This is a genomic window from Pseudodesulfovibrio piezophilus C1TLV30, from assembly GCF_000341895.1.
Taxonomy (GTDB): Bacteria; Desulfobacterota; Desulfovibrionia; order Desulfovibrionales; family Desulfovibrionaceae; genus Pseudodesulfovibrio; species Pseudodesulfovibrio piezophilus.
In genome coordinates this window covers 2,647,373-2,762,715 of sequence record NC_020409.1, presented here as the reverse complement: position 1 = coordinate 2,762,715, position 115,343 = coordinate 2,647,373, and the positions used below count along the sequence as shown (strand labels likewise).

104 protein-coding genes and 1 other RNA gene (1 of these 105 cut by a window edge) are annotated in these 115,343 nt (G+C 51.7%); 45 read left to right on the top strand and 60 right to left on the bottom strand.

Going from position 1 to position 115,343, the window contains the following annotated elements; translation table 11 throughout:
• Positions 1-1,225, top strand: the 3' portion of a protein-coding gene (locus tag BN4_RS12965; RefSeq protein ID WP_015415863.1) for a flagellar hook protein FlgE. It extends 461 nt beyond the left edge of the window; only the last 1,225 of its 1,686 coding nucleotides appear in the window; the start codon falls outside the window, past its left edge; its stop codon occupies positions 1,223-1,225.
• Positions 1,226-1,451: 226 nt separating this feature from the next.
• Here BN4_RS12965 and BN4_RS12960 read toward each other — a convergent pair whose 3' ends face one another.
• From BN4_RS12960 to BN4_RS12945, 4 genes are all read right to left on the bottom strand, one after another.
• Positions 1,452-3,089, bottom strand: a complete 1,638-nt coding sequence (locus BN4_RS12960; RefSeq protein WP_015415862.1) for an AMP-binding protein — start codon at positions 3,087-3,089, stop codon at positions 1,452-1,454.
• A gap of 95 nt (positions 3,090-3,184) precedes the next feature.
• The gene (locus BN4_RS12955; RefSeq protein ID WP_015415861.1) at positions 3,185-3,733 is read right to left on the bottom strand and encodes a helix-turn-helix domain-containing protein; all 549 of its coding nucleotides are present in this window, start codon (positions 3,731-3,733) and stop codon (positions 3,185-3,187) included.
• A 170-nt stretch (positions 3,734-3,903) separates the two neighbouring features.
• Positions 3,904-5,544 carry an AMP-binding protein gene (locus tag BN4_RS12950; protein ID WP_015415860.1) on the bottom strand — a complete coding sequence of 547 codons (1,641 nt, stop codon included), beginning with the start codon at positions 5,542-5,544 and terminating at the stop codon, positions 3,904-3,906.
• 5 nt (positions 5,545-5,549) lie between these two features.
• Positions 5,550-6,110 carry a helix-turn-helix domain-containing protein gene (locus tag BN4_RS12945; RefSeq protein WP_015415859.1) on the bottom strand — a complete coding sequence of 187 codons (561 nt, stop codon included), beginning with the start codon at positions 6,108-6,110 and terminating at the stop codon, positions 5,550-5,552.
• A 460-nt stretch (positions 6,111-6,570) separates the two neighbouring features.
• On the opposite strand from BN4_RS12945, the gene BN4_RS12940 reads away from it, so the two are divergent.
• From BN4_RS12940 to BN4_RS12930, 3 genes are read left to right on the top strand one after another with little or no spacing between them, the layout of a single operon-like run.
• Positions 6,571-7,485 carry a tetratricopeptide repeat protein gene (locus BN4_RS12940; RefSeq protein WP_015415857.1) on the top strand — a complete coding sequence of 305 codons (915 nt, stop codon included), beginning with the start codon at positions 6,571-6,573 and terminating at the stop codon, positions 7,483-7,485.
• A gap of 2 nt (positions 7,486-7,487) precedes the next feature.
• Positions 7,488-8,141 (top strand): ABC transporter ATP-binding protein, encoded by a 654-nt coding sequence (locus BN4_RS12935; protein WP_015415856.1) that lies wholly within the window; start codon positions 7,488-7,490, stop codon positions 8,139-8,141.
• On the top strand, positions 8,138-8,923 hold the full coding sequence (locus BN4_RS12930; protein WP_015415855.1) for an ABC transporter permease: 786 nt from the start codon (positions 8,138-8,140) through the stop codon (positions 8,921-8,923). Before BN4_RS12935 ends, BN4_RS12930 begins: the two co-directional genes overlap by 4 nt.
• Positions 8,924-9,087: 164 nt before the next feature.
• Here the strand turns inward: BN4_RS12930 and tyrS are convergent, their stop codons facing one another.
• The 11 genes from tyrS to BN4_RS12885 form a co-directional block, all read right to left on the bottom strand.
• Positions 9,088-10,371: a tyrosine--tRNA ligase gene (gene tyrS, locus BN4_RS12925; protein WP_015415854.1), complete on the bottom strand. Its 1,284-nt coding sequence runs from the start codon at positions 10,369-10,371 to the stop codon at positions 9,088-9,090.
• 77 nt (positions 10,372-10,448) lie between these two features.
• Positions 10,449-11,225 carry a TIGR00282 family metallophosphoesterase gene (locus BN4_RS12920; RefSeq protein ID WP_015415853.1) on the bottom strand — a complete coding sequence of 259 codons (777 nt, stop codon included), beginning with the start codon at positions 11,223-11,225 and terminating at the stop codon, positions 10,449-10,451.
• Positions 11,226-11,294: 69 nt separating this feature from the next.
• Positions 11,295-12,215 carry a CheR family methyltransferase gene (locus BN4_RS12915; protein ID WP_015415852.1) on the bottom strand — a complete coding sequence of 307 codons (921 nt, stop codon included), beginning with the start codon at positions 12,213-12,215 and terminating at the stop codon, positions 11,295-11,297.
• 186 nt (positions 12,216-12,401) lie between these two features.
• The gene (rny, locus tag BN4_RS12910; RefSeq protein WP_015415851.1) at positions 12,402-13,958 is read right to left on the bottom strand and encodes a ribonuclease Y; all 1,557 of its coding nucleotides are present in this window, start codon (positions 13,956-13,958) and stop codon (positions 12,402-12,404) included.
• Positions 13,959-14,142: 184 nt separating this feature from the next.
• Positions 14,143-14,326, bottom strand: a non-coding RNA gene (gene ssrS, locus BN4_RS17560) — 6S RNA.
• A gap of 29 nt (positions 14,327-14,355) precedes the next feature.
• Complete coding sequence (locus tag BN4_RS12905; RefSeq protein ID WP_015415850.1) at positions 14,356-14,625, bottom strand: cell division protein ZapA; 270 nt, start codon at positions 14,623-14,625, stop codon at positions 14,356-14,358.
• A 12-nt stretch (positions 14,626-14,637) separates the two neighbouring features.
• Positions 14,638-14,814, bottom strand: a complete 177-nt coding sequence (locus tag BN4_RS17945) for a hypothetical protein (RefSeq protein WP_015415848.1) — start codon at positions 14,812-14,814, stop codon at positions 14,638-14,640.
• A gap of 31 nt (positions 14,815-14,845) precedes the next feature.
• On the bottom strand, positions 14,846-16,225 hold the full coding sequence (gene glmU, locus BN4_RS12900) for a bifunctional UDP-N-acetylglucosamine diphosphorylase/glucosamine-1-phosphate N-acetyltransferase GlmU (RefSeq protein ID WP_015415847.1): 1,380 nt from the start codon (positions 16,223-16,225) through the stop codon (positions 14,846-14,848).
• A gap of 185 nt (positions 16,226-16,410) precedes the next feature.
• Positions 16,411-16,800: a PqqD family protein gene (locus tag BN4_RS12895; RefSeq protein ID WP_015415846.1), complete on the bottom strand. Its 390-nt coding sequence runs from the start codon at positions 16,798-16,800 to the stop codon at positions 16,411-16,413.
• Positions 16,787-17,701, bottom strand: coding sequence for a hypothetical protein (locus BN4_RS12890; protein WP_015415845.1), 915 nt, complete (start codon positions 17,699-17,701; stop codon positions 16,787-16,789). Before BN4_RS12890 ends, BN4_RS12895 begins: the two co-directional genes overlap by 14 nt.
• A 29-nt stretch (positions 17,702-17,730) precedes the next feature.
• On the bottom strand, positions 17,731-18,336 hold the full coding sequence (locus BN4_RS12885; protein WP_015415844.1) for a hypothetical protein: 606 nt from the start codon (positions 18,334-18,336) through the stop codon (positions 17,731-17,733).
• A 69-nt stretch (positions 18,337-18,405) separates the two neighbouring features.
• Here BN4_RS12885 and BN4_RS18245 point away from each other — a divergent pair, with 69 nt between their 5' ends.
• The 3 genes from BN4_RS18245 to BN4_RS12875 all read left to right on the top strand — a co-directional run bounded on the left by BN4_RS18245 (position 18,406) and on the right by BN4_RS12875 (position 20,931).
• Complete coding sequence (locus BN4_RS18245) at positions 18,406-18,534, top strand: hypothetical protein (protein ID WP_269450394.1); 129 nt, start codon at positions 18,406-18,408, stop codon at positions 18,532-18,534.
• Between the two features lie 6 nt (positions 18,535-18,540).
• Positions 18,541-20,016, top strand: a complete 1,476-nt coding sequence (locus BN4_RS12880) for a PP2C family protein-serine/threonine phosphatase (protein ID WP_015415842.1) — start codon at positions 18,541-18,543, stop codon at positions 20,014-20,016.
• Positions 20,017-20,181: 165 nt separating this feature from the next.
• Positions 20,182-20,931: a 16S rRNA (guanine(527)-N(7))-methyltransferase RsmG gene (locus tag BN4_RS12875; protein ID WP_231856539.1), complete on the top strand. Its 750-nt coding sequence runs from the start codon at positions 20,182-20,184 to the stop codon at positions 20,929-20,931.
• 98 nt (positions 20,932-21,029) lie between these two features.
• On the opposite strand, the gene hisG is transcribed toward BN4_RS12875, so the two are convergent.
• Positions 21,030-21,908 (bottom strand): ATP phosphoribosyltransferase, encoded by an 879-nt coding sequence (gene hisG, locus BN4_RS12870; protein ID WP_015415840.1) that lies wholly within the window; start codon positions 21,906-21,908, stop codon positions 21,030-21,032.
• Positions 21,908-22,282 carry a phosphoribosyl-AMP cyclohydrolase gene (gene hisI, locus BN4_RS12865; RefSeq protein ID WP_015415839.1) on the bottom strand — a complete coding sequence of 125 codons (375 nt, stop codon included), beginning with the start codon at positions 22,280-22,282 and terminating at the stop codon, positions 21,908-21,910. The genes hisG and hisI overlap by 1 nt, the downstream gene beginning before the upstream one ends.
• 206 nt (positions 22,283-22,488) lie before the next feature.
• On the opposite strand from hisI, the gene BN4_RS12860 reads away from it, so the two are divergent.
• Positions 22,489-23,655: a DegT/DnrJ/EryC1/StrS family aminotransferase gene (locus BN4_RS12860; protein ID WP_015415838.1), complete on the top strand. Its 1,167-nt coding sequence runs from the start codon at positions 22,489-22,491 to the stop codon at positions 23,653-23,655.
• 153 nt (positions 23,656-23,808) lie between these two features.
• On the opposite strand, the gene BN4_RS12855 is transcribed toward BN4_RS12860, so the two are convergent.
• Entirely contained in the window at positions 23,809-24,024 is a 216-nt protein-coding gene (locus BN4_RS12855; RefSeq protein ID WP_015415837.1) for a hypothetical protein, read from the bottom strand.
• 283 nt (positions 24,025-24,307) lie between these two features.
• Between BN4_RS12855 and BN4_RS12850 the strand changes: the two genes are divergently transcribed.
• Positions 24,308-24,994: a response regulator gene (locus BN4_RS12850; RefSeq protein WP_015415836.1), complete on the top strand. Its 687-nt coding sequence runs from the start codon at positions 24,308-24,310 to the stop codon at positions 24,992-24,994.
• Between the two features lie 265 nt (positions 24,995-25,259).
• On the opposite strand, the gene BN4_RS12845 is transcribed toward BN4_RS12850, so the two are convergent.
• From BN4_RS12845 to BN4_RS12800, 9 genes are all read right to left on the bottom strand, one after another.
• Positions 25,260-25,892 (bottom strand): redox-sensing transcriptional repressor Rex, encoded by a 633-nt coding sequence (locus tag BN4_RS12845; RefSeq protein WP_015415835.1) that lies wholly within the window; start codon positions 25,890-25,892, stop codon positions 25,260-25,262.
• A gap of 118 nt (positions 25,893-26,010) precedes the next feature.
• On the bottom strand, positions 26,011-26,319 hold the full coding sequence (locus tag BN4_RS12840; protein WP_015415834.1) for an ATP synthase F0 subunit C: 309 nt from the start codon (positions 26,317-26,319) through the stop codon (positions 26,011-26,013).
• Between the two features lie 77 nt (positions 26,320-26,396).
• Positions 26,397-27,119, bottom strand: a complete 723-nt coding sequence (gene atpB, locus BN4_RS12835; RefSeq protein WP_015415833.1) for a F0F1 ATP synthase subunit A — start codon at positions 27,117-27,119, stop codon at positions 26,397-26,399.
• Positions 27,120-27,139: 20 nt separating this feature from the next.
• Positions 27,140-27,562: an ATP synthase subunit I gene (locus BN4_RS12830; protein ID WP_015415832.1), complete on the bottom strand. Its 423-nt coding sequence runs from the start codon at positions 27,560-27,562 to the stop codon at positions 27,140-27,142.
• Positions 27,531-27,833, bottom strand: coding sequence for an AtpZ/AtpI family protein (locus BN4_RS12825; protein WP_015415831.1), 303 nt, complete (start codon positions 27,831-27,833; stop codon positions 27,531-27,533). The genes BN4_RS12830 and BN4_RS12825 overlap by 32 nt, the downstream gene beginning before the upstream one ends.
• A gap of 344 nt (positions 27,834-28,177) precedes the next feature.
• A complete protein-coding gene (locus BN4_RS12815) occupies positions 28,178-29,512 on the bottom strand; it encodes a DUF3426 domain-containing protein (RefSeq protein ID WP_015415830.1) in 1,335 nt (444 codons plus the stop codon).
• 20 nt (positions 29,513-29,532) lie between these two features.
• The gene (hpt, locus tag BN4_RS12810) at positions 29,533-30,060 is read right to left on the bottom strand and encodes a hypoxanthine phosphoribosyltransferase (protein WP_015415829.1); all 528 of its coding nucleotides are present in this window, start codon (positions 30,058-30,060) and stop codon (positions 29,533-29,535) included.
• A 138-nt stretch (positions 30,061-30,198) separates the two neighbouring features.
• Positions 30,199-30,657, bottom strand: coding sequence for an N-acetyltransferase (locus BN4_RS12805; RefSeq protein WP_015415828.1), 459 nt, complete (start codon positions 30,655-30,657; stop codon positions 30,199-30,201).
• Between the two features lies 1 nt (position 30,658).
• Positions 30,659-31,171, bottom strand: coding sequence for a TlpA family protein disulfide reductase (locus tag BN4_RS12800; protein ID WP_015415827.1), 513 nt, complete (start codon positions 31,169-31,171; stop codon positions 30,659-30,661).
• 340 nt (positions 31,172-31,511) lie between these two features.
• Between BN4_RS12800 and BN4_RS12795 the strand changes: the two genes are divergently transcribed.
• Positions 31,512-32,234: a glutamine amidotransferase gene (locus tag BN4_RS12795; RefSeq protein ID WP_015415826.1), complete on the top strand. Its 723-nt coding sequence runs from the start codon at positions 31,512-31,514 to the stop codon at positions 32,232-32,234.
• Between the two features lie 239 nt (positions 32,235-32,473).
• On the opposite strand, the gene sppA is transcribed toward BN4_RS12795, so the two are convergent.
• Together sppA and BN4_RS12785 are read right to left on the bottom strand one after the other, a co-directional pair.
• Entirely contained in the window at positions 32,474-33,376 is a 903-nt protein-coding gene (gene sppA, locus BN4_RS12790) for a signal peptide peptidase SppA (protein ID WP_015415824.1), read from the bottom strand.
• Between the two features lie 9 nt (positions 33,377-33,385).
• Positions 33,386-35,290: a 30S ribosomal protein S1 gene (locus BN4_RS12785; RefSeq protein ID WP_015415823.1), complete on the bottom strand. Its 1,905-nt coding sequence runs from the start codon at positions 35,288-35,290 to the stop codon at positions 33,386-33,388.
• Positions 35,291-35,864: 574 nt separating this feature from the next.
• Here BN4_RS12785 and BN4_RS17285 point away from each other — a divergent pair.
• A complete protein-coding gene (locus tag BN4_RS17285; RefSeq protein ID WP_015415822.1) occupies positions 35,865-37,721 on the top strand; it encodes an ATP-binding protein in 1,857 nt (618 codons plus the stop codon).
• Positions 37,722-37,860: 139 nt separating this feature from the next.
• Here BN4_RS17285 and phoU read toward each other — a convergent pair whose 3' ends face one another.
• The 7 genes from phoU to BN4_RS12740 all read right to left on the bottom strand — a co-directional run bounded on the left by phoU (position 37,861) and on the right by BN4_RS12740 (position 43,501).
• Positions 37,861-38,526: a phosphate signaling complex protein PhoU gene (gene phoU / locus BN4_RS12770; RefSeq protein WP_015415821.1), complete on the bottom strand. Its 666-nt coding sequence runs from the start codon at positions 38,524-38,526 to the stop codon at positions 37,861-37,863.
• Positions 38,527-38,622: 96 nt separating this feature from the next.
• Positions 38,623-39,384, bottom strand: coding sequence for a phosphate ABC transporter ATP-binding protein PstB (pstB, locus tag BN4_RS12765; RefSeq protein WP_015415820.1), 762 nt, complete (start codon positions 39,382-39,384; stop codon positions 38,623-38,625).
• Between the two features lie 164 nt (positions 39,385-39,548).
• Positions 39,549-40,262, bottom strand: a complete 714-nt coding sequence (locus tag BN4_RS12760) for an AMIN domain-containing protein (protein ID WP_015415819.1) — start codon at positions 40,260-40,262, stop codon at positions 39,549-39,551.
• A 71-nt stretch (positions 40,263-40,333) separates the two neighbouring features.
• The gene (locus tag BN4_RS12755) at positions 40,334-41,293 is read right to left on the bottom strand and encodes a glycosyltransferase (RefSeq protein ID WP_015415818.1); all 960 of its coding nucleotides are present in this window, start codon (positions 41,291-41,293) and stop codon (positions 40,334-40,336) included.
• A gap of 2 nt (positions 41,294-41,295) precedes the next feature.
• Complete coding sequence (locus tag BN4_RS12750) at positions 41,296-41,604, bottom strand: Hpt domain-containing protein (protein WP_015415817.1); 309 nt, start codon at positions 41,602-41,604, stop codon at positions 41,296-41,298.
• 113 nt (positions 41,605-41,717) lie between these two features.
• Positions 41,718-42,257 carry a chemotaxis protein CheD gene (locus tag BN4_RS12745; RefSeq protein ID WP_015415816.1) on the bottom strand — a complete coding sequence of 180 codons (540 nt, stop codon included), beginning with the start codon at positions 42,255-42,257 and terminating at the stop codon, positions 41,718-41,720.
• An 86-nt stretch (positions 42,258-42,343) separates the two neighbouring features.
• Entirely contained in the window at positions 42,344-43,501 is a 1,158-nt protein-coding gene (locus tag BN4_RS12740) for an MFS transporter (protein WP_015415815.1), read from the bottom strand.
• 66 nt (positions 43,502-43,567) lie between these two features.
• On the opposite strand from BN4_RS12740, the gene BN4_RS12735 reads away from it, so the two are divergent.
• From BN4_RS12735 to BN4_RS12725, 3 genes are all read left to right on the top strand, one after another.
• A complete protein-coding gene (locus BN4_RS12735; RefSeq protein WP_015415814.1) occupies positions 43,568-44,014 on the top strand; it encodes a DUF523 domain-containing protein in 447 nt (148 codons plus the stop codon).
• Positions 44,011-44,721 carry a M48 family metallopeptidase gene (locus BN4_RS12730; protein WP_015415813.1) on the top strand — a complete coding sequence of 237 codons (711 nt, stop codon included), beginning with the start codon at positions 44,011-44,013 and terminating at the stop codon, positions 44,719-44,721. Before BN4_RS12735 ends, BN4_RS12730 begins: the two co-directional genes overlap by 4 nt.
• A gap of 268 nt (positions 44,722-44,989) precedes the next feature.
• The gene (locus BN4_RS12725; protein WP_015415812.1) at positions 44,990-46,330 is read left to right on the top strand and encodes a tetratricopeptide repeat protein; all 1,341 of its coding nucleotides are present in this window, start codon (positions 44,990-44,992) and stop codon (positions 46,328-46,330) included.
• 442 nt (positions 46,331-46,772) lie between these two features.
• On the opposite strand, the gene BN4_RS12715 is transcribed toward BN4_RS12725, so the two are convergent.
• Together BN4_RS12715 and BN4_RS17280 are read right to left on the bottom strand one after the other, a co-directional pair.
• Entirely contained in the window at positions 46,773-49,019 is a 2,247-nt protein-coding gene (locus BN4_RS12715) for a vitamin B12-dependent ribonucleotide reductase (RefSeq protein ID WP_015415811.1), read from the bottom strand.
• Between the two features lie 176 nt (positions 49,020-49,195).
• Positions 49,196-51,580 carry a PAS domain S-box protein gene (locus BN4_RS17280; RefSeq protein WP_015415810.1) on the bottom strand — a complete coding sequence of 795 codons (2,385 nt, stop codon included), beginning with the start codon at positions 51,578-51,580 and terminating at the stop codon, positions 49,196-49,198.
• Between the two features lie 424 nt (positions 51,581-52,004).
• Here BN4_RS17280 and BN4_RS12705 point away from each other — a divergent pair, with 424 nt between their 5' ends.
• A complete protein-coding gene (locus BN4_RS12705; RefSeq protein ID WP_015415809.1) occupies positions 52,005-53,177 on the top strand; it encodes a pyridoxal phosphate-dependent aminotransferase in 1,173 nt (390 codons plus the stop codon).
• 236 nt (positions 53,178-53,413) lie between these two features.
• On the opposite strand, the gene BN4_RS12695 is transcribed toward BN4_RS12705, so the two are convergent.
• The 13 genes from BN4_RS12695 to BN4_RS12635 form a co-directional block, all read right to left on the bottom strand.
• On the bottom strand, positions 53,414-53,836 hold the full coding sequence (locus BN4_RS12695) for a F0F1 ATP synthase subunit epsilon (RefSeq protein ID WP_015415808.1): 423 nt from the start codon (positions 53,834-53,836) through the stop codon (positions 53,414-53,416).
• Between the two features lie 12 nt (positions 53,837-53,848).
• Complete coding sequence (gene atpD, locus BN4_RS12690; RefSeq protein ID WP_015415807.1) at positions 53,849-55,246, bottom strand: F0F1 ATP synthase subunit beta; 1,398 nt, start codon at positions 55,244-55,246, stop codon at positions 53,849-53,851.
• A gap of 16 nt (positions 55,247-55,262) precedes the next feature.
• Positions 55,263-56,138, bottom strand: coding sequence for a F0F1 ATP synthase subunit gamma (locus BN4_RS12685; protein ID WP_015415806.1), 876 nt, complete (start codon positions 56,136-56,138; stop codon positions 55,263-55,265).
• Between the two features lie 14 nt (positions 56,139-56,152).
• Positions 56,153-57,661, bottom strand: a complete 1,509-nt coding sequence (gene atpA, locus BN4_RS12680; protein ID WP_015415805.1) for a F0F1 ATP synthase subunit alpha — start codon at positions 57,659-57,661, stop codon at positions 56,153-56,155.
• Between the two features lie 4 nt (positions 57,662-57,665).
• Entirely contained in the window at positions 57,666-58,217 is a 552-nt protein-coding gene (gene atpH, locus BN4_RS12675) for an ATP synthase F1 subunit delta (protein ID WP_015415804.1), read from the bottom strand.
• Positions 58,214-58,804: a F0F1 ATP synthase subunit B family protein gene (locus tag BN4_RS12670; protein WP_015415803.1), complete on the bottom strand. Its 591-nt coding sequence runs from the start codon at positions 58,802-58,804 to the stop codon at positions 58,214-58,216. The genes atpH and BN4_RS12670 overlap by 4 nt, the downstream gene beginning before the upstream one ends.
• Before the next feature lie 22 nt (positions 58,805-58,826).
• The gene (locus tag BN4_RS12665; protein ID WP_015415802.1) at positions 58,827-59,249 is read right to left on the bottom strand and encodes an ATP synthase F0 subunit B; all 423 of its coding nucleotides are present in this window, start codon (positions 59,247-59,249) and stop codon (positions 58,827-58,829) included.
• A 132-nt stretch (positions 59,250-59,381) separates the two neighbouring features.
• A complete protein-coding gene (locus BN4_RS12660) occupies positions 59,382-59,750 on the bottom strand; it encodes a bactofilin family protein (protein WP_041720357.1) in 369 nt (122 codons plus the stop codon).
• A gap of 175 nt (positions 59,751-59,925) precedes the next feature.
• Positions 59,926-61,038, bottom strand: a complete 1,113-nt coding sequence (gene rodA / locus BN4_RS12655) for a rod shape-determining protein RodA (protein ID WP_015415800.1) — start codon at positions 61,036-61,038, stop codon at positions 59,926-59,928.
• Positions 61,028-62,902, bottom strand: coding sequence for a penicillin-binding protein 2 (gene mrdA, locus BN4_RS12650; protein ID WP_015415799.1), 1,875 nt, complete (start codon positions 62,900-62,902; stop codon positions 61,028-61,030). The genes rodA and mrdA overlap by 11 nt, the downstream gene beginning before the upstream one ends.
• Positions 62,886-63,371, bottom strand: coding sequence for a hypothetical protein (locus BN4_RS12645; protein ID WP_015415798.1), 486 nt, complete (start codon positions 63,369-63,371; stop codon positions 62,886-62,888). The genes mrdA and BN4_RS12645 overlap by 17 nt, the downstream gene beginning before the upstream one ends.
• On the bottom strand, positions 63,355-64,245 hold the full coding sequence (gene mreC, locus BN4_RS12640; RefSeq protein WP_015415797.1) for a rod shape-determining protein MreC: 891 nt from the start codon (positions 64,243-64,245) through the stop codon (positions 63,355-63,357). Before mreC ends, BN4_RS12645 begins: the two co-directional genes overlap by 17 nt.
• Positions 64,246-64,253: 8 nt before the next feature.
• The gene (locus tag BN4_RS12635) at positions 64,254-65,297 is read right to left on the bottom strand and encodes a rod shape-determining protein (protein ID WP_015415796.1); all 1,044 of its coding nucleotides are present in this window, start codon (positions 65,295-65,297) and stop codon (positions 64,254-64,256) included.
• Positions 65,298-65,486: 189 nt separating this feature from the next.
• On the opposite strand from BN4_RS12635, the gene BN4_RS12630 reads away from it, so the two are divergent.
• Complete coding sequence (locus tag BN4_RS12630) at positions 65,487-66,470, top strand: TIGR01212 family radical SAM protein (RefSeq protein ID WP_015415795.1); 984 nt, start codon at positions 65,487-65,489, stop codon at positions 66,468-66,470.
• A 137-nt stretch (positions 66,471-66,607) separates the two neighbouring features.
• A complete protein-coding gene (locus tag BN4_RS12625) occupies positions 66,608-67,048 on the top strand; it encodes a methylated-DNA--[protein]-cysteine S-methyltransferase (protein WP_231856538.1) in 441 nt (146 codons plus the stop codon).
• Here the strand turns inward: BN4_RS12625 and BN4_RS12620 are convergent, their stop codons facing one another.
• On the bottom strand, positions 67,049-69,460 hold the full coding sequence (locus BN4_RS12620) for a homocysteine S-methyltransferase family protein (RefSeq protein ID WP_015415793.1): 2,412 nt from the start codon (positions 69,458-69,460) through the stop codon (positions 67,049-67,051).
• A gap of 254 nt (positions 69,461-69,714) precedes the next feature.
• Between BN4_RS12620 and BN4_RS12615 the strand changes: the two genes are divergently transcribed.
• The 8 genes from BN4_RS12615 to BN4_RS12580 all read left to right on the top strand — a co-directional run bounded on the left by BN4_RS12615 (position 69,715) and on the right by BN4_RS12580 (position 77,715).
• Positions 69,715-70,794, top strand: coding sequence for a sigma-70 family RNA polymerase sigma factor (locus BN4_RS12615; protein ID WP_015415792.1), 1,080 nt, complete (start codon positions 69,715-69,717; stop codon positions 70,792-70,794).
• A gap of 14 nt (positions 70,795-70,808) precedes the next feature.
• Entirely contained in the window at positions 70,809-72,566 is a 1,758-nt protein-coding gene (locus BN4_RS12610) for a tetratricopeptide repeat protein (protein WP_015415791.1), read from the top strand.
• The gene (locus tag BN4_RS17275) at positions 72,563-73,438 is read left to right on the top strand and encodes a hypothetical protein (protein WP_015415790.1); all 876 of its coding nucleotides are present in this window, start codon (positions 72,563-72,565) and stop codon (positions 73,436-73,438) included. The genes BN4_RS12610 and BN4_RS17275 overlap by 4 nt, the downstream gene beginning before the upstream one ends.
• Entirely contained in the window at positions 73,438-73,752 is a 315-nt protein-coding gene (locus tag BN4_RS12600) for a hypothetical protein (protein ID WP_015415789.1), read from the top strand. The genes BN4_RS17275 and BN4_RS12600 overlap by 1 nt, the downstream gene beginning before the upstream one ends.
• A gap of 18 nt (positions 73,753-73,770) precedes the next feature.
• Positions 73,771-74,211: a ribose 5-phosphate isomerase B gene (rpiB, locus tag BN4_RS12595; RefSeq protein WP_015415788.1), complete on the top strand. Its 441-nt coding sequence runs from the start codon at positions 73,771-73,773 to the stop codon at positions 74,209-74,211.
• A 23-nt stretch (positions 74,212-74,234) separates the two neighbouring features.
• Positions 74,235-76,199: a transketolase gene (tkt, locus tag BN4_RS12590; RefSeq protein WP_015415787.1), complete on the top strand. Its 1,965-nt coding sequence runs from the start codon at positions 74,235-74,237 to the stop codon at positions 76,197-76,199.
• 13 nt (positions 76,200-76,212) lie between these two features.
• Entirely contained in the window at positions 76,213-77,202 is a 990-nt protein-coding gene (glpX, locus tag BN4_RS12585; protein ID WP_015415786.1) for a class II fructose-bisphosphatase, read from the top strand.
• A 156-nt stretch (positions 77,203-77,358) separates the two neighbouring features.
• The gene (locus BN4_RS12580) at positions 77,359-77,715 is read left to right on the top strand and encodes a PilZ domain-containing protein (RefSeq protein WP_015415785.1); all 357 of its coding nucleotides are present in this window, start codon (positions 77,359-77,361) and stop codon (positions 77,713-77,715) included.
• Here the strand turns inward: BN4_RS12580 and BN4_RS12575 are convergent.
• Entirely contained in the window at positions 77,712-78,749 is a 1,038-nt protein-coding gene (locus BN4_RS12575; RefSeq protein ID WP_231856537.1) for a DMT family transporter, read from the bottom strand. The genes BN4_RS12580 and BN4_RS12575 overlap by 4 nt on opposite strands.
• Before the next feature lie 111 nt (positions 78,750-78,860).
• On the opposite strand from BN4_RS12575, the gene BN4_RS12570 reads away from it, so the two are divergent.
• The 10 genes from BN4_RS12570 (at position 78,861) to BN4_RS12525 (ending at position 91,487) form a co-directional block, all read left to right on the top strand.
• On the top strand, positions 78,861-81,740 hold the full coding sequence (locus tag BN4_RS12570; protein ID WP_015415783.1) for a PAS domain S-box protein: 2,880 nt from the start codon (positions 78,861-78,863) through the stop codon (positions 81,738-81,740).
• A gap of 242 nt (positions 81,741-81,982) precedes the next feature.
• A complete protein-coding gene (locus BN4_RS12565) occupies positions 81,983-82,510 on the top strand; it encodes an RsbRD N-terminal domain-containing protein (RefSeq protein WP_015415782.1) in 528 nt (175 codons plus the stop codon).
• A 200-nt stretch (positions 82,511-82,710) separates the two neighbouring features.
• Positions 82,711-83,751 (top strand): sulfate reduction electron transfer complex DsrMKJOP subunit DsrM, encoded by a 1,041-nt coding sequence (gene dsrM, locus BN4_RS12560; protein WP_015415781.1) that lies wholly within the window; start codon positions 82,711-82,713, stop codon positions 83,749-83,751.
• 45 nt (positions 83,752-83,796) lie between these two features.
• Positions 83,797-85,467, top strand: coding sequence for a sulfate reduction electron transfer complex DsrMKJOP subunit DsrK (dsrK, locus tag BN4_RS12555; RefSeq protein WP_015415780.1), 1,671 nt, complete (start codon positions 83,797-83,799; stop codon positions 85,465-85,467).
• Positions 85,468-85,857, top strand: coding sequence for a sulfate reduction electron transfer complex DsrMKJOP subunit DsrJ (dsrJ, locus tag BN4_RS12550; protein ID WP_015415779.1), 390 nt, complete (start codon positions 85,468-85,470; stop codon positions 85,855-85,857).
• Entirely contained in the window at positions 85,857-86,627 is a 771-nt protein-coding gene (dsrO, locus tag BN4_RS12545) for a sulfate reduction electron transfer complex DsrMKJOP subunit DsrO (RefSeq protein ID WP_041720355.1), read from the top strand. The genes dsrJ and dsrO overlap by 1 nt, the downstream gene beginning before the upstream one ends.
• An 11-nt stretch (positions 86,628-86,638) precedes the next feature.
• A complete protein-coding gene (gene dsrP, locus BN4_RS12540; RefSeq protein WP_015415777.1) occupies positions 86,639-87,910 on the top strand; it encodes a sulfate reduction electron transfer complex DsrMKJOP subunit DsrP in 1,272 nt (423 codons plus the stop codon).
• A 185-nt stretch (positions 87,911-88,095) separates the two neighbouring features.
• Positions 88,096-89,082, top strand: coding sequence for a GlxA family transcriptional regulator (locus BN4_RS12535; protein ID WP_041720354.1), 987 nt, complete (start codon positions 88,096-88,098; stop codon positions 89,080-89,082).
• Positions 89,079-89,681 (top strand): DJ-1/PfpI family protein, encoded by a 603-nt coding sequence (locus BN4_RS12530; protein ID WP_015415775.1) that lies wholly within the window; start codon positions 89,079-89,081, stop codon positions 89,679-89,681. The genes BN4_RS12535 and BN4_RS12530 overlap by 4 nt, the downstream gene beginning before the upstream one ends.
• 180 nt (positions 89,682-89,861) lie before the next feature.
• Positions 89,862-91,487: an FmdE family protein gene (locus BN4_RS12525; protein ID WP_015415774.1), complete on the top strand. Its 1,626-nt coding sequence runs from the start codon at positions 89,862-89,864 to the stop codon at positions 91,485-91,487.
• Positions 91,488-91,637: 150 nt separating this feature from the next.
• Here the strand turns inward: BN4_RS12525 and BN4_RS17775 are convergent, their stop codons facing one another.
• Positions 91,638-91,775, bottom strand: a complete 138-nt coding sequence (locus BN4_RS17775) for a hypothetical protein (RefSeq protein WP_157871384.1) — start codon at positions 91,773-91,775, stop codon at positions 91,638-91,640.
• A 242-nt stretch (positions 91,776-92,017) separates the two neighbouring features.
• On the opposite strand from BN4_RS17775, the gene BN4_RS12520 reads away from it, so the two are divergent.
• The 3 genes from BN4_RS12520 to BN4_RS12505 are packed head-to-tail and all read left to right on the top strand — an operon-like array spanning position 92,018 to position 96,112.
• Positions 92,018-92,320 (top strand): hypothetical protein, encoded by a 303-nt coding sequence (locus BN4_RS12520; protein WP_157871382.1) that lies wholly within the window; start codon positions 92,018-92,020, stop codon positions 92,318-92,320.
• Positions 92,321-92,344: 24 nt separating this feature from the next.
• A complete protein-coding gene (gene fdnG, locus BN4_RS12510) occupies positions 92,345-95,374 on the top strand; it encodes a formate dehydrogenase-N subunit alpha (RefSeq protein ID WP_083863101.1) in 3,030 nt (1,009 codons plus the stop codon).
• 12 nt (positions 95,375-95,386) lie between these two features.
• Entirely contained in the window at positions 95,387-96,112 is a 726-nt protein-coding gene (locus tag BN4_RS12505) for a 4Fe-4S dicluster domain-containing protein (RefSeq protein ID WP_015415770.1), read from the top strand.
• Positions 96,113-96,352: 240 nt separating this feature from the next.
• On the opposite strand, the gene BN4_RS12500 is transcribed toward BN4_RS12505, so the two are convergent.
• Positions 96,353-97,222 carry a radical SAM protein gene (locus BN4_RS12500; RefSeq protein WP_015415769.1) on the bottom strand — a complete coding sequence of 290 codons (870 nt, stop codon included), beginning with the start codon at positions 97,220-97,222 and terminating at the stop codon, positions 96,353-96,355.
• Positions 97,223-97,436: 214 nt separating this feature from the next.
• Between BN4_RS12500 and BN4_RS12495 the strand changes: the two genes are divergently transcribed.
• From BN4_RS12495 to BN4_RS12485, 3 genes are read left to right on the top strand one after another with little or no spacing between them, the layout of a single operon-like run.
• Positions 97,437-99,758 (top strand): methyl-accepting chemotaxis protein, encoded by a 2,322-nt coding sequence (locus tag BN4_RS12495; RefSeq protein ID WP_015415768.1) that lies wholly within the window; start codon positions 97,437-97,439, stop codon positions 99,756-99,758.
• 15 nt (positions 99,759-99,773) lie between these two features.
• Entirely contained in the window at positions 99,774-102,194 is a 2,421-nt protein-coding gene (locus BN4_RS12490; RefSeq protein WP_015415767.1) for a response regulator, read from the top strand.
• A 40-nt stretch (positions 102,195-102,234) separates the two neighbouring features.
• Entirely contained in the window at positions 102,235-102,603 is a 369-nt protein-coding gene (locus BN4_RS12485; RefSeq protein WP_015415766.1) for a response regulator, read from the top strand.
• 64 nt (positions 102,604-102,667) lie between these two features.
• On the opposite strand, the gene BN4_RS12480 is transcribed toward BN4_RS12485, so the two are convergent.
• Both BN4_RS12480 and BN4_RS17270 read right to left on the bottom strand, forming a co-directional pair.
• Positions 102,668-103,336 (bottom strand): CBS domain-containing protein, encoded by a 669-nt coding sequence (locus tag BN4_RS12480; protein WP_015415765.1) that lies wholly within the window; start codon positions 103,334-103,336, stop codon positions 102,668-102,670.
• Between the two features lie 96 nt (positions 103,337-103,432).
• A complete protein-coding gene (locus tag BN4_RS17270) occupies positions 103,433-106,294 on the bottom strand; it encodes a hybrid sensor histidine kinase/response regulator (RefSeq protein ID WP_015415764.1) in 2,862 nt (953 codons plus the stop codon).
• 328 nt (positions 106,295-106,622) lie between these two features.
• On the opposite strand from BN4_RS17270, the gene BN4_RS12470 reads away from it, so the two are divergent.
• The 4 genes from BN4_RS12470 to BN4_RS12455 all read left to right on the top strand — a co-directional run bounded on the left by BN4_RS12470 (position 106,623) and on the right by BN4_RS12455 (position 114,148).
• A complete protein-coding gene (locus BN4_RS12470; RefSeq protein ID WP_015415763.1) occupies positions 106,623-108,119 on the top strand; it encodes an alpha/beta hydrolase in 1,497 nt (498 codons plus the stop codon).
• Between the two features lie 173 nt (positions 108,120-108,292).
• A complete protein-coding gene (locus BN4_RS12465; RefSeq protein ID WP_162138614.1) occupies positions 108,293-111,472 on the top strand; it encodes a PAS domain-containing sensor histidine kinase in 3,180 nt (1,059 codons plus the stop codon).
• A gap of 7 nt (positions 111,473-111,479) precedes the next feature.
• A complete protein-coding gene (locus BN4_RS12460) occupies positions 111,480-112,145 on the top strand; it encodes a response regulator (protein WP_015415761.1) in 666 nt (221 codons plus the stop codon).
• Positions 112,146-112,345: 200 nt separating this feature from the next.
• Positions 112,346-114,148, top strand: coding sequence for a methyl-accepting chemotaxis protein (locus BN4_RS12455; RefSeq protein WP_015415760.1), 1,803 nt, complete (start codon positions 112,346-112,348; stop codon positions 114,146-114,148).
• A 72-nt stretch (positions 114,149-114,220) separates the two neighbouring features.
• Here BN4_RS12455 and BN4_RS12450 read toward each other — a convergent pair whose 3' ends face one another.
• The 3 genes from BN4_RS12450 to BN4_RS12440 form a co-directional block, all read right to left on the bottom strand.
• Positions 114,221-114,586: an Hsp20/alpha crystallin family protein gene (locus tag BN4_RS12450; protein WP_015415759.1), complete on the bottom strand. Its 366-nt coding sequence runs from the start codon at positions 114,584-114,586 to the stop codon at positions 114,221-114,223.
• An 11-nt stretch (positions 114,587-114,597) separates the two neighbouring features.
• Entirely contained in the window at positions 114,598-115,011 is a 414-nt protein-coding gene (locus BN4_RS12445; protein ID WP_015415758.1) for an Hsp20/alpha crystallin family protein, read from the bottom strand.
• A gap of 136 nt (positions 115,012-115,147) precedes the next feature.
• The gene (locus tag BN4_RS12440) at positions 115,148-115,336 is read right to left on the bottom strand and encodes a Trm112 family protein (RefSeq protein WP_015415757.1); all 189 of its coding nucleotides are present in this window, start codon (positions 115,334-115,336) and stop codon (positions 115,148-115,150) included.
• Between the last annotated feature and the right edge of the window lie 7 nt (positions 115,337-115,343).

The following is a 115,343-nucleotide window of genomic DNA, read 5'->3' as shown; positions in this document are numbered from 1 at the left end:
AACCCGAATCATCGGCACCCCCACCGATATCCGCCTTGAAAACTTCCAGTCGTCCCCCAATGCCACAAGCAACGTGTCCATCGTAACAAATCTGGACCCCAGTTCATCCGACAACTCTACCAGCTCAACATCACCTTATTTTGCCATGTTCGAGAACTGGAACGGATCAGAAGACACCCCGCTCGCACCGACCCTTTATGGATACTCAACCACAATGAAGGTCTATGACGACATCGGGACCGGACATGACCTGACAGTGTATTTCGACAAAGTCACCATGAGTAACGCTGGCGGCGACACAGTGTGGGAATACATGGTCACCGTCGATCCAACCGCTGACCAACGCATGCTTTCCGGTGCGGATGGCAACTTGACGACAGTTGGGCAAGGATTGACCAGCGCTGCAGGTGTCCTGATGATCGGGACTCTGACATTCACCTCCGGGCAATTATCCGGCATGTCGGCGTTCACACTCAAGAGCAATGGCGGAGCATCCGGTGGTCCCAAAGACCTCGACAACTGGAGCCTGGCTGATTTCTCTACCACTGGATACCCAGTCATGACCGCCAACTTCCTGGGTGAGGAAAATGCGAGTACGGCTGAAGCAGCCAATGCTTCGCCCATCCAGATTGATTTCGGTATCTCAAATGAAGACCTGTCCAGTAACGGAACAGGCTCCACCACCAAGGGGTGGAGTTCCAATCTGGGAACCCTGCCAACAACTGCGGGCGCAGCGCAATTACTTTACACAAGTAATTCTGGATGGTTGCCAAGTTTCAAGGACCCGGCCATCAGCGCACTGGCAACCCAAAGTTACGACACGGGAGGTTCTTCAACCCTGTTCCAAAGCCAGGACGGATATTCAGCAGGTATCTTGCAGAATATTTCCATCTCACGCGAAGGCGTCCTGACCGGACACTATTCCAACGGACAGGTACTGGAACTCTATGCAGTCACACTGGCCACATTCACCAATGAGCACGGACTATGGCGTGAGGGCGGTAACCTGTTCTCGGAAACCAAGGATTCCGGCCCGGCCCTGACAGGACAAGCTGGTTCAGCAGGTAAGGGAACCATCGACGGCAATGCTCTGGAAATGTCCAATGTTGATATGGCTACCGAGTTTGTCAGAATGATTACAACTCAACGCGGCTTCCAGGCCAACACCAAGATGATTACCACAACAGACTCCATGCTTGGCGAAGTTATCGCCATGAAACGATAAGCGAATAGAGTCTGATGTAACCCATACTGACGACTCCTTCTCCACGACTGTCCCGCGCCTGACCCGCGCGGGACAACCGAAGATCATGCGACCCGGTGTAAAAAACACTGGGTCGCCTTGATTTCCACTCCCTGCAAACTCCCGACAGGGTCCAAAAAAAGTGCCCCCGAATCCAGAGGAGACGAGGGCGTTTCTTTCACTTCTAAAAACAGGGTCAGGCTAATATCTAAACATATTTTTTGAGATCAGCTTCCCGAATTTCCTTGCGCTTGATCTTGCCGCTGATGGTCTTAGGCAAATCAGCCACATATTCGATGATTCTTGGATACTTGTATGGAGCTGTCAGATCACGCACAAAAGCCTGTAATTCTTTTGTCAAAACCTCGTTCCCCTCAAAGCCGGAGGCCAGAACCACAGTCGCCTTGACCAGGTGTCCCCGCACATCATCAGGGATGCCTGTCACGGCTGCTTCGATAACAGCTTCATGAGCAACCAGAGCTGACTCGACCTCAAAGGGACCGATGCGATAGCCGGAGCTCTTGATCAGATCATCGGTCCGCCCCATGAACCAAAGATATCCGTCTTCGTCAGCCCAGGCCTTGTCGCCGGTGTGATACCAGTTATCGAATTTGACAGAAGCCGTTTTTTCCGGCTCATCCATGTAACTCTCAAAAAGGCCAAGCACGGGCTTATCGATTCGAATACAAATTTCTCCCTCTTCACCTTGGGGCACTTCACTGCCTTCTTCATCCATGAGCGCTATATCCCAGCCCGGAACAGGTTTCCCGATTGAGCCAGGCTTAGGTTCCATGAACTTGAAGGTCGCGACCTGCAACGTGGTCTCTGTCTGGCCGTATCCCTCGTAGATGGGCATATCCAAGGCTGCCTTCCAGGCATGGAAGACTGAATCATTGAGCAGCTCACCCGCCGTAGTACAATGGCGCAGGGCGGACAGGTCATATGCCTTCAAATCCTCACGCACCAGGAATCGATAAATTGTCGGAGGTGCGCAAAAGGTCGTAATCTTGTTCTCAGCCACTATCTCAAGCAGCTTAGATGCATCAAACTTCCCACGAAAATCCCATACAAAAATGACTGCACCAGCCATCCATTGTCCGTAAAATTTCCCCCAGACGGATTTGCCCCACCCGGTATCTGAAACCGTCAGGTGTATATCTCCCTCATTCAGGTCATGCCAGACAGCGCCGGTTGTGTAGTGACTGAAGGGATATTTATAATTATGCAAGACCATCTTGGGCATCCCGGTTGTCCCGGACGAGAAGAAGATAACCATGGGGTCATCCCCCCCTGGAGTCTCAACAGTTCGCGGACAGGAGGCGGCTCCCTCTGCCATGAATGTTTCATAGCCGAACCATCCATCATTCAGCATGCCGTCAATCTGAACCAGCACATTGAGGCTTTTGCATTCAGGCAGGGCTTCATTGACGCGAGGACAAATGGAATCTTCACAAAAAAGAGCCTTGATATCGGCATAATTGACCCGCTCGACAATATCTTTTTTCGTCAGCAACGAAGGCGACGGGATTGGGATGGCTCCGATGCGATGCAACGCAAGCATGATCGTCCAGTATTCTACCCGGCGATAGACGATGAGCATGACTCGATCGCCCTTTCCGATTCCCTGTGACCTCAGTGAATTTGCCAGCCTACAGGAAGTCTCCTGAAAAAAACCGAAATTGAATTCGCGCCGAATACCTGCATCATCCACATGAATGAGAGCGACTTGCTGTGGGTCCTTTACATCCAGTACATCATAGGAAAAATTAAAATCAGCCGGACAGGCAAGCTCATAGCGGGTACAAAAGTCAGTGTAGCCAGCATAGGTGTCGTGATTCAACATCATAGTAGTATCTCTCTGTAATTCTTTGAGTTTATCATGGTTTAAAAACAGAAAACCTCTCAAAACTTGGGCCGGGCGGAACGTCTCTGCGTTCAGCCCTATAGAATTACGTCGAGAAACTTGACTTCCTTGCCATCCAACCCACGCAGAGCGTGCGGAGTTTCCGAGTTAAAATACAGGGAGTCTCCGGCTTCGACGATAAGCGGCTCCCCGGCCATGCGAATCTCAAGACGCCCTTCGAGAACGTAAATGAACTCCTGCCCGCGATGAGCAGTCTCAACCATGTCGTCTCCACCTTTGGGAGGAACACAAATCAGAAATGGCTCCATCTGCCGCCCAGCAAATTTGTACCCCAGGCTCTTATAATCATAATCCGCTCGCCGATCCACGGAAAAGCCTTCCTCTTTGCGCACCAGTGAGTAGGACTTCAAATGTGGTTCCCGCCCGGAAATCAATGTCGTCAAATCGACCCGGCACAACCGGGAAACATCCAACATATATCCCACAGGAATTTCCATAGCACCTGACTCATATCCGGTAACCGTCTCCTCTGAGACTCCCAGCAGGTCAGCCATTTCCCCTGGTGTCCAACCAATCCCTTCGCGCAAACCGATCAAACGGGGCGCAATGTCCTTGTATTGTTCCACAGTAACCTCCATGGATTTTCTCAACGCGTCAGGAAACCTTCCCCGGCCCTCCCCGCGCAGACTCTCAAAACTGTCCTGTCTTCTTCCTTCCAACCAGGCAAAAAACTTCATAATGAAGGAGAGCAGGAGGAATCACGGTTCCTCCCACTCCTTATTTCATAAAGAGCGCCTTATGCATCCGGCCACAATTCATGTGCATGTTCACGCAGCTTGTATTTCTGTATCTTTCCTGAAGCGGTCATCGGGTACTCTGTCAGAAATGCCACATATTTCGGAATTTTGTAACGGGATATCTTCCCACGACAATAGTCCATGACATCTTCAGGCATCAAATCGGCGTCTTCCTTCAAAATGACGAAAGCACCAACTTCTTCACCAAGACGAGCACTAGGGACACCTGCCACTTGAACGTCGAGAATACCATCCATAGTATAGAGGAATTCCTCGATTTCACGAGGGTATATATTCTCCCCACCGCGAATGATCATATCCTTGAGACGCCCGGTAATGGACAGATAACCATCCTCATCCATGACTCCCAGATCCCCGGAATGCAGCCATCCATTGGCATCAATGGCTTCGGCTGTCCCCTTGGGGTTGTTGTAGTACCCCTCCATGACATTATAGCCTCGACAGCAAACTTCTCCCTGGATGCCAGGTTCACACTCCGCACCGGTTTCCGGATCCGCTATCATGATCTCCACCTCGGGCATTGCTGTCCCCACGGTTTCGGTCATATGCGCCATGGTATCTCCGATTTTTGTCTGGGACATCACGGGGCTGCTTTCGGTCAATCCGTAACAGATGGTTATTTCAGTCATGTTCATCTTATCCATGACACGCTTCATCACTTCCACAGGGCATGGGGAGCCGGCCATGATACCGGTGCGCAAGGTGGAGTAATCAAATCGCTTGAACATGGGATGATCAAGCATGGCTATGAACATGGTTGGGACACCGTATACAGCGGTACACTTTTCCTGATCAATGGCATTCATGACTTCCAAGGCCACGAAATCTTCCAGAATAACCATGGTCACCCCATGATTGATGCAGGCGAGCACTCCGAGCACACACCCGAAACAGTGAAAGAGCGGCACTGTCAGTGCCAATCTGTCCCCGACCCTGAAATCCTGATTCTTTCCGATCCAGTAACCATTATTACCGATATTATAGTGAGAGAGTTGCACTCCCTTGGGGAACCCGGTGGTGCCTGAAGTATACTGCATATTGACGACATCATGAGGATCAAGAAGGGCCTGTCTCTCGGCATACTCCTGCTCTGAAACCATGGCCGCCATGGCCTGAAGTTCGGGAATGGAGTACATGCCTCGATGTTTCTCGTGCCCCAGATAGAAAACCCTCCTGAGGTGCGGAAAGGTTTCAGTCTTGAGCTGACCGCGCTCCTGAATTTTCAGCTCCGGTATCAGTTCATACACGGTCTGCAAGTAATCGTGATCACGATACTCGCCAATGATGAACAGATTTTCGGCTTCGGAATTTTCCAACAGATATTTCAGTTCATGTGATCGATAGTGGGTATTGACCGTCAGCAGGACCGCGCCCACCTTGGCCGTGGCAAACTGGAGTGTCACCCAGTAGGGCACATTATTGGCCCATACCGCCACTTTTTCCCCTTTCTGGACTCCCAGGGCCATCAACCCCTTGGCCACAGTATCAACCAAATCGCCAAATTCTCGATAAGTCAGACGAAAATCGCGGTCAACATAGACAACAGCTTCCGTGTCCGGACAATGTGCGATTGTCTCATCCAGTAATTGCCCCAGAGTTTTCTCTTGCAGTGCTGGCATATTTTCTACTCCGGGAAATACAGGACAGCGTAGATTTCGGCTTTTTCCTCACCGCCACAGGCCACATTATGCGGTACGATGGAATTGAAATAAACCGAATCTCCCGCACAGAGAATTGACTCTTCCTGCCCATACTTGATGCGGACCTGACCGGATTGGACCACGATGAACTCCTCTCCCTCATGCGAAGACAGAGACTCATCCTTACATGATTCCGGTAATAATTCGATAAAGAACGGCTCCATATGTCGGTCAGTCTTCCCCCTGCCCAACGAATGAAAAACCACCCCCGGCTCTTTGCCATCAGGATGCATGGTCAGTTCTTCCTGTCTCTCGGCCAGCCGAACGATCAAAGGATCGCTCGAGACCTGATCATCAAGGAAGGTTCCAAGGCGAACGCCCAATGCGCGAGCGAGCTTCACCAGGGGGCGCAGTGACGGGTACATATCCTCTTCCTCAATGGCCCGAATAAATTCTTCGGGCAGGACAGTCCGGCTGGCCAGATCCTCAATGCTCAGGTTCTGTTTTTCACGGTAGGATTGAATCCTCTTACCGATGCTGGTCATACTTTGTTTCTCCTTAAGCATCTATATTAACATACATATATAAAATCTTTGCAAAGCGGACCTTGACAAAGACAGTAAATCTTGAGCCACTGCATCTACCTGAATCAAATCGGAAAGTCATTAAGTCGCCTCTTTATCATCAGACTTTTACAATATGAACGTCAATCTCAATCAGAGGAGAAAAGCCGTTCATTCCGTCACAATGGCATGACACGCAAAACTTCCTTCCTCGACGAGTCGACCAAAAGTGGCAATGCACTTGCTTGAAACCAATCATGTCTCTATTGGGAGCACTCGCATAAGCGGAACATTGCATACTCTGGAGCGTGGGGAGAATCTTCTTTCTTCCGATTTGCAGAGACTCTATGTTATGAAAAGCCATAGATACCCGGTTGCCAAGACTGCCCGAGAGGTGTATTTTCCTTTGTAAATATTAAGAATTGCCTTTTGAGGACATCACGTGACACCTGATTCAGAAAACAGAACTGACAAGCAGATCAGTTCCGACTCCGCAACCCCTCAAACAGGGGAAAAGCCCAAAGCTGAACTTGATGAAGGATCGACTGTGCCCAATGCGACACACTCGACCTCGAAAGTGGTTCAGGATGGGGACTCACTTGTCGATATTCCTTCTGATGTCAGCAGAGGTAAAATATCCGGCGTTTTCTCAACACAGACCGTCGCCAAGGTCGGCACCGGAACAACCACGCGCAAGATGATCCAGAAAGCATACTGGTTTGCCGAGCAAAATGACAATGCCGACGCCTCTGCCGTGATGGTCCAACCATTGAATAAACACAATGTGCCCTCCGGTCCCAAGGATTCCATCCCCATGGAAGACTTTCTGCAACGCTTCAACCCTGAACTGGAATTCTATCAGCAGGAAGTCTTTCCTCGAATGAAGGAACTCAATACAACGCTCAAACGCGCCGAAGAACAGCGTGACCAAGGCGCACTCTACTCTGCCGAATTTGAATACGCGGCAGCCCTCGACTTTGACGAGGAAAATGTTCGCGCCAATTTCGGCCTCGGTTTGACTTATATGGAACGGGGAGAACCTGCTAAAGCTGAAGACATTTTTGAACGGGTCGTTGGGTTGGATGCCTCCTTCGCCCCTGAGCACAAACATCTTTTCAATGAATTCGGTATCAGCCTGCGAAAATCCAATCTGCTGGATCAAGCGGTCGAATATTATACTCGCGCACTTGAAATCACCCAGGATGATGAAAATCTGTATTACAATTTAGCCAGGGCTTTTTTTGAGCGCGGAGACAAAGACGACTGTACGACCAATCTGGACAAAGCCCTCTCACTGAATCCGAGCTTTGAAGAAGCCAACAAATTCCTCGCTTACATCAAGAAGCAGGATAGCTGACCATGTCACTCACTCTTGACCGGGTTTCATTTGCATACGCAGACGGCCCTGTCATTCTGAAACAGGCATCCATAACCATTGATTCCGGAACCTATTGTCTTGTCAGTGGACCTTCCGGTGCCGGGAAATCCACCCTGCTCCGCCTCCTTTGTCGACTCGAAGAGCCTCAGTCGGGTCAGGTCACATATAATGGCACACCATATGAAGATATTCCTCCCACCGACCTCAGACGCTCCATCGCCTACGTGCAGCAAATCCCCTCACTCTCCAAAGGAACAGTTCGGGAAAACCTGATGCTCCCTTTCATGTTCAAGGCCAACAAGTCTCTGATGCCTCCGACTGATGATGCTCTTGAATCCTACCTGGGGTCTTTTCTCCTCGACTGTTTCACTTTGGAGACCGGGGCCGATACCCTTTCCGTTGGTCAGGCACAAAGACTCTGCCTTATTCGCAGCCTCTTGCTCGATCCGGAAATCATTCTGATGGATGAACCCACTGCATCGCTCGATCCCGGAAGCACGCTCGTGGTTCTCGAAAAAGCCATGGAGTTGAAAAACAATGGAATGACTGTCGTGATGATCTCCCATTCGCAACAAAAACCGCCAGGTGTTACTCACTCCATTCAATTCAATGACCAGACCCTGGAATATGTATGATAACCGCACAAATCATCGAGATCGGCCCATACCAACTCGCCCTGTGTCTCGGGTTTGTCCTGCTGGCAGGGGGCACCTCGCTCTACCACAAGCTCGGCCTCGGCAAAGACCTCATAATAGGAACAGTGCGCACCTTTGCCCAACTTTTCCTCATGGGGTTTGTCCTCAAGTTTGTCTTCGCACTCCAGGCAAGCTGGTTGGTTCTTCTCATTTTTTCGATCATGATCGCGGCCGCTGTGCATATCATCAAGGGGCGCGTCAGGGAACAGACCATCCCCTTTGTGCTCCCGACCTACATCGCCATGTTTGTCTCCTATACCCTCGTGACTTTTCTTGTCACAGGCGTCATTGTTGGAGCACGCCCATGGTGGACGCCACAATACTTCATTCCTTTGGCCGGTATGATTGTCGGCAATTCCATGACTGCCATCTCCATATCCCTTGATCGACTTTTTTCCGATCTCAAAATACGCCGCGCCGAAGTGGAGATGCGCCTCACTCTTGGGGCCGACTACCGTGAAGCTTCTCAAGACATTCTACGCGATTCCGTTCGAGCAGGAATGATCCCGTCCATCAATTCTCTCATGGCTGTAGGACTTGTTTCCCTCCCAGGCATGATGACCGGACAAATCCTCTCCGGGACAGACCCTTTGATAGCAATCAGATACCAAATTGTCGTCATGCTCATGATTGTCGCATCAACCTCACTCGGCGTCCTTCTCATTACAGGCCTGGTCAGAAAACGGTGTTTTTCCAATGCACACCGCCTCCTTCTGCGTTGACTTTTCCTTGAAAACAGCCTTCTCTTCACCTTCAGTACCCTCCAAAAAAACATCCACTCCAAAAGAAAACACCCTGAAAACAAATGTTTTCAGGGTGCCTGTCATGCGCTGTCAAAAGCAGGGGGCGCTCCATCGTTTCGGGAACAATCCCGAAAAAAGACACTCTACCCCCTGGTGATCAAACCATAATTCTTTTTCCCCTTTCTGATCACGAGCAACTCTCCTCCAATGAAGTCGTGATCGGTCACATCCTGACCATCCTCGACACGATTTCCATTGAAATAAACGCCACCGCCCTTGATATCCTTGCGGGCCTGTCCCTTAGAGGCAACCAACTTAAGATCAACAAGCATCTGTGGGATATCCGGGACATCACCAGGCGCGTAATGCCGGCTCGGAGCGGACTCCAAGGCAGCTCGCAGAGTGGACGGATCGACCGACTTGAGTTCACCTTTGCCAAAAAGCGCTTCGGTCGCGGCCAGAACCCTGTCAAGCTCCGGCTGGCCATGAATCATGCGGGTCACTTCCTCGGCCAACCGTTTCTGCGCTGAACGCAGATGAGGGGCTTCTTCCTGTTCTTTTTCCAATACGGCAATCTGCTCTTTATCCAGGAAAGTGAAAAGCTTGAGGAATTTTATGACATCACGATCATCAGTGTTGATAAAATACTGATAGAATGCGTAAGGGGATGTAATATCAGGGTTCAGATAAATGGCACCTTTTTCACTCTTGCCGAATTTCTTTCCTGAAGCCGTCGTAATGAGTGGGAAAGTGAGAGCAAACGCCTCTTCCTGAGTGTCATCCTCAAGTGCGCTTCGCTTGCGAATCAGCTCGCAGCCAGCAGTGATATTTCCCCATTGATCACCACCGCCAATCTGGAGACGACAATTTCTTGTTTTAAAAAGATGATAAAAATCATACCCCTGAAGAATCATATAGCTGAATTCGGTATATGAAATACCGACTTCTTCCCGTCCGATACGTCCCTTGACGGACTCTTTCTGAAGCATCCAGTTGACGGTGAAATATTTCCCCACATCACGCAACAACTCAATGGCGGTCAAATCTTTTGTCCACTCATAGTTATTGACGATGTCCGGCCGTTCCTTGGTATTGCGCTCAAAGAAACGCCGAACCTGGCCCTTGATTTTTTCAGCACGGGCTTCCAGGTCTTCCATGCGAGAAAGATCGCGTTCCTTGTCCTTGCCGGACGGATCACCGATCAATCCGGTAGCCCCACCCATAAGGAAGAGAGGATTGTGGCCTGCTCGTTTCATACGGGCAAGACACAGCAATGGCACAAGGTTACCGATGTGAAGACTTTCAGCCGTGGGATCGAAACCACAATACATGGTGGCACCAGGCTGACCAAGATACTCGCGCACCTTGTCTTCGTCAGAAACCTGATTAACCAATCCCCGCCACTTCAACTCATCATAAATATTCATTTCATCCTCGTCTGTTGCAAAGGAAAACGCCCTCTAACCCAGGCATTTTTCTCTACTGTTCCCGCATTGCGCAGTCCTTAAACCTGCTGGTACGGCGCTATGGAAAGCGCTCGTCCGGAGGTCTCATCTATGTCAAAAATCGCGCCTTGTAAAACTCCCGGACCAGGCGCTGCTTCAAGCTGCCGGGGTAATCCAGTCAGATAACGGTCAAGAATAATTTCCGGCTTCATCCCCAAGCAGGAATCCATTGCCCCACACATGCCGAGATCTGTCAAATATGCCGTTCCCCCAGTCAAAACCTTCGCATCATTGGTCTGAACATGAGTGTGTGTTCCCACCACTGCCGAGACCTTTCCTTCCAAAAAATATCCCATAGCGATCTTCTCACCCGTGGCTTCTGCATGGAAATCAACTATCCGAACAGGAATATCAGGAGCCAATTCATCCAGGATGGACTCAACGGACGCAAACGGACAATCAATTGGCGGCATAAATGTCCGCCCGATGATATTGATCACGGCAACAGGTGGCAATCCCTCTTTTTCAAAAACATGCACCCCGGAACCAGGGAGGTGATCCGCATAATTATGCGGCCTCAACACTCTGCCGTCAGATTGCAACATGGAATAGAGATCCTTATACTTCCAAATATGGTTGCCGCCGGTGATCCCGTCTATCCCAACCTTAAAGAACTCTTGAGCATGTTTTGATTTGAGCCCGTATCCGCCACTGGCATTTTCACCATTGGCGAACACGAGATCTATCCCCTGTTCCTGTCGGATACGGAGAAGATTCTCTTTGACAGCCCTTCGGCCGGAACGCCCGACAATGTCACCAAGAAACAGAATACGCATGAATTGAAAATCCCCTATGGAAGAGTGAACAACTGGCTAGGGGAGGGATAGTCATCCGATCCGTCCGGGTCAACCCAGACGCTTGAAAACTGTGGGGGCAACCTGCTTGATGGGGAGCTGCATTCCAGACAAACTCTCTGAATGGCCTATGAAAAGATAGCCACCTGTCTTGATATTATTGCAGAATTTGTTGAAAAGTACGACCTGTGTGGCCCTGTCGAAATAAATGACGACATTTCGACAAAAAATAATATCCTGCTTTTCCTGAAGCTTGAAATTATCCATGAAGTTGAGACGTTGGAAAGTCACCTTCTGCTGAAGGGCGGAATCGATCTTGATGAGGGGTTTTTTTTTGCTCTTGAGCAAATACTTTTTTTTCATCTCCATCGGGATTTCATCTGCTTTTTCGAGTGCGTAGACTGCCCTCTTGGCCTTTTGCAGAATTTCAGTGGAAATATCCGTCGCGAGAATCGAAAAATCAAACCCGGAGTGGTGCGATTGAAATTCGGAAAGAATCATGGAAAGGGTGTATGGCTCTTCTCCGCTGGAACATCCCGCGCTCCAAAGCTTAAGCGGAGTGCCACGGCCGATGCCCCGTTGCCATAAATCAGGAAGCACGATCTGATTAATGATATCCCAATGTTTCGGCTCACGAAAAAAATGTGTGGTGTTGGTCGTGACGACATCTATGAGATGTTTGCGCTCCTGCTCATGCCCATGCTCGGAAAAGACATAGTCGCAATATTCTTTGTAGGAATGCATCCCAAGCGCACGAAGCCGTTTCTGAAATCGAGATTGGAGCAGCACTCGCTTGGTGGGGGGCATTTTGATGCCGAATTCACTCTGAATAAGTTCCGAGAATCGACGAAATTCATTTTCACCCAATTCCTCACGAAAAACAGTCATGGATTTATCCACTGATTCCTTGAGTTTGGCATCATCGATCGTGCCAAAAGCATTGGATGTCGCAGTCGGCTTGTTCGGGTTCATTCTCTCAATGCTCCATGACCATCAGTTTTGGTTGCACAGGTGACCATCCGTGCCATTCTTACCAGATGTCAATCACAACACCATGATAAATTGCCTTACCAGCACCGGAATATGTCTTCGCCTTCCTTCCAATCATCAAAAGAAGAAGCCCGATTCACTTGAATCGGGCTTCTTCATGATGATCATTTATTTTGCATATCCCACAGCCCGCTTTTCCCGTATGACGGTCACGCGAATCTGCCCCGGATATGTCATGTTGTTTTCTATTTTTTCAGCAATATCCTTGCACAGGACATATGTATTCTCATCGCCGATTCTTTCCGAATCCACCATGACGCGAATCTCGCGGCCAGCCTGAATGGCATATGCCTTGGAAACACCATCAAAGCTCGTGGCCAGCCCCTCAAGCTCTTCCAGCCGTTTGACATAATTCTCAAGGAGTTCCTTGCGTGCGCCGGGCCGTGCGCCGGACAGAGAGTCGGCAGCCTGAACCAGATTGGCCAGGATGGACATGGGCGGCGTATCTTCATGGTGTGCCGCAATGGCGTGGATAATATCCTTGGACTCACCGTGCTTCTTGGCCAGATCAGCACCGATTATGGCATGCGGCCCTTCGATCTCATGATCGACAGCTTTACCCAAATCATGCAGCAACCCTGCGCGCTTTGCTTCCTTTTCATTCAATCCAAGCTCCGCAGCCATGACACCACACAGAAAGGCGACTTCCATGGAGTGCTGAAGGACATTCTGAGAAAAGGAAGTACGATAGTGCAACCGGCCAAGTAGATTGACCAACTCAGGGTGGATACCATGAACACCGACATCGAAAGTCGCCTGCTCTCCTATCTCTTTGAGCTTGGTATCCATTTCGCTCTCAACTTTTTTGACGATCTCTTCAATGCGGGCCGGATGAATACGGCCATCATGAATGAGACGCTCCAAAGCCTGCTTTGCGACTTCCCGCTTGAGCGGGCTAAAGGCAGAAAGGACGACGGTCTCTGGGGTATCATCGATGATCAAATCAACCCCGGTCGCGGCTTCCAGAGCGCGAATATTGCGCCCTTCACGCCCAATGATACGCCCCTTCATATCCTCGGAAGGCAGAGTCACGGCAGTGACTGTTTGCTCTCCCGCGTAATCTCCGGCGTATCGTTGCAATGCAAGCGACAGTATTTCCTTGGCTTTTTTGCTGGCACTTTCCTTGGCTTCCATCTCGATGTTGCGGATCATCTTGGCAGCTTCATGACGAGTGCGGGATTCTATCTCAGTCAGCAAATTCTCCCGCGCTTCTTCCACAGTCAGCCCGGAAATTTCCTGCAATTTACGCTCGTGCTCGTCAGCTTTCTCGCTCAATTCCTCTTCAAGGTCGTCCAGATGTTTTTCCTGCTTGATGAGTTGTTTCTGCAACTCGACAACCTGGGCTTCCTTGTCCGCGACTTTCTCCCGCTTTGCATCAAGCCGCTCTTCTTTGCTATGGAGGCGCTTTTCCTCTCCCTTGAGATGACCTTCGCGATCCTTGAAGTCTCTCTCCAATGCCTGCTTCTGACTATATATTTCGTCCTGAGCTTGGAGACGGGACTCCTTTTTCAAGGCTTCACTCTCTTTTCTGGCTTCTTCGACGATACGGTGCGCCAGTCCCTGTGAATCCGATATTTGTTTGTCCGCGATGTATTTTTGAAGCAGAAATCCGGCCCCCAGACCAAATCCTGCCCCTGCACCGATCATGACGATTTCGGTTAACATGGGGGTTCTCCTTACGTTTATGTTGACAGACGTTGGGCGGTCTGTTGACGCCATAGGCCGCGCATAAGTGTGCACGGACGGCGGAAGACGCAAGGAAGAGACGTATGGAGTAACGCTGGATCGGTTGAAATGGCAGGCTTAAAGCTATATATCGTCCGGCCGGGGGTTTCCCCCCGGCCCGGTTTGGGTCCCCGGGAAGCCGTGTTACCAGTTTGTTTTGAACCTGGTATGTCCAGGTGGGCATGTCTCGCGTGCCTTCAGGCTTCCCGGCTGCGCCGGGCATGCACACCAGCACGCTGGAGTCGTCGCCCTTAATCAGAGCATTGGCTCAATAACACTCCGGGCAATCACAAACGCCCCAGGGTAATTCCTTTGCCTGACCGAGAGTCCCTTCCTATCATCGGCCTGGGTCTTCTTCGGTCTTTTCCAAAATCTTTCCGATCTTCTCTTCCAGCAACGCAAGTTTCGTCGAGTTGACCAGGTAATCATCAGCCAAACTGAGCAAAAGAAAAGTTAACGCCTTTTCCTTGCTCAACTCGCCTGCCCCGGAAAGCAGCTCGTTATATTTCGTCTCCAGATAGGCTTGCGCAGCATTTATGCGGTTGTTTTCCGCATCCGTCTTGAAGGATATCTCAAGGCCAAACAGTTTCAACGTGTAACGTGGCATCGTATATCGCTGTTATTCCAGTTCGTTTTGGATTTTCCCCAAAAGCGTATCAATGCGAGACTCGATGTCGTGCCGTTTGTTCAGCTCGGCCTCGACTTCCTCCCTCAAGCGCTGGTTTTCTTCCTTCAAATACTTGATTTTATCTAACAACTCGTTGAATCTTTCTTCAAGTCGGGCAACAATTTCCATACCTTGTATTTATCCTTGTACCAATCAAAAATCAATCTGATTTTTTCAATCGACGGTTGATGTTTATCTGCTTGCCTCGGGCTATGGCACCACCCGCTTCAGGCACGTCCTTGGTTATAGTAGAGCCGGCTCCTACCAGAGCATCCCGGCCGACCGAGACTGGTGCGACCAGAGCAGTGTTCGACCCGATAAAAGCCCCTTCCCCTATGACCGTTGTAAATTTATTCTTGCCGTCATAATTGCATGTGATGGTTCCTGCACCAATGTTCGCTCCGGCTCCGACATCAGCATCGCCAAGATATGTCAGATGACTCGCCTTGGCTCCTTCACCCAGCACGGCTTTTTTTATTTCAACAAAATTCCCGACCCTTGCTCCTCGCTTGAGCACAGCTCCGGGACGAAGACGCGCATAGGGACCGACCACACAGTCCGGACCGACTCCGGCTCCTTCAATATGGCAGAACTGTTTGACATTACAGCCTGTTTCAAAGGTAGAATCCGTTATATATGTATACGATCCCAGACGAGCGCCTGCCTTGACATAGGAGGCTCCGTAAATTTCACAGTGGCCGAAAATTTCCGCTCCCGGCTCCACAGTCACACCAGGACCAATGGTCACCGTATCAGGATTGTGAATCAGGACTCCTGCGTCAATCAGTTCATCCACAGTCTGCCGCCGAAGTGTGTTCTCGGCAACCACCAATTCCCGTGGACTGTTAATGCCCATAAGACTGATATCATCCCCACACTGCACTCCGTCAACGCTTAATCCACGTTCAACAGCCAAGGCGACCAAATCCGTAATGTAATACTCGCCACTGGCATTTTCATTTTTCAAGGCATCCAGCAACGGTTCAATGGTCTCGATTTTCAAAAGATAAATACCGGCATTCACTTCCCCGGTAATGGGACCGTGGATATTCATGTCAAAATCCTTGGCCTCGACAATGGAAGTGATCCGCCTGTCCTCGTCACGAACCACCCGTCCAAACGTTCCGACATCCTTGGGCGTGATGGTCATGAAGGCCAGATCGCAACAGCCGGTCACACTGGTCAGTCGATCCAGCGCCTCAACCGTCACCAGGGGCGTATCGCCATTGATGACCAGACAATGGGTTGCCCCGTTTTTTTTCACGGCATCCCAGGCAACCTGAAGTGCATGCCCGGTCCCCAGCTGCTCCTCCTGGATCACAAAGGAATCCTTCTTCTCCGGAAATGCTGACTCGACCATCTCGGCACCATGCCCGATCACCGTCAGTATATTCTCCCTGAAAAGTGGCGCCAGGGCAGCATAAACATAATAGAGCATCGGCTCATTGAGAATTGTCTGCAAAACTTTGGGCTTTGCAGAATGCATCCGTGTTCCCTTGCCTGCGGCAAGGACAACGGCTGTAGTGGACATTTCAGACATAGAATCTCCGTTTGAACGGTTTTTATCATGCTCTTGCGCATATCAATTGCGTGCAAATTAACTGCTCGGCAAGAAAAGAACAACCGTGAATTCAAGCTCGAACCAAAGCATTGCCACCAATGGGTGCCAAAAACCGTTTTTTCCCCGGAAAACAGAGCTCTCCAGGCATAAATGGCCTGATAGAATTAGTCGCCAACCAAACCAATGATTCCGCGCTGACCAATGGTCTTGATAAAAGCAGTGACACTGAGTTCCGCTTCACGCACCTGCACCTGATACTGCTCCACGAAAGCACTGGCGATCTGCCGAACAGAGCGTCGCCCATCAATCTGCTGCCAGACAAAAGCGCCCATCTCATCAAGCTCCAACCGCTTGGTCATGGGCCGTTTATCCCAAAGCCCCACGGATTCGGCAAGGCGTCCGAACCACGGTTTGACTGCGAGCGGGTAGGCAAGCTGCACCGCAGCATTGGGAAGGACGGTCTCCTCAACTTCCGCATTACGGACCGGGATCATGCTCAGAGCTTCTTCGCGTGAGAGAACTGGCCGCACAGGACGTTTTTTAGACAAGCTCATACGACTCGCAGATGGCGTTGAAATGTTCGGACCGTATCGGAAGCACCCCATTGGCTCGAACAACAAGGATGGCGTTTTGTGTCTCTGTTGTCCATACCCGACCGCGAGTCAGGACTGTCCGTCGCAAAAAAGTCCGTAAAAAGGACGCTCGCGCCGCTCCTTTCCAAAGCACATGAGCCGAATCCCCTTCCAGCGGGATGGACAGAGGCAATCGCTCGTCAACCACGCTCCGCGTCCATTCGTCAAGGGTCGTGCCCTTGAGAAGAATGGATGCCGGAGCAAATCGTTCAAAGACCAGAGACGTGCCACACCCTTTGCCGGTCGGCGGTCGTCCTGATCTATCCGGCGATTTCGCCAACCACCATCGCACCATGTAGTGTCCAGGCTTGAAGGAAAATGTCTGAAGAACATATTCGGCCGGAACCCGACCGCGCAAACCGAACATGGCCCATGGCACTGTCCTCCCTCCGGAGTAGTCCCTGAATGTTGCCAACGCACGGGAAGCACAAACTTCATCGGTATCATTGGCAATGAAAAACTGGGTGAGAGCCGCAAGCCCCGAGGCGGGATTGTGCATGACAGCACCAAGCCCGGCACCCCCTTCTCCCTGCCAAAAAAAAGAATGCAGACGCATCCCCGACTCTTCCAGCCGCCGGACGGAATCCTGCCATGCTGTCGGCGTTTCATCCAAGGCGACAGCACGGACCTGCACGCCCTTATGACTTCTGACCAGCCGTTTGAGATGTTTTGAAAAAGAAAAAGTCCCTTGAATGACACGCCATTTCAACTCACATCGCGGGATTCCCCTGCTTTCCAGCAGAAAACCATCCCGCTCAAGAGCCGCCGGTTCCCACCCGTCAGGGACAGTCAGTCCTATCCCATTCCAACAATATTCATGCATTCTAATCCGTCGCGTGCTCTCTACTCATGCTATTTGGCAACAAAATCATCAAGATGCCGAATGACAGAAGGCCCACCATGACTTCTTTCCATGGCCTCATAGTCATCCCTAAAGCATTGATATTCACGATCAATCATGGATGTCAGTGACATCTTTATGGAAACTCCGGGACGCATTTCCTTGTCACGACTCCACATGAGCAACAGGGAAACCCGCTCATCCCCCTGATGAAAATTCCATTTCCAACCAATGATATTCCGAAAAGCATCCCCCTCGTAACTATCTGGTTTGCCATAGACCTTCTTGTATCGCTTGAGCAGCCGCTCAAAAAGGTCCTGACTCCTGTCATTGAACTTGAGCTTGATACGCACCAATTTACCAGGCTTGGCACAATTGCCATATGTCAGACTTCCCCCCCGTATGCCGGGGATAAAATGGGGCGTCAGATGGACTTCGCTCAAAAAAGGAGCATCCGGGATGGGGGTTGCCAAGGTCATGTCACAACATTCCGAATAGGTGTTGACATCCTTTCCCAAGGATATCCCCGCCAAAGTCATGGGAAGCGTACCGCCAGCCCTTGCAGTCACGGGCAGCAGGAGTGTCATGACCCATATCAGAACAAGAATCTTTTTCATTATAATAACCACCTTGCTGGAGAAGACATATTCACCACTGTCATGGTACAATCATGATTAAACGAGATTGTGTCCAATGGCAAAGGGATAGAGAAAAAACAGGAGCACCTCATGAAATTGGCAGCGTTCCCGAGACGGGCTTTCGCTTATTACCTGCTCACGGTTCTCGGCGGAGCAATCTATGGCGGGCAGGTCTGACCACTCATGGTTCAGCTCCCGGTCTGGGAGCTCGGAGTAATTATACTGATCCCGATGACCATCGTCTACCTGGCGCGAGGGATATGCGAGCACTGGTGGCTGAGGCGAACCCCGCCCATCAGACAATCCGTGATGCAATTTCGACTGGAGATATCACTTTTCCTCATCGGCGGAATAGCCATGGCCTTCATTCTGCTGGTCATCCATGATTTTCCCTTGATGCAAAGTGGCATCAAACTCGTCCTCGGTATATTTACAGTCGGACTTTTTGCTGCGCTCGACCTCTCCCTGGCGCGAGAGCAAACCGTTATCCGAACAGCACTCTCCGGCAAGGGGCCTTTTGAACCTCCGCAACGTCTGACACCTTTGACCAGACGTTTTTCCCTGGCCGCGACCACTATTCTGATTCTCATCACCAGCATCATTTTGCTGGTTCTCATCCGCGACGTCAATTGGCTGGCAGAACAGGACGTGCACACAGCGTCCATTGCCATGCTCGGCCGCTCCATCCTCGTTGAAATCATATTCGTCATGGGCTTCCTGCTCTGCATGGTCATCAATCTTGTCTTCTCATATGCCCGAAACCTCCGCCTGCTCTTTGACAATGAAACCAGAATTCTGGAGAACGTCACCAATGGAGATCTCTCCCAACGGGTTCCGGTTGCTACAAGCGATGAACTTGGCGTTATCGCAGGACACACCAACACCATGATTTCAGCCCTGCGCGAAGGCGTCCGCATGCGAGAAGGACTCCTCATCGCCCAGGAGGTACAGCAGCACTTTCTTCCCAGCACCGCACCCACAGTCCCAGGTCTCGATATCGCCGGAGCCGCTCACTTTTCCGACGAAACCGGCGGGGATTTTTATGACTTCATAGGATGTCAGGCTGATCGATGTGAATTGACCACCGTCATCGTCGGAGATGTTTCAGGCCATGGCATAGGAGCCGCCCTGCTTATGGCGGCGGGAAGAGCCCTCATCCGCCAGTCGACTCATTCCCCGGGTGCCCCATCGCAAAACATCGCAGATGCCAATCGGCACCTTGTCAAAGACCTTGATGGATCAGGTCGATTCATTACCCTTTTTTCCATGCTCCTGGACCCTGTCACGCGAATGACCATGTGGGTCAATGCCGGGCACCAGCCTGCCCTGGTCTATGATGCAACTACTGACCATTTCTCGGAACTCAAGGGACATGATATCCCATTGGGAGTTGAAGAAACATGGCAATTCCATGAACACTCCATGCCCTTCCCTTCTCCATCGCAAATCATCCTTATCGGCACAGACGGACTGTGGGAAGCTCATTCCGAAGCAGGCGAAATGTTCGGAGCTTCACGCGTACAAAACATTCTTCGGCACACTGCACACCGAACTTCCGCCGAGATACTCAACGCACTTGATCAGGCTGTACGAGATTTTACCAACCGCTCCGCCCAAGAGGATGATCTGACCATGGTTGTCATGAAAGGCATGCCCTAAGACTGGATTCGACCGTTGAACCCCTGACTTAAGTCAAAGCATTTCAGCCTGAAAAGACTGTATACTTGGCCCAGGCAGTCATCACCTGATGCGTAAGCCCGTCACACTCAGGCTGGTGGTTCCAGATACGAATCACCAGCCATGCCCGTCCGGGGAGCCTTCATCATGCCCCGGATGAAGGCTCCCTTTCTTCATCCATCCGTGCAGGATTTTCTGGATTCTTGCAGCAAAAGTCCTTATTGCCATGCCATGCCCAATGCAAACCCGACTCAAATGGATGTTATCACCGCTGCCAAAGAGCTTGGCCGACCAATATTCAAATCCGAAGCCAGACCCCTTGCCGCCTATCTTCAGCAGCTCACCAAATGGAACAGGAAGATGAATCTTGTCGGCCCTTGCCGGTGGAAAGATATATTCGACACCCTAGTGGTTGATTCCCTGTTCCTTGCTCATTTCCTGCCCAGTCTCCCCCTCACTCCCAATCCACTCTGCCTTGATCTGGGGGCAGGAGCCGGATTGCCCGGCATTCCGCTTCGCGCCCTATGGCACGACGGTAGCTATTGGCTCATTGAAGTTCGGGAAAAACGCGCTTTGTTCATGCGCTCCGTGCTGGGAAAACTCTCCTTGCCTGAGACCTACGTCTTTCACGGCAAGGCAGAAGATGCCCTTGAAAAGCTGCACCAGTCAGGACATGCGCCAACAGCTGACCTCATCCTGAGCCGGGCGTTCATGCCCTGGCGGCAACTGCTCGATTTCATCCACCCCATGCTTTCTGACAATGGTGTGGTCGTTATTCTGGCAAATGACCCACCACCTGAAAAAGAAGCATTGCCACAAGGCTGGGAACTCACTGAGGTCAAAAGCTATCCTGCTGCCGGTTCTCAGCGATATTTCTGGTCGCTCTCCACTCTGTAAAAAATGCTCTTTCAGAGACAAAGAAAAGACCGGAGAAGCCATGAAGCTTCTCCGGTCTTTTCTTTGTCTCTCGCAGCCCGCGAGGACATTGGTGATGCTTAGATAACCTTATTCAGCGGGTACTCAATGATACCTTCCGCGCCAAACTCCACCAGTCTCGGAATCAAGTCGCGAACAACCATTTCCTCGACCATGATTTCCACTGACAACCAGTTGGGGTCCTGCAATTCAGCAACGGTGGGAGAGTTGAGAGATGGCAATGACCCGTTCAGATCGGCCAGTTTTTCCTTGGGCAGGTTCATCTTCAGACCAACCATTTTTTCGGCCTTGAGTGCGCCCTGAAGCAACATATTGATTTCCGTGATAAGTTTCCGCTTCTTGGGATCTTCCCATGCATCCTTATTGGCGATGAGCTGCGTATTGGTCTGCATCAATTCGGCGATAATACGCAAGCCATTCGCACGGATAGTGGTTCCGGTCTCGGTAATTTCCACTATGGCGTCACACAGATCTTCGACAACCTTGGCCTCGGTGGTGCCCCAAGAGAAAGAGACATCCACATTGATGTTCTGTGAAGCAAAGTATTCCTTGGTGAAACCCATCAATTCAGTGGCAACTTTCTTGCCTTCGAGGTCTTCCGGGCGTTTGTAGGGAGAATCCCCCTTGACGCACAGCACCCAACGGGCCTTGCGGTTGGAGACCTTGGAATAGATCAGATCATCCACGATCACGACATCGGATTTATTTTCCTTGATCCAATCCATGCCGGTCAGCCCGACATCGAAAGTTCCATTCTCCACATACATGGACATTTCCTGAGCGCGAGCCAAAGAGCACTTGATACGATCATCGTCAATATCAGGAAAGTAGTTACGATTGTGCAACTTGATCTTCCATCCTGCCTTGGCAAACAGTTTCAGAGTTGCATCTTGCAGAGAGCCTTTGGGAACGCCGAGTCGAAGGAATTGTTCAGACATTATTTATATACCTCTTGAGGGTCGAAAACGAACGGAGAGCATTCAGAGACTTCTCCATCCTTGAGTTCACGAAAAAAGCAGGAACGGTAGCCTTTGTGACAGGCAGCTCCACCGATTTGATCTATGAGAAGAACCAAGGTGTCATCGTCGCAATCGATGCGAATGGATTTCACCTTCTGAGTATGGCCCGAGGTACCGCCCTTATGCCACAACTCCTGACGACTGCGGCTCCAGTAGTGAACCTCGCCGGTTTCCAGGGTCTTTTCCCACGATTCTTCATTCATATAGGCCATCATCAGGATTTCGCCGGTTTCGGCGTCCTGTGCAATGGCAGGGACAAGCCCATTCATTTTCTTGAAATCTGGTCTGATCATGCGGTACCTCGTATCAGAACTTTTACCCCGGTCCGGGATTGGACCGGCTGTGTTTCATAACGGATGCCTGTTCAAAGCGCAACTCCGGCTTGCATACATGACACACTTGTCACGAAAAAATGCCGTCATGCCACCATTTACCAGCTCAAGGGAATCTGCTAGTTCTCGCGAATTAAACATGACCCTTTTCAAGGAGCTTTTCGAACATGCCAGTTCGCTCAAAAAATAATTTTCTCATTTTTGGATCACCCCGCATAGAGCAGGACGAAATCGATGAAGTCGTCGCCTCCATGGAGGCTGGGTGGCTCGGCACCGGTCCCAAGGTCGCCAAGTTTGAGAGTGATTTTGCCACATATCTCGGCTCCGGTCACGCAGCAGCCTGCAACTCATGCACTGCCGCGCTCCACCTCGGCCTGGTGGCACTGGGCCTCAAACCCGGCGATGAAGTCATTACCACCCCACTGACATTTTGCGCGTCCGTCAATGCCATTATTCATGCGGGATGCACCCCTGTTCTTGCAGACGTCGACCCTGTTTCCATGAATATTGACCCGGAATCGATTCGGGCAAAAATAACGAAACGAACCAAAGCCATCCTGCCGGTCCACTTCGCAGGCCGAGCCTGTGATATGGATGCTATCATGAGCATCGCCACGGAACATGATCTCAAGGTCGTAGAAGATTGTGCCCATGCCATAGAAACGACTTACAAAGGACAGCATGTCGGCACATTTGGCAATTTCGGCTGTTTCTCTTTCTATGTCACCAAGAATGTCTGCACCGGCGAAGGCGGCATGGTCATGGCCAACTCGGAAGAAGACATCAAACACGTCAAGATTCTTGGTCTGCACGGCATGTCCGCCGATGCATGGAAGCGGTTCTCGGATGACGGTTACAAACATTATCAGGTTGTTGAAGCCGGCTTCAAATACAACATGATGGACATCCAGGCAGCTATCGGTATTCATCAACTTAAACGGGTAGAGGAATACCATGTTCGCCGTCGCCATGTGTGGGATATGTACATGGACGCCTTCAAAGCCCTTCCTATCGGCCTGCCTGCCCCCGAAGAGCCAGACACCCGCCATGCCTTGCATCTTTTTACGATTCTTATAGACCCCGACTCATGCGGAGTGGAACGAGATGAGTTCCTTATCCGCATGACACACGAAAACATCGGTGTTGGCGTCCATTACTTGTCGATTCCCGAGCAACCATACTATCGAGAACGATTTGGATGGACACTGGAAGACACCCCTCATGCAGTTCGACTCGGCCGGCAGACAGTCAGCCTCCCGCTCTCAGCAAAACTGACTGACCAGGATGTTCTGGATGTCATCCAGGCTGTAAAAAAAAGCCTGGCCATTTCATAACCCTTTCATTTTCACATTCACAAAGAGAAAACAGAAAAGCCCGGTCACGCCGGGCTTTTCTGCAAATGGATTCACAAACCGTCAAAGCGGTACCAAGCCAAAAAGTATCGCTGACAACTCTTTACCAGCCTCCGTATCCCAATGAAATTGACTTTAGCAGTCGTGAAAATCCTTATTGATGTAGAAACAGAGGTCAAAAAGGTTCTGGACCATCTCACCCAACAACTCTTCAGAATCCGTTTCACAATTTTCCACACTCATTGTCTTGTTCACTATCTTTGAAAACAGCATGCCAATGAGCTGATCGTCGTATAGTGTCCAATACTTGCTACCCGAAGGGAATTTCTTGTCAAATCCGTGATAATACATATGCCTCTCCGTCCATGGTGAGTTCTTTCAATTGATCTTACATACCTTATCGGTCTGGTCGAGACTTCCCTTAAGGGGCAATTTTGAGATTTTTTATACACGATTACAGTCGATTATATCCTTACAAGACGCATCGACTCAAAGCAGCTAAAAGCTTCTTTTCCAACCAAAAGAAAAGAATATGACATTTCGTCTCGATAAAGTTACTCTCCTGTAACATTCCTTTAACAGTAATTGGGCTATAGCAGGCCGTAACAATCAAATCCATCAAGGAGATTCAACCGTGTCTGCACAGAAAGTATTGGTCGTTGAAGACCACCGGGACACCAGGGAATTGCTCAAGTACAATCTTAGCTCCGCCGGATTCGATGTCGCAGCCGCGGAAGATGGCCAGGGAGGCCTCAACCTCGCGTCAGCATTCAAGCCTGACATTGTTCTTCTGGACCTCATGATGCCTGGCATGGATGGTCTGGAAACCTGCCGCCAATTGAAATCGGATTCCCAACTTTCTCGTATCCCTGTGATCATGCTCACCGCCAAGGGTGAAGAGGTTGACAAGATCGTCGGCCTGGAACTCGGTGCGGATGATTACGTTGTCAAACCCTTCTCACCAAGAGAACTCGTCCTGCGAATCAAGGCCATCCTGCGCCGCTCTGGCGCACCGGAGCCTGATGCTCCGAAACTCTGGGAAAGGAATGGACTGAAGGTCGATTTTGAAGCGCATCAACTGACAGTGGACGGTGAAGAGATCGCTTTGACCGCGACTGAATTCAAACTTCTGACCGTGCTTATATCCGGTGCAGGCAAAGTTCAAACCCGAGACAACCTCCTCGACACCGTCTGGGACACCCACTTCGAAGGATACTCTCGAACTGTCGATACCCATGTCCGGCGCTTACGCCAAAAACTTGGCCCCTATGCCATCTTCATCGAGACTGTTCGAGGGGTCGGGTACCGATTCAAGGCATAATGAAATTCTCTGCATACAAGTCCGGGCATGTCTGAAAATCAGGCATGCCCGGACACGTTTTTCCCCTCACTCAAATGCCACTTACGCTCGGAATATTTTCTGTCCTGAAGGCAGGACAGAAAAGCTCACCATGAAAGAGTACAAGATCGGTGCATGCGTTACCACATGCACCGATCTTGTACTCTTTCATGATGAGGAGGGGGAATAAAAACTCTCGTGCCGTCAATGTCTCGACGGATATCGAAAAGATCTCTCCCCTCCCGCCTTAATCGCTTCCGAGAGTGATCTGAAAGGCTATTGCGTAGAGATGATCAAAAAAATCGACATACTCGACAGGGATGTGTGCCGGGACGTTTATGCGAGCAGGGGCAAAATTGATAATGCCTCGGATATTCGCATCAACCAAATGATTGGCCGCACGCTGAGCACGATCCGGAGGAGTGGTGATAATGCCTATCTCAAGCCCCATCTCTGGAGCCTGCTCCTTGAGATGCGTAGGGCAGACAATTTCCAGATCCTCGAACTCGCGTCCAATCTTATCGGGGTCACAGTCGAATGCGGCTGCTATATGAAATCCCCTGCGCTCGAAATCATGGTGACGCAAAAGCGCAGTCCCCATATTCCCCACACCGATCAAGGCACATTTCCAGACTCGATCAATGCCAAGGGATTGTTTGATGGATGTGATGAGTTCCTGAACGTAATATCCAACGCCTCTGACCCCGAACTCGCCAAAGTAGGCAAGATCTTTTCTGATCTGCGATGAATTCACGGAGCAGGCGCGGGCGAGTTTTTCTGAAGAAATAACATCATTGCCATCACGCAAAAGATTTTCAAGTACCTGAATATAGACGGCCAGACGACCGATCGTTGCTTTTGGTATATGTTCGCTTTTCATCTCTCAAAGGCTCTCGAAAAGACCGGGATAGCCCAACCATGTGAAATTTTTAACAAGAAAGAACCTGAAAAAGGGAGGCCTGGGCCTCCCTTCGAGTCACAATATCATCAGTCTCAAACTAGACGACGAAGAGCAGGATCAGGTTGACAACCAAAGCGTAAATGGCGAGGGACTCGATGAATGCCAGGCCAAGAATCAGAGTGGTGGACAGCTGACCAGCAGCTTCGGGGTTACGAGCGATACCTTCACAAGCACCTTTGACACCCATGCCCTGACCGATACCGCAGAGACCGGCAGCGATACCCATGCCAATGGCAGTAGCGTATGCTTTGGCAGCCATAACTTCACCGCCAGCCTCGGCAGCGAAAGCAACAGATGCAACCAGAACCATGGCCAAAGTAGTCAGAAGAATTTTTGCGATTTTCATTTTGAAACCTCCAAATGGATCATTTAATATTGTTTTGGTCCAAGGACCATTTCCCCGAAGTTGAAATCAAGCGTCGCCTAATGAGCGTGCTCAATGGAGCCTTGCAGATAGAGCATCGTCAGCATGAAGAAAATAAATGCCTGGATGGTCTTGGCAAGGATGAACAGGAAGTACATGGGCAGAGAGCCAAGCACCGGAGCCAGAAGGAACATCAGGATAAGGACGATTTCCTCACCACGGATATTACCAAACAGACGCAGTGTCAGGCTCAACGGACGTGCGATGTGCGAAATAGGCTCAAGTATCAACATGAGCGGGGACAGAAAGAGAACCGGTCCCATGAAGTGCTTGATGTAACCGCCACCCCATTTCTTGATACCCACGAAATTGTAGAACAAGAAAACAATGATAGCCATGGCTGCCGGAGTGTTGATGTTCGCCGTAGGAGCATCGCATCCGGGAACCAAACCGATGTAGTTCATAGTCAGAACAAAAAGAAAGATCGTACACAGAAGCGGCATAAACTGACGACCTTCCTGCCCCAGATTGGCAACAGTAAAGTCTTCCAGCCCACCGATGATGGTCTCGAAAAGATTTTGCAGGCCGCCGGGAACCAATTGAAGGCGACCGCGGACAATCAATCCGAGAGTAAAAAGAATGCCCATTGCCAACCACATGTACAAAACATGGTTGATGGACTGAACGCCAAGCGCGTGTTCAACGTGCTCGCCCCAATGACCAATGGATTTGATCATGTCAGCGTACAGAAGAGGGTGCGGAAGTCCGCCTGCGAAACCCATATCCAAGCCTCCTTGAGAATCTATCCCTTTGTGTTCCCCAACTGACTCAACCCGGTCACGGCCACATTCAGTGGCACGGTCCCAAGACCTGAAATCAATCCCCAGTGAGGAACTCGTTCGACTCCGATCAACCAATACAGGGCCAACCCGCTCAGAGTCATCTTCACTATGAATATAACAAACAGGGCGAATGGTCCGTTCTTGCGGTCGTGCACCAATACCTGGGCTATGCGGGCCAGTGCCCAGAAATTGACAAGAGCGAGTATCGCTCCGGCCGCGTAAGCAAGAGACCACCGAGAAAACAATGTTACCAGCACGATCACGAGAGAGGTCCCCAGCGACACGTAAATCTGGTTGCGGACGACAACACGCGTCTCAGGCCGTTTAAAACCACCTTTGACAAGGAATGGTTCAACCTTTTGATTGATTGTCTCCAGCACCATTTTCTCCATCCTGTTTCAATGAACCACGCTGTTGCTCTTCCTGCCGTCGCTGTAATTTCCGGAAATCCTCAATCATCATCTTGAAACCGGCAACAACCCCCAGAAAGAAAAAAATCATGAGAAGCCAGGGTTTGGTTCCAAAATAGTCATCCAGAAAATACCCCAGAGCCAGCCCAACGATAGTAGCTGACACTATGTGGAGTCCCATCGTACTGGCGGTTCCACCTACCTGTACAATCTTGACCATACGATCGTCTTGAGAAAAGAACATGCTTTTATCCTGTGAAGAGGTTTTTTACTCTGCCCTGAAAGGACTCCCAGCAAAAAGAAGCAATTCGTGCAATCCTTCACAAGTGGAGGAGAAGTAGCACAACGCGACAATTCCCGTCAATGCGTTTTTCCGAATATGCACTCTTTTTCCCAAACTTTTTCCCATGAAGAAAAACGAGACATCAGCAAGCGTCTCCTCATTTTCATACTGCTCTGCTCAAACGAAAAAACAATCTGGCCGTCCTTGTGAAATCCTTTAGCCCTTTACGGCCTTTTGCCGAAAAGAAACAAGCCGTGGCATCGAGTTCACGCCACGGCTTGAATGAGATTGATTGACTCAAGAAGTTATTCTGGCTCGCCTACAGCGACGACACGAGCAATCAGCTCCTGAACATTGGGTGGTGTGTCGAAGAAAACGGCCATGAACGGTGTTGAGGCTCCCGGCCGGATGAACGTGTTGTTGGAGAGAATGCCAACCTCACTCGCCAACCCTTGCTCGATTTCCTCACGCGTCTGAACCTGCAACTGAAATTGCGAAAGCACATTACCACAAAGGAACGCCTGGGAAGTCAGGGCATTTCCCTTCCCATCGTACAGAACGACCTCGACCTTGATCTGTTCCTTTGGCGTCGAGAATTTGTTCACAGCCTTGCCTTCCACTACGAACAAGTTCCCGGTTTTTTCATTGGCCACATAGTATTGGTTCACATTGATCAGCTGAATCTTGCGGAAATTTTCGGCCGGGGATTCTCCCGGAGGGACATCCTCTGCATCTCCGCCATCTTCCATAAATAATTTACCAATATACGGCACATTCTGGAAATACGATCCAAGATCCAGGCCAATGAGCGTCCAGGCTTTGAAATAGAGAATACCGCTCACAGCGAGAATAACGACCAACAGCGTTATCAAGCACCCAAGCGATTTTCGATTGCTCTTTTGCGGCTCTTCATCAAGCCCGAAATCCACTTCCCCCTCATATTCTTCATCAGGGTCTGTTTCGTTGTCCTCAGCTTGATCACCATCAGACTCATCTTCAGTGTCGGAATCAGAATCGGCAAAGAGATCCGCATCCGATCCATCCTCTTCATCAAAAAGATCATCATCTTCGTCACTTTCCGAATCATCCTCGAAAAGATCACTTTCATCATCGCCAAATAGGGATTCGACATCGCGGGCAGTTGCCTCATCCAGACCACCAGTAGGGGTTGCCCCCTCTTCCGGCTCCGGGGCAGTCTCGGAATCATCGAAGAGATCATCCATGCCGGGCATATCTTCATCCGGCATATCATCGCCGGACGGTGCCGGATCGGTTGTCTCCGTGGGTGCATCTTCGGGAGCCTCATCAACGGTTGGCGAAGCCTCAGCGCTGTCCCCGGATTCACTCTCGTCGTCCGCACCAGCTTGAGCTTCATCAGCCGATTCGTCATCGGACTGGGCGACTCCGCCGCCGGAAGCAACTTCATCGAACGTTTCATCGAAATCATCCCCAACACCGGAATCCGGTGCCTGAGACTCTTCCTCCAACAAATTCTCGACTTCATCCTCAGGCGTGGCCGCAGGCAACTCCGCCTTGAAGACGTGAGCGCATTTGGAGCACTTGACTTTCGCCCCACCGGCCGGGACCTTGTCGTCGGGCAGGTTGTATCGGGTCTGGCAATTCGGGCAGGTGACGATCATAAGGTTATCTCCAACTATCCTTATTCAGTAGATAATTCGTAAATTCCATCCAGCTCTCTGTACCGTTCGGCATAGTCAAGACCATAGCCGACAATAAACCCATCGCTCAGCTTAAAACCGGCGAAGTCCACAATAACCTTTTTCTCCCTGCGCTCATGCTTATCAATAAGTGAGCAAACTTTCAAACTCTTTGGGTTTCTTCTGCGAAGAACATGCAAAAGGAAATCCATGGAGTGCCCGGTATCCACTATATCTTCAATGACCAGAACATCTTTGCCTTCTATGGCGATTTCAAGGTCTTTGGAAAAAACAATATCCTCACTCCGGGAGGTCGCTGTCCCATAGCTGGCGAGCCGAACGAAATCGACTTCCAACTCCCGATCTATCTTGCGAATAATATCAGAAAAAAAGAGAAATGCTCCCTTGAGCACACAGATACAGACCAGCGGCTCTTTTCCGTCATAGCTGGTGGTAATTTCCTTACCCAGTTCCTTGACTCGTTCTGCAATCTGCTCTGCTGTTATAAAGGGTGTCAGTCTATGTCCCATTTTAAACTACCTTAAAGGTTCATATTAATATGTCATAAGGGAAGCAACGATAACTGCTGCCGCCCTTGTTTGATTCTCGCTTAGCGGCACGATTGAACCGACCGTTTTTTTTGCCTGTCTCTCGTGCGTATTCAGAGATCACAGCGCCATGACCATGGCAACTTCGTTACAAAAATCAGGAAAACGAGGACAGTTAAGACAGTCGGCAAAGACCTTTTGGTTCAGCGTATCCATCTCTTCCTTGACAAATCCCAAATGAGCGAAAAAACCGGTCTGCTCTGTGAGCGTGTATACCCGGTATATTCCGAGAGTCACGGATTCGCTCAGACAAGCTTCAACCAGTTCCCGGCCGAATTTTTTGCCCCGGTGCTCAGGTAAAACCACCAAAGAACGAATCTCGGCCAGATTTTCCCAGATAATATTCAAGGCACAGCAGCCGATCACTGCTCCAGAGTTATCTGTCACCACAAAAAAATCACGCAAATGAGAATACAACTGGCTAAAGGACCGGGGTAACACCAACCCCTCATGCTCCTCACGGTGCATGAGCAGGCCGTGGATCGTCTTGACGTCCTCGATACGGGCTTTACGGATCATTCTATTTCCCGGCAAGCTCTTCGGCCATGCTTTTCAGCATTGCGTGGGGGAAAACACCAGGCTTGGCAAAGACCTGCTTACCGCTCTTGTCAAACATGACCAATGTGGGAATGGCTTCAATCCCAAACTGACGCGCAAGCTCCTCGTCACCGATATAGACCGGCAAGTCAATCTTCCTTTTCTCAAAAAATGTTTCTAAGGCTTCGACTTTTTCATCCAATGAAACGGCAATCACGTTAACAGAATCGCCGTGCGATTTCGCCAGGGCTTCCATTTCAGGGATTTCCTGTTTGCACGATGGACACCATGTCGTCCAAAAAAACATGAGCGTAGGCTTCCCTTGATTGGCCGTCAGATAGGTTTCAAGTTCACTCACGCCCATATGCTGAAACTCACCACCTGTCGCACCTTCATCTTTCGAATTCGGTTCCCCTTCGGCCGGACTTCCACCCGAACAGGCCACCAAAAACAGAGAAAACAAAAATATGGTGCTCAGTCGCTTCAAATTATTCATATATCACCTCATTCATTTTATCGATTCATCATATCAGAGTTGCCTTGCAAATAAAAGCGCGACGACCACGACTTCAATCTTCATTGGGCAGATAAGAACCTGAAGTTCGCTGTTCTGTGAACCTCGTTTACCACGGCAGAAGCCCTGTAAAACAGCACAGCTGATGCTGAAATAGAATGAGACTTTGTGAAGCAGCACTGGAGCAAAGAGAGTCCTTCCCAAAGATGACACACGCTTTCGCAGTTACTCGACTCGTCTGGCTCACCTGTTGACATGCACGATATATCAGCGCATTTTAGGATAATAAACACAGCAACTCACAAAAATTTCCTCGATAATAATGAAATCATTTCTTATCATCAAAACAGGTGGAACCTTTCCAGACTTTGCCTCTGAACACGGTGATTTCGAGCATTGGGTAGCCGCATCCATGGAGCTTGCACCTGATGAATGTAACTGCGTTGATGTCAGGACAGGTGCCATACTTCCTGATCCCACTCACTATGACGGGTGTGTGATTACCGGCTCGCACGACATGGTGACCGATGATCTTGAATGGATTCATGGAACAGGCGACTGGCTTTATTCTGCTGGAGAAACAGGACTTCCCATCCTCGGAATTTGCTTCGGACATCAATTGCTTGCCATGATTCATGGCGGACAATCAGGATTTCACCCACAAGGGCCAGAAATCGGCACAAAAACAATCTCGCTCACACCAGCGGCTGAGGATGATCCCCTGTTTTTCAGCATGCCAAACCGCTTCGCAGGACATACGACGCACCATCAGCACGCCAACATTCTTCCATCCAATGCCACTCTTCTTGCGACCAGTGACCATGAACCACATCAAGCCTTTCGTATCGGTGCGAACATGTGGGGAGTTCAATTCCACCCTGAATTCAGCGCAGAAGACATGCGGTGCTACATCACCCGCCAGGCAGAATGCATAACACAAAACCACGGGGACATTGAATCACTCCTGAGTGAGGTTTGTGAGACTCCTGAATCTACGGACCTGTTAACCCGCTTTATGGAATACTCCCTTTACGCAGTTCGATAGCACCCCTGTTCCAGACTGATCGGAGCCGCCTCAACGCCGGACCACACCAATCCGAGGTCCATGCCATAGGCTTGATATTTTTTTATTAGAATAACGAAAAGTGGACCAGATGGGTTTGAAAACAGCCCCATTGACTCTGAGAGAGAAGTGTCGAATTATCCTAAAAAATTGGACGTTTCGATTTTCAATGAGATTTTTTTGAGGAAGGGTACCCAGCAAGGAAACTGGCAGAATTCATTTTATTTGTAGGAAAAAGTCCATCCGTTCGGAAGAGAAGAGGTCAGGTTAATGGAAAGCGAACCTATAATTTCCTGAATCAAGGACTTTTCTTCAACGGGGCCTTCCACAAGAGTGACCGCCCCTTCTATACTGCACATTTCTTTCAGTTTCTCACAAGCCTGTTCTTCACTCCCAAGCATATCCACCAGACCAAGAGCAAGCGCCTGTCTTCCTGTCACAGCCCGACCATCAGCAATGGCATCAATCCGGTCACGATCCATACCACGCGCCTTGGCAACATCATCCACAAACTGAGCATGCAAATCTTGCATAACTCCCAGCAATTGTTCACGCTGCGCATTTGACAGAGAACGCATGGGGGTTCCGGCGGCTTTGTATTTGCCTGTCGTGAGCACTTCCGGCGTCACGCCAATTCTTTCCAATGCATCGGCAACCGTGACAAATTCTGCCATAACACCGATAGATGCTGTCAGTGAACCGGGATTGGCTACGATGAACTGGGCGGGAACAGAGGCATAATATCCACCGCTCGCAGCAACCGTTCCATAGGAAGCAACAACAGGCTTCACCGCTGCAAGTGCTGTTATGGCCTGATACATTTCCTGCGAGGGAGCAATCGCACCACCTGGGGAGTTGACCCGCAGAAGAACACCCTTGATGGAATCATCGTCCCTAAGCGTTCGTGCCCACTTCACCACATCGGTAGAATCCATGATCATTCCCTGAACATGAATGACTCCAAGTTTTTCGTGCCCGAATGAAAATCCGTTGCCCATCCAGCCCATGGAACGAAAAAAGGCTGTGGCCCCCAACATGAGGGCCACAGCTATTATGATCATCATCACCCCAAAGAGAAAGGGGTGGCGCTGGGAGAAACGAAATCGAGTTTCTTCCATACGCATGAAACGGCTCTATTTCTCTTCTTCAGTCGGAGCTTCAACTTCGGCAGAAGCTTCTGCTTCTGCTTCGGGAGCGGCTTCAACTTCAGGAGCGGCTTCGACTTCAGGAGCGGCTTCGACCTCGGGAGCGGCTTCGACCTCGGGAGCGGCTTCGACTTCAGGCTCGTCGACCGGAATTTCACCTGCGGCTTCTTCCAGCTTCTCGCGAAGCAGATCGCCCAGAGTGGAACCCGCAATGTCACCACCAGAAGTGGTTCCACCGAAGCTCTTGGACTTGCGTCCACTTCCGGCAGCTTCTTCCTTGGTCTGCTTGATTGACAAACCGAGGCGACGCTCGTCAGCGGAAACGTGAATAACCTTGGCTTCAATGGAATCGCCTTCCTTGAACATCTCGGAAGGAGATTTGACCTTTTTGCGGCTGATCTCGGAGACGTGAACCAGGCCTTCGATGCCTTCCTCAACCTCAACAAACAGACCGAAGTCAGTAATGTTGGTGACGGTGCCGGTGATCATCTGACCCACGGGGTACTTGGAGGGAACCTGAGTCCACGGGTCTTCGGTCAACTGCTTGACACCAAGGGTGAATTTCTCATTTTCCTTGTCCACGGTCAGAACCTTGGCCTGAACAGCGTCACCGGCCTTGTACACCTCGGAAGGATGGCGGATTTTCTTGGTCCAGGAGATATCGGACACATGGATAAGACCGTCGATGCCTTCTTCGATACCGATGAAGACGCCGAATTCAGTAATATTCTTGATAGCGCCCTCAAGGACAGTGCCCTCGGGATACTTCTCGGCAACGACATCCCACGGATTCGGGGATATCTGCTTCATACCGAGAGAGATGCGCTTCTTGTCCTGGTCAACGCCCAGCACAATGACTTCCACTTCGTCGCCGACCTTGACCATCTGGGAAGGGTGACGAAGCTTGCGGGTCCAGGACATCTCGGAGATGTGCACCAGGCCTTCCACGCCGTTCTCCAGCTCAACAAACGCACCGTAATCGGCGAGGTTGGTGATTGTGCCGTTGAAGCGGGAATCCTGAGGATACTTCTCAGCGATATTTTCCCACGGATCAGGCACGAGCTGCTTGAGACCGAGGGAAACTTTCTGGGCTTCGCGGTCGAAGCTGAGAATCTTCAGCTCGAGATCGTCGCCCAGATTGACCATTTCCTTGGGATGCTTGATACGCTTCCAGGACATGTCGGTGATATGCAGAAGACCATCGAGGCCGCCGAGATCGATGAAGACACCGTATTCGGTGATATTCTTGACCTTACCGGTAACGACCTGACCATCTTCCAGAGTGCCGAGCAGCTTGTCACGCTGTTCACTGCGCATTTCCTCAAGGAGGACACGGCGGGAAACAATGACGTTGCTCCGGCGACGGTTGATTTTCAGGATCTTGAAGTCGAACTCCTGATTGACCAGGGCATCCATGTCAGGGACAGGACGCAGATCAACATGGGAGCCAGGCAGGAATGCTTCGACGCCGCCGAGATCAACGGTGTAACCACCCTTGATGCGACGGATGATGCGACCAACGGCTTCGCCGTCTTTTTCCTGCAGTTCTTCCAGCTTGTCGAAAAGCTGCATCCGCTTGGCCTTGTCGCGGGACAGGTAGATAGTGCCTTCGGCCTCATTTTTGCGAGCAACGAAGACATCGACCTTTTCACCGACCTTGACGGTAATGGTTCCATCAGGCTCGGTGAATTCCGAAACAGGAATCTGGCCCTCGGATTTGAAATTCACATCAACGAGGACGTAGTCTTTGTCGACTTTGACGATTTCACCGGCAACAATGGTGCCTTCGTCAAGATCTCCGAAATCGGAATTGAGATACTCGTCAAGAGCATCTGCAAAGTTCATTTCCATTTCCATCTCGGGGACTTCGACAGATTCAGTAGTTTTTTCCATGGGTTACCTCCACAACGGACCTCGGGCAAAGTAGTTTAACGTATATTTGTGAGATGTCAGTACCACCGTAATCAGGGTTGATCGTTCCGAGGCAGTCGAGCCCCTGAACACGCGGTCGGTAACAAAACCGAACCTGTCATCTTTACGCTCCTGTGAAGAAGAGTTGATATTTTCACTACTTATGCAGCTACTTACTCTTACTCTAATTAGAAGAGTCATGTACGTACTTGAAAAAAACAGCCGTGTAAACTCTTTTTCCCGGAGAAAACAGTGCGGGAGTAAGACAATCAGCTGTTTTCCCACACAGAATACAGACTATTCTTTTTTGAAAGCGAGGTCTGAACCGCAAGCCTGACATCTATAACGGCACATCACCAAAATATAAAGGACTGCACAGTGACGACTCCTTATTGTCTTGCCAAGAGTGGAAATCCCTCTCCGACTGGTCTCAGAGTGGATTGAAAATGCTCTCAATGGGAATGGAGACATCGTAATGCCCGCCAATTCGCCACCATACTGTCCACGAATTTTTCCCGTCAGGAAATGGACGATTGTTTTCCTGTTGAGTTGGACAATGATCGGCATTTTTTTCATTTCATATAACTTTTACCTCATTAACAACCTGACGCTCGCTCAGGTTCACGCCAAGGCGTATGAATCATTCAATAAAGACCAATCATTCCGATATTGGGGAGCAATGCACGGGGGGGTCTATGTCCCGGTCACGCAAGAGACCCCTCCGAATCAGTATTTAACGAATGTCAAAGAAAGAGACCTGACAACACCCCAGGGGACGAAACTCACTCTCATGAACCCTGCCTACATGATCCGGCAACTCAATGAGTCATTCAGGACACTCTATGAGGTGCAGGGGCATATCACGAGTCTCAATCCTCTGCGCCCCGAAAATGGGCCGGATCAATGGGAAGCCGCAGCCTTGCATGCTTTCGAAAAGGGGGTCCACGAGATATACGAAGTGGTGCAAGAAGGGGACGCCTCCTATGCCCGTCTCATGAGGCCTATGCTAGTCACGGCGCAATGCCTGAAATGTCACGAACATCAAGGATATAAAATTCATGATATCAGAGGTGGTGTCAGCGTCAAAGTTCCCATGGCTCCATTTCTTGCGGCAAAAAACTCGCTGATGCTTCGATCCGGAAGTATTTTCATACTGCTTTGGACATTTGGCGTAATTCTCTCTCTTTTTGTTTCACGCCTTCTTGCCGGGAATCTTCGGGCCTTGGAACTCATGGCACAAACACTTGAAAGGGCGAAAGCGACTGCCGAGGCCGCGAATTCCGCAAAATCCGTTTTTCTGGCGAACATGAGCCATGAAATCAGAACTCCCCTCAATGGCATTACTTCCATGCTCCAACTCTTCAGAACCACTCCCATGGATGAAGAGCAAAAAGAATATGCAAAAGCCGCCATTGAATCCAGTGAACGATTGACCCGGCTCCTCTCCGATATTCTCGATATTTCCATGGCGGAAACCGGTGTCATAACCCTTCGCCACGAACCTTTTTCGCTGGAAGAAGTCTGTAAACTGACCCACAAGCTCTTCCAAGCCAGTATGGATAAGACCAAAATCAATCTCGAATTCACCTGCGGCCCTGGCTTGCCGGAATCTGTTTTGGGGGACTCCGTCCGCCTCCAGCAGATCCTAATCAATCTCGTCGGCAACGCCATAAAATTCACGGAATCCGGGAGAATACTGGCCGAAATATCCGCACTCTCCCCTCTTTCCGCTGGAACCTGCCGCATTCTTTTTTCCATCTCGGATACAGGGTGTGGCATAGCCGATGAGAAACTCGAATCACTGTTCGAACCATTCTCCCAAATGGATGAAGGATATAACCGCAGTTACCAAGGAGCTGGCCTCGGCCTTTCCATCTGCAAACGCCTGGTGGAACTTATGGGTGGCAGCCTTGTGGTCTGCTCCGTGACAGGACAGGGAACCACGGTTCATTTTTCTCTGATATTCACTCTGTCGCAAAAGGCGCAGCCGTCAGTCGAAACTTTTGATGGAAAGACACCGCTGCCCTCTTTAAATCTCAGGATTCTTCTTGCTGAAGATGACAGGGTCAGCAGGCTCGCTGAAAAACGCCTCTTGAGCAAACTCGGCTGCGAAGTGACAGCGGTCGAGGACGGCAAGCGCGCGCTCGCCACGCTCAATGATTCGTCTTTCGATTTAGTCATCCTGGATATTCAAATGCCGGAGATGGACGGCCTTGAATTGACCCAGGCCATTCGTGACGGCAAGGCTGGAGCAGCGAAAAAGAACCTCCCTATCATTGCCATGACAGCATACGCAATGGGAGGCGATGAAGAAAGATTCGTCAAGGCAGGCGTGACTGGGTATATCGCGAAGCCCCTCGATATGGAGGATTTCCTGAATGTTCTGAGGAAGGTCTTGTCGGACCGGGAGTAAAGGAAGAAAAAAATCTGAAGACCTCAATCACGAGGGAATTCGTAAGGCACCTGTATTCCAGTAGCAGAGAACAATCTGCCCACGCTTTCGAACAGGGTGCGAGTTTCCAGAGAGACCCGCACCCCGTGCTAAAATATTCTTACCCCTTGCAGCTATGTTTCATGCTGGTGCCTTCCACGACGAAGACCACGGATTCAGCCACATTGGTGGCAAGGTCTGCAATCCGCTCCAGATGACGCGCCCCGATAATGGCATGGACACCGCGTTCCACAATACGTGATTCAGACACCATCTCACTGACAAACTGTCGCAAAATCGAAATATTGAGATCATCGGCTTTATCATCCATGCGACACACTTGTCCGGCCAGGTTCACATCCTCGTCCACATACGATTTCAGGGAATCTGAGAGCATCAGTTTGGATATGGATGCCAGGCTTTCCATCTTGGGATTATGTGGCAGCGGCGGCCGGGTTGACAGGAATATGGCGCGATGAGCCAGATTGACGGCTTCATCGCCAAGACGTTCCAGATTCACTGTTATACGCTGCGCACCGACGATGGTCCGCAAATCAATGGCCATGGGTTGATCAAGCGCGAGCAATTCCAGACTGAAGTTATCAATTTCATCTTCCATTTCATTGATGACATCATCCCCGACAATGACCTCTTCAGCGAGGTCTGCGTCATTTTCGAGATATGCCCTGATCGCCTTGTGCACGGCAGACTCGGACAAAGCTGCCATGCGCAGGACTTTGACTTTCAAATCCTCAAGTTTTTTCGAAAAATGTGCTCGCTGTTCCATATATCCTCCAGACCCGCACTTGCAGGCCCGCTTGGTTCTTTAACTTCATGGTGTCGACTTTTTCATATTCAAACCAGTCGTCGGCTCTCTGCCGCCCTAGCCGAAGCGACCTGTGATATAGTCTTCCGTCTGCTTGTTGGCCGGATTGGTGAACATCGTCTTGGTATTATCCACTTCTATGAGTTTACCCATGTAAAAAAACGCGGTTCTATCCGAAACCCGCGCTGCCTGCTGCATGGAGTGGGTCACGATGATAATGGTAAATTCCTTCTTCAATTCATGAATCAGGTCTTCGATCTTCTGCGTGGCGATGGGGTCCAGGGCCGAGGCGGGTTCATCCATAAGCAGCACCTCGGGTTCGATAGCCAGGGCACGAGCAATACAGAGACGCTGTTGCTGCCCCCCCGACAACCCCAAAGCCGAGGTGTGCATGCGATCCTTGACCTCATCCCAGAGCGCTGCACCCTTGAGACTTTCCTCCACACGCTGTTCTATGAACTGCTTGTCGTTAATCCCGTTGACACGAAGCCCATAGGCGACGTTTTCAAAAATAGTCTTGGGAAAAGGATTCGGTTTCTGAAAAACCATGCCTATTCGACGGCGCAGTGAGACGACATCGATTCCCGGAGCATAGATATCCTCGCCATCGAGTACCATCTTCCCCACGACGCGAGTGCCATTGATAAGATCGTTCATGCGGTTGATACAGCGCAAATACGTCGACTTTCCACATCCGGAAGGTCCGATAAGCGCGGTCACGCGATTCAACTCGAAATCGATACTGATTTCTTCGAGGGCCTTGAAATCTCCATAATAGAAATCAAGGTTGGTAGAAGCTGCTTTAATGACTGTTGTCATGCCAATGATTCTCCAGATTGGAATAGTCAAGACGCCGTGATAATAAAACACGGTGCAGTTCGGGTGTCTACCCCTGCGCGGTTACGGGGCAATGACTTGAATGTTACAATTGTGTGACAGCCCGAACTGATCCAAAACTGAAAAGGCTGAAAATTCTTGGAAGACTAGGGGAATTCGACAGAAATAAGTAGAGTCTTCCCTTTCCTGACAAAAGACGGTTTCAGCATGACCATTGGTGATTTTCTGAAATGGACCACCAAACGCAACTTGTCAGGGTGACTTCCTGCCACCACATACTTGACTGGTCCATCCTGGGTGCGGATCACGTTGGACGCGTTGAGTTCCCAAGGTTGAAGCAAATCCACGACCAGACGACTGGGATTGCTCAAATTCATGAAGGAAACGTCACCAACCGGCCGATCTCCGATCACTGAGAGAGAAAATCCCGTGTCCGAATAGTGCAGCGTCAGTGAACCGATGCTTCCCTTTTCCGACGGACGGATGCCTGACAAAGAAGATTTCTGTGATGGCCCAACAAACGGATCAGCCGGAGATTGAGGATCAGGGGATACCTTTCGCGGCTCTTCCTTTGAAGCCTTTCCGGCATTCTTTTTCCCAGCCGGACCAGACTCCCCTTGCAAAGAAGGCTTGGGTTGCCTCTCTCCTGTGGCCGGGAGTGCTTCGGCGCGTCCGATTTCCTTCACTTTCGATCCAGGGGCGGACACCGGAGGTAAAACGGTCCGATCGACCTGCAAACGGATTCCGCCTGATTCATCAGAGACAGCCCATCCGTTTCCCACGCACAAAAAGAAAACGCCCACTCCGATCATGCACGCCATAAACGCCATCACGCGGCGTTCTCCCCATACTTTCATCATGTGTTACCCCCTGAAAGACTCAAGTGGGTATACAAGAAATGCCTTTCAATGGCAAAGCCCAACGCCTGGAATCAGAGGGACTCATAAAACGAAACCAACTGTTGTACGACGATCCTGTCCGACCACCTGGTCTCCATAAAGTCCCTTCCCTTGATACAGACTGATTCGCAATATGCCCGATCCGAGTCCAATTCCTTCAACCTGTCTTGGAGTGTGTCACGGTCGCGAGCAATGACCCACGGCAAATCATCAGTATCAACAAACTTCGCAATATTTTCCCTGTTCCACGCGTCCAACCCGGCAATAACGGCCACTCCCTGTGACAACCCCTCAAGACTGCTGACACCATAGTACCCTTGCATATGGTCAAAGAGGACATGGCACCTGCGCTTTCGAGCCAGACACACCTGATTCGGGACATCCTCCATCAAGTCAACTTCCAAAGCAGTCCCTGCGCGTGCGAGGGTATCGACGGCAGCTAAGAACTCATCAGTATTTTTGAGGTCTTTGCGAGTCGGAGAATGACAGACTTTGAGCGTACCGAAATCATCAAACCGTCCGGGCTGAGGCTTGAGCAACGGGTCGTCAATGTTGACCAGGTTCGGCTGCCACCGGGCCTGAGGCAGAAGTTGAAGCAGATCAGGCGTACTCACCAGAAGGTTGGTTCTCCCCCGCTCAGCATATGTTCGGGCAAAGGATGCCGGGTTCGAACGGAAATCATGATGTCCATGATGGTGATGGACGACTTCCTTTCCCGCCAGAAAATCCGCAGGACGATGTGGTCCGAAAAAGCAGAACTCGTCACAGGTCATATGAAAATGAAAGACATCCGCCTCTTCCATCAGAATATGAACTTCTTCCAGTCCATCAGGACCAAGGTCTGGTATATGAAGATCCTTTTCCCACGAATGCGTATAGCGAGTTTCCAGGGTAACGAGTCGGGCTTCATGGGCAGAATGTCGATTGATGGCGTGGACAAATTGAATGGCGGTCCCTGCGGGATCATTGATGGCGAACATGAGAATCAGCATGATCAGTCCTGGCTCCCGAAAATGATATCCACATGCTCCAAATACTGGCGGACCTCGGCAATCAATCCGGCAGCACCCTTGATATCAACGGCCTGCCCTGCATCCTCAATGGCCGCACCCAGCTCTGTCAGACGGCGAAAACCATAGGAACTTCCTGTTCCCTTGAGCCTGTGCCCCAAGGTGCGGAGCATCTCACCATCCCCTTTGCCTGCGGCTTCTTCCATCTGTCTCAATTCCTCCCAACGAATTTCGAAATAGCGTGGAAGAATCGGTTGCAGATCCGCATCGATCATGACTTGAAATCGTTTCATCAATGCCCTCCCCATCGTGTGCCGCGCCGAAGCGCCCCCCCTGTCATCTACAGGTTCACTTTCCTCTGCGGAAACAAGCACGTCCTGGATTCATAATTCCCACTTCCCATGGACTACCTCAAGACCGGGGCCAAGGCAGGGTTCTTTTTCCAATCCATTTTATTGAGCTTTTTCACCCAAATTTCACCTGTCTGAGTGTGAAACAGCAACTTGCGCCCCTGAGACCCTCCGACATCTTCAACTTCGATATTCAGACGGGCAAAATGAAGAAGTTTACGGGCCATTTCTATATTGCGTCTGCCAATATCATACGAACTGTTGGCAACGCCGCGCATGGTTATCCCAGTGGACCCGCCAAACAATTTGACGACCAAATCCCGCCGAGGCACACCGACCTTGTCCAGAGTTTCGAGCATATTTTGCAAGGCCGTATCAACAAATCGGCAGACCTGAGGATCATGCCCACCCATCTTTTGCTCCGCACTATCAGGCAGAAAGGCGTGACAGATGGTCCCGACTCCCATTTGGGGAACGTGCATGGTAATGGCCAGACACGATCCGAGAACCGTGGTTACCAATGTCGGCTGAATGCCGAAGAAACAGTCGCCGGTCTGAAGAAAGACCTTAGGCAGTCCGTGTCCGAGTCCCTTCATAGTCCTTTTTATCTCAGTTGTCCGTGCACTCATTTTCGAGAAACAACGGGAAAGAATGGCACATCTTACCCCGAAGGCGTTCCAAGTCAATCATTGTATTGAACTTTTCTCAGCTGTCCGGGTACAAATTGAGCCAGAACCAGGGAGACGATGCTCAGGGCTGCGGCACTGAAGAAAACCGCCCTGTAGTTTGCGATCCAGGCCAAGCCCCCCAAAGCCGGGATAACAACAGCGGCAATATGGTTGATGGTGAATCCAACTGCCATCCCTGATGCGATATCCCGTTTATCCGCTATCTTCTGGTAGAACGTCTTGATAGCTATGGCAAAATTGAAGAAAACATTATCCACGACATACAAGCCCCCAGCCAGCCATGCGCTCTCGGTCAGAGCGTATCCGAAGAATATCAATGTCAACGCCACATATTCGAGAGTCAGCACCCACCGCTCCCCAAAACGATTCACGGCTTTACCGATCAACGGGTTCACAAAGTAGTTGATCACATTATTCAGAACGAACAGGATCGTGATGTCCTGCACGGAAAAATCAAATTTCTCCACCAGCAGAAAAATGGCAAACGCAACAAATATCTGTCGCCGCGCACCACTCAGGAAAGTCAAAACATAATAGAGCCAGTATTGGCTCCGAAAAACCATTTTTTTCCCTTGGGCAGGCAGATCCGTTTGTGACGGGTCTCGGGTCATCGCCCAGACTCCACTCCCGATGGCGATCAGGCCGAGTACGATGAACATTTGCGAATAATCCAGATACCGGGCAACGACAAAAATGCCCCCTCCGATCAGGATATTCGTCAGGGCCGCGATACTCCGCATTCGTCCGAGAACAAGAGGAGAGTCGGTGACACTGAAATATTGCAATGTCAGGGATTGATTCATGGTTTCATAATAATGGAACCCGAAGCTCATGATCAAGGTAGTGAGAACCAAACCTGCCGTCGTGGGGAACTGGCCTGTCAATGCCACCCCAGCTCCCAGAATAATAACTGAGAACGCCGCGAGTCTGTGCTCTCGCATGATCAGGATGACGTAAAGTGCAAGCAGCGCGAGAAACCCTGGAATCTCACGCACCGATTGGACAACACCCATTTCCAGACCCGACAGGCCCCCGACTTCAACCGCAAAATTATTGAGTAGGGTTCGCCATCCCTGAAAACCAGCATGCGCCCCTATCACAAGGACGATCAGGAAAATGTACATCTGACGTTTTTTATAGGAATTGCTCATTGTGCCCCCTGAGATGCGCGCACAATATGTCTTTGACTTGCAGAAAATCAAGGATAGAATCTGCCCATGAGAAAATCACCCATACTCGTCAGCGCCTGTCTCGCAGGAATATTCTGCCGATACGATGGCAAGACAAATGCCAATGAAACAATTCTGGAAATGGTCCGCAGTGGCACAGCCATCCCGTTTTGTCCCGAAGTCCATGGAGGACTGCCTACACCGCGCCCTCCCTGCGAGATTCAAGGTGCCAGCGTCCTCGACTGCCATGGGAACGATTGCACGAATGCGTTCGTGCGCGGGGCCGAAGAAGGCCTACGACTGGCACATCTTGTCGGCTGTACCGAAGCGATACTCAAAGCCCGGTCACCCTCCTGTGGCAGTGGTATCATCTATGACGGCACATTTTCCGGCACCCGAATTTCAGGCAACGGCTGCTTTGCGGACCTGCTCATGAAAAATGGCATACGTGTCCGCTCCGAAGAGACCATATCCTCCTTCCCCGAGAATCAATGACCGAATATTGTGGTATCCCTCTGCGACTGAAAAAAAACAGTCGGGCAAAAAGGGTTCTTATTAAGCTCGTGCCGGGTAAAGGTCTGGAAGTGGTTATCCCGAAGCGGTTCGATCCAAGTCTTGTTCCGGGGATCCTTGACGAAAAGAAACGTTGGATAGAACGTACAAAAGCGACAATGGAAGCGAGAGGAACCGATCTTTCCGGCCGTGTGCCCGAGTTACCTTCTCAGGTGGATTTTCAAGCGAGCCAACGAAGTTATGAAATAGGCTATGTGGACCGCCCCGGACGTCTCTCCATTGTCGAAAACGGCTCTCGACTGATGGTCAGCGGGCCTGGAAACGACCCCCAAGCGCTTCTTGAGGCACTCCGACTCTTGACAGCGAACAAGGCACGGGAATTCATTCTGCCACGACTTGATGCCATGAGCCGAAGACTGGGCCTCCCTTATGAGGCTCTCAGAGTTCGCCGCCAAAAGACCCGTTGGGGAAGCTGCTCCGCCCGAGGAACAATCAGCGTCAACGCCAAACTCTTGTTCCTGCCCCTCGAACTGCTGGACCATCTGCTGCTTCATGAACTCTGCCATACCGTCCACCTGAACCACTCAAAAAAATACTGGTCCCTTGTTGCCCACTATGCCCCGGAGTACCTGCAACTGGAAGATGAACTGAAAAATGGTGGGATTCATGTCCCAAACTGGTTTGCCTGAGCAGGGGTAACCATTCACCATCGCGGATGAGATGAAATGGGAAAACAACATTCAATATACTGGGAGAGTTGAATTTTCCTCTTCTCAAATGAGTGAACCTCAAACATCGCGTCTTCTTGGTGCAAACGAATGCACCCCATTTCAAATTATAAAAATAGATTCGAAAGTGTCAAAATCCCCAAGAAGCGCTAGTATGTTGACACAAAGCCCAAAGAGGCTCATTTTTCTTCTTCCTAGGGGAAGGACTATAGAAAACTGAAGGAATATTATGGCGGAGAAGAGATACGATTCAATACTTTACGACTATTTTGAGAAGCAAGGAGGAGTTATTATCCTCTTGAGCGAGGATTTGCTTTTCAAGAAGATTTTGTCGAACACCATATTCAAGACCATTGGCACCAAGCGTGACTGCCTCTGGGCATATGAAGGGATTCAGGCTGGCCTGAAAAAAATCCAGCAGTGCCAGAAAAACAAAATCGAGTGCACTGTTTTCATCGAACGAATGATAGCCGACCGGCCCAGTACAGATACAATCATTACACTGAAACAGCTCCTCCCCGACTTGCGCATTATCGTTCTTGTCGGTGAAACCAAGCGGGAAAATATCGCCTACTTTTATGAAATTGGCGTAAATAATGTTATTTCCAAACCAGCCTCAGTGAATAACATCATTGAAAAAATGGCTTTCACTCTCAAACCGCAGGGGAAGCTCAGCGAGTACATGTCCATCGGCAAGCGGTTTCTAACCGCCGGGAAACTCAAGGAAGCCTTGGAAGTCAGCGACAAGATTCTCTCTCTCAAGCCGGATAGCCCGGCAGGCCTGATGTTACGCGGAGATGTCTACCTTACCGGAAAGGACCATACCAAGGCTGTGGCCAGTTATCTCAAGGCCCATGAAAGCTCACGGCTCTACCTCGAACCGCTGAAACGCCTGGCCAATGCTTACGACGGTGTCGATGATGACCAACACCTATATTACTTGAAGAAGCTCGATAAACTCAGCCCCCTGAATACCGAGCGCAAGACAGGTATAGGCAAGGTCTACATCAAACGAAAAGAACTGGACGTGGCTGAAGAGTACTTTGATAAGGCACTGGAAACCGCCACGAAAGAGGCCATGAGCCTGGTTGGTTCCGTGGCTGAACAAATTACCGAAGCAGTGGGCCAATCTTCCCCGCGCATGGCTGAAAAATACCTGTCCAAGGTTTTGGAAAGCAAAGGAAACCAACTCTCAAAGAAGGATATCTCCCTGTTCAATAAACTTGGAATTGCCCTGCGCGGTCAAGGGAAGTGGAGAGAGGCCATAGAAAACTATACCAGAGCTTTGACCATTTCTCCGGAAGATGAAGGACTGCATTACAATATGGGGATGGCCTACTTCGATGGCAAGGAACACAGGATGGCTGCGGCCTGCTTTGAAAAAGCCCTGGAGAACAATCCTGATTTCTACAAACAAAGCGAAGTGGTCTCCATGAATCTTGGGACTGTTTACATGGACCTGCGTCGCCTTGATCGGGCATTGGTTTTCTTCGAAGCTGCCTATGCACTGAATCCATCCAACAGGATGGCCAAACGAAAGATCGAAACACTGCAGAAAAGCAGCGCCTAATCTCATCGGGAAACGCTGCCCGCTCCGAACGGTTTTCCTCATCTGAAACAACCGTTTCCTTGAATATCCGCGAGAAACCAACCGCTCCCGTATGACTCGACTGCTCCAGGCATTGCCGCCTGGAGCTTTCTCGACAGAGTCACAGGAACAGAAAAAGCTGTCGGAACTCCCCAGAACATTTTCCATAAAAAGTGACACGACAGAACGGGAAGCCGTCTGCGGCGGGATTGTCAAACGATGTCGTCTCCAACGGCTCAAGGGCTATGCCCTTGAGAATCCTATCCTCGCCTTTGGCGAAAAAGAGAGAGACCATGAAACAACTTTTTCCCAAAAAGAATCCCCCGGAAACCACTGTTTCCGGGGGATTCTTTTTATTCGTCACTCTTTACGGGAAACGCCTTGGCAACTCTCCGGCAGTTTCTCTCAATCAAGACTGTCCAATTTATCCGCACTTGGTGAAAGCGCAGGATTTGCAGATATGGCATCCTTCCTCAAACACGAGAGGCTCCCCACAATCCGGGCACAGTTCCTTGTTCAGAGAGGCCGTCTGGACATCAACGTGGTCCCCCTGAAGATACCGAGATTCAAACACGAAGGCGATCGCATCCGGGATTGATTTGACCAGATGTTTTTTCATGAATTTGGGGTTCTCGCCACCAATGCCCTTAAGCTGTTCCACAATCTCCCGTACCTCGACACCGGAACGCAGCGCCAGGGAGACCAGACGCCCGATAGCTTCGGCCTTGGCTGTTATGGAGCCACCGGATTTACCGATGGTGGCAAAAACCTCAAAAGGCTTTCCATTCACTTCATTAACAGTCAAAAAGAGCATCCCCAATCCGGTCGCGATTTTCTGGGTGAAGCCGTAAATGACATCGGGTCTGCTTTGGACAACAGAGGAGGCTCCGGCGGCTTCCTTCTTTTTCTTGTCATCATCCCCGGTGCACAGGACTTGCGATATCTTGGAACCATCACGGTAGACGGTTACGCCCTTGCATCCATACTCATACGCCTTCCAATAGATATCCCAGATTTCTTCTTTGGTGGCCTCGGATGGCAGATTGACTGTTTTGGAAACAGCGTTATCCGTAAACTTCTGGAAAGCCGCCTGCATTTTCAAGTGCCAAAGAGGTTCGATATCCATGGCAGTGACAAAAACAGTACGCAATTCTTCAGGAAGATGGTCCATCTTGCTGATAGATCCGACCTTGGCTATCTCCTCCATCAGCTTGGCGGAATGAGCGTCCGACTCCTTGAGAGCTGCTTCAAAGAAGGGATTGCTTTCCACCAACCTATCATTATCCATGACATTGCGCACAAAGCTCAGGGCAAAGAGAGGCTCAACACCGGAAGAGCACCCCGCGATAATCGAGAGCGTCCCAGTGGGAGCGATGGTCGTGGTCGTGGCGTTACGGTAGGGGCCGAGATGTGCCTCGCCAAAAATGGATTCTTCGTAGGCGACAAAAGCACCACGCTCTGCGGCAAGCTGCTTGGAGGCCGAACGCGCTTCATCGCGGACAAACTTCATGACTCGCTCGCCAAGGTCAACGGCAGTCTGGGTATTATAGGGAATCTTCAGCTGATAGAGTAGGTCTGCCCACCCCATCACACCAAGACCTATCTTTCTGTTACGCTCAACGGTTTCCGTAATCTCGGGCAGGGGATAAATGGACGCGTCGATCACATTGTCCAAAAAGCGGACCCCGAGGTGAACAATCCGCCGCAACTCATCCCAGTTGATTTCGGAATCGTGCCCGTTCTGTCCCTTGGCATAACACTTGCCGAGGTTGATGGAACCGAGGTTACAGGCTTCATATGGCAAGAGAGGCTGTTCTCCGCAGGGATTGGTCGATTCCATTTCTCCCTGGGCCGGAGTTGGATTATCCCGGTTGATACGGTCGAGGAAAACAATACCCGGATCACCGGACTCCCAGGCCTTGTTCACCAGAATGTTGAAGACTTCGCGAGCATTGAGCGTGCCGACCGCTTCCCCTGTATTGGGGGCTATCAGGTCATAGTCCTCTTTCTTTTCCACAGCCTGCATAAATTTTTCGGTCAGTCCGATGGACAGGTTGAAATTATTCAGTTCACCATCCCGTTCCTTGGCCTTGATGAACTCCATCACATCGGGATGGTCCACACGAAGGATACCCATATTGGCACCGCGCCGTGTTCCGCCCTGCTTGATCTGCTCTGTCGCGCAGTTAAAAATCTTCAAAAAAGACAATGGGCCGGAAGCCACACCACCCGTTGAGCCGACCACCGAATCTCTGGCGCGTAATCGAGAAAAAGAGAACCCGGTTCCTCCACCAGATTTATGAATCATGGCAGCATGCTTGACGGCATCAAAAATTCCTTCAATGGAATCCCCGACAGGCAACACGAAGCAGGCAGCAAGCTGACCAAGATCGGTACCGGCATTCATCAAGGTCGGGGAGTTGGGCAAAAAGCTGTAGGAAGTCATGAGATCATAAAATTCACGAGCCAGTTTGGAGGACTTGAACGAGGAATTTTCGTACTTTTCTTCTTCTCCGGCTATGGCAGAAGCAACGCGCCAGAAAAGCTCCTTGGCTGTCTCATAGACGACCCCCTCCCTATCCTTTCTCTGGTACCGCCTGTTCAAGACTATCTTGGCGTTTTCATTGATTATCGGTTCAGGAAGATTCGCGGGCATCTTGAGTTTGGACATAAAAAAAGACCTCATGTAATCGGCTGAAATTCTTAAGTGTTCACTTGTTTTGCCCTGAAAAAAGGCGACATAATTTGAGTTTGTCTAGACTATAGAAAGAGTCTCAAAATTACCAGACTAAAGTGGGCATCCTCTGCAAAAAAAGAGTCAAGCACCCCCTTTCATGCTGCTAGTATCTAGGAATTACTCTCAAAATCACTGGGAAGAATCACAGTAATGACAGTCCCGGATTTCTCGGAAGTCATGAATTCAATCGTCCCCCCCAGAGTCTTTGTAATGAGCTTTGCCGTGTAGGTACCAAGCCCTGTTCCGAATTCCTTGCCGACAGTCACATATTTATCAAAAAAACTCTCACGTATTGATTCCGGGATGACTCCCTCGTTGTGGATGGACACAACAACCTGCCTTTCCGGATTCCCCAAATCAACAGTCACCGTAGAACCATTCGGAGAAGCCTCCACGGCATTTTTTATCAAATTCCCGAGAAGCCCATAAATCAGAATATCTTCAGTCTGCATGAGAAAATCCACAGTGGACTCTATGGGAAAACCCGAGAAGAGTATCTGCACTGTTATCTTTTTTTGTTCCAATAAAGGCCTCAGATCATCCATGACCGCACGAGTCTGGGCAACAAGGTCCACGGGCCTGGCATTGACCACGTACGTTCCGCTTTCCATCCGCTGCAAGGCTCTGGACATATCAATAATATTGATCATCCGCCGACTGGATCGCATGACGCTATCAAGCAGCTCCCGCTGATCCTCGGTAAGATTTTCCGCTCTGCTGAATAACGAGAAAATCGTTTGTACAGCCAGGGTCGGTGACCGCAGATCATGCCGTATCATTCGTTGTACATCCTCTCGTAATGCCTCGCCTCTTTTCCTTTCCGTAATATCGGAGAAAAACCCGATCACAAGCTCCGTGCCTTTGAAAAAAAGATAATACGCTGTCACTTCAGTAGGAAAAACCGTCCCATCCCTTCGTCGCACAGTCCCTTCGGTCACGACCATTTTCTTTTGCTTGATCTGTTCCCAGAAGGATGGCCAGTTCTCACGCGAGAACCCCGGAACCACATCAGGAATCCCCATACGTAACAGTTCACTGCGTCTGTAGCCGACCAATGTTGCAGCCTTGCGATTGGCATAGACGATGTTACCAGAGGGCTTGATACGGAAAATACCCACTGCTGCGTTATCCATGGCAAATTTAGTCAGCTGCAATTCCTCTTCGGCTTGCAGCCGATTGGTGATATCCGTACCAAAAGATATGAGCGCGAGGTCGTTGTATGTGCCCTGCATGATGGAATTCCGCCACATGATATGACGGGTTTCTCCCGACTTGGTCAGAACCGGATTCTCAAAGGCGTCCGAGACGCCCTTTCGCCCCTCATTCATAAGCCGGGTAAATTCATCCCAGACAAAAGGATACCGTTCCTTCGGCACGACAAGGTCGAACCAGTCGCGCCCAAGGATCTCCTCTCTGGAATATCCCAGTGTCGCTTCTCCCGCATTATTGATGAGTTGGACACACCCCATATAATCAAGCCCGACAATAACCATGTCTGCCGACTCGATGACCTGAAGAGTTGCTTCATGAGCACGTCGCTGTTGTTTTTCTGCACGAAGGCTGTTGCGAATTTCCTTTGAAAGTTTTCTGTTCCAATATGCCATGGCTCCCAGCAAAAGCAACGCAATCGCGGCACCAAAACTCAACAGACGCCATACATGAGGCCGTTCAACCCATTTCCCTTCTCTGAGCACAGTCCAATAATCAACTATTTCCTGGCGTTCATCCTCCGTAATAGAGGACAAAGCCCGATTGACAAGAGTTTGCAAAAGAGGCCAATCCGCCCGAATCCCGACCGAATAACGGTAGCTGTACTCAGTCATGGCCGCAATTCTCAGATCGGTTATCCCATATTGTCGAGTAAGGTAGGCCACAGTGGGTTGAGCAGCAACAAACGCATCTGCCTGACCTGAGACGACGGCTTGCAATCCCTGCTCCGGTTGACTGACCGGCATGGAGATAACCTTGGGGTGATCCGCCGTAAAACGCTGATAGGGAATATGGTCAAGATCCATGGCAACGACCCGTTTCTCCATATCCCTCAATCCGACGATAAACGGGAATTGCGCGGGAGTGACGACGACGATTGGCATGAACAAATAGGGGACTGACAGTAAGAGTCCGCGAGTTTCATCCGGTTCATTGACGACTGCTGCCACCATATCAACTTCTCCGGCTCGCGCCAGTTCCGTCATGTATGAGAGGCTTGATGCTCGGACCCATTTGGGTTCCAACCCCAGTTTACTGACTATGAGATCAATATAGGACGGTACAATGCCCTCCATCTCACCAGATTTTCCACGAAACATTACCGGAGGTGAATCAATCCACATTCCGATCCGCAGTGTTTTGTGTTTGGTTATCCACTCCTTTTCCTCATCACTCATGGGAATGACACCATCATCCTGCGCACGAGCGCTCCCACATTCGAGAACAAAGGGAGGCCAGACCAGGATTATCCATACGATGAGAAGATACCGAAAACATGACTGCATAGAGACTCCAGAAAATCACCCTTCGCCACACAGCTTCACCCTCAGATAAAGAGGACGAATCATTTCTATACATCAATTGAACTTAAGGGACAAACCACTTATGCATATCTATACTTCCTTGTAATTCGATTTGAAGTTTTTCCTGATCATCTCGCACTTAATACCCCTGAGACTAAAGCACCAGACCCTGTTTAAAAATGACTTTTCAAGGCCTCTTCCGTCTCGAATTCGTCAGAACTTCTGCTTTACTCTCAGCCACCCGGCACGTTTCAAGAAGCGATATATGCCCTCTGCAAACTGTACAGCTCAGTGCGCGCACAGAATATTTTTCCCTTTTTACGGTAAATCACGATTTACCTTCAATATAATTTGGTCTATGGGGGTTTTAAACGGTTTGAACACATAAACACCAAGCGAGTTTTCCATGCGTATTTCCGAACGACTGACGCGAATCAAGCCGTCAGCCACTCTTGCCGTCAACACCAAGGCTCAGGAACTCAAGGCACAAGGGCGTGAAATAATCAGCCTTGCAGTCGGGCAGCCTGATTACGGCACTCCAGAACACGTCTGTAATGCGGCCAAAGCTGCACTGGATGAAGGATTCACCAAGTATACACCTGTACCGGGAATTCTGGAACTACGCACAGCCGTTGCTGAATATTATGCGAAATTTTATGAAGCCAAGGCATGTGCGGACAACACAATTGTCAGCAATGGAGGCAAGCAGGTCCTGTTCAACCTGCTGATGGCGCTCGTGAACCCAGGTGACGAGGTGATGATTCCGGCACCGTACTGGGTAAGCTATCCAGCCATGGTTCAATTGGCAGAGGGCAAATCGGTTTTCGTGCCCACCACTGCCGAGGAAAATTTTCTCGTAACCTTGGACTCTCTCGAAGAGGCACGGACAGCCAAGACAACTGTCTTGATACTTAATTCCCCGTCCAACCCTACTGGCTGTTGTTATACACAGGAGCAAATGGAAAGTATTGCAGCATGGGCGCGGAAAAATAATATCTTTATCATATCTGACGAAGTTTATGACCGCCTTGTCTATGCTCCGGCAACATCTGTTTCTCTCGCCAAAACGTGGGAAACCTACCCGGATACCATCGCTATCGTCGGTGCTCTTTCCAAATCTTTCTGCATGACAGGCTGGCGTGTGGGCTACGCCCTTGCTCACGAAGACCTCATCAAGGCAATGTCAAAGATACAAGGACAATCCACCTCGAACATCAACTCCATCGCCCAAAAAGCAGCCCTCGCCGGATTGTCCGGGTCGTGGGATATTGTCGATGAAATGAAAACATCTTTTGTCCGCCGTCGTGACATAGCCTATGAGATTATCACTGGCTGGGGCGCCCAGTGTCCCAAACCAGGGGGCGCGTTTTACCTCTTCCCCGTCCTTGATCAATTTTATACCGAAGATGCGCCTGATTCCGCGAGCCTTTGTACCAAGATTCTAGAAGAAGCTGGAGTTGCGCTTGTTCCCGGATCTGCGTTCGGCGACGACAGGTGTATCCGCTTTTCCTATGCTGTTGACGAAACAACTCTGAGACAAGCCCTCTCACGTGTCGGAAAAGTTTTAACTGGCAATTGATCATTCTTCTTTCACCAATGGTGAAGGCCTCCCAGATTCATGGGAGGCCTTTTTTTATCGAAGCGCATCTGTGAAATATGTTTTTTGCGTCTTACTCAAGACAAAGAGAACACAGCTTGTTTTGTTTTCATGCAAATTGAAAACAGCAAGGCTTACCATCCTCCATCTTTTGGAGGGCAGACCAAAAAGAGGGGCAGACTTTTCAGCCTGCCCCTCTTGCTTGTATGTGTCAGGAATTAACAAGTGCCAGCAGACTTGCCGCTCGACTTGCAATTGAGTCGGGACACTGCCCGGCGCAATGCAGCCTGAGTGCGTGTCGCTTCTTGTTTTTCCTTGACCTTTGCTGCGCGCTCTTCAGCACGTGCTTTGGCCTTCTGGGCGCGATCAATGTCAATCTCGGTGGCCATTTCAGCGACTTCAGCCAGGACAGTAACCTGGTTGTTGCTCACTTCGGCGAATCCACCGGCAACAAAGACATAAAACGCCTTGCCACCTTGTTTATAGTGGAGATTGCCAACACCCAGAGCGGACAGAAAAGGAACGTGGCTCGGCAGGACACCGAATTCGCCCATGATACCAGGAGCTCCAACGTATTCCACTTCTTCGGAAAGGACCTTCCGATCTGGAGTGACTATCTCAAGTTTCAAAGTATTAGCCATGAATTACCTCGCTTACTGCTTGGCTTTCTCTATGGCTTCCTCGATAGCGCCGCACATGTAGAATGCCTGCTCAGGCAGGTCATCGTACTTGCCGTCCAGGATGTCACGGAAAGCCTTAACGGTGTCTTCGGTCTTGACGTAGACACCGGGAACACCGGTGAAGACCTCGGCAACGTGGAACGGCTGAGACAGGAAACGCTGCACGCGGCGAGCACGAGCAACAGTCAGCTTATCCTCATCGGACAATTCGTCCATACCGAGAATCGCGATGATATCCTGCAAATCCTTGTACTTCTGAAGCACGGACTGGACTTCACGGGCCGTAGCGTAGTGCTCGGCACCCAGAACCTCGGGAGAGAGGATACGGGAAGTGGAGTCAAGAGGATCAACAGCCGGATAAATGCCCAGCTCAGCGATCTGACGGGACAGAACCAACGTACCGTCAAGGTGAGCAAAGGTGGTAGCCGGAGCAGGGTCAGTCAAGTCATCGGCAGGGACGTAAACGGCCTGAACCGAGGTGATGGAACCCTTGTTTGTGGAAGTAATACGTTCCTGCAAACCACCAAGGTCAGTACCCAGTGTCGGCTGATAACCAACAGCGGAAGGCATACGGCCGAGAAGTGCGGATACCTCTGCACCAGCCTGGGTGAAGCGGAAGATGTTATCAACGAAGAGCAGCACGTCCTGGCCTTCTTCGTCACGGAAGTACTCTGCGCAGGTCAGCGCGGTCAGAGCAACACGAGCACGGGCTCCCGGAGGCTCGTTCATCTGGCCGTAGACCAGGGCAGCTTTCTCCAGAACGCCAGCGTCCTTCATTTCGTGATAGAGATCGTTTCCTTCACGGGTACGCTCACCAACACCAGCGAAGACGGAGATACCACCGTGCTGCTTGGCGATGTTGTTGATCATTTCCATCAGAATAACAGTCTTGCCGACACCTGCGCCACCGAAGAGGCCCATTTTGCCGCCTTTCGGGAAGGGAATCAGCAGATCAACGACTTTGATACCGGTTTCGAGCAGCTCAACCTTGGTGGACAGCTCTGTGAAATCAGGGGCTTCACGGTGAATGGGAAGGCGCTTTTCACAGGGAACCGGGCCCATTTCATCGGCAGGTTCGCCGACAACGTTCATGATGCGGCCCAGCGAACCGGAACCAACAGGAACAGTGATAGGAGATTCGGTGTCGGATGCTTCCATGCCGCGAACGAGACCTTCGGTGGCGTCCATGGCAATGGTGCGGACAACGTTGTTACCCAAGTGCTGAGCGACCTCGCAGACGAGAAGCGGGGCGTCAGTATTGTTGGGGTTATTAATCTCCAACGCAGACAGAATGTTGGGAAGATTCCCTTCGGCAAATTCGACGTCGACAACGGCGCCGATTACCTGAACGATTTTACCAGTATTAGCCATTTTTCATAGCCCCCTTTTATCCTTTCAGCGCTTCCACGCCGCCGACAATGTCCATAAGATCGCCAGTAATGGCGGCCTGCCTTGTCTTGTTGTAAAGCAAGGTCAGGGTGTCCGTCAGTTCGTCACAAGCCTTGGTGGCGTTATCCATTGCGGCCATACGAGCTGCATGCTCGGAGCTGGCAGTATCCAGCAGACCCCGATAGACCTGGACCTTGATAAACCGAGGAAGAAGCTCGGCCAGCAGGCCCTCTACGGACGGTTCATACATGTAATCACCAGAACCGGACTCTTCACTCTCGCCTTCTGCCTGAGCTGCCATAGGCAGAATAGTCAGGTCGATGGGAGGTTGTTTCGCCATGCTCTGGAACTCACCAAACACGATATGAACTTCATCGAGTTCTCCTGTGACATATCCGGTGATCAGCTCATTGCCGACACTGGCTGCCAAGGTGAAGTCAAAGCTGCTCATGGCGTCGCCTTCGGCGCGCATGATTTCGTATTCAGTCTTTCTGAAGGCGTCACGAGCTTTCTTGCCGATGCAGTAGAGCTTGACAGTTTTTCCTTCAGAAGCTTTTTGTCTGGCCAGCTTCATGGCCTTGTTGATGATATTGACATTGAATGCGCCGCACAGGCCGCGATCCGAAGTGGTCACCATGATGCCCACGGTTTTCACTTCGTCCCGGACTTCCAGCAGCGGATGTACCGATTCGTCAGCTCCGGCAGCCAAGTCGCCCAGCATCTCGTAAAACTTGTCCGCATACGGACGGAAGCGTTCAATACGCTCCTGTGCGTTGCGCAGTTTTGCCGAGGCCACCATATTCATGGCCTTGGTGATCTGCTTGGTTTTCTTGACGCCAACAATCTGATTTTGGACGTCTCTTAACGAAGCCATTCGTTACCCCTTAGTTACGCGCTGAAGCCTTTCTTGAACTCTTCGATAGCTGCCTTGAGGTCAGCTTCGACTGCATCGTCGATCTTTTCTTTCTCGGCAATAGAGTCGAGAACAGCGGACTTTGCGTTGTTCATGAACTCAAGGAACTCGGCCTCGAACTTCTGAACGGCCTCAACAGGAACGTCATCCAGGAATCCACGAGTACCGGCGTACAGAACTGAAACCTGTTCCTGAACGGTCTGCGGCTTGTACTGGGGCTGCTTCAGAAGCTCGACCATGCGAGCGCCACGATTCAGCTTGGCCTGTGTGCCTTTATCCAGATCAGAACCAAAGGATGCGAAAGCGGCAAGCTCGCGGTACTGAGCGAGGTCGAGACGCAATGTACCGGCAACCTGTTTCATTGCCTTGATCTGAGCGGAACCACCGACTCGGGAGACGGAGAGACCGACGTTAATGGCCGGACGAACACCGGACAAGAACAGGTTCGGCTCCAAGTAGATCTGACCATCGGTAATGGAGATAACGTTGGTTGGAATAAATGCGGAAACGTCACCGGCCTGGGTTTCAATAACCGGCAGGGCGGTCATGGAACCGGCACCGAGGCTGTCGTTAACCTTGCATGCGCGCTCGAGCAGGCGGGAGTGCAGATAGAAGACATCACCGGGGAATGCTTCACGGCCCGGAGGACGACGAAGCAGGAGGGACATTTCACGGTAAGCAGTAGCCTGCTTGGAAAGATCATCATAACAGATCAGGGCATGCTTGCCGTTATCGCGGTAGAACTCGGCCATGGTGGCACCAGTGTACGCAGCGATGAACTGCAACGGAGCGGGCTCGGAAGCGGTAGCGGAAACAATAGTGGTATATTCCATTGCGCCGTGCTGACGCAGAATGTCGGCAACCAGAGCAACGGATGCTTTCTTCTGTCCGATGGCAACATAGAAACAATGCACGTCAGTCGTCTTCTGAGCCAGGATGGCGTCAATGCAGACTGCGGTCTTACCGGTCTGGCGGTCACCAATGACCAGCTCACGCTGGCCGCGACCGACCGGAGTCATGGCGTCAACGGCCTTCAGGCCGGTATAGCATGGCTCATGAACGGATTTACGGGCAATGATACCAGGAGCTTTCATTTCAACCGGGCGGGTTTCCGTGGTGTCAAGAGGTCCCAAACCATCAAGAGGCTCACCAAGCGGGTTCACAACGCGGCCCATGACACCATCACCAACGGGAACGGAGTAAATCTTGCCGGTACGCTTGACCGGATCGCCTTCCTTGACACCGGTATCGGAACCCAGCAGGGCGACACCGACGTTATCTTCTTCAAGGTTGAGCACCATACCCATCAGGCCGCCGGGGAATTCCAGCAGCTCCATGGCCATGACGTTCTCAACGCCGTGAACACGAGCAATACCGTCACCAACGTAGAGGACGGTACCGGTCTCGCTCATCTCAACACGAGACTCATAATTCTGAATCTGGTCCTGAATGATTTTGCTGATTTCTTCTGCTTTGATCTGCATTGCCCTACTCACCCCTTTTAATATTTTCTTTCAAAATCTGCAGCTGAGCCTTGAGGCTGGCGTCCATGACCTTATCACCAATCTTGAGGACGATGCCCCCGAGGATATCCTTATCGGTATCAAAGGTCAGTTCCAGCTTCTTGCCTGCCTGTTTCTCAAGGTTCTCCTTGATTGCAGACTTTCTCTCCTCGTTCAGCTCGCCCACCGTGATGAGCTGGCCGCTCAAAATACCGGAAACGGCATCTGTCATGGCCTTGTAATCGGCTGCGATGGCAGGAAGCATCTCGACCCGGCCCCTGTCGGCCAGAAGATCGCAGAAGTTCTTGACCATCGGGTCTACCCCAACCTTGTCAACAAGCGTTTCGAGCACTGCTTTCTTCTCCTCGGCGGAGAACAAGGGGTTCCGGAAGAAACCCAAAGCTTCGGGAGATGCCGTCATGGAATCACCCAGTGCAGTCAACTGCTCACCGTACGTCTTTTGGTCTGCCTCGCCTTTGGCGGCGCCAATGGCAAAAAGAGCCTTGGCGTAGCGGCGGGAAACTACGTTACCGGTCAATTGAGCACCACCTTCGTTAAATAGTCATCCACGAGTTTCTCGTGATCATCAGCGCTCAGCTTTTCGGCAACGATCTTCTCGGCAGCCGCGACAACCATATCGGCCATCTCGGCACGAATGGAATTGATGGCAGTCTGCGCTTCGTTCGAAGCGGTGCGCTTGGCCTGTTCCTTCAGGGCTTCAGCATCCTTATGGGCCTTGGCGATGATAGCCTCTTTAATGGCTTCACCCTGCTGCTTGGCCTCATCAAGAATGGTCTGCTTTTCCTGAGCCATGTTGGCGATACCGGCCTCAACTTCCTTGAGTTTCTTCTCGGCATCAGCCTGGCGGGTCTGCAAGTCGTCAAGCTCCAGCTTGATGCCGTCGCGACGTCCCACGAAGAAATCCTTGATCTTTGATCCTGCCAGCCACCAGATAATGCCGAGGAACAACGCCAGGTTGATCAGACGAAAGATATACCGTTCAACTTGATAATCTTCGAGGAACCAACCGGCCATGTGGTGCCCTCCGCCTTCATTGGCGAAAGCAATGGATGAGATCGCCAAGGCAGTCAGCAAGACCGTACTAAACACATACATCCGTTTCAAAGTGAAACCCTCCTTGTCTCGTCTAGGCTTGGCCCAGGATCTTGCCCGTAGCTGCTTCGGCGAATTTTTCGACGTCCTTGGTCAACTGAGTCATGGCTCCCTTGACCTCAGCCTTGATTTCAGCACGAGCGGCCTGAATGGTGCCGGAAGCCTCCTCACCGGCAACGGACATCAGCTTCTGCTCTTCAGCAGTGCCTTCATCCTTCATGGCGGAGCGGATATCGCTGGCTTCCTTGCGAGCAGCGGTGAGCTGGATTTCATAATCAGCCACCTTGCTCTCTGCGTCTGCGTTGAAGCCCTCGATTTTCTCCAGCTGATCAGCCATCAAACCCTTGCGTTTTCTAATGATTTCGCGGATCGGTTTGATCAGCAGGACATTCAGCACGAAGATCGTGACGATGAAGTTCACTGCTTGGATAAAAATTGTTTTGTCAGGTACTACCATACCGTGTGCCCCCAGATAGGTTGTGAATTTTGGCGCAAAGTCACTGCCAATTACGTAATTTTAAGCCGCGTGTCAAAGGCTTTTTGCCTTTAACACGCTTCCTAAGACAGCAATTTGACGCGCTGTAAAATGTTAATCGGACTCTTCTTCAGATACGATGGGAGCGGATGAACCGAGGCTCCCCATGTCGAGTTGGCCTTCCAGAACGGCGCCTTCCTCGACAACAAGTACAGGAGTTTTTATATTCCCCTGCAAGTTAGCCGTCTTATGCAAAACAACTTTGGTCGCGGCTTCGACTTCTCCCTGGATATTCCCTGAAAGAACAAGTTGTCCAACTCGAATAAGTCCTTCCACTACGGCTTCCTGACCGACAACCAGTGTCCCATCTGAAACAACCTCCCCCCGGAAATTGCCATCGATACGAACTGCTCCCTGAAAGTGCAGCTTTCCCTGGTAGTTAGTCCCTGCGCCCAAAAAGGCGTTGATTTCGTCTCTCGCCATGAAAACGCGCTCCTCACAATCCGGTTTATGAAACAGAGGCTCCCACTCAACGAGTCGCAATCCCCCGAATGCTCCTATGACAGCAGGGGGGCCTGTATCCAACTGGGTAAAACCGAAATTCCATGCTTAAACCGCCAAGAATCACAATCTTTCCAGCCTCTGGGAACAGACCTGTCTATCCTTGTTTAAAAAGGAAACGACGCATTGACACATTAAGCACAAGCCCGACGAGACAGAAGTTCACCAGGGTTGCGCTTCCCCCATAACTAATGAATGGAAGAGGGATACCAACCACTGGCATAAGCCCGAGGACCATACCCGTATTTATAAGGATTTGCCAGAAGAAATAGAAGAACACGCCTGCCGCAAGATAGCTTCCGAAGAGACCTCTGGCGTCCCGTGCAATGAGCACCATTTGATAGAGAAAAAAACAGAATAGTGACAAAAGTAACATAGTCCCGGCAAAGCCCCATTCTTCACCGAAAACGGCCACTGCAAAGTCAGTGTGCCTTTCCGGCAAAAACCGGAGCTGCGACTGGGTTCCCTCAAGAAACCCCTTCCCCCAGAAACCTCCGGACCCAATCGCTATTTCGGATTGAATAATATGATATCCAGCTCCAAGCGGATCGGTCGTGGGGTCCAAAAAGGTCATGATGCGCTGTTTCTGGTAATCGTGCAGAAAGAACCACGACATCGGAAGTGTCGCGGGTATCAGAAAAAGCGCAGTCTTGAAAACTCGCGGTGTCACACCACGATACAGAATCATTCCGCCAAGAATCATAATAATGGAAAGACCGGAACCGAGGTCCGGTTGCTTAATGATCAACCCAGCCAGGACCATGCCCACAAAGAGAACATAAATTAGCCGCAGAAAATCAAGAGGCTCTCTCTCCTTGGAGAGGATTCGCGCGCCAATGATCAAAATCGAAATTTTGGCAAGTTCACTTGGCTGGAAATTCATGAAACCGAGATCAAGCCACCGTTTCGCACCGTAAATGGTCTTTCCTGCAAAGAACACCGCGACCAGCAACAAAACTGTTACCCAAAAAAGCGGCCACGCAATGGTTTTGAGATGGCGATAATCAAAGAACATGAAAACAACCATGCCCAGAAGTCCCATCAGCCCCCAAATCAACTGTTTGTTGAAATAGGGAGCGATACTCATGCCCTCTTCCAACCTGTACCCACTGGCAGAATACAGATTGAGCGCTCCAAGCAGGAACAGAATGACGGCCACGCCCAGGAGTGGCCAGTTAATATAGAAAAGAAGCCGTCTATCAATTGGCATGAGCCTTCCTCACGGAACTGCGTGTCAGCAAGCGGGCAGCCCTGGCCTTGGCTTTCATAGCTTCAGGCTTTTTGCGAACCTTGTTCAGAAAAAGATAATCAATGACAGCCTTGACAATGGGACCAGCCCCGGACCCACCATGCAGACCATGTTCTACCAGGGCAACAATGGCAAAACGTCTGCCATCCTTTTCTGCGGTTGCGGCCATCCAGGCATGATCACGAAATTTATACGGAATCTCGTCGTCTTTGAGTTCCTTGAGATCATCCGTCAATCGCACAACCTGGGCAGTCCCCGTCTTGCCACCGACCACGACCCCTTTTGTTCGAATCCTGCGACACGTCCCATGAACGTCATCCACTGTCCTCACAAGAGCACGATGAAGCAGGCCGAGCTGCGTATTCGTCAGCGGTATTTGCCCTTGGACCACAGTTTTCTCGTCCTTGACCAATAACGGTTTGAGCAACTTCCCGCCGTTGAGAAGACTGGAGAAAAAGCGCACGACCTGAAGCGGGGTCACCAGGGTATACCCCTGCCCAATGGCCATATTGAGATTATCGCCGCCCTGCCATCCTTCGCCGAACCGTTTTCGCTTCCATTTGTCAGTGGGAATGATACCAGACTTCTCATGTGGCAATCGAATACCGGTTTTCTGCCCGAAACCACATGCCTTGGCAAATTCGCTCATATGATCCACGCCGATCTTTTTACCCATCTTGTAAAAATAGACGTCACAGGATTCAACCAAAGCCCGCTCCATGTTGACATGTCCATGGCCACCTTTTTTCCAGCAGCGGAAAACGTGCCTACCGAGCTTGACCGACCCCGAGCAATGAACCGTTTCTTCCGGATCAATCTCTCCGAAGTGCAGACCGGCACCGGCCACCACATGCTTGAACACCGAACCGGGAGGATAGATAGATTGAATGACCCGATTTTGCATGGGGTGAAGCGGATCATCACGGAGAGTAGCCCATTGAGCCGAGGAAAGACCTGATGCAAAGTCATTGGAATTATAGGAAGGCGCAGTTGCCAAAGCCCAAAGTTGCCCCGTATCCGCATCCATGACCGCCACGGCACCGGCCTCTTCATCCAACCAATCCATGGCGAGCTTCTGCAATTCAAGATCAATGGACAAGGAAATTTCATGCCCGGCTCTGGGGTGTTTCAGAACCCGCTCCTTCAGCCGTCGGCCATTGACATCCACTTCGAACTGCGTCAGCCCTTTGGCGCCGCGCATACGATCCTCAAGCATCAGCTCAATCCCCTGCTTCCCGACATAATCACCAAGGGCAAGCTCAGGCCTTTTTTCCATTTCTTCTTCATTGGCTTCCGCCACATATCCGAGCACATGCGCCAACAACTTCCCATAACGATACTGCCGCCTGGGCCGAACCTGGATTTCCAATCCCGGCCAACGAAGGCGGTTGGCGTCGATGAGGGCCAGTTGGTGAAATGAGAGATCCGGTATGAGAATCAGCGGCTCAAACTGTTTTACGCGTGGACGCTTTTTTACGTAAATGGCTTTGAGGTCATCAAATTTTTCTCCGGTCCACATGGCAACCTGATGCAGAGTCTTGTCAATATCATGGCAATCTTCACGGACAAGCCCCAGAGCATATGCCGGTTCGTTAACGGCCAACAAGTCTCCATTGCGATCACGGATCAACCCACGAGGCGAAAAAACAGCCTCCTGACGCAATTGGTTTTCCTTGGCTTTGAGCGCATACTCCTCACCACGATGGATTTGCAGGTACCACAGACGAATGGAAAAAAGGCAAAAAAGCCCGAGGATCAACGCTTGAAGAAGAATAAGCCCTGATCGAGGCGGCTGCTGATCGGATTGATTATAAAGGTTTGACATCCTGCCTCAGTCTTTTGGGGTACAGCCAATCAGCCAACAGCCATATGACCGGAAAAATCAAGACCTGCAACGCGCCCTCAATCATGACACTATGCATGGGAACCGCCATGTTTGCCAACCGGGTGAGACTATAGGAAAGGATGATATGCAGACAGCCCAAGCCCAATCCAAGCAAACACATGAAAAGAATGGAACGCCTCTCGAAAAGCCATCGCCCAAGGATGTAAAAGACAAAAAGCAAACCATACCACGCGACCCCGTACCCAAATGGCAGATTCCCCATACCCTCCAGCAAGAGAATCCAGAGACAGGCCAACCAGAGAGTTCGATGTCCACTCTGCTCCTGGAGAGAAAGAACTATACCTGATGCAAAGAAATCAATGCCGGGCACGTATTTCTGTGCCCAGACACCCACGATGGTATATCCAGTCCACCAAAGAAAAGCGAGAAGACTACCTGATTGCAGCACTGCTCTCTGCCTCCCCCTGTTGAATGGATTCCGACCTGACCGCAGGTGAAAAATCAACAGGAGCACGGCGCAGGAGCACGACTTCTTCCAACTTCGCCACATTGACCAACGGTTCAGCTTCTATGGTCAGGAAAAGCGAGATATCAGACCTCTGGACCTTGGTCACTCGAGCAACCGGCAAGCCTTTGGGAAAAATACCGGATAAACCGGATGAAAGCAGAATCTCTCCCGGATCGATTATCGCATTGAGATTGACAAAACGGAGCCGGAGCGGCTCTCCATAGCCCATGCCTGTCAACATGCCCGGCGAGCGGTTGCTCTCGCCGATAACAGCGATGTGACTGTTGGCATCCGTGAGCAGAAGCACAGTGGAAGTGAGAGCTCCGGTATTGAGAATACGTCCGGCAATCCCCTCAAGGGAAACCACCGGCATATCGGGTTCGACAGAGTTGACGCTCCCCTTGTCCACTGTCAACGTTGCCAACACCCCAGCCGGTCCCATGCGATGCGCAATGACCCGCGCTCCACTGAAGTTCCAGTTTTGAGGCGGCACAAAGTCAAGCATCTTCTCCAGACGGGTTGCGGACCGGGCCTGCGAGCCAAGGAGCATGCTCTTCCTTTGAAGCCGGGCATTTTCCGCTGTCAACTCGTCGTTCCTCTGCTTGAGGCCGACAAGATAGATATACCGCTCCCAAAACCCCACAACCTGCTCATTCGCCCAGATGCCTGGGCGAAGGATAAAGCCGGAGATATCGAGACCGGTATAACTGGAAAGGGCGTCCAAATGCCCGGTGCGCAGGTTCCAGGTGTACATGAAGAGGTACACGAAGAGCCCCGCGACGATCACGACGGCGATCTTTTTGGGCTTTTTCACGCTGGTACCTAATCCGTGGTGATATCCTTGTAGAGATCAATGTTGTCCAATGCCTTGCCGGAACCGAGCACGACAGCCGTGAGCGGATCTTCAACAACGGTAATCGGCAACTGAGTCTCGTGTTGCAGAAGCTGATCCAGCCCCTTAAGCAACGCGCCACCACCAGTGAGAACGATACCACGGTCAACAATGTCGGCAGCCAGCTCGGGCGGAGTCTGCTCCAGTGCTATACGCACTCCCTGCACAATGCCTTCCACCTGCTCGCTAATGGCCTCGCGGACCTCTTCGGCAGTGATGGGACGATTCTGCGGGATACCGGTCACGAGATCACGACCTTTGACTTCCATGATCGGTTCTTCATCACCCAACGGGTATGCGGAACCAATATGAATCTTGATCTGCTCGGCAGTGGACTCACCGATAAGCATGTTATACTTACGTTTGACATGCTGCATGATCGCCTCGTCCATTTTGTCTCCACCGATACGAACAGATCGAGCGTAAACAATACCGGACAAAGAGATAACCGCGATTTCGGTGGTGCCACCCCCGATATCAACGATCATGTTTGAGGTCGGTTCAGTAATGGGCAGATTGGCCCCAATGGCAGCGGCCATCGGCTCCTCGATGAGGTAGACCTCTCTGGCTCCTGCAGACTGGGCAGATTCCCTGACCGCGCGTTTTTCCACCTGGGTGATCCCGGTAGGCACGCAAATCATGATACGAGGTCGCACCAGACGACGAGAGTTGTGAACCTTGGAAATAAAATGCCGCAACATGGCCTCGGTGACCTCGAAGTCGGCGATAACGCCGTCCTTCATGGGTCGAATGGCGACGATGTTTCCCGGTGTACGACCAAGCATCTTCTTGGCCTCAGCCCCCACTGCGAGGACTGCTTTTCCGCCGCGGGAATCTTTTTTCACCGCGACCACGGACGGTTCTGACAGCATGACGCCTTTACCTTTGACATAGACCAGCGTGTTTGCTGTCCCAAGATCAATGGCGAGGTCATTCGAGAAAGAACCTATAATTCTGTTGAGCAGGTTACCCATTTACCCCCCGTTCCATTCGAAATTCATTCAGTATACGATACAAAATTCTATGCGTCCAAGCGACTTCCCAATGCCCCGGAAGTACGCTAGCGTGTAATTTCAGTTGAAGATGAGTACCAAATGTAACCGCACCAGGCAATACGCTGGACACTGTTTGAGCATATTTTCTCGACTTTTTCTAAAAATATCATGCCACGCTACTTCTCACTCTCCGCATATACCCGTCAAAGACACGGCCAACGCGTCCAGAAAATCCCTCTGGACGCAGGATACTCATGCCCGAACAGAGACGGCACGCTTTCAACCGAAGGATGCATTTTCTGTAACCCCAAAGGATCTGGCTCCGGCTTCGGCAACGAAGGTATGAGTATTCCCGAACAATGGCAATTCTGGAGAGACATTCACACTCGGAAAAACGGATTATCTCTGTTCACGGCTTACCTACAATCGTATTCCAATACCCACGGTCCCTTGGCGAAGCTCGCCGGCACTTGCGCCCAGTTACGCGGACTGCCTGGCTTGACATCACTGAGCCTGGGCACCCGCCCGGACTGTCTTGATGATGACAAGCTTAACCTCCTTGCCGAACAAAAGGAATATCTCGGGCTTTCCGAAGTCATGCTTGAACTCGGCCTCCAGTCTGCTTCGGACGAAACCCTGACCCATATCAACCGAGGACATGACGCCTGCGCCTTTGCCGAAGCAACACACGCGGCAGCCAGTCGCGGCCTCAAGGTCGTGGCCCATGTCATTGCAGGATTGCCCACTGTTTTTGGGCGCGAAGGCCGAGCCGAGCTTCTCGCTTCCGTGCGCATGCTCAACAGCTTGCCTATTCACGGCATCAAATTTCACAACCTTTACGTCTGTCGTGGAACCGGCCTTGAACGACTGTATAACGAAGGGAACTACACTCCGCTCACCCAACACGAATATCTCTCTCAGCTTTCGGACGCCCTCATGCTTCTCAAGCCGACCACAGTCATTCACAGACTCAACGGTAATCCTTCCCAGGGAGAACTGGTAGCCCCTGACTGGGCAGCCAACATGCGCGGACTCCATAATGCAGTCCGAAACCATTTTATGATGGACAATGTCTGGCAGGGCAAAAACAATGGAGCAGAAGCCGGACCACCGGAATGGTTTTCCCCCGATTACACACTCAATCCCGCATGATCCCTTCTGCTCGGACTGACACTGAGAAGGGAACCGCATCCCCCCTCATTGAGCATATTGAAGCCCCGCCACTGGCATTGTCCCTTCACTGGAATGACGGATTGATAAGTGCCATTGACATCATGTGGAGTGCATCTGTGAAGGAATCTCCGACACTGAGCCGCGAGGGGAGCCTTCTCAAAGAAGCCCTGCTTCGGTATGTCGCGGGCGAAGTTCCCCTCTGGCCACATCTTCCCCTGGACTTTTCCGCCCTGACCCCCTTTCAACGGGCGGTTCTCGATGCTTTGGCGCTCGTTCGACACGGCACTCTTACCACCTATGGAGAACTTGCCGCCACGGTGGGCAGTCCCGGCGGCGCGCAGGCAGTGGGCGGAGTCATGGGGCGCAATCCGTTTCCTCTGCTTTATCCCTGCCACCGGGTGGTCGGAAGCAATGGGGCGTTGACCGGTTTCAGCGCCACAGGCGGGCTGGAAATGAAGGCTTTTCTTCTAAAGCATGAAGGTGGAGCGGAACTGCTTAAGAAGAAAGAGCCACCAATCAGGCAGCCCTCTCTTTTCGATTATATCACCAAGACATGATTATTGCGTGAGCCGCTGGGCCAACTTGACCGCTGCAATGGCATCGGTGGACCAGCCATCCGCGCCAATTGCATTGCAGAATTTTTCCGTGACAACGGCTCCGCCGATGATCACCTTGGTATCCATGCCACGCTCTCTGACAAGATTGACGGTATCCTCCATGCGAACCATGGTGGTTGTCATGAGGGCGGAAAGACCGATGACGGATGCTTTATTTTCGATCGCGGCCTCGACAATAACCTCGGCCTTGACATCCTTGCCGAGGTCGACGACCTCGAAACCGTAATTCTTCAACATCAGACAGACGATGTTCTTGCCGATATCGTGAATATCACCTTCGACTGTCGCCATGACAATAACAGGCTTGGCTCCTGCGGTTTCATCTTCTTCCAAAAGCGGCTTGAGCCTGGCAAAGGCAGTCTGCATTGTTTCGGCAGACCGAAGCAATTGCGGCAGGAAATATTCCTTGCGCTCATACTTTTCACCCACAGCCAGGATGCCGGGGATCAAAAGGTCGTTGACAACAGCCATGGCAGCCTTGCCTGCGTCCAACTCTTTTTCCACCAAAGCGACAATAACATCCTTGTCACCTTTGATCACGGCCGCCTGTACCGGGGGCAGCCCTCCGGTATCATCCCCTGTCTTGGCAGCTGGGGCGGCCTGGGAACCTTCCCCTCCTGTCCAGTCAGTGAATTTCCCTATATACCGCTCGGCCTGCGGGTCACGATTCAATAACACTTCGGTCGTGTGCAACGCCTCTTGAAGGCGGGCCGAGTTCGGGTTGGCAATGAACGAACACAGCCCGGACGCCATGGAAAGGGAAAGAAATGTGGAATTGAGAAGTTCTCGTGCAGGGAGTCCGAAGGAGATATTGGACAATCCAATAGTTGTGACAAGCCCCCATTCATCGCGGCAATGGCGCATGACATCCAGCGAATGGCGAGCCGCTTCCGGCTTGGAGGAAACCGTGAGCGCGAGCGCATCCACCATGATCAGTCGTCTTGGGATACCGAGCCTATCGGCCTCCTTGAGCAGTCCTTCGATTACCACCAACCGCTCGCTGGCAGTCACCGGAAGCTTGCTACCAACAATGGGCAGCAAGATAAAAGGAGCACCAAACAGTTTACATAAGGGGCCAAGCTCTTCCATCTTACCGGATTCCCCGGAGATGGAATTAACCAGAGGCGAACCGGGATACACCCACAGCCCGGCCTCTATCGCAGCAGAATCATTGGAATCAATGGACAAGGGGGTAGGAAACCGACCGGACAATGTCTTGACCAAATCGGGCAACAGCACAGTCTCGTCCACCATGGGTGCTCCCACGTTGACATCAAGCACCGGCGCTCCGAGATCAACCTGTTCGGAAGCAAAACGCAATGCCTCGGAGAATATCCCCTCCTGCAATTCGCCTGTCAGGAGCTTCTTGCCAGTGGGATTGATCCGCTCACCGATGATAACACCGGGATGGTCAAACCCAATGGGAACGGACACAGCTCGTGAGGTCAACACCAACTGGGCATTGTCAGTTTTCCGTGGACGCACCCAGGAGGCATCACCGACTCTGGCGCGAAGCGCGCGAATATGATCCGGCGTGGTGCCGCAACACCCCCCGATAAATTTGGCACCAAGATCAACAAACCGACAGGCCTGTTCGGCAAACGGATCAGGTGGAAGGCGAAAGGATGTGTTTCCATCATCATCCAACTCCGGCAATCCGGCATTGGCCTCGGCAAAGGTGGGTGTTTCAAGTCGAGGCGCCCATGAACGCAACGTCTCCTGCATCTGCTCCGGACCGGCCGAACAATTAGTCCCGATGAGTTCAACCCCCATATTCTGCATGGTATCGACAAAGGTCAGGGGAGAAGTTCCTGTCAGCGACGCCGTCCCTTCAAAGGTCATGGACAAGGCAACAGGCAGGTCGCAGACCAGTCGTGCCGCGACAACCACAGCCTTGGCTTCAGCCAAATCGAAATGCGTCTCACCGAGGATCAGATCGGCACCACCGTCCACACAACCTTTGATCTGCTCCTTGAAAATTTCGACCATTTCACGGAAGGTCAGATCGCCCAACGGCTCGACAAAATGTCCTGTAGGGCCTATCGAAGCAGCGACAAAAGCTTTTTCTCCCGCAACCTGACGAGCAATCTCCGTCATCGTCCGGTTCAGCTTATACGGGTCCACAGCCGAACCAAGTTTCGGCCGAGATCCGCCGAACGTATTCGTGGTCAGAACATCGGCACCAGCATCCAGATAATCCTGATGAACAGAACGGATGATATCGGGAGCCTCAAGCCCCCAAAGCTCGGGAGAAAGTCCGGCTGGCAACCCTCTGCCCTGCAATAGGGTGCCATAGCCACCATCGAAAAAATAGACCTTGTCATCACGAAGAATTGACCTGAAATCGGGCACGTTACTCTCCTGAAACGCCCTTGACGGGCTGTTTAATTCGTATATCAAGATATTCAAATATAGTCTTTGACGACCTTAAAATCAAGTACTTTTCACAGAGGCCGATTGACAACCTCTTGACGATGAGCAGTTTCCTGCACAACCTTGCACAGAGGGAAAAACATTGAAAAGTAAAAACAAAAACTATAATGTCAGTTTCTTATTCTTATAATTAGTATTGAAGCGGGTACCAAAATTACCCGACAAATAAAAGCATGCCATCTACCGAGAAAAAAACAGCCAAACACACTGAAGTAGTGGAACCGGAGATCATGGATTCCGAACTCGACAAAACGGACTCCGATGAACCGGAGCTTGACGACGCAGTCCTCGCAGACCTGGAAGCCGAGTCAAAGAAATCCCGCCCCCCGGCCAAAATTGCGCCCGTGGAAAAAAGGCTTCCCGCCTTTCAGTCCCAGACATCCAAGGAAGTCAGGGTCCGCGATCCCCTGCAGCTCTATCTCAAGGAGATAGCCCGTTTCCCGATGCTGGAGCCAGAGGAAGAGTACGCTCTCGCCAAACGGGTTCAGGACGAGAACGATCAGGATGCGGCTTTCAAGCTCGTCTCTTCACACCTGCGCCTCGTGGTCAAGATTGCCATGGATTTCCAGCGACGCTGGATGCAAAACGCCCTGGACCTGATTCAGGAGGGCAATGTGGGGTTACTCAAGGCAGTGACCAAATTCGACCCCGAAAAAGGCATCAAGTTTTCATACTACGCCGCCTTCTGGGTCAAGGCATACATCCTGAAATACATCATGGACAACTGGCGCATGGTCAAGGTGGGCACCACCCAGACTCAGCGCAAGCTGTTCTATAATCTGAACAAGGAACGCCAGCGCCTCCAGACCATGGGATTCGACCCCACCACAGAGGCGCTCAGCAAATCGCTTGGAGTCAGTGAAACTGAAATCGAAGAGATGGACCAGAGGCTCTCGAAAAATGACATGTCGCTCAACACGCCACTCGGAGAAGATTCCGATGCGACCAAGATGGATTTTCTCCCTTCCCTTGGACCGGGAGTTGAGGATACCATCGCCAGCGATCAGCTTGTGGAACTCCTTTTGGAGAACATCAAGGCGATCCGACCGAAACTGAATGAAAAGGAACTGGCTATTCTTGATGACCGTTTGCTCTCCGAAGACCCGATTACCTTGCGGGAGATAGGAGAACGGTTCGAGGTGACCAGAGAGCGTGTGCGCCAAATTGAGGCACGCCTGCTCGCCAAAATACGCGAGTTCATGACTGACAAGGTCAAGGACTTCTCCAAGGACTGGGTGCTGGAGCACGACTAGGAACAGGAACCCATATGCCACACATGACACACCGTTTGCCCGCCAACACTGTTTTGGCCGCTACAATGATCACCCTCGCCCTCTTGGGCCTGACCGCATGTTCAACACGGACCAGGGCTCCGTTGCCGTCGCCACGTCCGCTGTCAGAGAGTGCGGAACTGGATTACGATTACCTGGTCTATCAAGATCAATTGCAACGCCTGCAACGCCACGAAGCCGATGCCAAGGGCAACAAGATCTCACAAAAGGAAATTGCCAAAATCAAAGCTCGTGCAGAGGCAGCCCTGAATAATCTGCTGAAAGCGACTCCGACTCCACAGCTCTACCTGGAAAAAGCGGGATTGTTCTGGAATGATCCAAGTGGAGCCACTCGTTCACGCATGGCTCTCAAAGAAGGTCTGGCCCAATTCCCGGACAATCAGATCCTGACCATTTATCTGGCCAATTCATATATTGTCGACAATGAAGCCGATGCTGCCATTGATGTCATGAGCCAATACCTGAAACGGCACCCGAACGACATCCCGGCACGTGAACGGTTGGGACAGATGTTGATGGATGCGGGCAAGGACGCTGAAGCGCTCGATCAACTCAAAGCCATACCGGATGCCAAACGCACGGCAGACACATTCTATGCCATGGGACGAGTACAGGGCAACCTGGAGATGCGTAAAGCCGCCATCAACAACCTGCGTAAAGCTGTCGCCATGGACCCGGATTTTACTGAAGCCATGGTAGAACTGGCCTACCAGTATGACATGATCAAAGACTATGTCGCGGCCGAAAAGACATATACAAGCATTCTCGCCAACGGCGACCCGTTCCCCGAAGTACGTTTGCGTTTGATTAACGTTAACCTCAAACTGAACAACCCGGATCGTGCGTTGACCATGGCCTTGGAAGGTCCCCAGTCCAAAAGCTTTATCCTTGATGCAGCACTCATGTTCATCAATGACAAATTCTATGCCCAGGGTTCAACCGTACTGGATATGCTGACCAGCGACGGAGAGATCCCCGCTGAATACTTCTTCAACAAAGCGGTCATAGCCAACGAAGGTGAAAACGATCAGGAAAAGGCTCTGGCCTACCTCGCCAAAGTCAAGGAGAACGACCGCCTTTATCCGCACGCACTCCGCTTTCAAGCTCAACTTTACCATGCGCAAGGTCAGGAAGAAAAAGCTTTTGCCGTTGTCAGGAAGGCAAAAGCACTCTATCCGGATGGTCCTATCTTCTACATTATCGAATCCAGCTTCTTTGAAAGTCAGGGAAATTGGACCGCAGCTGAAAAAGTTCTCAAAGAAGGCCTGAAGCGCATGGCGGACAACCCCAATCTCAATTACACGCTGGCGATGATCTATGATCAGGTAGGGCGACGTTCCGAGGGGCTGGAACTCTTGGAGGCAATTCTTCACGATCACCCGGACCATACCGGAGCACTCAACTCTGTAGGGTACATGCTTGCAGATGAGAACCTGGATCTGGACCGCGCCCTTGTTCTGGTACAGAAGGCAGCGATGCTGGAACCGGACAACCCCTACATCCTCGATTCCGTAGCCTGGGTCTTTTTCAAGATGAACCGACTTGATGAAGCATGGGAGAATATCCGCTTTGCTGTGGATATCATGGACAGTGATCCCACCATCTGGGAACATTACGGGGATATTGCCAGCGCCATGGGCAAAGTCAAATCAGCCGGCAGAGCCTACAATTTATCCTTGAAGTACAATTCCAAATACAGCGACAGGATCAAGAAGAAACTCAACGCGCTATGATCACTGCAAGGCGCACATTGTCGCAGACCGCGCTTTCCGTGGTCATGCTCCTTCTGGTACTCGCTCCCGGTTGCACACCCAAGCGAGTCACAGGGGCTTCGGAAGCCTTGCCGGAATCGACATGGCAGGCATTCAGACAGCAGTATTGCGTCCCGACCAAGGCTTCCGGCATACAGGTCAAAGCCTCTTTGTATTATACACGATTCACCCCTGTCCGGCGCACCAACCGGACAGTTCTCTCGCTCTGGGGGAATTTCGAGGGCCCCATGCGGATGGATGTCGCCGCAGGCATCGGCAAGATTCTGGCCCATATCCGAGAAGATGACAAAGGCCTGCTTGTCTTCTACCCCACTGAAAACAGAGCTTACGCCCACGCGAACCCGATGCTCGGTGCGACCAGCCTGGGGATGCCGTTCCCATTTTCCCTGTCCCAATTGGGCCATGTTATCATGGGAGACTTCTCTGAGCTGATACCCAAAGAATATCTTCAGGTGCTCCCAGTCGAGAACGGCTTCACCTATACCTTCCATGGGGAAAACACATCCAGTCTCACCCTGAGCATGACAGGACAACCGATTATACTTGAGGGGAAGACCCTCAATGGGTATGAGTCAGCTCGTGCATGGAAACTTGAGATCGACCGCTATGAAAATAACGCGGCCAAAGTTCCTCTTCCTTCCAGAATGGTACTGGGTATGGACGACGGAGAAAAAGGAGTCTTGCGCATAAAGACTCGAGAGCTTAAGGTGAAACCATGGCCGAAAAAGGCCACCAAACTGGTACTTCCGGCTGATATTCTTTTTCGTCGCCTGGATTATGGTTCCAACCGTTTGGATGAAAAAGATATTCCTGCCCCATATGAGGATAAATAATGAGTGAGACGACACAAGGGAACGAAACGGTTCTGGAAGTTTTTCTGCTGGGATTGAAAACCTGGACCGCTGAAGTCAAATGGCTTGGCAAATCTGTTCTGACGCGTTTCGAGATCAGTAGACTTGAAAAAGAACTCAATCGGGAATATGGCATCCTCGGACGACTCGCCGAGTCGCCGAGAGGGAAGAAGGACGAGAAGGAACTCAGCCTCAGGCAGATTGATTTTCTCAAGGAAGAAATCGAAACCCTGAGAACTGAGCTGGCACTCGACAGGGAAGAACGGATGTCCGCGCTCCGCAAGGATCAGGACTAACATCAGGGGAAATCCAATATGAGCAAAACCATTGTCATCGGCTCGGATCATGGGGGCTTCAATCTCAAGAAAGTTCTTATAGAAGCACTTCAGGACTGGGGATACACTGTAGAAGACGAAGGCCCGGACTGCCTCGACTCCTGCGATTACCCTCTGTTCGCGGCCAAGGTCGTGGACAAGATCAAGGCGGACAACGAAAAACTTGGCGTGCTCATTTGCGGAACAGGCCAGGGCATGACCATGACCGCCAACCGCATGGGAGTCCGAGCGGCTCTGTGCACCAACGAATTTCTCGCCCGGATGTCGCGCGAGCACAATGATGCTCGCATCCTCTGTCTGGGAGAACGAGTCACCGGCCAAGGTGTTGCGCTGGGGATTCTCAAGGCATTTTTGGAAACGGACTTCGGTGGCGACCGGCATCAGCGGCGCATCGACCTCATTGACACTGTCTCCAAATAAAAAACTTTAAAAAGGGTACTACAATGAGCAATCAGACGGAAAAGACTATCGCCGTGGTCAAGGGACTGATCATGGACGGCGTTGCCAAGGCCAATTCGGGTCATCCCGGCGGCGCAATGTCCTCCGCCGACTACGCCACCATCCTGTATTCCGAGTTCCTGAACTTCAACCCCGACGACTCGAAGTGGTTCAACCGTGACCGCTTCATCCTGTCCGCGGGGCATGAATCCATGCTACTCTATAGCCTGCTGCACCTCAACGGCTTCATTTCCATTGAGGACATCCAGAATTTCAGACAGCTCGGCTCTCTGACCCCCGGACACCCCGAAGTGCACCTAACTCCAGGCGTCGAGGCCACGACCGGCCCTCTGGGACAGGGCTTCAGCATGTCTGTGGGCTTTGCCGCGGCAGAAGCATACCTGCGGGAAAAACTGGGAAGTGACGTTGTGGACCATTATACATACGTCCTCTCCTCCGATGGAGATCTTCAGGAACCGATCGCCCTGGGCGCTGCTTCTCTGGCCGGTCTCTGGGGACTTGGCAAGATCATCGCCTACTACGACTCCAACAAGATTCAGCTGGCCGGGCCTACCTGCAATTCCGACTGCACAGACCACAAGAAAGTCTTTGAAGGCATGTGTTGGCACGTCATTGAAGTGGATGGCCACAATCATGACGAGATTCGCGCCGCCATCAAGGCCGGACAGCAGGAGACTTCAAAACCGACCCTGATCATCGGTCACACGACCATGGCCAAGGGCTGCGCCACCATGGAAGGCAGCCACAAGACCCATGGTGAACCGCTCAAAGCCGATGAAATCGCTGCAACCAAAAAGAAACTCGGCCTGCCTGCCGATGATTTCCATGTCCCAGCCGATGTGCTCGAATCCTACCGCGCCCGATTTGACAGCATGCGCAAAAAAGCCGCTGACTGGCAGACCGTGGTCGATGCCAAGCTTTCCGAAGCCGATTTTGCCGAGATGTGGGGCCACGTCACCAAACCGCGTCCCGAGCTTGAAATAGCCTGGCCTGAATTCACTCCCGGTGAAACCATGGCCACCCGTCAGGCCTGGGGCAAGTGCCTTGATGCGGTCATGGATTCTCTACCGACCCTGGTCGGCGGTTCCGCAGACCTCGACCCTTCCAACCAGACTCTGAACTTCCGTACCACTTACGGTGACTTTGCCGTCGACGGCTATGCTTCCCGCAACCTCGCCTTCGGCGTCCGCGAGTTCCCCATGGCCGCCATCATGAACGGGATGCAACTGCATGGCGGTCTGCTGCCGTTCGGAGCGACATTCCTGACCTTCTCCGATTACTGCCGCAACGCCATTCGCATGTCCTCCCTGCAAGAATTGCCTGTGTTGTACGTCTTCACTCACGATTCCTTCTGGGTCGGCGAAGACGGTCCGACCCACCAGCCTATCGAGCATGTCAGCTCCCTGCGTCTGATCCCGGACCTCATTGACCTGCGGCCCGCTGATGCACAGGAAACAGCAGTATGCCTGGATATAGCTCTCAAACAGGAAAAGCATCCCTCGGTCATATTCCTGACCCGCCAAGGGCTGCCTGTGATGGACCCGGCCGAGTACCCGGCAGTTATCGACGGACCTCGCAAAGGCGGCTACATTCTCAAGGATTGCGAAGGCACCCCGGAACTGATCCTTATCGCTTCCGGCTCCGAGGTCTCTCTGGCCCTGGAAACGGCCAAGCTCTTCAAACGCAAGGTCCGCGTGGTTTCCATGCCCTCTGCCAAGCTGTTTGACGATCAACCCGATTCATATAAGAATGCAGTTCTGCCGCCTGAAGTGACTTCTCGTGCCGCAGCCGAAGCCGGCCGCACCGACTACTGGTACAAGTATGTCGGCCTTGGCGGAGTCGTGCTCGGCGTGGATCACTTCGGTGCCAGCGCACCCGGCAAGATTTTATCAGATAAATATGGCTTCACTCCCGAGAACTTTGCCAGCATGATCCGCCAGAAATACTAGGAGTTATTTGACTATGCATACGGAAGCACCCCAGAAGAACCTTGCCCTCGACCTTGTTCGCGTCACCGAAGCCGCGGCTCTTGCCTGCGCTCGATGGCTCGGCAAGGGAGACAAGATCTCCGCAGACCAGGCCGCCGTGGATGCCATGCGCCTGTGCTTCAACACGCTTGAAATTGATGGCAAGGTCATGATCGGTGAGGGCGAAAAAGACGACGCCCCCATGCTCTTCAACGGCGAAAGCCTCGGACTGGGTAACGGTCCCAAGGTTGACATAGCCGTGGACCCCCTTGAAGGCACGAACCTGCTCGCTTTCGGACGCCCCAACGCCATTTCGGTTGTCGGCGTTGCTCCGGCAGGCGCCATGTTTGATCCAGGCCCGAGTTTCTACATGCAGAAACTGGTGGTTCCGGCCCAGGCAAAGGATGTCGTCGATATCGAAGCCCCCACCGGACACAACCTCAAATTGATAGCCCGCGCCCTGGATAAGGATGTGGACGATCTGGTCGTGTTTGTTCTGGATAAGCCCCGCCACAAGAAACTTATCAGTGAAATCCGCGAAGCCGGAGCGCGCATCCAGTTGCACACTGATGGCGATGTGACAGGCTCCCTCATGGCCATTGATCCCCGAAGCGAAGTCGATGTCATGATGGGAACGGGCGGCACTCCTGAAGGTGTGCTTTCTGCCACTGCCATCCGTATCATGGGTGGAGAGATGTTCGCCAAGCTCGACCCGCAGAAACAGGACGAGAAGAATGCCCTTGCCGAATATGGCATGGACGTTCGCCGAGTCCTGACCGTCAACGATCTGGTCAAGAGCGAGGACCTTTTCTTCGCGGCAACCGGGATATCCGGCGGAACCTTCCTCAAGGGCGTTGCTTATCACGGCCATGGTGCAGAGACATCATCTCTGGTCATGCGGGGCAAGACTGGCACTATTCGTTACGTGGAAGCCATCCATAATTGGGATGCACTGATGAAATTCTCGGCAGTTGAATACGACTAACCCCTGAAGATTATAGACTTCAAAGGCCGGAACCGGATGGTTTCGGCCTTTTCATTGCTCTGCCTCATTTCCCCTGATCCTCCAGATAATCGGGCAGAGCAATGGATATTTTCTCAACAGAGAAGCTGTGATACTCTTGCCACAAAGGAGGTTCTCATGACTGGAAACAAGCGCAAAAGCACACGAGTCGATGCCGGGTTTGAAGCCTATGTGACCGTGGGGGATGTTGTCATCCCGGTCGCCACCAAAAATATCAGCCTTAAAGGAGCACTGCTCGAAGGATGCGATGACTGCCTCGTAGGGACCAAGGCCGAACTGCATATTCCGCTTTCACCGGCTGTTCGCATCGTGACAGAGGGAGAAATCCTCCGAGCAGCCAACAATGAAACAGCCATGATTTTCAGTGAAATGGATGAGTTGAGCTTTACTTTCCTCCATAGACTCGTACAGCTCAACACCAAAGACCCGGACGCAGTGAATGAGGAACTCATGGAAATTTTCGAAAAACTTTAGCCCGAATGCCCTTTCACAGGAGGAAGAGAGCGAGAGGAAACTGAGCCTTGATCGTGCCCCAGGATCAGGGTTCCCATCACGATGAGAAATCCTCCGACGAAAGTCCAGACATCCGGTATTTCACCAAGAAAGGAAGCTCCCCAAAAAGCTGCGAACACAATCTCGAGACATGTCACGGCACTGATACGAGCCGCACTTTCCAGAGCATACCCCTTGGTCATGAAATATTGTCCTGCGTTCATGAAGAAAGCGACTCCAAGCATCATGATGAATTCGAGTCCGGTAGGAAATACCCAATCATGCGAAAGGAAAGGCGATACCATCGTAATAATCAAGGGAGGATAGACCATGACCACGGCAGGGTGCTCAGTCTTTGCCAGAGAGCGCACTGTCAAGATAGCCAAGGAGATCAACCCCACTCCAGCCAGAGCAACCCATACCCCCACAGTATCAAGATTTGCTTCGCTCATACCGAAGAGAAAATCGGGACGACAGACCACAATCACTCCGAGCATACTGCCCGCCATAGCGAAAAGGCTCATGAGACCAAGCCGCTCCCCAAGAAATATCCATGCCAACAAAGCCACTGCTACTGGATGCGTAAAGAGAATGACAATGGCATCCGCCAGCGGTAAATGAACTATTGCATAAAATTCCGCAAACAAGGCGAGAAAACCAACCACCCCCCGTGTCGCGAGAAGAAACCGTCGCGCCCCCAGCATACCTACCCCGGCTCGCCGCACGACCATCCAACAGAACCCTATGCCAATCACTCCGCGCACGAACAGTATTTCGCTCGTGGGCAGTCTGACTCCAGCCAGTTTTATACAAAGGGAGCCGATGGAAAACAAAAATGTTCCCAACAGCATGGAACGCATTCCCGAAGAGAGAAAACAACTCATGCAAAACATGTAGGCCCGGTTTTTTCTGCTGACAAGCACATTCTCTGCGGGACACACGAATCGACCCTGCACTGAAATCAACGGGGTATCCAGAAGGAAGAGGACGCGTTTATTGACGTTCTTCTCCCCCATATACAACACGCTCCCCATAGAAACTCACGTTTGGAGGACAATTTCTGCTATTCATTCCACCCTTTTTGTTGCTACAAATAGGAGAATAGCAACACACTACAAAGGGACGGAATGGCTCAACTCCAATCGATAATATTCGCCAAAACTCGACACCTGGCAAAAAAGGCACAGGCGCTCGCAGAGCCTTCTTTCTTTCCGGCAACAGCCGTACCGGGTCTCGATTTCTGGCTCAAGGTCGCCGACGCCCTGGGAAAATATATTCAAACGAATTTCAAGACTGAAATCGACCAGGCAGCGTTACAGATTGCCCACTCCCTTGGGACATCCGTTCTCGCTCCCTTGGCGATCTGGCATTCAGAGGCAGAAGGGACAAAACACCTCTCCCCTGCCGAATGCATAGCTGTCCTCAAAGCATTTCGTCACGCTTCCCTCACACTCCTGAACGAAACTGACCTCACTGAAAAGACACAGGTACACCGGCTGTTCGACACCCTTGAACTCGAAGTCTGCCGCACGGCAACATGGCCTCCCGACAAGACCATCTCCCATGGTTCCTGTTCGACTGATCGCATTCCGGCCTGTGAGAACCGATTCCTGTCACTCTTCAAAAGCCTCGCTGAAGCCGTCTTCTTCCTTGACTCCGAGCATCGTATCGAATGCTTGAATCAAGCGGCCATGGGACTTCTGTGGAACATTGAACCTGATCCATCCCTTCAAGGGGCGACATCGTTGCCGGACATCTCCTCTGCCCCCTTGCTTGCGGAGACCCTCCCATGGTTGGAAAAGGCGTTGCAGAACTCGGCTCCTTTCTTGAAACAGGAACATCACTTGAGCTGCATTGTTGAATCCGAGGAAAAATCACGATACTTCAGCATCACGATTTCACGTCAGGAGCCATCAAACCCACAGTCCGCCCTGACTCTCATAGTCGATGACATTACCGGGAGTGTGGAGACGCAGATACAGCTCGCCCGTGAGAGAAGCCTGTCCTCGAATTATCTCGATGTTGTCGGAACGATTGTCGTTGGACTGGACCCTTCAGGCACGGTGATGCTCATCAACAGAACAGGCTGCGAAACTCTCGGCTACGAAAAAAATGATTTGGTGGGCCACAATTGGTATAAAACCATGGTTCCCGAATCAAACAGAAAGATCATTTACGATTCGATCTCCGCGATCTTCGAATCCGGAGAAGACAACGACGATGAATATACCAATATCATTATCACCAAATCAGGGGAGCATCGTCTCATTGCCTGGAAAAACCGACTGCTTCGAAATGAAGAGGGCGCACCAGTCGCCATTCTGTGCTCGGGGACAGACATCACCAGGCAGCGCAAGACCGAAGAGGCTCTGGCCGAAAAGGAACTCTGGCTTCGAAACACCTTTGTGGCCTTGGGTGAGGCTGTTCTCATCGTCTCGCCGGAAAACATCGTTATCGACACAAATCCGGCAGCCGAAACCGTCTTTCAAATGCCCAGAGAAGACATCTGTGGCAAGTCTGCTGACAACCTGCATATTGATACCGCCCATGCTGATGAATTTCGACAACTGACAAAAGAAGCATTCGAACGCGGAGAATCAGCGACCTTCGAATTTTCCATGCGTCGCAAAAACAATCAGACCTTCCCCACTGAACATTCCGTGTCGCTGATTACCGGAGACGATGGGACTGTTCTCGGTGAAGTCAACGCACTGCGGGATATCAGCAATCGCAAAAAGGCAGAGCGGGTACTTCAGGAAAGTGAAGACAAATTTCGTCGCATCTTCGAGACCATAGAAGAAGGATTCATCGTAACCGACATGGATGGAATCATTCAGATGGTCAACCCTGCCACCTGCAACCTGCTGGGGTATGAAGAAGTCGATCTCATCGGCCACAATATGGTCATGCTGTATGCCAACCTGGATGATCGAGCGCGACTGCGGCAATCCCTTCTGGCCAAAGGGCATGTGCATGGATTCCATCTGACCGCAGTTCGCAAGGACGGAACACACATTGTCATTGAGAGCAATACCCACCTGGTCCATGACAAGGAAGGTATCCCTTTTGCCTTTGAAGGAACGTTTCGCGATATTACGGCACGCATTGAAGCGGACCGGGTTCTCAGAGAAAGAGAAAAGCAATATCGGGCGTTTTTTGAAAACAACCATGCTGTCATGCTTCTGGAAGATCCCAAGACCGGAGATATCATTGATGCAAATCCGGCGGCCAGTGAATTCTACGGGTACGATATCGAGACGATGCGCACCATGAATATGAGCCAGATAATCGCTCTGACTGAAGCCGAGGTCTATCGTGAAATGCATAATGCGCACAGTCAAGGGCGGTCCCACTTCATCTTCAAGCATCGTCTGGAAAACAAGGAAATCCGCGATGTGGAAGTCTACTCCGGGCCGATCATGGTCCGAGGAAATCAACTGCTTTATTCTGTCATCCACGATGTGACCACCCGCATACGCCTTGAAAAAGATATGACGCGCATGGCAACCACGGACGCACTGACTGGAGCGAGCAACCGACACCGTTTTTTTCTGCTCGCCGCAGCCGAATTGAAACGAGCCAAACGATACAAACGTCCCTTGGCCGTTCTGATGCTGGATATCGATTATTTCAAATCGATCAACGATACCTATGGACACCAGGCGGGCGACGCCGTTCTCAAAGCCATGGCCGCCCTGACCATGGCCAACTTGCGGGAAACAGATGTTTTCGGCCGACTCGGAGGTGAAGAATTCGCCGTCCTGCTCCCGGAAACAGACCAGGAGAATGCCCTGATTGCCGCCGAAAGACTCCGGGAAGATCTCGGACAACTAAAGGTCGTGGTCAACGAACAGGAAATCCATTTTACAGTCTCCATCGGACTCTCCCTGGCCCATAAAAGAGACAAGATCATAGAAGAGACCCTTTACAGAGCGGATGAGGCACTTTACAAAGCCAAGCGAGGTGGGCGAAACCGGATTGAATTCGGCACTGCCACCCGGTCGTGAAAAGAGTCCCGTCTCTCTTCTCAAGGCACGGGAAAAGCCTCTTGATTCCCTTTGATAACCCTTCTCATCAGCTGGTTTTTCCTTGAAAAAACCTTGACGTTTTCCGAGGGGTTTGGAATATGGTTCTAAGTTTTACGTGATGATTTTCACAATTAACACAAGCAAGGCTTGCAAAATTGAAAGTTCCCTGAGCCCAAAGGTCTGAGGTACTTCTCGATTTTGTTGGCTTTTATGGACAGATAATGACATTGGAAACCAAGCTTGCCGAGCGCAAGGAAGAGTTGTCGGAAAAGTGGGCAGACCTGATCCTTCAGACCTACCCGAAAGAAACCCAGAAAATCTGGGGTCGACAAAAAGATCGTTTCCAGAATCCGGTGGGCGCGGCAATTGTCGAGGCCACCAGGGAACTCCTTGAGCTTATCATTCAATGGCAGGATGCCGACAAGATAGCTGCCGAACTGGATAGGCTCATCCGTATCCGAAGCGTGCAGGATTTTACTCCGTCCCAGGCCATCAGTTTTGTCTTTCTGCTGAAAAAACTTTTTCGCGACGAGTTCTTCAGCACCATGAAAGCGGATGGGGCCCTTGAGGACCTGCTCAGATTTGAAGCCAAGATAGACAACTTGGCCATGATGTCCTTCGACATCTATTCCAAAGGTCGCGAACAAATATTCCGGCTGCGCGTGGATGAGGTGAAACGCGCCCAGAGCAGTCTGCTCAGAAAAGCCGGACTCGTTGCGGACGTTACGGTCGAACCTTCGACCGATTAAGGGCGTGCCGAGGGATGTGATGATTTGAGGAGAGTCGGACGCACGAGCGATTCGCGAGCCGGGGGCATTTTCGGCACCGAAGACGCATCGCCGACCAGACAACTTTTCGCTGATCACAGATTCCCACGGCCCGCACCAAAAGTGGCAGGCCTTCCGGCGTGAGAACCGGCAGGTCCAACCTTCAAGCGAGGTGACGGTAGATGAATGCGCTTTACTCACTTCTGTTCGTCTTTCTCCTGGTGTTGATCCCGTTGTTCGGGGTTGATGCAGCACATCTGAGGACTTTCTTCGGTGTCTGTATCCCCTCAACGGCGTTCATCATCTTTGTCATTGGCTTTATAACTAAAGTCATCAACTGGGGGCGGAGTCCTGTTCCTTTCCGTATCCCCACAACCGGTGGTCAGTTCAAATCCTTTGATACCACCATGTTCAAGCAGAACAAGTTCGACTGTCCTCAGACCGGCGCTCAGACCTTTGTGCGCATGGTCCTGGAAGTTTTTGCTTTCCGCTCCTTGTTCCGCAACACTCAGGTGTCACTGCACGATACCAAGAGTGGACCGGTCGTGGCGTACAAATCCAGCAAATGGCTCTGGCTCTTTGCAATTGTCTTCCACTATTCCTTTTTCATTGTGGCACTGCGCCACCTCCGCCTGTTCCTCGAACCCGTGCCCTTCTTCGTGAACGGACTGGAATTCGTGGACGGCATCCTGCAAATAGGCGCGCCCGCCATGTACCTGGCCGACTGTGGTCTCGTCATCGGCGTGATCCTGTTGCTTGGCCGCAGACTCATTGATGCCAAGATCAATTACCTCTCGTATGTCTCAGACTTCTTCCCGCTGTTCCTGATCCTGGCCGTCGCCCTGTCGGGCATCTACATGCGTTATTACGCCAAAGTTGATGTCATCGCCATCAAGGAGCTGACCATGGGACTGGTGACGTTTCATTTCGTCGTTCCGGAAACCATTGGTGTCTCCTTCTTCGTTCACGTCTTCCTTGTCAGCGTCCTCATGGCGTACTTCCCGTTCAGCAAATTGATGCACTTTCCCGGTGTCTTCATGTCCCCCACAAGGAACCTGCCGAACGATACCCGCGCCAAGCATCACGTGAACCCCTGGAATGACCCCAACATCAAGCCCCACACCTACGCTGATTACGAAAAAGAATTCGGCGTGCCCATGGCCGAGGCCGGATTGCCTCTGGATAATCCGGAAAATGGCGTGGCCCCAGAGGAAAAGGCTTAGGGTTCACCATACAGGTGAGACTTCTTTATCTAGGAGAGAAGAAATATGTCCGACATGCCTAAAGCAGATGAGCTCTTCAAGAGCATAGATTACACTCCGCCGACCACCGGCTGGATGGAAACCCCGGTGGACTTTTCACCGGGCAACTGGTGCTACCCCGCCAAACCGGAAAAGATGGAGTATATGGAATCCAAACTCCCCGGTCTGTGGGGGCCTGCACGCCAATGGAGTCCGGGTGAAGCAGATTGGAAACTGCCCCCCAACTGGAAGGAGATCGTGGTCAATGGTTTCCGCGAGCGCCTTGGAAAGTTCCGCTCCCTCAAGCTCTTCATGGACATCTGTGTCCGTTGTGGAGCCTGTGCCGACAAATGCCATTACTTCATCGGGTCCGGTGATCCGAAGAACATGCCTGTCCTTCGTGCCGAGCTGATGCGCTCTGTTTACCGCGGCGAATTCACTCTGGCCGGGAAAATCCTGTCCAAACTGACTGGCTCCCGCGTCATGGAAGAAGATGTCCTGAAAGAATGGTTCATCTACTTCTACCAGTGCACCGAGTGCCGCCGCTGTTCCCTGTTCTGCCCATACGGAATCGATACTGCGGAAGTCACCATGATGGCGCGCGAGCTGATGCACCTGGTTGGCTTGAACACCAACTGGATCATGGAGCCTGTCTCCAACTGCAACATCACCGGAAACCACCTCGGCATCCAGCCCCACGCCTTCAAGGACATCGTGGATTTCATGGTTGATGATATCGAGGAAATCACCGGCAAAAAAGTCAAGGCTCCGCTCAACGAGCACGGGCACGACATCCTGTTCATCACCCCCTCCGGCGATGTCTTCGCCGATCCGGGCATCTATACTTTCATGGGCTACCTGATGCTGTTTGATTATCTGGACCTGGATTACACCATGTCCACCTATGCATCAGAGGGTGGAAACTTCGGTTCCTTCACCAATAACGAGACCATGAAGAAACTCAATGCCAAGATGTACCACGAAGCCAACCGTCTCGGTTGCAAGTGGATTCTCGGCGGTGAGTGCGGCCACATGTGGCGCGTTGTCCACCAGTACATGGATACCATGAACGGCGAGACCCAGGGCAAGCAGATGTGCACCCCGGTCAACCCGATCACCGGAACCGTATTCGAGAACTCCGCTGCCACCAAAATGGTTCATATCACCGAGTTCACTGCCGATCTCATCAAACACGGCAAGCTGAACCTCGACCCAAGCCGCAACGATCATCTGCGCGTCACCTTCCATGATTCCTGCAACCCCGCTCGGGGGATGGGTCTTCTGGACGAACCGCGCTACGTTATCAAATCCGTCTGTAACAACTTCTTCGAGATGCCTCCGGCAACCATCCGTGAGCAGACTTTCTGCTGCGCAGGCGGTTCCGGCCTGAATACCGAAGAAATCCTCGAAATCCGCCTTCGCGGCGGGCTGCCTCGCGGCAACGCCCTGAAGTATGTCCAGGACACACATGACGTGAACACCCTGGCCTGCATCTGCGCCATTGACCGCGCCACCCTGATTCCGCTCGCGGACTACTGGGCCCCAGGCGTAACCGTCACTGGAACCCATGAGTTAGTCGCCAACGCATTGATCATGAAAGAAGGCGAAGAACGCACCATGGACCTGCGCATGGAACCCCTTCCCGGATTCGAGGACGAGGAAGACGACTGGACGCCCCCGAACATGGAGGATGCATAAATGAAAATGCACTATGGATTCCCGATCATAGCTGGTCTGGTTATCTTCATTGGCCTCCTCTGCGCTCCCTTCTTCAAGGGTGTGGCAGTGACCAAGGAATACAAACAGCCTGAGCTCAAGCTCCCTGTGGGCGAGACTGAATGCATCGAGTCCAAGGAGTACATGCGGGAAAACCACATGCAACTCCTCAACAATTGGCGCGACTGGGCTTTGCGTGATGGCAAGCGTGTCTACACGAACCACAAAGGCAAAGAGTTCACCATCTCCCTGCAGAACACCTGCATGAAGTGCCACGTGAGCAGGGCAGACTTCTGCGACAAGTGTCACGCCGATGCCGGTGTCTCTCCCTATTGCTGGGATTGCCATATTCAGCCGGAGGGTTTGAAATAATGAAGAATAACAGAAGAACCTTCATCAAGCTTGCCGGTCTGGCTGCCGCCGGTCTTGCCATTGCTCCCAAGGCCATGGCTTCCAGCGGTGGGCACTCCCCGGTCAAGCCCCATGCCGAGGGTTTCCACGGCAAACACTGGGCAATGGTCATCGATACGACCAAGCTGCATGACGAGGAAGAGATCGCCAAGTTGGCCCATGTCTGCCACTCCCTCCACAATGTCCCTGAAGCCAAGGGCAAGAAGGAAATCAAGTGGATATGGTCAGACGAATATGAGCACACCTTCCCCGAGCAGGAAAACCCGCATATGTCCGAAGAAGTGCACCACCGTGACTTCGTCCTGATGTGCAACCACTGTGAGCACCCGCCGTGCGTACGAGTCTGCCCCACCAAGGCGACCTACAAGCGCCCTGACGGCATCGTTGCCATGGATTACCACCGCTGCATCGGCTGCCGCTACTGCATGGCCGGTTGTCCTTTCGGAGCGCGCTCCTTCAACTGGGGCGAACCTCGCAAGAATCTGGACCTTACCAAGCTGAACCCCGAGTACCCAACTCGTATGCGCGGCGTTGTCGAGAAGTGCAACTTCTGCGTTGAGCGGCTGTCCGTCGGTAAAATCCCGGCTTGTGCCGAGGCCTCGGAAGGAGCCATGATCTTCGGCGACCTCGCTGACCCCGAGTCCGAAGTCCGCAAGGTTCTGCGCGAACGGTTCACCATTCGTCGTAAACCCGCTGCCGGCACCGAGCCCAGCGTTTACTATATCATTTAGGAGGAATCAGAATGCTTGAATTAGCTCTCAAAGGTTCCAAGAGATATTACGGCTGGATCGCATTCCTCCTGGTTCTTATCTGCATCGGGTCACTGGCGTGGCTCGACCAGTTGATGAATGGCCTGGGGGTCACAGGCATGAGCCGTGACGTCTCCTGGGGCTTTTACATCTCCCAGTTCACCTACCTGGTCGGTCTTGCCGCCTCGGGCGTCATGATCGTGCTTCCCAACTACTTTCACAACTACAAAACGAACAAGCACATGGTCATATTCGGTGAATTCATGGCCATTGGCGCATGCATAATGTGCCTCATGTTCATCGTCGTCGATATCGGTCAGCCTTCCCGCATGCTCAACGTGATCTTCCATGCAGCACCGAACTCGATCTTGTTCTACGACATGATCGTGCTCAACGGGTATCTCGCACTCAACCTGCTGGTGGGCTGGACCTGCCTTCAGGCTGACAGGCAGAACCTGCCGCATCCGAAGTGGCTCAAGCCCTTCATCTACACGTCTGTGATCTGGGCTTTCTCGATCCACACCGTGACCGCGTTCCTGTATCAGGGTCTGCCCGGCCGCCACTACTGGCTCACCGCCATTCTGGCTGCCCGCTTCCTGGCCAGCGCGTTCTGCTCCGGACCTGCCATCCTGCTGTTGGTGATGATGGTCACGCAGAAGTTCACAACATTCAGAATGCCTAAGAATGCCCTGAAGACACTGGTCAAGATCATTGCTTACGCCATGTGCGTGAACATGTTCTTCTTCATGCTGGAAGTCTTCACTGCCTTCTACTCCAATATGCCAGGACACACCCATTCTCTGGTGTACCTGTTTGCAGGCTCTCACGGTCACCACGAACTGGTTGGCCTGATGTGGACATTCATCGGTCTGGCTGCCCTCAGCATCATCATGCTGACGACCCCCAAGCTTCGCAATAATCTGAAGCTGCTGCCGTTCACTCTGGTAATCCTGGTTATCGCAACCTGGATCGACAAGGGGCTCGGTCTGTTGATCGGTGGATTCAACCCCACTCCCTTTGATACAATCACTCCTTACTGGCCCACCGGCAAGGAGCTTCTGGTCTCCATGATGGTCTACGCCATCGGCGCACTGGTCGTGACGGTTCTTTTCAAGATCGCCACTGACGTCAAGCAGGAAATGGGTCACTCCCAGTTGCTGCCTTGTGGGTGTTCTTCCGAAGACCATTGCGATTGCACCATGGAATGCGGCTGCCCCAAGGGCGAATGCACCTGTGAGGCAGTTGATGCCCCTGCCGAGGCATAATCGGCGCCTAGCCACGTAACGTCACCTCGCTAGGTTCGTTAGGCACATCAAAGGCCCGACTCCATTGGAGCCGGGCCTTTCTCTTTTCCTTTTTTGTCCTTTATTGCGTGTTTCTTGTCATTGCTGCCAAACCAGGATCAGTCTATCTTCAAGACTCAGTGCGCACACATGACAAAGGACCATCCATGAAGAAGAAAATAGCGATAGTGCTCTATGACGGACTGGCCTCACTGGACGTCACAGGTCCGGCCGATGTATTCTCGGCAGCGACAATGATGCTGGCACACGCTGGTCGAGACAATGAAGGGTACGATCTGTCATATCAGGGAATGACGCAGCTCCGGGTCAAAACAGCCTCCGGTCTGTCATTCTGTGTTGACGGCTCCATCGGGAGCGGTCACCCACTTGATACGCTGATCGTTCCGGGCGGACCGACTGCCGAAGCCATCTCCGATTCCGTACCGTTCCTCGCGGCCCTGAAAAGAGATGCTGAAAAAGCAAAAAGAGTCGTATCTGTGTGTACCGGGGCATTTCTATTGGCAGCGTGCGGACTTCTGCACAGTAAACGGGCGACAACGCATTGGCTGGCTGCTGAGCGATTGGCTGAAAAGTACCCGGATATCAGGGTTGAAGCCGATGCCATCTATGTCCGCGACGGCCGAATCTCTTCGAGTGCCGGAGTCACGGCAGGCATTGATCTGGCCCTCGCCCTCGTAGAAGAGGACCACGGCCCATTGATTGCCATGGAGATAGCGCGCCTTTTACTGCTGTATAGAAGACGGCCCGGTACGCAAAGCCAGTTCAGCACTCCCTTGGCGACACAGACAAACTCGGTCGGGCGCTTTGCCAAACTCTGCCTCTGGATGGAAAACAATCTGACAAAAGATCTGCATGTGGATCACCTCGCCGAGCGTGTTGCCATGAGTCCTCGGCATTTTGCCCGGACATTCAGTTCCGAAACCGGAATCAGTCCGGCCCGATATGTCGAAGAACTCAGACTCGGACACGCCCGTGAACTGCTCGAATCAGGAGCCGTCAACCTTGGTTTCATTGCCCAACAGAGCGGTTTCGGACGAGAAGAACGCCTCCGGCGAACATTCCAACGCAGACTTGGCGTCAACCCGCGTCACTACGCGGAACACTTCCACAACAATGAAGGATCTCTTCCATGAAAAATCCAGTTTACGGCATTTACATCTATAATCATGTGGCCGAACTTGACTGTGTCGGGCCGCACAGTGTCTTTGCTCTCTCCAATATCATCGATAACCGGACACCCAATGTCGTTCTCATCAGCGAAATGACCGACCCGATAACAGGTATCGGCGGCATGAAGATCACCCCGGACGCCACCTTCGACGACCACCCGGACCTGGATGTACTTTTGCTGCCCGGAACAGCCGATGTCGCTGACCATGCTCTCAAAAACAAACGCGCGCTTCCCTGGATCAAAGCACAGGCCGAAAAGGTCACCTTCCTGACCGCAGTCTGCACGGGGGGCCTCATTCTCCAGAAGGCAGGATTGCTCAAGGGGAAAAAAGCGACCACACATTGGATGGAAACGGATTTGATGGCTGAAGACCCGGATACCACCGTCATACCCGACGTCCGATATGTCAGAGACGGTAACATAGTCACGTCCCAGGGCGTTTCAGCTGGCATCGATATGGCCCTTTGGCTGGTAGGCCAACTCCACTCACCCGAACATGCCCGCCAGGTTCGCAAGATCATGCAATACGATCCGGCTCCTCCTTATACAGCTGACGTGTAACATCAGGCCCTTCTTCCACTGAAGAAGGGCCTTCTTCTCATACTGCTTCCCGCAACCGGTTCCAGATATTCCCACGCTCTGAATTCAAGGGTCACACGGTAAAAAGTCCGGCCGCATTGACGAAATCCCGTTTGCAGAGTAATCAACGGGCGCACTAATCTTAAGACATGCGAGGCGGACATGAACATTGGCGAATATACATTCGAAGAATTCAAGGAAAAGGCCAGGGAATTTCACGGGTACCCCGCACCGGGCCTACTGATAGGCGGCTACATGGTTGAAGCGGCTAAATCCCGATTACCCGAAGGCACACTTTTCGAGGCCATGGTTGAATCAGGAAAATGCCTCCCGGACGCAGTCCAACTCCTGACCCTCTGCTCCACCGGTAATAACTGGATGAAAGTCAAATTGCTCGGCCGATATGCAGTTTCCTTGTATGACAAATTCACGGGTGTCGGATTCCGTGTCTCCATTGACCAGGACAAACTGGAACTCTGGCCTGAGATTAAAGGCTGGTTCATGAAGGAAAAACCGAAAGCCGAACAAGACACGGAAGCCCTTCTCGCCGAGATAAAGAAAGCTGGTGACACCATTTGTTCCATACGGCCGATTACCATTCATGAACGCTATCTGGGGCATGGCCATATGACGTCCATTGATGTCTGCCCGATCTGTCACGAGGCATATCCCGGAAGCGACGGAGCCATCTGTCGGGGCTGTCAGGGCGAAGCTCCCTACGTTTCCATGGAAGGAGCCATCTGTACCGATGACGCTCCCCAGCTTCGGGCTATCCCTGTTGAAAAGGCTGTCGGCAAACAGGCTCTGCATGACATGACGGGCATAGAACCCGGAAAATCCAAAGGACCTGTCGCCAAAGCTGGCGACACCCTTGATGCCGGAGATGTCTGCCGATTGCAGCGCATCGGCAAATTCCATGTCTATGTGGATGAAAACTTGCCCAGCGACGAATGGGTTCACGAAAACGAAGCAGTCAAGGCCTTTGCCGCACGCATAGCCGGACCGGGCGTCACCTACGACGCCAACCCCGAAGAGGGCAAAATAGACTTTCTGGCAGAGATTCCGGGAATGCTCTCCGTCGACCGCGATGCACTGACCCGTTTCAATCTCTCACCCGACGTCATGCTCACAACCCGCCATGACGGCTCTCTTATGCCCAAGGGCAAGGGCGTTGGCGGTACACGCGCTTTGCCTCTCTATATCTCTCGCGACAAATTCAGCCGGGCCATTGCCGCCTTGGGCGAAGGGCCAATCATCTCGGTGTCTCCATTGAGACAAGCCAAGGTCGGCATACTCGTTACCGGCACGGAAGTCTTTCAGGGGTTGATCGAAGACAAATTCATTCCCATCATCTCCTCCAAGATCATCAAGCTCGGCAGTGAAATCCACCGAACCGACATTGTCCCGGACGATCGTCAGGCCATCACGGCGTCAGCCACAGCCATGCTCGATGCCGGGTGTGACATGATTATCACGACCGCAGGCATGTCCGTGGACCCGGACGATGTCACCCGAGGCGCTCTCATCGATGCCGGACTGACCGATGATCACTATGGCGTGCCCATGCTGCCCGGCACCATGACTCTTGTCGGAAAAATCCGATCCGCTCAAATAATCGGAGTCCCGGCCTGTGCGCTCTTCTATAAAACGACGGCCTTTGATGTCATCCTGCCACGGCTGCTGGCCGGACAGGAACTGACGAGAAAAGACCTCGCGGCACTGGGAGAAGGCGGTTTCTGCATGAACTGTAAAACATGCTCATTCCCCAAATGCCCCTTCGGTAAATAAAATCGTTTCCCTGTCCCGGCCTCTGTGCCGGGACAGGGTAAATCACCCGCCCCTCCTTTTCCGGCCACCGAGTGTTCTCGACCCGTATGGTCCGGGGATGCCCCTGCTTTTGAAGTGTCGAAAAGCACCCCTTCTCAAATATTCACAAGATCAGAAAAAGCCGCCCATAGCGGCAACAGAGCTTCCCAAAAGAGCCATAATTGTTTGGAATTGATAAAAGCGTTTTTTTTGGAAATATTTTTCCAAAACAGCTCTTGTTTTCACTCCCAATGGAAATAGAATTTTCAAGGGGATACCCTTGAGCCATCGGAGACTATCTCACCTGACAATCCGAGCTTAGGCGGGTCCCCTTCTGTCTTTGCAACATGTATAGAAAACGTCGTGCCATTCCGCATTTCATTTCCATCAAATCACCGGTGTCAAACCGCACTAAAGAAATCATTTTATGTCTATTTTGACATAAAGTAACCTCCTGAAATTCAACATGTTAAATAAAACACAATGAAAAACAGCTGTGCGAGAATACGCAAATGACTTTTATCATTGCCGATTATACTCAACTCACCCATAACCATAGGACCAAACAAGTGAGAGGTACACCTATGCGGTTTTCATCCACTCAAGGTTCGGCTGCCGACATGGCAGAGATGATGCCCTTTTCCGGGCTGGGTCTCTCCATGAACGCCGTCCAGGCCACGGCGCAGGAGATGACGCCTCACATTCACAGCCACTGGGGTTGTGATGATGTTCTCCTGCCCGTCATGGACAGTCTCGTGCAGCTCAGCGGTTATTCATTGCTCGTGGCCTTGAGTCGCGAGATTCGCGGGCGCTGACCCGCGTCAACATCAGGAGGTCAAATGCATACCAACCGAAGGAACTTCCTCAAGCTCTCTGCCACCGCTGCCGTTGCAACGGCGTTCGGCGGCCTGGGGCTGGGGTGTACACCCAAGTCGGCCATGACCGACAGGGTTACCGCCCTGACTCCGAAATGGAGTAAGCAGACCACCACTGTCTGCTGTTACTGTGCAGTGGGTTGCGGTCTCATTGTCAACACATCCCTCAAGGACATGCGCGCCATCAATGTCGAGGGAGATCCGGATCATCCGGTCAATGAAGGGTCTCTGTGTGCCAAGGGCGCATCCATCTGGCAGGTCGCTGAAAATGACCGTCGCCCGGATTCCGTTCTCTACCGCGCCCCGTATTCAAGCAAATTCAAGAAAGTCTCTCTTGCCTGGGCCTTGGAAAAAATTGCCCACAACGTCAAGAAGAGTCGTGATGAGACCTTCACCCACAAGAACTCGCGGGGAGAAGTGGTCAACCGGTGTGACGGCATAGCCTCCCTTGGCTCGGCCGCCCTGGATAACGAGGAGTGTTGGGCCTACCAGACAATGCTCCGCAGCCTCGGCCTGGTGTACATAGAACATCAGGCAAGGATCTGACACAGCGCAACTGTTGCGGCTCTGGCAGAGTCGTTCGGACGCGGTGCGATGACCAATCACTGGATTGACCTCCAGAATGCTGATTGTATTTTGATAATGGGCAGCAACGCTGCCGAAAACCATCCCATTTCCTTCAAATGGGTTACACGGGCACAGGAAAAGGGCGCGACCCTGATTCATGTGGACCCCCGATTCACCAGGACCTCGGCCAAGGCCGACATGTATGCGGGCATCCGTTCCGGAGCTGATATCGCCGTACTCGGCGGCATGATCAAGTACATCCTGGACAAAGACCTGATCTTCAAGGATTACGTGGTCAACTATACCAACGCATCCTTCATCGTCGGTGACAAGTACACATTCAAAGACGGCATCTTCGCCGGGTACGACCCGGAAACAAAATCCTACGACAAGAAAAAATGGGCCTTTGCTCTGGATGCCGAAGGCGTCCCCAGACAGGACCCCACACTTCAGGATCCGCGGTGCGTCTATCAGATGCTCAAGAAGCATTACGAGCGCTACAACCTGGATAAGGTCGTGGATATCTCCGGCATGAAACGCGACGATCTGATCAGTCTTTATGAGACCTTTGCCGCGACCGGAACCGGAGACAAGGCCGGGACCATCATGTATGCCATGGGATGGACCCAGCATACTGTTGGCGTGCAGAATATCAGAGCCATGGCCATGATCCAGTTATTGCTGGGCAACATCGGAATCGCAGGCGGCGGCGTCAATGCCCTGCGCGGCGAATCCAATGTCCAGGGATCAACGGACCATTGCTTGCTCTTCCACATCCTGCCCGGTTACCTGAAAACGCCCAAGGCGGCTCAGCCCACATTGGCGGATTACAACAAGGCATACACGCCACTTTCCCATGATCCCAAATCAGCCAACTGGTGGCAGAACTATCCGAAATATTCGGCTTCCCTGATCAAATCCATGTGGTCGGATGATGACCCGGAAACAGCGTACAACTACCTGCCGAGGCTCGATTCCGCCGCAGCCAGCGAATACTCCTGGTTGACCCTGTTCGACAAAATGAACAAGGGACAATTTCAGGGTCTGTTCTCCTGGGGAATGAACCCGGCGTGTTCCGGTGCCAATGCCAACAAGAACCGTGAGGCTCTCACCAAATTGGACTGGCTGGTCAACGTCAACATCTTCCCCAACGAAACAGGCTGGTTCTGGGAAGGTCCAGACATGGACCCCAGCAAGATCAAGACCGAAGTCTTCTTCCTGCCCTGCGCCGTGTCTATCGAAAAGGAAGGGTCGGTGACCAACTCCGGCCGTTGGATGCAGTGGCGCTACAAAGGACCGGATGCCCCTCACGGACTGAAGCCTGATGGTGACCTCATGTATGAACTGATGCATGAGATTCAGGAGCTGTACAAAAAGGAAGGCGGAGAATACCCGGAACCGATCACCAGGCTCTCATGGGGGAATATCGCCACCAACGGCATCTTCGATCCGCATAAGACCGCCAAGCTGATCAACGGGTACTTTACCCGTGATGTGGAGATCAAAGGCAAGAAGTTCAAGAAAGGCCAACAGGTCCCGAGCTTCGCCTATCTTCAGGACGATGGGTCAACCACGTCCGGTAACTGGCTCTATTGCAACTCCTACACGGACAAGGGCAACATGGCAGCCCGCAGAAGTCTGGCTCAAACCCCGGAACAAGCCAAAATCGGTCTGTATCCGAACTTCTCATGGTGCTGGCCTGTCAACCGCCGTATCCTGTACAACAGAGCCTCCGTTGATATGCAGGGCAACCCTTATAATCCCCAAAAGCCTGTCATCGCATGGACCGGACCCAAGACAAAATGGGTCGGCGACGTCCCCGATGGCGGCTGGGCACCCGGCACGAAACACGCATTCATTATGCGCAAACACGGCTTTGGCCAACTATACGGTCCCGGTCGTGCGGACGGTCCGCTGCCTGAGTATTATGAACCGCTGGAATGTCCGGTCAAGGATCATCCCTTCTCCGGGACGCTGCACAACCCCACGGCTATAACCTACGATAATGAGGAAAAGGCCGTATGCGATCCCAAGTTCCCCTTCATCGGCACAACCTACCGCGTCACTGAACACTGGCAGACCGGTGTCATGACCCGCAACCAACCGTGGCTCACGGAAGCGGAACCGCAGGTTTTCGTGGAAATGTCCGAAGAACTCGCTGAACTGCGCGGGATTGAAAACGGGGCCAAGGTCTGGGTCGATTCCCTGCGCGGCTCCATTTGGGCCAAGGCAATTGTCACCAAACGACTCAAGCCGTTCATGGTGCAGGGGTCCGTTGTTCATCAGGTCGGCCTTCCATGGCACTTTGGCTGGACATGGCCCAAGAATGGTGGAGACACTTCCAACATCCTGACTCCGTCCGTTGGTGACCCCAATACCGGTATCCCTGAAACCAAGGCCTTTATGGTCAACGTCCGCAAGGCGTAAAGGAGGAATGACATGGATAAGACATTCTTCATCGACCTGACCAAGTGTACGGCCTGCCGTGGTTGCCAGGTTGCCTGTAAACAATGGAAGAAACTTCCCGGAGAAGAAACAGAAAATTGGGGTTCCCATCAAAATCCGAAGGATCTCAATGGAAACACCCTGAAACTGGTTCGCTTCAGCGAAGTGGAAGAAGACGAAAAAATGCAGTGGCTGTTCTTCCCGGAACAATGCCGTCACTGTGTTGAACCGCCCTGTCTCGATGCCATGACTGTGCCCGGAGCTATCGTGCACGATCAGGAAACCGGGGCAGTGGTCTATACGGAACTGACCGCCAAGGAACCGGATAAGGACCTCTTCAGAATGTCATGTCCTTATGACATTCCGCGCCTCAACGAGGAAACCGGCCGCGTGGTCAAGTGCGACATGTGCAATGATCGCGTCAAGGCGGGCATGTTGCCATCCTGCGTCAAGACGTGCCCGACCGGCACCATGAACTTCGGTGATCGGGAAGACATGCTGGAATTGGCTGAAGAGCGCCTGGCCAAGGCTCAGGAAAAATTCCCTGATGCGGAACTGGTGGACGCCGATGAAGTGCGTGTCATCTATCTGGTGCAGACAGACCCCGACAGCTACTTCGAGATGCTCTCGGCAGATGCTTCCTCCATCCAGAAAGGACCATTGACCCGGAAGCAATTCCTGGCCAAGCTCGGTCGCCCCTTCAAACGCATGACCACGTAAAAAACCAAACTTCCCGGTACGGGCCAAAAGCTCGTACCGGGAATCACTCCCCACAAATTTCGTTTCGAGAACACCTCCGTAAGCTTGCCGCCGGACCTGGCAATATGGCATACGGGGTTTTCGGCCCCGGCAATTGCTATATCGCCGGGGCCTTTCTTTTTTGAAAGGACATGTCTTGAAAATCAGATTGAAATTTCGCCAAAGGTGAAACCACTCTCGGAGAGTGTCTTTTCGACTTCTCTAGAGGGCGCGCACAGACTCCGGCCGTAACCTCCGATATCCTGCCAAGGCTGCATCAAGTTCTTGCAGTGCCTTGGCTTTGCCGGACGGCAAACGCACTTTGAGAGGCAGATAGTTTGAAGCATGGTTGGCGAGGAACAGCCCCTTGCTCAAATGGATTCCGGAAAGCATCTCCCGAAGCTCCGCCAGCATGCCGAGAGCATCCGGCACAAGGAAATCTCCCTGCGCATGGAGAGTATGCAAAGGGGTCCCCGGCACGAGCATCAGTGAAAGGGCTCCGATCTGATCCGGGTCCATGACAGTCAGAGCACGAGCGGTTTCCCGAGCATGGGACAGGGAATGTTCCACTCCACCGAGACCATTGATAACTGTGACGTTCAACTTGATCCCCGCAAGTCGGACTCGCTGGCCTTGCTCGACAAGAGTGGCACTCTCTCCATACTTGTTCATGCTGCGCAGGATAGCATCATCTCCAGACTCCACCCCCATGTAGAGTATCCCGAGTCCGGCCTGCCTGAGCTCAAGAAGCTCCTGATCAGTTTTTCGCGCAATGCTTTTGGCGTTGGCATAGGAACCGACACGAGTGACCCAAGGCAGCTGTCCCCTGATCCGAGCGAGGATATCAAGAAGATACGACTGAGGAAGAATCAGGGCATCACCATCGCAGAGGAAGAGACGCCGCTGCCGCCGGCAATGGGTTGCCGCAAACGCCAGGTCCCGCCAAACAACGTCCTGGTCCTTGATGGCAAATTTCTTATCGAGGTAAGCCCCGCAAAAAGCACACTTGCCATGAGAGCACCCAAGCGTCACTTGAAGCAGGATGCTCCCGGCCTCGCTCGGAGGTCGAATAAGTGTTCCCTGATAATCCATGCGGTCCAATACCACCAGGAATCACGGTTGAAAAGCTCCGTCTGATTTGCCCACAAGCAAAACCTTCAATGTAATAACGCGAAATAATGCCATTGGGTTTGACCAAAGTGCCACCTTTCTCTATTCTGAGTATGAGTGGAAAAGTCACGGAATGTTTTTTTGGGATCATACCCGATTCGCCTGTCGGATGGGACAAATCGCAAGGGATGCTCGAATGAAATTCTTCAATTCAATTCAGGGCCGGGTCATATTCTTTCTCGCGGTCATGCTTTTGGCCTCATTCGCCCTGAGTATGGGGTACTTCTCCCTGAGCCTGACCCAATTTGCCCAGGACAGTGCCAATCGAACCGAAAAGAACATCTACGGCCGAAGGAAAAGCGAGCTCCAGCATCTTGTCAGCCTTGGTTACACCACCATAACTCGCTTTTATGATGAATCAAAAAACCTTGAGAAGCTCAAACAACGCAAGCATGACGAACTGAAAAAGATTCTTGATGCGGTCTACAGTCAGGCGCTCAATTTGTATACGGCCAACAAGGACACCATGCCGCAGGCTGAACTGGAACAGACTCTGGCCTCCATGGTCGCTGCCGTACGATATGACGGCGGCAACTATATCTGGATCAACGACATGACGCCGGCCATGATCATGCATCCGATAAAACCAGCCCTGAACGGACAGGATCTCTCGGGATTCAAGGATCCGGCCGGGACACCGCTCTTCAACGAAATGGTAACGGTGTGTAAAAAATATGGTGAAGGAGTGGTCAGCTACATGTGGACCAAACCCGGTGAGCAAGAACCCAAACCCAAAATTTCCTATGTTCGCCTGCTGCCGGGGCTGAACTGGATATTCGGCACAGGGGCATGGCTCGAAGACATCGAGGAGCAAATGCAAGTCGAGGCTCTGGAGGCTCTTCGGAAAATGCGCTTGCCGGACGGTGGTTATTTCTGGATCAACGACACATCCCGTCCCACGCCGAACATGATCATGCATCCAACGTCACCGGGGCTAGACGGCAAACCTCTCGATAACCCGAAATACAAATGCGCCACACAATATCAGGACGGGCTGGAAGCCATGCCAGTAGAGACCGACGGCACAGTCAACCTCTTTGCGGCCATGGTGACCGCTACTGAAGGGACTGGAAAAGGGTTCGTCACCTACCTTTGGCCCAAACCCGTTCAAGGTGGAGGTGTCACTGATGCCAGACTCCCCAAACTCTCCTATGTTCAACGGTTTGAGCCATGGGGTTGGATAATCGGCATGGGAGTGTATATCGACGATATCTCCGCGAGTGTCGGCCAGGAGCGCGACTTCTTCCACAAGCACATCCGCTCGACGCTCACGGGAATTTCCGGTGCGAACCTCTTCATAGCCGCCGTTCTTGGCATGGCTTTCATCTGGTTGTTCAGACGAGATGTCAATATCCCCCTTTCCCGGCTGACCGACTTTGCCAAAGAAGTGGACAACGGGAATTTGGAAGCCCGGATCGATGGCCGCTTCATAGGACGAATTGGCAATCTCAGGCTGGCTCTGGAAGCCATGCGGACATCGGTGAAGGAAAACATGGAAAAATCCAATGAAAGTGCGAAGGATGCCAAGGAACAGGCTGATAAAGCCGAATCCACCTTGACCAGGGTTCAGGATCATGTCGGCCAATTGAATAAGCTGCTTGACCGCATGAATGAAGTCGCCAAAGCTGCCATGCAAGGTTCCAAGTCCATGACGGCCAAGGCAGAAGAGCTTTCGACCCAGTTCCGTACCGTCACCGACGGCGCGGAAGACCAGCGAAATACCCTGAACAAAACCATGGTCGGCATGAACGAGATGCACGAAGTCGTTCTGAACGTTGCCAGCAATGCAGCTGAGGCGGCGAGCAGTGCGGACGACGCCCGCAATACGGCCAATAACGGAGCCGCCATTGTCGATGATGCCGTCAGAACGATTGCCAAGGTTCGTCAGGGTATTGAAGAACTCAAACTTTCCATGGCCGAGCTGGGTGGACAGGCGGATGCAGTCGGCAAGGTCATGAATGTCATCACCGATATTGCTGACCAAACCAACCTTCTGGCCTTGAATGCCGCCATTGAAGCCGCTCGGGCCGGAGAAGCGGGCCGAGGATTTTCCGTTGTAGCCGATGAAGTGCGAAAACTGGCAGAAAAGACCATGGACGCCACCAGTGAAGTCGGAGAGAATATACGAGCCATCCAAAACTCGGCTCAGGTCAACATAACTCGTGTCGAAGCATCGGCAAAAGCTGCGGGGGAAGCCTCGGAAAAGGCCAATTTGTCAGGCTCGACCCTTTCGGAAATCGTTGACCTTGTTTCCAGCAATGCGGCTCAGGTTACCAGTATTGCGTCTGCATCGGAAGAACAGTCCGCCACAACCGAGGAAATGGGACGCAACATCGAATTGGTCAACGACATCGCTTCCAGGACAGTCACGGAAATGGCAGAGGCCATGAACGCGACCAGGGAGCTGAGTTTGTTGGCCGAAGAAACACGTAAAGTCATCGCCAGCCTCAAGGAATAACGCGATGGAGTCCATATGGGAATGAACAGAAAGCCTGCCAAACCGACCTCCTATGTCTCACTGGATGAGACATCAAGAGCCTTGCTCGACTCCGCAGTCGAAGCAGCCTACGTCATGGATATCTGCGGATATGTTCTTGCAGCCAATGATGCGGCTGCCAAGATGTTCGGTATGAAAAAGGGGTGTGATCTTGAACAATCAAGCATCTATGACCTGATGTCGGAGGAATCCGCGACCATCAGAAGGGAAAAAATCCAGGAAGCCACGGACAGGGTCTCCCCCCTCAGATTCGAGGAAGAGATCGAAGGACGAGCCCTGGTTCACTCCATTGTCCCCGTCGCCAACCCATGGGGCGAAGTTGCCCGATTGGCGGTCTCCACACTGGATCTGACGGAACTTCGCAGAAGTGATGAGGACCTCCGCCGTGAACAGCAACGACAGATATTCTTCATGGAATCCCTCCCCGGAATTGTCTATCACCTGTACCCGGACAAGACCATTCGTTATGCCAACCGCTACTTCAGAAAATACTTCGGCAGTCCCAAGGGGAAAAGCTGCATGGAAGCTCTTCAATGCGCGGATGAAAACTGCACGGCATGCCCCCCCATGGGAGCCATGGAGATGGACCGTGCGGTTGAGTGGGACTGGACTGACAACAAGGGCCGAACCTTTCACCTGCAATGCAGTCCCATGACCGATTCCGGCGGCGAGCGGATGATCATGGTTCTCGGCATCGATATCACTGGCCGTAAAAGAGCGGAAGACGCGCTCAAAATTGCCCACGACAAACTTGAAGACAGGGTCCGCCAGCGTACCAAGGAGCTGGAGAAAGCCAATAGCGAGCTGACCAGCAAATCCACACGTCTGGTCTCGGCCATGAAAAAGGCAGACGCCGCCACTCGGGCGAAATCCTCGTTTCTTGCCAATATGAGCCATGAGATACGCACGCCTCTCAATGCGGTCCTCGGCATGACCGAGCTCGCCATACTGACCGATGATCTCGATAAGAAAAACGGCTATCTGAAGCGGGTGGGCGAAGCAGGCAACTCCCTTCTCTCGGTTATTAATGATATCCTTGATTTTTCCAAGATCGAAGCACGCAAACTCACCCTTGAAAAAATCGATTTCGATCTGCGGGCCGCTCTGGATTCAACCATGGACATACACCACCTCATGACTTCCGAGAAAGGATTGGACCTTCACTACAGCATCGCGGAAAATGTCCCGAACATCCTCGTAGGAGACCCATCCAGGCTCAAACAGGTCCTCATCAACTTAACTTCCAATGCCGTCAAATTCACTGAAATCGGCGGTGTGGATATTGCCATTTCATTGAAGGAAGGGCCGGAATCTCCCAAAGAGGGCGATGACGTTACCCTGCAATTCGCTGTGACAGATACAGGTATCGGCATTCCTAAGGACAAACAACAAGCCATTTTCAAGTCCTTTCTCCAAGCCGATGATTCCGTCACGCGAAAACATGGCGGCACCGGCCTTGGATTGGCCATCTGTTCACTTTTGGTGGAGCTGATGCAGGGAGCGCTTGACGTGACCAGCGAAGAGGGCGTGGGGAGCACCTTCTCCTTCACAGCCCATTTCACCATTGGCAATCTTTCAATAGTGACCAAAGAAGCCAAGGACGCTGAAACCGCGGCGACTGCCGCAACGCCACACCTCAAGATTCTTTTGGCCGACGACAATGCGCTCAATCTCAAGCTTGTTTCCACACTCCTTGGAGAACAAGGCCACACCTGTGTCACGGTCGTTAACGGCGCACAGGCTCTGGAGGCAGTCAAGGAAGAGCAATTCGACCTCATCCTCATGGATGTCCAGATGCCGATTATGGACGGTATCACCGCGACCCGTGCCATCCGTGACCCGAACTCGGGCGCACTTAACCCGTCCATCCCCATTGTCGCCATTACCGCGCACGCGCTCAAGGGGGACAGGGAACGTTTCCTTGAGGCGGGCATGAATGACTACATAGCCAAACCCATCAAGCTCACTGAATTCCACAAGACTTTGAACAGGGCCATGCAGGGGGCTGCTCCTCTTGGCAACACCACCCCGACCGAACCGGAACCGAACCACGGCCACGCCGATTCCTTTGACAGGCCCGGAGCCTTGGATATGCTTGCCGGACGCAAGGATCTGCTCGACAGAATGGATGAAATATTCCTGCGGGATGTTCCTGAAGAAATACAGGAATTGAAGGAAGGTATCCTGGGCAAGGATTGGGAAAATGCCAGACGTCTGGCTCACTCCATAAAAGGCTCTGCCAGAACAGTCGGAGCCAGACGGGCCGGAGCCGTGGCAGAACAGATGGAATTTTTCTGCAAACAAAAAGACACCCCCTCTGCGGAGCGTGAATTCAAAACCCTTGAATCCGAAGTGTTTTCTGCGCTACAGTTCATCGAGGGCGAGAGGGATACTTAATATCGAATAACGGATAGCCAACTTTCCAAGGAGACCGAGAATGAAAAACATATTGATAGTAGATGACGCGCCGATGATCCGGGAACTGCTCAAGTCCGTGCTCGAAGCTGAAGGCTTTGCCATTGTGGAAGCCGCAGACGGGGAAGAGGCCATTCGTCTTTGTCAGGATAGGGACATCGACCTGAGCATCATCGACATATTTCTCCCCAAGAAAGGCGGCCTTCAGGTCATGGGAGAATTGATCAAATCAGATAAATCACACAAGTTCATCGCCATATCCGGTGGTGAAGCCTTCAACCCCGAAGCCATTGTCGAGCTGGCCAAAGTCTTCGATGTGGTGGAAACCTTCACCAAACCCATCGATACCCGCAAGCTCGTCGAGACCGTCAAAGCAGCCCTCGCAGATTAAACAGAACACAATGAAAAGGCCCGTTCTCTATGCGAACGGGCCTTTTTTACAACAAAAATAAGTATCAACTGACGTCCACTGTCACGCCTTCATTGACATAAAAAAGAACCGTGTACTTTCCCTGAAGCGCATCCATCACCTGTTCAATAGACTTATCCTGCAACCGCTCGATACGGATATAGGCCTTTCTGGAATTCCCATCATTGGCAGTAAAGACATTACTGACAACCAATCCCATGGCCTGGATATCCACAAGAAGCTCCGTGAGCGCAGAAGGTCGGGTCGCAAGCCGGAAAGCAAGCTGAACACTTGATCGCATGGCTCCCGATGCCGCACACAAAAAGCGAAGGACATCTGCCTGGGTGATAATTCCCATCAACTCACCCCCATCCACGACAGGCAAGCCACCGACTTTATGCTGTACCAGGATATTGGCCACTTCATCGACTGCGGTATCGGACGGAACCGTGATCGGATCAAGCGTCATGATATCCCCGGCAGTCAAGGTATACAGCCCCCCGCCCCTTTCACACACTGCGTCACCTGGGAGGAATTTTGAAGGCATGGCATCGCGAATATCTCTGTCTGAAACAATGCCGACCAAGCGGGCTTTATTATCAATAACAGGGAATTGCCTGATATTCTTTTCGCGTAGAATTTCCGCCGCATCCATGACCGAGGAGTTTACTCCCAATGAGATGACATTGACCGTCATCCAATCTCTGACAAGCATCCGAGTCCACCCCCCTCGTTTGCCCCCTTCCTGAAAGAGGAAGAGGGGTCCCTTCTTTGTAGTCGTTCATTATGAAAAAGGCAATGGGACAAAGGCTTATAAGGAGATAAGCCGTCGCCGAACTTCCTCCACGAGAGACTCGAACCGAGGACGAAGCCGGGCAACCCCATCCATGACAGTATCGATCTCACCCTGGCTGCACCCTTTCTCCAGTTCAAGAGACAGGGTGACGATCTCCATGGCCAGTACATGGCTGGCAATATTGGAGATGGAATGCAATACGGCACCGACTTCCACAAGGTTTCTCTCTGCCAAAGAGTGTTGCAATACGACGAGTTTTTCTTCAGATTCTGTCAGAAACAGCTCCAGAATTTCCTTGAGAAGCGGCATGTTTCCATCGAAGCGCTCTACAAGACTTTCCATATCGAGGTGAACCGGCTTCGTTTTCTGCGCCCTGTTCACAGGTGCGCAAAAAGACGGAACCTTTTTCCTGCCACGATCCCGGTACGCCACGGACCGCGCGATAGCTGCGGAAAGTTCCTTCATATCCACAGGCTTGCTGACATAATCGTCCATCCCCGCAGCGAGCATCCGTTCCTTGTCTCCTTTCATGGCATATGCAGTGAGAGCAATAATTGGAAGTGTCGCATCATAATGTCTGCCATTGGATTCCCGAATGGCGCGTGTTGCCTCCATGCCCCCCATCTCCGGCATTTGAATATCCATGAGGACGAGATCGAACTTACGCCCGTTTTTCTCTAATATTTCGAGTGCTTCCCTACCATTTCCCGCGACGGTCACCGAATGGCCGAACAGAGTCAGGAAATGTGTCAGGAACTTCTGGTTGAGCGCATTATCTTCGGCCAAAAGCAAATTCAGATGCAATGTGTGCTGAACGGAAATCGGGGCGGTATCCCCTTTGCCCACAGCTCTGTTGACCCGTCCAAACCATGCCGTCAATGAGAAGAGGCTCCCCTGCCCCGGTTCGCTTTCGACACTGATCTCGCCACCCATCATCCTGGCAAGTTCACGGGAAATGGTCAGTCCCAGACCGGTCCCCTGATGCTTCTTGCGGACTGAGTTGTCGGCCTGTGTAAAGCTCTCGAAAATGGTGTCATGCAAATCTTTCTCAATTCCCTTACCAGTATCCCTGACCGTCAACAGCAAACAGACCCTATTCCCAAGCCATTCCTGCACCGTGACATCCAGCGCGATTTCTCCCTTCTCGGTAAACTTCATGGCATTGCCGACAAGATTCCTGAGTATCTGCGCGAGCCTGTCCGGGTCTCCATTGACCGTGATCGGGACCTCTGCATCCACCTTGTGGTGCAAGCGGAGCGACTTGACCTCGGCTTCGGACGCAAAAGGACTCATAGTTGTCTCAATGAGTGCCCGGAAATCAAAATCTTCCGGGTTGAGGTCCATCTTTAAAGCCTCAATTTTCGAAAGATCCAGGATATCGTTGACAATGGCAAGCAACGCCCCGGAGGCATCCCGTATCATATCCATGTTCTTTCGTTGCTCAGCGGTCAACCCCGTGGTGATAGTCATTTCGGCCATACCCAAGATTCCACTGATGGGAGTCCGAATTTCATGACTCATATTGGCGAGGAAACGACTCTTGGCCCGACTGGCGTCCAGGGCTATGGTCTTGGCTTCTTCCGCAGAACGATTCGCTTTTTTCAACAACTGTTCCATACGTTCACGCTGGATGGCCGAACCGAATATATCAGCCGCCATGGTCAGTGACTCGACCTCGACCGGTGCCCATTCCCGGTCCTCTTCATGCTCGGAAAGCCCGATAAAGCCCCACCAACGCTGGCCAACAAACACCGGAATGATCATGATCGAACGTGCTCCGGTCTTCTGAAAATACTGGCGTTCATCGGATGGGAAATTTCGAATGACACCGGCAATGACTTTACGATTCCGCAAGATCGACCGCCATCGGTCAAAAACCGGTGAAAACGTCTGGTTACTAACCTCCGAGCGACCCAGAAGCGGCATCATCGCCGACCCTGTCCACTCATGAATCATGGTTGCTGTCGGTACCCCCCCGATCTCGTCTCCAAGCTGGAAGATAAAGGTTCTGGAGACCTGAACCGCTTTACCCAGAGCTTCCATGGCACTGGCTATCCCGGTTTCCCACTTGGGTTCACGGAGGAATTGCTCGGCAAACTTGCCCACGACCTGAAGAATCGCATCCCGTTTGAAAAGAAAATTTTCGAATTCCCGTTCTGCAGTCACGTCCCGCACCATGCCGAATGCCTTATCAACCTGACCACCTTGCCCATGCTCCACACGCCTATGCAGATGGAGGTACCGAATCGAATCCTGATCAGTGACAATGCGATACTCGAAATCCAAGGGCCACCCCTGCCTGAAAGTGGCGGTATTGGCGGCATCGAATATTTCCCGATCCTCTGGATAAATAAAAGAACGAAGACTGGAGAAGTCACCTGTCAGACGTCCTTCATCTCCCAAGATATTCTTCAACCCTTGTGACCAATTTGTCTTGCCACCAATCTGCAACTGCCAGCTTCCCAACCGAGCAGTTTCTTCGACCCAGTCCAATTCGGCCTTTTTTCGCTCAAGGGATTGCTCAAGCTCAATGCGCCCGTGCAAATGACGAAGACTCCGGGCCATCATCTCCCGGCTGACATCCTTGCGATCAAAAACATCAAAAGCACCTGCGGCCAAAGCATCCTTTTCTTCAATGCCATTCCCTAACACGATGCAATGGAGTCGGTGTTCCTTTCGAACCCGCTGAATCGCTCTTACCCACGTCCGATCCTCGGTATCCGGCACAATCAAAGCACACTCCGCAGAAACCCCTTCCAGCCGCCTGATTCCCCGTGATACAGTGGCGGACCGGACCACTGTCATTTCCGCATCACCAAGCACCCACTCAAGAAATGGCTCTTCCATTTCCCTGCCAGCCAATATGAAAATCCGCAATGAACCTCTCCTTTCCCTGGGGCAACGCCCGCCGGGATTTGACTATACAGCTCTTTCTATCGTCAGTTGCTCTGGAGAACAACCTGATTGATCCACACGAGAAGAAACTGTCCACGGCATGTCCAAGTCAGGGAACCCCACTGTAATCGTCTGAAATGACAATCGCTTATACAAATAATGCGGCTTGCATTCTCGTGGTGGCAGGTTTACAGATGAAAAAGGTGTCAGCCTTACTCTGGAGCGGGGACTGATACGTCACCATGCGCCCGCGCGGAGCGGCAATGCGTCAAAACTCCAGAATGGGCTTATACAAGAACGGCAGGCAGACATGCGGTACGTCAGTTGGTTCCTCTCACTTTTTCTCCACATAGGCATGGCACTGTTCCTTGCCCAGGCGATTCGCATGGTACCGCCGAAGTTGCCTGATATCATGGAAGTGGAACTGACTGAACTGGAGACACCGACTGTCATTGTTCCACTCCCTGCTTTGTCGCAACCAGAGTCACCCTTGATCCCCCTTCAGGACCGGCCATCGGAATCCGTGCGGCCTCTTCCTGCAGATAAAACCGTGATTCTTGATGACGATCGTCCCCTTCCCGATCCGGTCACCCCCGGACGCAAAGATCATGACAAACCGGAGATTCCCCCAAGTTCCCTTGAGCCGAGGAATACACAGGGACCGTTATTGCCGTCTGAAGTCGTGGAAATAAGCCCAGTCAAAATCCCGAACTCCACAAAACCAGCCACGCGGATAGATGTCCGCACAAACGACACGATCGTCCACCGGGGGCACGAGGCGCGCTTTGGCCGAACAATGATGGCTGACTATTACTCCTACTCAACTGATGAATTTTCCGGCCAATTCACCACGAAAGACAACCGTACCATCTCCATCATTGATGCCCGTAACACCAAATACGGCCGATTCCTTATCTATGACTCCAAAAACAAGACGCTGCGTCGCATGAAGGAATTCGGAAAGTACGTCTACACAATCGGCCCTTCACTTTACGAAGATGAACCTGTCACAGGCAGTGTCACCTTTCTGGCAAAAAACGATCGGATTGAGCGCTTCATCCTTATGACCGATGATGACCGCATTGCCCACTACCCCCACAAGATTCATGTCAGAGAAGAAGAGATATCCTTTACGGCCGGAGGCAAAGACCACAAGGGGTATGCGTCTTGGCCTCCATCCGATGCTGTCACTATCGGAGTGGTCTTTGTCCATGGCAACCAGTGTGTGGAGCCGGGTCTGGTGCACGGATTTACACGATCGCTTTCGGCGCAGGGGATAGCCTCACTTTCTTTCCAGATACGGGGATGTGAAGACGGCTCCCCCTCCGGGAGCCAGCACGATCTCGTGGTCGATACCAGGGCGGCCTTGCGGGAACTCACAACTCGCTTGCACGGGAAAACTCGGGTTCCAGGACTGTGGGGGAATGGGAATGGCGTGGCCCCTGTTGTCAGCGCGGCGTGTGCCTCGACCAATCCTCCCGCCTTTGTCGTTTGTCTGTTGGACGACTCCGCGTCACCGGACATGCTTCCTGATATGAATGTCATCTCGACCCTGACTGTCCCGACCTTCTGGCTGATCACCGGACGTGAAACCAACAAATGGAAGTCACTGGTCAGTCAACTGGAAACATTACGAGAGACACAGGGCCGCCCCTTCACGATCGTTTTGGCACCTCTCAAAGCAAGCCGGGATGTCATGGCTGCACAAGGCGAAGAATCCGGATGGGTTGAAAATGTTTCCGAAGACCACGCCCGATTGGCCGTGTCCTGGATTCGATCCCAAAGCTCTCCAAGAGAGCAGGACTAGGGATGTTGCTGAATTGATGGGATATCAACCTTCCTTTTATCACCTGAATACGCTATGCTTCACATTCAGGCATCTTATGGATAACAGAGCAATTAACTGACTGAATTACAATGAGAACCAAATTAAAAACTCCGAATTTTCACAGACCAGGCGACCTCCAGGGTGAAGAAAAAATGCAACAGCGCCTGTTCAAACAGGTTCTGGAAGCATCCGGGGTAGCCATGTCCATTCGGGACAAAGACCTGCGCCCGGTTTATGCAAACCATGCCTTTCTCGAATTTTATGGTTACACGCTCAGAGAACTTCAGGAAAAAAGTCTCGATGAAATCCTCGTGGAACAAACGCGTCTTCTCTATGCCGAGGTCATTATCCCGACCATCAATTCCGGAAAAAGTTGGGAAGGCGAATACACGATCAGAACCAAAGCAGGGCGTCTCTGTGCCATATGGGGGCGTATAGACCCTGTTTTCGATGACAACGGACGTTTGATTCACGTCATTACCGTCATGCGCGATGCATCCGCATCCATGCGATTGCGCAATGCCCTGACTCAGACGGAACGCCACCTGAAATTCCTTTCAGAAAATACCAGTGACTGCCTCTTTCGGTTGCGTCTGACTGATGGTCGATATGATTACATCAGCTCAGCCATCGAAAGCATCACAGGATATCCCCCCCAGGATTTTTACCAGACACCTCGACTCTTTGAACGGCTCACCCCCGCAGACTGGATAGAGACCTTCGAAATGTGGTGGGGAGAATTCCTGGCTGGAAAGAGTCGCTACGAATACGAGCAACCCTTAAGACACAAGGATGGCTCTTTCCGCTGGGTCAACCAACGCATCACCGTTGTCAAGGATGAAGGCAGCTCGCCCATAGCCATTGAAGGAATCATTACTGATGTCACGGAACGACACGCCGTGCAGGAAGATCTGGCATCGACTCGGGAAAGCCTGCACTTCATCTCCAGTTCCACCAGTGATATTTTCTTCAGAATCCGGGTTCCTGACGGTCTCTATGAATATATCAGCCCGTCCGTGGAACAATTTTCCGGCTACACGGCCGAGGAATTCATGGAGGACGGCTCACTCATTTTCAGAATCATTCATCCTGACTGGCAAGAATATGCACGCCAGTGCTGGAATGAACACCATGATGACAGAATTCGGTCGGAATACGAATATCAATTCATCCACAAGTCAGGCGCTGTTCGATGGGTTCGACAACGCATTGTCCTGATCCGGGACGGCAAAGGAAAAACCATTGCCATCGAGGGAATTGCCACGGATGTCACGGAAGCCAAAGCCGCTGAACAGGCGCTCAAGGCCAGTGAAAAGAAATACCGCCTGCTAGTGGAGAACATCTCGGATGTGGTCTGGACCCAGAATACTGCCGGAGAATTTACCTACGCGACCCCCTCAGCCGAAGCATTATGGGGATACACGCCTGAAGAACTCAAACGGCTCGACTACAAAAAATTGTTTACACACCAATCATGGCAAGCCCTCCTTCTCAGCAATCGACAACGCCACAAAGCCGAAAAACAAGGCCAGTTTTCCGACACGAACATCAATGTGTACGAGCATGTTCGAAAAGACCGAAGTTTAGTGTGGGCTGAAACCGTCATCCGGAGGACCTTCACTGCCAATGGCAAACCCTCTGGCTATCTGGGCGTCAGCCGGGATATTACGGAGCGAAAGTGGGCCGAAGACGCCATGAGGCGCAGTGAATCCAGGTTTCGAACCCTGTTTGAAGACTCTCCCATCTCATTGTGGGAAGAGGATCTGACCCGGCTCAAAGCATATTTCGACAAGCTCAAACTTCAGGGTATCAGCGATTTCAGAAGTTATTTCCATGAAAATCCCGAGTCACTGGGCACCTGCGCGTCACTGGTGGAAGTCGTGGCCGTCAACAAAGCCACTCTTGAATTGCTCCGGGCCGACAGCCAGGCCGAGCTGATGGGGAATCTCGACAAGATCCTCACGGAAAGATCCATGGCCGCCTTTGCCGAGGAAATGATTCTGCTTGCATCCGGGGGATGTGAATACAGTGGGGAAATTACCCATAGAACACTTGAAGGCAAGATTATCTGGGTGGTTGTTCATTTCACGGTCCCGCCGGAATATCAGGGATCGCTCTCTCGGATGATTGTTTCACTCATTGATGTGACTCCGAGAAAACGCGCCGAGCAGGCACTGATGGAGTCCGAAGAACGATACCGAGTCCTGGTGGAGAATGCTCAGGAAGGAGTCGTCGTTGCCCTGAATGACAAACCAATGTTTGCCAATGACGCCCTGAGCGAAATTCTTGGCTATTCTTATGAAGAACTGATGCTGCTCAGTCCTTTTGAGGTTGCCCACCCCGAGGACAAGACTCACGCCATGCAGCAGATGGCCGAATACTCTTCCGGTCTGCGGGAAGAGGGATTTGCCACACTCCGGGTCATTACCAAGCAGGGAGAAATCAAATGGATAACCCTGAGCATCAAACCCATTCGATGGGGCGGTAAAAACGCTGAACTAAAAATTATCACCGACATTTCCCACTATAAGGCGCTCGAACAGGAACTGCGTGTGGCCCATGCCGAAATGGAAGCCCGCGTCAGGCAACGGACGGCAGAACTTTCGCAAACCAACCTCAAATTGACCCGAGAAGTGGAAGAACGCCAGAAGGCACAGGACCAGATACTTTCCCTGACCCGTCAGATCATTCGGGTCCAGGAGGACGAACGTCAGCGTATATCTCGAGACCTGCACGACAATGTGGCTCAGGATCTGTCATCCATAGTGTTGAACATGGAAACCCTGTTTGACGGTGCACCTGCCGTGGCAGCAAAGGTCATCCGCCGCAGCGATGCGGTCACCGATATCATCAGGGGGGCGATTGCCGCTGTGCGGGACATCGCTTATGGCCTGAGACCTCCTGCCCTCGACCAGCTGGGACTCCCCTTGGCACTGGAGCGCCACTGCGAAGAAGTTTCAGGCAGAACACGCGTTGATATTGACTTTTTTTCCACAGGCATTGAAAATACAAAACTGGATTTTGATACGGAAATCAACATCTATAGAATGGTGCAAGAAGCACTGAGCAACATGGGAAAACACTCCAATGCCACCCGTTCGACCGTCCGCCTGGTCACAAGTTATCCCAACCTGCTCATCCGTATTGAGGACAATGGAGATGGCTTCCCTGTGGCGCGACGAGTGGCCGAAGCAGCTAAAGAACGCCGTATGGGGCTGCGCAGTATGGAAGAAAGAGCAAAATTGATAGGCGGGTCCATGGAATTGCAATCACGCATCGGCACCGGGACCAGGGTCATTTTCACCATCCCCATCACGAGCGCCAGGAGGTAATGGCACAATGGAACTCATAATAGTCGACGACCACCCGCTCTTCAGGGAAGGCTTGAAAACCATCGTCAACCGAGACAAACGCTACACAGTCGTGGCCGAGGCAGGCAATGGCAGGGATGGCATCAAACTGGGCAAGAAACATAAACCGGATATCATGTTGGTGGACATATCCATGCCCGGTAAAAATGGCATACAGATGATGCGTGAACTCAAGGAAGCGCTCCCCTCCACCAACTTCATCATCATTTCCATGCATTCCGAGGCAGATTACATTGTCGAGGCCTTTCGAGCAGGGGCCACAGGGTACATGATCAAAGAATCAGCCGCGTCCAACCTTATCAAGGGATTGGATACCGTCGCCAAGGGGGAACTCTTTCTGGACAATGCCCTTTCGCAAGAAGTTGTCTTCAAACTGCTCCAAGCCAAGGGTAATACACATGAAAATGAACAGGACCCATATTCTACCCTGACTTCGCGCGAGCAGGAGGTCATGCGAATGCTGGCTGAAGGATTGACGACCAAGGAGGTTGCTGACAAACTCTACATCAGCCCGAAAACAGTGGAAAATCACAGAACAAATTTGATGAAGAAACTTGGTCTTCAAAGCACCGTTGAACTGATACGATACGCAGCCAGGCTCGGTCTCATTGATCTTGAAACCTGGGCCATGTAGGTTCGCATGAACCATGATGAGACTGCTGCGGATTTTTCCCCATCCCCATAAAGAATCATCCTGGAGAAAAAGCGATGTAATACCCTTGAAAGTTACATTCTAATTCCCCACTCTTTTTTTTTCTGCTACATTTCCTTTTGTGATCGGATTTCCACTGTACTGTATATATCTTTTCCATCAGCCTTCACGCGAGGTTCTTCATGTTTGAAAATGTCAGTCTGAAATACAAGATTCTGGCCTTGGCAATAGCAGGTCCGGTCATTATGGCCACGGTTTTGGTTTTCCAACAAGTCAGCCAGATCAGCAAAGCGGGACGGGAAGACATCCTGCACCAAAGCCGGGCAGTCATTCTCATGGCTGAAGCTGCACGGGATGAAATGTCCAAAAAACTCAACATGGGCGTCATAAAACCTTTTGAAGAGTTTGAAACCAAAGAAAAGCTGCTGGAAGCTGTCCCCATTATCACGGCTATCAATATGGCGCAGCTCAATGCGGACAAGCTTGACTACAAATTCAGAGCTCCCAAGGTTTCTCCGAGAAATCCCATCAATACTCCCACGGAACTGGAACTCCAGATCCTCGACAAACTCAAGGCTGAAAACCTTGAGGAATATCTCCTGGAGGAGGAACACCAGATTCGCTACTTCCGCCCCATCAGATTATCGAAAGAATGCCTCTATTGCCATGGTGACCCCAAAGGTTCCACTGATCCGGCAGGGGGCACGCGAGAAGGTTGGAAAGAGGGTGAAATTCACGGAGCCTTTGAAATCATTGCCTCCCTTGATGCAGCCCAAGCCAAGATAGTGGATGCAAAATTGTTCACGGCCGTCGAAACAATGATCATTCTCCTTCTCATTGGAGCTGCATCCTGGTTCCTGGTCAACCTGGTTATTGTTTCACCCCTTTTCCGTATCCGCAATTTTGCACAGTCTGTTGCAGAAGGCGAATTGACGGCAACGCCTGAGGGTTCCTTCTCCGCTGAATTGAGGATCGTGAAAGATGCCATTGCCAAGATGGTTGAAAATCTCAAGGAAAAAATGCTGGAGGCTGCTCAACAGAAGGAAGAAGCCGAAGTTGCCAAGGGCAAGGCCGAAACCGCCATGAGTGAAGCCAAGGAACAGGAAGATAAAGCCAATTCATTACTGACAAAGATGCAACACGTTGCTCACGATGCCTCTCTCATAGCTGAACAAGTGACCAGTGCTGCCGATCAGCTTTCTTCACAGGCCGATCAGGTCAGCAACGGAGCCGAAGTCCAACGCGAACGGACTTCACAAACCGCCACCGCCATGGAAGAAATGAATGCGACGGTTCTTGAAGTGGCCCAGAACTCGGCCAGTTCCGCCAGTTCCGCCCAGCAGGCCAAGGACCAGGCACAGGAAGGCGCGCGGATCGTCAAGGATGCTATCCAGGCTATCAGTGAGGTCCACCAATTGACCGCGACCCTCAAAGGGTCCATGGACCAATTGGGAACCCAAACCACTGATATTGGCCAAATAATGAATGTCATCGAGGATATTGCCGACCAAACCAATCTCCTCGCGCTCAATGCCGCCATTGAAGCGGCCCGAGCGGGCGAAGCCGGACGCGGTTTCGCGGTTGTTGCTGATGAAGTTCGCAAACTGGCGGAAAAAACCATGGATGCTACCAAACAGGTCGGCACAGCCATTCAAACCATTCAAGACGGTGCTGCTGCCAATATCCGAAGCGTGGATACGGCAGCCACGGCAGTTGAACGCGCCACGGAATTGGCCAACCAATCCGGGGCGTCCCTCAGTCAGATAGTTGAATTCGCCGATGAGACCTCCGGGCAGGTTCAGTCCATCGCCACCGCAGCAGAAGAACAATCTGCTGCCAGTGAAGAAATCAATCAGGCGGTGGATGATATCAACATGATCGCCAGCGAAACCGTGCAGGGTATGAACCAGTCTGCCTCGGCAATCACGGAGTTGGTCAAATTGTCCAATCAGCTTCGTGCCTTGATTGATGAAATGAACTCCTAGCGATTTGGAAAAAAAAGGAAAACCCCGGTTCATTGCGAGCCGGGGCTTTCCTTTTTAATGGGAATGGCTTTTTTATAGCTGGGTAATTTCTATCTGCCGAGGCTGGATTTGACGGACCTTGGGCAGGACCAATTCAAGCACACCGCCTTCCAGGTTCGCTTTGATATTCTCTCGGTCGATAATATCCGTAACGGAAATGGATCGCATGTACTCACAATTCCCGAACTGCATCTCCAGAAAATGCTCACCAGAAGCTGGATCAAGAGATGTTCGACCGGATACCGCCAGTTCATCGTCCTGTAAATCAATGGTCAAGTCTTCCCGCTTTACACCAGGCAGGTCAATGTAGATACGAAAGCCGTCTTCCAGTTCGATGATATCTGTCGCCGGACGATAGCGCGGCACATTTCTTTCTTCTTTTTTGGCTAGTTCACTCATGACACCCTCCTTTAAGCGATATCAATACTGATATTGCGCGGCTTGACTTCGTCGGCCTTGGGCAGCGTGACTGTCAGAACACCATCTGTCATAGTTGCAGTCACCTTATCCCTTTCAACCGGCACACCTATGTTTATAACCCTGTTGAAAACACCCACTGGGCGCTCCTGACGATAGTATCTCCCCTGGGGCGCATGCCGCTCGCCCTTAAGGACCAGGGTTTTATCTGTCAGGGTTAATTCCATGTCCTCAAGCCGTACACCAGGAACCTCGGCACGAACATAGACAGCCTCTTCATCATTGCTTAAATTCAAGGGAGGGTAGGCCAATCGTCGTTCTTCTGCCATTGACGATTTAAAAACATCCTCGAACACTCGGTCAAATCTTGAAGGAAAATTATACAGCGTATTGAAATCAATAACCATGATTCAAACCTCCTTTTCTCTTGGTACTTGAGAAAATAGGCACGCTTTTTCCGCCGTCAAGAGAGCCTGTGGAAAAAAATGTGCGTCAGACCTTGAAACATGATCTGACGCACCAAATAGAAACACGTTTCCAACGCTATTTCGATCCAGTCCACTCCTGCTCTGCTATGGCCTGATCGACGAGCATGATGGGGATATCATCCTTGACCGGATAAATTTTCTTACAGACCGCGCAGGCAAGTCCATCCTCAGCAGGTTGAACAGTAAGGGAGCCTTTGCATTGCGGGCAGGCCAAAGTTTTCACGAGTTCTTTATTCAGTGCCATGGTTCCT

Bases quoted from the DNA above. Each gene is read 5' to 3' on its own strand.
- BN4_RS12695 (WP_015415808.1), bottom strand. From the start codon at position 53,836: ATGGCTAATACTTTGAAACTTGAGATAGTCACTCCAGATCGGAAGGTC.
- BN4_RS12615 (WP_015415792.1), top strand. From the start codon at position 69,715: ATGCCATCTACCGAGAAAAAAACAGCCAAACACACTGAAGTAGTGGAA.
- BN4_RS12795 (WP_015415826.1), top strand. From the start codon at position 31,512: ATGAAATCATTTCTTATCATCAAAACAGGTGGAACCTTTCCAGACTTT.
- BN4_RS12880 (WP_015415842.1), top strand. From the start codon at position 18,541: ATGGTTCAGCTCCCGGTCTGGGAGCTCGGAGTAATTATACTGATCCCG.
- BN4_RS12845 (WP_015415835.1), bottom strand. From the start codon at position 25,892: ATGAAAAGCGAACATATACCAAAAGCAACGATCGGTCGTCTGGCCGTC.
- BN4_RS12840 (WP_015415834.1), bottom strand. From the start codon at position 26,319: ATGAAAATCGCAAAAATTCTTCTGACTACTTTGGCCATGGTTCTGGTT.
- sppA (WP_015415824.1), bottom strand. From the start codon at position 33,376: ATGCGTATGGAAGAAACTCGATTTCGTTTCTCCCAGCGCCACCCCTTT.
- BN4_RS12575 (WP_231856537.1), bottom strand. From the start codon at position 78,749: ATGGGGGAGAAGAACGTCAATAAACGCGTCCTCTTCCTTCTGGATACC.
- BN4_RS12570 (WP_015415783.1), top strand. From the start codon at position 78,861: ATGGCTCAACTCCAATCGATAATATTCGCCAAAACTCGACACCTGGCA.
- dsrP (WP_015415777.1), top strand. From the start codon at position 86,639: ATGCTTGAATTAGCTCTCAAAGGTTCCAAGAGATATTACGGCTGGATC.
- pstB (WP_015415820.1), bottom strand. From the start codon at position 39,384: ATGACAACAGTCATTAAAGCAGCTTCTACCAACCTTGATTTCTATTAT.
- BN4_RS12875 (WP_231856539.1), top strand. From the start codon at position 20,182: ATGCCCCGGATGAAGGCTCCCTTTCTTCATCCATCCGTGCAGGATTTT.
- BN4_RS12960 (WP_015415862.1), bottom strand. From the start codon at position 3,089: ATGATGTTGAATCACGACACCTATGCTGGCTACACTGACTTTTGTACC.
- BN4_RS12745 (WP_015415816.1), bottom strand. From the start codon at position 42,257: ATGAAGGGACTCGGACACGGACTGCCTAAGGTCTTTCTTCAGACCGGC.
- tkt (WP_015415787.1), top strand. From the start codon at position 74,235: ATGAGCAATCAGACGGAAAAGACTATCGCCGTGGTCAAGGGACTGATC.
- BN4_RS17945 (WP_015415848.1), bottom strand. From the start codon at position 14,814: ATGGAAATTGTTGCCCGACTTGAAGAAAGATTCAACGAGTTGTTAGAT.
- BN4_RS12830 (WP_015415832.1), bottom strand. From the start codon at position 27,562: ATGGTGCTGGAGACAATCAATCAAAAGGTTGAACCATTCCTTGTCAAA.
- dsrK (WP_015415780.1), top strand. From the start codon at position 83,797: ATGTCCGACATGCCTAAAGCAGATGAGCTCTTCAAGAGCATAGATTAC.
- BN4_RS12685 (WP_015415806.1), bottom strand. From the start codon at position 56,138: ATGGCTTCGTTAAGAGACGTCCAAAATCAGATTGTTGGCGTCAAGAAA.
- atpA (WP_015415805.1), bottom strand. From the start codon at position 57,661: ATGCAGATCAAAGCAGAAGAAATCAGCAAAATCATTCAGGACCAGATT.
- BN4_RS12565 (WP_015415782.1), top strand. From the start codon at position 81,983: ATGACATTGGAAACCAAGCTTGCCGAGCGCAAGGAAGAGTTGTCGGAA.
- BN4_RS12760 (WP_015415819.1), bottom strand. From the start codon at position 40,262: ATGATGAAAGTATGGGGAGAACGCCGCGTGATGGCGTTTATGGCGTGC.
- BN4_RS12660 (WP_041720357.1), bottom strand. From the start codon at position 59,750: ATGGCGAGAGACGAAATCAACGCCTTTTTGGGCGCAGGGACTAACTAC.
- hisG (WP_015415840.1), bottom strand. From the start codon at position 21,908: ATGTCTGAACAATTCCTTCGACTCGGCGTTCCCAAAGGCTCTCTGCAA.
- BN4_RS12800 (WP_015415827.1), bottom strand. From the start codon at position 31,171: ATGAATAATTTGAAGCGACTGAGCACCATATTTTTGTTTTCTCTGTTT.
- BN4_RS12825 (WP_015415831.1), bottom strand. From the start codon at position 27,833: ATGTTCTTTTCTCAAGACGATCGTATGGTCAAGATTGTACAGGTAGGT.
- BN4_RS12630 (WP_015415795.1), top strand. From the start codon at position 65,487: ATGCCACGCTACTTCTCACTCTCCGCATATACCCGTCAAAGACACGGC.
- BN4_RS12785 (WP_015415823.1), bottom strand. From the start codon at position 35,290: ATGGAAAAAACTACTGAATCTGTCGAAGTCCCCGAGATGGAAATGGAA.
- glmU (WP_015415847.1), bottom strand. From the start codon at position 16,225: ATGTCTGAAATGTCCACTACAGCCGTTGTCCTTGCCGCAGGCAAGGGA.
- BN4_RS17285 (WP_015415822.1), top strand. From the start codon at position 35,865: ATGATCGGCATTTTTTTCATTTCATATAACTTTTACCTCATTAACAAC.
- BN4_RS12890 (WP_015415845.1), bottom strand. From the start codon at position 17,701: ATGCATGAATATTGTTGGAATGGGATAGGACTGACTGTCCCTGACGGG.
- rpiB (WP_015415788.1), top strand. From the start codon at position 73,771: ATGAGCAAAACCATTGTCATCGGCTCGGATCATGGGGGCTTCAATCTC.
- BN4_RS12610 (WP_015415791.1), top strand. From the start codon at position 70,809: ATGCCACACATGACACACCGTTTGCCCGCCAACACTGTTTTGGCCGCT.
- BN4_RS12740 (WP_015415815.1), bottom strand. From the start codon at position 43,501: ATGAGCAATTCCTATAAAAAACGTCAGATGTACATTTTCCTGATCGTC.
- BN4_RS12930 (WP_015415855.1), top strand. From the start codon at position 8,138: ATGATAACCGCACAAATCATCGAGATCGGCCCATACCAACTCGCCCTG.
- BN4_RS12520 (WP_157871382.1), top strand. From the start codon at position 92,018: ATGACTTTTATCATTGCCGATTATACTCAACTCACCCATAACCATAGG.
- BN4_RS12735 (WP_015415814.1), top strand. From the start codon at position 43,568: ATGAGAAAATCACCCATACTCGTCAGCGCCTGTCTCGCAGGAATATTC.
- BN4_RS12530 (WP_015415775.1), top strand. From the start codon at position 89,079: ATGAAAAATCCAGTTTACGGCATTTACATCTATAATCATGTGGCCGAA.
- BN4_RS12905 (WP_015415850.1), bottom strand. From the start codon at position 14,625: ATGCCACGTTACACGTTGAAACTGTTTGGCCTTGAGATATCCTTCAAG.
- BN4_RS12505 (WP_015415770.1), top strand. From the start codon at position 95,387: ATGGATAAGACATTCTTCATCGACCTGACCAAGTGTACGGCCTGCCGT.
- BN4_RS12935 (WP_015415856.1), top strand. From the start codon at position 7,488: ATGTCACTCACTCTTGACCGGGTTTCATTTGCATACGCAGACGGCCCT.
- dsrO (WP_041720355.1), top strand. From the start codon at position 85,857: ATGAAGAATAACAGAAGAACCTTCATCAAGCTTGCCGGTCTGGCTGCC.
- BN4_RS12460 (WP_015415761.1), top strand. From the start codon at position 111,480: ATGGAACTCATAATAGTCGACGACCACCCGCTCTTCAGGGAAGGCTTG.
- BN4_RS12915 (WP_015415852.1), bottom strand. From the start codon at position 12,215: ATGAACCCGAACAAGCCGACTGCGACATCCAATGCTTTTGGCACGATC.
- BN4_RS12750 (WP_015415817.1), bottom strand. From the start codon at position 41,604: ATGAAACGATTTCAAGTCATGATCGATGCGGATCTGCAACCGATTCTT.
- hisI (WP_015415839.1), bottom strand. From the start codon at position 22,282: ATGATCAGACCAGATTTCAAGAAAATGAATGGGCTTGTCCCTGCCATT.
- BN4_RS12635 (WP_015415796.1), bottom strand. From the start codon at position 65,297: ATGGGTAACCTGCTCAACAGAATTATAGGTTCTTTCTCGAATGACCTC.
- BN4_RS12805 (WP_015415828.1), bottom strand. From the start codon at position 30,657: ATGATCCGTAAAGCCCGTATCGAGGACGTCAAGACGATCCACGGCCTG.
- hpt (WP_015415829.1), bottom strand. From the start codon at position 30,060: ATGGGACATAGACTGACACCCTTTATAACAGCAGAGCAGATTGCAGAA.
- BN4_RS12470 (WP_015415763.1), top strand. From the start codon at position 106,623: ATGCGGTACGTCAGTTGGTTCCTCTCACTTTTTCTCCACATAGGCATG.
- rny (WP_015415851.1), bottom strand. From the start codon at position 13,958: ATGTTAACCGAAATCGTCATGATCGGTGCAGGGGCAGGATTTGGTCTG.
- BN4_RS12885 (WP_015415844.1), bottom strand. From the start codon at position 18,336: ATGAAAAAGATTCTTGTTCTGATATGGGTCATGACACTCCTGCTGCCC.
- BN4_RS12535 (WP_041720354.1), top strand. From the start codon at position 88,096: ATGAAGAAGAAAATAGCGATAGTGCTCTATGACGGACTGGCCTCACTG.
- mrdA (WP_015415799.1), bottom strand. From the start codon at position 62,902: ATGTCAAACCTTTATAATCAATCCGATCAGCAGCCGCCTCGATCAGGG.
- tyrS (WP_015415854.1), bottom strand. From the start codon at position 10,371: ATGAATATTTATGATGAGTTGAAGTGGCGGGGATTGGTTAATCAGGTT.
- BN4_RS12855 (WP_015415837.1), bottom strand. From the start codon at position 24,024: ATGTATTATCACGGATTTGACAAGAAATTCCCTTCGGGTAGCAAGTAT.
- glpX (WP_015415786.1), top strand. From the start codon at position 76,213: ATGCATACGGAAGCACCCCAGAAGAACCTTGCCCTCGACCTTGTTCGC.
- BN4_RS12465 (WP_162138614.1), top strand. From the start codon at position 108,293: ATGCAACAGCGCCTGTTCAAACAGGTTCTGGAAGCATCCGGGGTAGCC.
- BN4_RS12455 (WP_015415760.1), top strand. From the start codon at position 112,346: ATGTTTGAAAATGTCAGTCTGAAATACAAGATTCTGGCCTTGGCAATA.
- BN4_RS12450 (WP_015415759.1), bottom strand. From the start codon at position 114,586: ATGAGTGAACTAGCCAAAAAAGAAGAAAGAAATGTGCCGCGCTATCGT.
- BN4_RS12715 (WP_015415811.1), bottom strand. From the start codon at position 49,019: ATGTCCAAACTCAAGATGCCCGCGAATCTTCCTGAACCGATAATCAAT.
- BN4_RS12480 (WP_015415765.1), bottom strand. From the start codon at position 103,336: ATGCTTGTCAGAGATTGGATGACGGTCAATGTCATCTCATTGGGAGTA.
- phoU (WP_015415821.1), bottom strand. From the start codon at position 38,526: ATGGAACAGCGAGCACATTTTTCGAAAAAACTTGAGGATTTGAAAGTC.
- BN4_RS12485 (WP_015415766.1), top strand. From the start codon at position 102,235: ATGAAAAACATATTGATAGTAGATGACGCGCCGATGATCCGGGAACTG.
- BN4_RS12895 (WP_015415846.1), bottom strand. From the start codon at position 16,800: ATGAGCTTGTCTAAAAAACGTCCTGTGCGGCCAGTTCTCTCACGCGAA.
- BN4_RS12945 (WP_015415859.1), bottom strand. From the start codon at position 6,110: ATGACCAGCATCGGTAAGAGGATTCAATCCTACCGTGAAAAACAGAAC.
- BN4_RS12600 (WP_015415789.1), top strand. From the start codon at position 73,438: ATGAGTGAGACGACACAAGGGAACGAAACGGTTCTGGAAGTTTTTCTG.
- BN4_RS12445 (WP_015415758.1), bottom strand. From the start codon at position 115,011: ATGGTTATTGATTTCAATACGCTGTATAATTTTCCTTCAAGATTTGAC.
- BN4_RS12725 (WP_015415812.1), top strand. From the start codon at position 44,990: ATGGCGGAGAAGAGATACGATTCAATACTTTACGACTATTTTGAGAAG.
- BN4_RS12815 (WP_015415830.1), bottom strand. From the start codon at position 29,512: ATGATCGTCACCTGCCCGAATTGCCAGACCCGATACAACCTGCCCGAC.
- BN4_RS12490 (WP_015415767.1), top strand. From the start codon at position 99,774: ATGGGAATGAACAGAAAGCCTGCCAAACCGACCTCCTATGTCTCACTG.
- atpB (WP_015415833.1), bottom strand. From the start codon at position 27,119: ATGGGTTTCGCAGGCGGACTTCCGCACCCTCTTCTGTACGCTGACATG.
- BN4_RS12525 (WP_015415774.1), top strand. From the start codon at position 89,862: ATGAACATTGGCGAATATACATTCGAAGAATTCAAGGAAAAGGCCAGG.
- BN4_RS12950 (WP_015415860.1), bottom strand. From the start codon at position 5,544: ATGCCAGCACTGCAAGAGAAAACTCTGGGGCAATTACTGGATGAGACA.
- BN4_RS12500 (WP_015415769.1), bottom strand. From the start codon at position 97,222: ATGGATTATCAGGGAACACTTATTCGACCTCCGAGCGAGGCCGGGAGC.
- BN4_RS12705 (WP_015415809.1), top strand. From the start codon at position 52,005: ATGCGTATTTCCGAACGACTGACGCGAATCAAGCCGTCAGCCACTCTT.
- dsrJ (WP_015415779.1), top strand. From the start codon at position 85,468: ATGAAAATGCACTATGGATTCCCGATCATAGCTGGTCTGGTTATCTTC.
- BN4_RS12755 (WP_015415818.1), bottom strand. From the start codon at position 41,293: ATGCTGATTCTCATGTTCGCCATCAATGATCCCGCAGGGACCGCCATT.
- rodA (WP_015415800.1), bottom strand. From the start codon at position 61,038: ATGCCAATTGATAGACGGCTTCTTTTCTATATTAACTGGCCACTCCTG.
- BN4_RS12440 (WP_015415757.1), bottom strand. From the start codon at position 115,336: ATGGCACTGAATAAAGAACTCGTGAAAACTTTGGCCTGCCCGCAATGC.
- BN4_RS12580 (WP_015415785.1), top strand. From the start codon at position 77,359: ATGACTGGAAACAAGCGCAAAAGCACACGAGTCGATGCCGGGTTTGAA.
- BN4_RS17275 (WP_015415790.1), top strand. From the start codon at position 72,563: ATGATCACTGCAAGGCGCACATTGTCGCAGACCGCGCTTTCCGTGGTC.
- BN4_RS12920 (WP_015415853.1), bottom strand. From the start codon at position 11,225: ATGCGTATTCTGTTTCTTGGTGACATTGTCGGGCGTTCCGGCCGAAGG.
- BN4_RS12730 (WP_015415813.1), top strand. From the start codon at position 44,011: ATGACCGAATATTGTGGTATCCCTCTGCGACTGAAAAAAAACAGTCGG.
- BN4_RS12665 (WP_015415802.1), bottom strand. From the start codon at position 59,249: ATGGTAGTACCTGACAAAACAATTTTTATCCAAGCAGTGAACTTCATC.
- dsrM (WP_015415781.1), top strand. From the start codon at position 82,711: ATGAATGCGCTTTACTCACTTCTGTTCGTCTTTCTCCTGGTGTTGATC.
- BN4_RS17280 (WP_015415810.1), bottom strand. From the start codon at position 51,580: ATGCAGTCATGTTTTCGGTATCTTCTCATCGTATGGATAATCCTGGTC.
- BN4_RS12860 (WP_015415838.1), top strand. From the start codon at position 22,489: ATGCCAGTTCGCTCAAAAAATAATTTTCTCATTTTTGGATCACCCCGC.
- BN4_RS12495 (WP_015415768.1), top strand. From the start codon at position 97,437: ATGAAATTCTTCAATTCAATTCAGGGCCGGGTCATATTCTTTCTCGCG.
- atpD (WP_015415807.1), bottom strand. From the start codon at position 55,246: ATGGCTAATACTGGTAAAATCGTTCAGGTAATCGGCGCCGTTGTCGAC.